Genomic DNA, 111,893 nt, shown 5'->3' on the forward strand with positions numbered 1-111,893 from the left:
AAGGCGGCGAGCCCCTTGAGGTGGTGGCGGAGTGCGCCGCCGCGACCCCGGACTTGGAAGGTGAGGCGCCGGTTGGCCGCCGTGTTGGCGATCGCGCTGGCGAACAGGGCGAGGGCGTTGGCGGCCTGCGCTCCCGCCGCGGGTCTGAGCGCGGTGTACAGCAGCAGGTGGCACAGGGTGCTGGCGGCACCGACGGCGGCGAAACGCACCACCTGCCGGGCCAGGCCCGCGGGCAGTTCCCCGTCGAGGTCGCCGCCGCTGCGGCGCAGCGCGGTCAGCGGCAGCCTGCCACAGGCCAGCGCCCGGCCGAGCCTGGCCATGCCCCGCAGATCCGCGAGCGCCGTGGACAGGAGGTGGACCCGGCTGTCGGGGTCGTCCACCCAGTCCACCGGCACCTCGTGGATCCGCAGCCCCGCGCGCTCGGCGATGACCAGCAGCTCGGTGTCGAAGAACCACTCGCGGTCCTGCACCAGTGGCAGCAGCCGCTCGGCGACGTCCCGCCGTACCGCCTTGAACCCGCACTGCGCGTCGGAGAAGCCCACCGCGAGGGTGCCGCGCAGCAGCCCGTTGTAGCAGCGGGAGATGATCTCCCGCTTCGGTCCGCGCACCACCCGCGCACCACGGGCCAGCCGGGTGCCGATGGCGATGTCCGAGTGGCCGGAGATCAGCGGCGCGACCAGCGGCAGCAGCGCGGCCAGGTCGGTGGACAGGTCCACGTCCAGGTAGGCCAGAACGGGCGCGTCGGAACGCGACCAGGCGGTGTGCAGTGCACGGCCCCGGCCCTTCTCGGCCAGCCGGATCCAGTGCGTGCCGGGCAGTTCGGCGGCCAGCCGTGCGGCGATCAGCGGGGTGCGGTCGGTACTGGCGTTGTCGGCGACGATGATGCGGAAGGCGTAGGGGAAGCTCTCCGCGAGGTGCGCGTGCAGGCGCCGGACGCAGGGCTCCAGGTCGTTCTCCTCGTTGTGCACGGGAACCACCACCTCCAGGACGGGGTCCGGATGGTGTGCGGGCAGAGGGGCCCGGCGCGGCAGCGCGGACGGCTCGGAGATCGGGCGGTCGATCAGGGCCGACCGCCGTAGGGTGCGCATGGCTGTTTCACGATCTCTTTCTGGCGCGGGCAAGCCCGGGTGCCGGTTTCGGGCATGGCGAAGTCGCCCCTGGCGGGTGGTGCGGGAAGTGCGAGTTCGGGGCGAGGAGCCCCTGACGGGAAGGGCCGCTCAGGCGGCTACTCGGTGGACGCCGACGCGGAGGGCTTCTCGGACTCCGGCGCGGACGCAGGGGCCGTCGTCGGTGTCGGGGAGGGCGGAGGCGTGGGCGGTGCCGAAACGGTCCGGCTCTCGGAGGCCCGGGCGGTCGGCGTGGAGTCGGCCGGTGCGCTCGTCGCCCCGGAGGGGGTGACGCCGCCGGTCGTGGTCGCGGGCTGGGTGGTCGCGGGCTGGTCGGTCGGCGTCGAACTCGGTGCGGAGGGCTCGGTCGTCGGCATCCTGTCCGGCGAGGTCGTCGGGTTCGTCGCCGGCTGTGGCCGGTGATCGGCGGGCTGGGCCCGGGTGAGCATGCCGGGCAGCAGGGCCAGCCCGGCACTGAGCCCCACCACCGCCACGGCGGAGCCGCCCGCCCTCCACAGCAGCCGCGACCGGCGGCGGGCCCGGATGCCCGCATGCAGCCGCTGCCGGTGCGCGGGCTCGTAGGGGGCGGGCTGCCGGGTGTCGCGCATCAGCCGCGACAGGTGCCGCTCGAAGTCGTCCATCTGTTCTCCTCTCACCCCACGGGCCTGGCGGCGTCGGACAGGATCTGGCGGAGCCGGGCGACTCCGCGGGAGGCGTGGGACCGGGCGGTGCCCACCGGGCAGCCCAGCGCCTCGGCGACCTGCGCCTCGGGCAGGTCCTCGTAGTAGCGCAGCACCACCGCCGCCCGCTGCTTCGGCGACAGCTGGGCCAGCGCCGCCTCGAGCCGCGACCGCTCCGCGACGGCGGACGACATGTCGCCGGGGTCGGCCCGGTCGGGGAGCCGCTCCACCGGGCGCTCGCCCCACCAGCGCCGCCGCGCCGAGCGGGCCGCCAGCCGTACCAGCACGGTGCGGACGTACGCCTCCGGAGCCTGCTCGGCGACCTTCGGCCAGGCGAACCACAGCTTGACCAAGGCCTCCTGCACCAGATCCTCGGCACGCTGCCGGTCGCCCCCCGTGAGCAGACGTGCGACATGGAGCAGCGCCGACCAACGGGCGGCCGCGAACTCGTCGAAGCCGTCCGCCCCCACCTGCTCCATCCTCACCGTCCCGCGTCTCTGTGGCCCCCTACACCTCTCCAAAGACGCTGGACCCCGCCGCACGCTGCAGTGGAAACCTGTGATCCACCTCACCTCCGTGGACCCGGCCGCGGGCATGCGGAAGGGCCCGTGCACAGGCACGGGCCCTTCCGTTCGGCTGCCGGGCCGGCCGGCGTCCTGGGCTCAGCCGCCCGGGCCGCCGCTGCCGAAGGAACCGCTGCTGCCGTCGTTCCAGCGAGGACGCTCCTGCGACGGGTTCGTCCGGTCGCTCATGTTGCCGTGCCCCTTCAGCTGGTGCGGGGTCAGGCGGTCCTCGCTCCTGGGAAGCTCCTCGGGCTCCCGGCGCTCACTCGTCTCGCGAACCGGCCCCCCGTCGGGCAGTCGCGGCTGCTCGTCCGGACGCGGTGTGGGCAGTTCCCTGCGCTTGACGCGGACGCCGAGGACGAAGGCCCCCAACAGCAGGGCCACGACCACCACACCCGCCACGATCAGCCCGATGCCGACGGCGCCACGGCCCGCGGCCATCTCCATCCATGCGCTATTCATGGCACGCGGGTACCCCTGGTCCCCTCCGTGAACCCGCTGGACGCAGGCGGCCGCCGCGCCGGACGGAACCCTTGGGAACACCGGGTTTGACCGGCATCGACCGGGGCTACCCGCGCGGTGTGACTTCGACGACATCCCAGCAGGAGCTGTTCCGGTTCCTGGAGGACCGTTTCGCCTGTGCGCAGGCGTGCACCGAGTGTGCGCGGGCCTGCGCGCTGCGCGCGAGCCTCGTGGATCCCGACGGCACCGAGAATCAGGAACTCGTACGGCGCAAGGGCATCATGTGCGCGGAGGTCTGCGACGCGACCTGCCGTGTGCTGTCCGAGCAGAACCAGGCGGACGAGAGCAGCATCCGGATCCAGGTGGAGTGGTGCCGGACCGTGTGCCTGGAGGCCGCCCACGTCTTCGACCGACAACCAGGAGCGGAGGACTCGGCGGCGGCATGCCGGGCATGCGCACGCGCGTGCACGGACTTCCTCGCCACCCTGAACTGACAACGCCATTCACAATTTCTGAAACACGTTCTACGGTGTGCGCCGACAGGACCGGCCTTGGGAGCCTGGAGGCGCCGTGCACCTCGAATACACGCCCGAGCAGCAGCGGCTGCGCACCGAACTGCGGTCCTACTTCGCCGAACTGGTCCCGGACCACAGGTACGCCCGGACCGGCGCCCCGGCCGACCAGAAGCGGTTCTACCGCGAGACCATCCGGCGGCTGGGCAGGGACGGCTGGCTCGGTGTGGGCTGGCCGACCGAGTACGGCGGACGCGGCCTGACGGCCATGGAGCAGTTCATCTTCTTCGACGAGGCCGCCCAGGCCGGCGTCCCGCTGCCGCTCATGGCGCTGAACACCGTCGGCCCGACGATCATGCAGTACGGCACCGACGAGCAGAAGGCGTACTTCCTGCCGAGGATCCTCTCCGGCGAGATCGACTTCGCCATCGGCTACAGCGAGCCCGGCGCGGGCACCGACCTGGCGTCCCTGCGCACCAAGGCGGTCCGCCGGGGCGACGAGTACGTCGTCGACGGCCAGAAGATCTGGACCACCAACGGCGACACGGCCGACTGGGTGTGGCTGGCCGTGCGCACCGACCCGGACGCCCCGCCGCACCAGGGCATCACCATGCTCCTGGTGCCGACCTCCGACCCCGGCTACTCCTGCACCCTGATCAACACCCTCGCCTCCCACGACACCACCGCCACCTACTACCAGAACGTTCGCGTCCCCGTCTCCCGCCGGGTCGGCGCCGAGAACCAGGGATGGCGGCTGATCACCAACCAGCTCAACCACGAGCGCGTGACCCTGGCCGCCCACGGCACCATGGCGATCCGCGCCCTGCACGACGTGTGGCGTTGGGCGACGGAGACCAAACTCGCCGACGGCCGCCGCGTGGTCGACCTTTCCTGGGTGCGCCGCCTCCTGGCCCGCACCCACGCCCGGCTGGACGCGCTGAAACTGCTGAACTGGCAGATGGTCGGCGCGGTCCAGGACGGCACCCTCACCCCGCAGGACGCCTCGGCCGTCAAGGTCTACGGCTCCGAGGCCCGCCGCGACGCCTACGCCTGGCTCATGGAGATCGTCGCGGCCCCCGGCGCCCTGAAGGACGGCTCGGCCGGCGCGGTCCTGCACGGCGAACTGGAACGCGGCTACCGCTCGGCCGTGATCTTCACCTTCGGCGGCGGCAACAACGAGATCCAGCGGGAGATCATCTCCTGGATCGGACTGGGGATGCCGAGGGTACGGCGCTGACGGGATGTGTGACGAGGTTTTTTGGTCGGCACAAAAGAGGGGTAGTTGGCACCAAGATCACGAGCCGTTCAGAGGTGTTGGCGCATCACCTCGATGCATGTGGCTCGGGCCGCGTTCGATCGGTCCCGGGGATACGGGATTCCGAGGTTCGTGCCGCTGTCGGTGGTGATCGGTGGTCGCTGCCAGGCGAGGCTCATCTGCGCGCCGGCTTCCGCTCGCGCCGTGGCCACGAGGGTTGCGTACGGGCCCGCGACGGTTGTGGCCTCGATCTGGAGTCATGCCTGGTGGAAGGCCATTCGCGCCAGCAGACTACTGACCTCGTCGGTGAGCTGCTGTCGTATGGCGGACGAGGACTCGGGGCGGCGTCGTATGCGGTACGGCATCTCCAGGTACTCTTCGACCGCCGTCAGGGCCTCGGCGAAGGTTTTGGCCCGGCGTTCCCTTCGTACGGCCCGCTGGTTGAGGGCGTAGGTCAGGAAGGCGCCGAAGAGGGCGATGCACGGGACGATCAGTGCTGCTGTCTCGGCCCAGGTCCATTCGTCGCCCGTCGCCTGTCCCGCCGCGAAGACCTCCACGCACCACTCCCCGGCATGCCGTGAGGCGCAGGCTCCACCAACCACCGGCCGCCGTGCTCACCGCCGGTGAGCCGCCAGTAGTGTTCGAGGAACAAGTGTGTGCGGATTATCTCGATGAGGTCCAGAAGGCCCTTGGCGCTGGTCCAGCGTCGCTCTGGAGGGTCGAGCGGGTGCCAGAGGCAGAGGGCGCCGTCGCGGGAATAGCGGTGCTTCGACGAAGCTCCCGGTTTGGCGTGCACCCGCGGGAAGTCCCGGGGATCTTGGCCGTAGGTCGCATAAGGCGGGTTCTCGTAGAAGCGCACCTTGACGTTGACCGGGGCGGGTTCACCTATGACGTCGAGTCCGGACAGTTCGTACGTCAAGGAGCCGCGGTGGTACGTGTGACGGAGAGCGGAGCCGAATCGTCGGCGAGCGTCTCGTTCGAGCGGCGCCCACCAGGCAGGTTGGACCCCGTACCAGACCGGCATGGCGTCAGATTCCCCAGGCGCGGGTCGGAGTGACGAGTCCGACGGCGAGGCCCAGACCAGTGGCGGCCGTCCCGCCCGCGCCAACGGCCATCGGGAGACGAGCGGCCTCTTCCTCCGTGGAGTCCGCGTCCGGGATGAGGTCCGGGAGGACCTGATGCAGGGCGTGCTGAGCGCTGGGTGGGCGTCCGTCCTTCTCATGCTCGATCGCGAGGTCGATGTAGTCGCGGGCCGTGCACAGCCGCTTGTGTACCTCGCGGCGCGGCATGTTCAGAGGAATGGCGCCGGCCACACCGGCCGGGTCCGGCGTTGGTCCCTGGGGCGCAGCCGTGGTAGTCGCCGATGTCCTCGACGCCGAGGGGGAGAAGCTGGCGGCGGAACTCGGTGGCCCAGCCCGCTACGCGCACCTGGACGTCAGCACCGAGGACGGCTGGCAGACGGTCGTCGCGGAGACGGAGCGGGACCTCGGCCCAGTCTCGGTGCTGGTCAACAACGCCGGGATCCTCGAGTGGGGGACCGTCGAGGAGCAGAGCCTCGAATCCTTCCGGAGGGTCATCGACGTCAACGTCCAGGGCGCCTGGCTGGGCATGCGAACGGCAGCACCATCTCTTCGCCGGGCCGGCGGAGGCGTGATCGTGAACATCTCCTCGATCGCCGGCCTCACCGGCTACGCCGGCATCGGAGCGTATGTGACCTGCAAGTGGGCCCTGCGCGGGCTGACCAAGGCCGCAGCTCTGGAACTGGCCCCGGACGGGATCCGTGTCTGCTCGGTCCATCCCGGTGCGGTGCGCACAGCGATGACGGCCGACTTCGACGACTCGTTCACCGCCGGCCAGCCCCTCCCGCGGTTCGGTGAACCCGAGGAAGTCGCCCGTATGGTCCTCTTCATCGCCACCGAGGCCACCTTCTCGACCGGCGTGGAGTTCGTCCTGGACGGCGGTGTCACCGCCGGCCCGCCCACCGCCCTGACTCCCGCCGAATGAGCCTGAGACGCCGACGACGTGCCGTTCGTGAAGTGACGCCACGCAGATGAGGTCGGGCTTCGGGGTCGGCGGTGCCGAGTTCCTGTGGTGGGACTGACAGGGAGCTGCGAGGCTGAAGACATGAGCGAGCACCGGCCCGGGGCCGGGCGACGCCCACTCGGTGTGGCGGCCGCCATGCTGGCCCTGTACGCCGTCTTCCTGCGGCCACGGGTGCTGACCTGGGGCACGACACACGACGAAGCCGACCGCAGCCTCCCCGGCGATGGCCTCATCCCCGATGCCGACGGCACCTCGACCATGGCCACGACCCTGCCGGCGCCGCCCGAAGAGGTCTGGCCCTGGCTGGCACAGATGGGCTGCAACCGCGGCGGCTGGTACAGCTGGGACCGCCTGGACAACGGCGGACGCCCCAGCGCGGAACGCATCGTCCCGGAGTGGCAGCACCTGGAGCAGGACCAGCACCTGGACGCCCTGCCGAGCGGCGACGCCTGGTTCACCGTCGCGGTCCTGGAACCGGAGCGGACCCTGGTGCTGCGCTCGCAGACGAAACTCCCCTCGGGACGCCCCTTCGACGTGCGGTACGAGCCGCTGCCCAAGGCGTACATCGACTCGATATGGGGCTTCCACCTCCGGCCGGAGCCCGGCGGAAGGACCCGCCTCATCGTCCGCGCGAGCGGTCGCAGCCGCCCGCGGCCCCTCACCCGGACCATGGACATGCTGTTCTGGGAGCCCGCTCACCTGATCATGCAAACCCGCCAGTTCCGCAACCTGCGCACGCGTGTCAGTGCGACGGCCTGAATGCGGGGAGGACGCAGTGGCAGCGCAACCGAGGAACGACCTCGCGCCGGTCCTCGTGGGACAGGCGATACGCGCGCCGTCCTCTGCGCCGGACTTCACACGGCAGGCGGGTCCGGACTGTCGTTTCGTCAGGAGTGCCGGGTTGGTGCGTGCGGGACGGCGATCGCCTGTTTGTACACGTGGTGCGCCCACACCTGCACGCCGAGGCTGGCCTCCACGAATGCGCGGGCGGCAGCCACCCCCTCCGCGGCATGCTTCTTGAGCGCCATGGCCCGGCCGTGACGCTCTTCGACCTGCTCACGGATGATCCCGCAGAGTGCCTCGGTCAATTCGTCCGTGGAGCCGACGTCGAGGGCATGCTCAGCAACCGGGATCACCGGCCCGACATCGAGCCCGGCCGGCTTCAGCCCCGTGAAGGGTGCGCCTTCTCCGGAGCGGTGTACGCGGACGACCGTCTCGAAGAACCAGCGGTCGGCCACTTCCTGCGCCTCCCGGCCGAACGTGCGCGCCTTGGCTGTGAGACTGAACGCCTCACGGACCTCTCGTTCCCCTTCTTCGGGCACGTAGGGCAGGATCTGGTCGACATCCCTGCCCTCCAGGGCTTTACGCGCGGCCGTGACGACGGGACCGTCAAGAGAATCACAGTGCGGTGGCATCGCCGGTCACCTCCTTTGCGGCTCACCTCCATCATCGACCCGCCAGGCGCGAGCGGGAGAGTGACGACCGCCGACCGGTTTGCGGCCCGGACCACGTCGCCGGAGTCTGGAAGTGCCCCGCAGACGAGGCATGGCTTGGCTGATTCCTCATCGATCGAGAGGAGGCAGGCCGCTATGACCAGCATCGCCCACCGCATAGCCGCCCTGTTCCGGATCAAGGCGAACAAGGCCCTGGACAAGGCCGAAGACCCGCGCGAGGTCCTGGACTACTCCTATACCCAGCAGCAGGAGATGCTGCAGAAGGTACGACGCGGTGTGGCGGACGTGGCCACCAGCCGCAAGCGCATCGATCTGCAGATCAACCAGTTGCGCCAGTCCGGCGGCAAGCTGGAGGGCCAGGCCCAGCAGGCGCTCGCCGCCGGGCGCGAGGACCTCGCCCGCGAAGCCCTGAGCCGGCGCACCGCCGTGGCCTCCCAGCTCACGGACCTCCAGACCCAGCAGGCAACGCTGCAGGCCGAGGAGGAGAAACTCACCCTGGCCTCACAGCGCCTCCAGGCGAAGGTGGACACCTTCCGCATCAGCAAGGAGACCATCAAGGCCCGCTACACCGCGGCCGAGGCCCAGACCCGCATCACCGAGGCCGTCACCGGCATCGGCGAGGAGATGGGCGATGTCGGCCTGGCCATGCAGCGCGCCGAGGACAAGACCGAGCAACTACAGGCCCGTGCCGGTGCGTTGGATGAACTGCTCGCTTCCGGCGCCCTGGAGGACGCCACCCTCCCCGCCGGCCGCGACGACATCCAGGCCGAACTCGAACGCGTCACCGCGGGCCAGGACGTGGACAGGGAACTGGCCCGGATGAAAGCCCAGCTCCCCGCGTCCGCCACCCCGCCGGCCGTAGAAGGCAAGAGCGCCGAGCAGGGCCCGCCGGACCAGGAGGGGACATCATGATCATGCGGATTCTCGGCGAGGGCCAGTACGAGATCACGGAAGATCACCTCGACCGGCTCAACGAGCTGGATGCCGCTCTGCAGTCCGCGGCCGACGCCGACGACGACATGCTGTTCGCCACCGCCCTGTCGGCGCTGCTGGACGCGGTACGCAGCTATGGCACGCCCCTGCCGGCCGAGACGATCACGCCGTCCGACCTGGTCTTGCCCGACGAGCACACCAGCCTCACACAGGTGCGGGAGCTGCTCTCCGACGAGGGCCTCATCCCGGGGTGACGGCGATGCGCGGCCGATTGGAGCCCAACCGTCAGCTCACCGCCCGGCCTCTGATGGGCCTGCCCCAAGGCGGCCATCGGCTTCACCCCGACCGGAGCGGGTTCGGTCCGTTCGCCGGCATCGACGGCGGTACCTTCGCTGAAGACCAGCAGGACGTACGGGACCTGCTGGACGCCGACCCCGAACGCAGCGATATATCCGTGGAATTCAGTCGCGACGACTACGGCTGCTCATGTGGCCGGACGGCACGCGAGCGGCGCGCCGTCCGGCCAGTGGGGGTCATGCCTGGTAGGCGACGTTTGTCATCATCCCGGCCTCGCCGTGGTAGGCGTTGTGGCAGTGCAGCATCCACTGGCCGGGGTTGTCGGTGTCGAAGAACACGGACAGCTTTTTCTTGGGCAGCACGATCGCGGTGTCCTTACGGGGGCCGGAGCGGCCGAGCTGGAAGGTGTGGCCGTGCAGGTGCATCGGATGCCACATGGTGGTGGTGTTGACGAAGTCCAGCCGGACTCGCCGACCCTCCTCGACCAGGATGACGTTGGCGTCCGGATCGGCCATGTCGAACGGCTTGCCGTTGATGGCCCAGTTGTAGTGCATCATGCCGCCGGTGAGTTCGATCCGGTGCGTCACGTCGGCCGTGGCGGACTCCAGTCGCACGTCGTCGGCCGCGCGGAGCCTGGACGCGGTCATGACCGTGCCGTTGAGTTCCCTCGGGCGTACGGCGGCAGTGGGCGCGCTGCCGGAGCCCGTGCGCACGAGGGCCAGCCCGCTGGTGTTCTTCCCCTCGGCCAGGGCGACCAGGGGGAAGACGCCGTCAGCAAGGGTGACGAGCACGTCGTAGCGCTCGCCCATGCCGATCAGGAGTGCGTCTGTTTGCCGGTGCTGGACGGGGAAGCCGTCGGTGTGCGTGACGGTCATCTTGTGGCCGCTGAGGGCGACCCGGTAGGCGGTGTCGCTGCCCGCGTTGATGATCCGCAGTCGCACCGTGCGGCCGGGCTTGCCGGTGTAGACCTCCGGGTCGTCCGGCACGCGGCCGTTGACCAGGTGGTAGGGGTACTTCACGTCGCCGGCATCGCCGCCCAGCAGATCGCTCTCCGCGCCCATGAGCATGAATGTCGACGACATCCCGCCCGACGTGGCTGAGACCGACGGGGATGGATCGCCGGCCTTCCCCGTGGAGTGCATGTCGTGGCCCTCCATGCCGGAGCCGGAGCTGCCGCCCATGTCCATGCCGCCCATGCCCTGCCTGAGTTCGGCGAAGACCTCGTCGGGGGTGCCGGTGACACCGTCGACCCAGTCGTCCAGGACGACCACCCATTCGTCGTCGTACGCCAGCGGCTCGCGCGGGTCCTCGACGATCAGCGGGGCGTACAGGCCGCGGTCGAGTTGGACGCCGACGTGCGGGTGGAAGAAGTACGTGCCCGGGGCGTCGGCCACGAACCGGTAGGTGAAGGTGGAGCCGGGGCGGACGGCGGCCTGGGTGGCCGGTGGCATGCCGTCCATGTCGTTGCGCAGGGCGATGCCGTGCCAGTGGATCGAGGTGGTGGTCTTGCCCGGCAGCTGGTTGGCGAGTTCGGCGACCAGGGTGTCCCCGGCGGAGAGCCGGATCTCCTTGCCCGGGGTGCGGCCGTCGAAGGCCCAGGTGTTGGCCTTGACGCCGCCGCCCAGGTCGACCCTGGCGGGCGCGGCGGTCAGTGCGGTCTTGCGCTGCCTGCCGGTGCCGCCCCGCCTCTTCTCCGTGGCGGCGACGGCGGAACCGGATGGGCTGACCAGGGCAGGGGCGCTGCCGGAGTCGGTGCAGGCGGCGAGTGCACCCGCGCCGGCGGCGCCGAGTCCGGCGAGCAGGATGGAGCGGCGGTTGATGCTGTTCACGATGTGAGTCCTCTTCTTCGAACTGGCATGGGATGCGGCGAGGACGGCACACGGGTGCCGTGGTCGCGGCCTAGATGCGCAGTCGGGAGAGGACCGACAGGTCGGGTGGCGCGCGGCCGACCGTGCCGGCGGGCCGAGGGCCGGGCTCGGTCTGGTACGGGTCGGCCGACTGCACCGGAGTGCCCTGCGGCGGCATGGGGAGCTTGAGTACCTCGACGTTTCCGGCGGTGCAGTGCTGCATGCCCGGAACGGCGCAGGTGCTGCCGTCGACGCCGTGCGCGGGGGCGGGTGTACTGAACCGGTCCGCGTGAGTGAGGTCGGAGACCTGCCGTGCCGCGGCAGCGGACGAGGACGCCATGCCGGGCATGGCATGCCCGATGTGCGTGGAGTGCGTGGAGTGCGTGGCGTGTTGCGCCGGGGCGTCCGGGACAGCGGCCGTCTCGTGATGGATCAGTACGGCCAGAGCGGCGAGCAGGGCGATGACGGCGCCGCCTGCGCAGCGAATGGCACTGGCGCGAACTGTCGCCATCGCCATCGCCTCCGCTCGGACTTGTCTCCGCAGCGCCCCGTGGCAGGGGCTCACTGGTTGCGAATATACCCCCATGGGGTTTGACCGGCTCGTCGTCGTGGAGGCGGTCGCAGTCGTAGCGTGCGACGCAGGTCGAGGTGGGGTCGTCGAGTTCGGCTTCGCCCTCTGCCTCGTCGTCGCGGACCGCGTCGCGGACGCCGTGCCGGATGTGGTCGTCGAACCCTGCCCTCGACCCTTGTGCAACCGGGAAAGACGATCGTCCTTGTGGCCGCATGTGTTGCTCGTCGGCGCGAGGCACTTCGTTTCTCGGGGAGGCCGGGTGCCTCATGCCTGCGTCGGTGTCACCCGGTCACCACACAGGGGGGCCTGCGGTTTTGCATTCGCCGAGTGGCCACCGTCGACGGAACCGGGGGAGGCTGGAGGGAAGGCGGCGATCCACGTGCCCCGGCAGCCGTCCCGAGTCGCGACGAGGGCCGCGATCGGACAGGGTGTGCATCGGATGGGAGAAGACCCATGAAGGTCGGAGTACTGACCGGTGGCGGTGATTGTCCCGGCCTCAACGCCGTGATCCGCGCCGTCGTCCGCAAAGGCGTCCAGGAATACTCATTCGATTTCGTCGGTGTGCGGGACGGCTGGCTCGGATTGCTCAAGAATGACGTCGTTCCACTCGACATCTCCAGCGTTCGGGGAATTCTTCCCCGCGGCGGGACCATCCTCGGGTCCTCCCGCACGAACCCGTTCAAGCACGAGGAGGGGCTGCGACGAGTGCGGGACACGCTCGCGGCGCATGATGTGGACGCGCTTGTCGTGATCGGCGGGGAGGACACGCTGGGGGCGGCCACGGAGCTCAGCCGACAGGGGATCAATCTGGTCGGCGTGCCGAAGACCATCGACAATGACGTTTCGGGTACCGACTACACCTTCGGCTTCGACACCGCCGTCGGTATCGCGACGGAGGCCATCGACCGCCTTCACACCACCGCCGAGTCACACATGCGTGCCCTTGTGGTGGAGGTGATGGGACGGCATTCCGGCTGGATCGCCCTGCACGCCGGCATCGCCGGCGGCGCCAACGTGATCCTCATCCCGGAGCGGCCGTTCGACATCGAGCAGGTGTGTGAGCAGGTGAAACGCCGGTTCCAGATCAACTACGCGCCGATCGTCGTCGTGGCCGAAGGGGCGGCCCCCAAAGAGGGGCAAATGATCGTCAAGGACCAGTCTCTGGACGAGTTCGGTCATGTGCGGCTGTCCGGCATCGGTGAATGGCTGGCCCAGGAGATCTCCGCACGCACCGAGAAGGACGCCCGCACCACGGTCCTGGGCCACATCCAGCGCGGCGGCACCCCGAGCCCCTTCGACCGGTGGTTGGCCACCCGCTTCGGGCTGCACGCCATCGACGCGGTCAAGGAGGGGGACTTCGGCTGCATGGTCGCCCTGCGGAGCACGCGAATCGTCCGCGTGCCCCTCACGGAAGCCACAGCGGAGAACAAGGTGGTGGAGCCGTCGCTGTACGACGAGTTCGAGGCGTTCTACGGCTGATCCGTCATCCGGCGTGCGGTACGACCGCGACCGGGCAGCGGGCGTGGTGCAGTACGGCGTGGGCGACCGGGCCCAGTCGGCCTTCGGCCGCCTGCGGCTCGGTACGGCGCCCCACGACGAGCAGGCCCGCACCCCGGGAGGCATTCAGGAGTGCTTCCGCTGGGTGGAGCAGCATGACATCGGAGCCGACCGTCACACCCGGGTACTTTTGCTGCCACGGACGCAGGGCGTCAGAGAGCCGCAGAACCTCCTGATCCTCCCAGGTGGCTCGATCCTCCTCGGTCACCACCAGGATGCGGGGTGAGACGGACTCGACGGGAAGGGCCCAGGCCTGCACCACGCGCAGAGGTGCCGCGCGGGCCTCGGCGGCCGAGAAAGCGAAGTCGGCCGCCTCACCGACCGGCCGCTGCGCGTTGAACCCCAGCACGACCTGGCCAGTGCGGCGTGCCGCGGACGCCCCATCGGCGAAGGTGCCGGAACGGTCAGGGACGAGCACGACGGGGCAAGAGGCCACTGCCGCCGTCCGCAGGGCCACCGAGCCGACCGCCAGCCCCTCGAAACCGCCCGTTCCGCGGGTGCCGACAACGAGGAGTGCGGCATCACGTGCCGCGCTGCGGAGGGCGCCGGCCGGGGAGCCATCGACATGCTCGCCCTCCACTTCCAGGTCCGGGTAACGGTCGGCGAATTCCGTAACCGTCCGCTGGACCAACTGGACGCCCATCTCCCGCAACCGGTCCAGTGCCGGGCCCGGCACGACGCTCCCGGGAAGCTGGGGAGATGCGTGGAGCAGTCGCAGCGGAACGCCGCGCAGCGCGGCCTCCAGGGCCGCCCAGTCGGCCGCCGCCGTGGCGCGCTCGGACCCGTCGATGCCCACCAGCACAGGGGGACGCATCCTGGCCTCCTTCGTCCGGCCCGAACCTTCGCGGGCGCCATGGGCCCATGACTCCTCTCCTCCACTGTTCCACGGCGGGACCGCTCCGGCGCCCGGGCCGGATCCCTGAAGCCACACCCTGCTCCGGCCGCCCGGCACTGCCCCGTCGCGGTGCTCGGCCTGAGGGCGATCCGTGTCACATGAGCCCGGTGGTCCGGGGAACCCGGGTGCCACCTGTCCCACGTCGTATTTCCCGACCGACCGGAGAGGCGAGCCGATGACCGACATCCAAGGCTTGCTGGGTGATGAGGCCGATGACCTGCTGGCCCACACCGCTCACGGGATCCCCAAGGAAGACCTGGTGCTTCCAGGCCCCGACTTTGTGGAGCGGGCCGTGGCCGTGTCCGACCGCTCCCCCCGGGTCCTGCGCAACCTGCAGTCTCTTTTCGACCATGGCCGTCTGGCGGGAACAGGACACCTGTCGATCCTGCCGGTCGACCAGGGCATCGAACACTCGGCGGCGTCCGCCTTTGCCGCGAACCCCCGCTATCTCGACCCCGGGAACATTGTCGAACTTGCCGTCGAGGGCGGCTGCAACGCGGTCGCGAGCACGCTCGGTGTGCTCGGTGCCGTGTCACGGCGCTATGCGCACCGGATCCCGTTCATCGTCAAGCTCAACCACAACGAGCTGCTGACCTACCCGAACCACTACGACCAGGTCATGTTCGGCGATGTCGAGCAGTGTTTCGACCTGGGCGCGGCCGGTGTCGGCGCCACCGTCTACTTCGGCTCCGAGCAGTCGGACCGACAGTTGCAGGAAGCCCGCGAGGCATTCGCGCGCGCCCATCAGCTGGGCATGTTCACCGTGCTGTGGTGCTACCTGCGCAACCCGGCGTTCAAGCAGGACGGCGTGGACTACTCGGTGTCGGCCGACCTCACCGGGCAGGCCAACCACCTCGGTGTGACGATCGAGGCCGACATCGTCAAGCAGAAGCAGCCGGAGAACAACGGCGGCTATCTCGCGCTGGGCTTCGGCAGGACCGACGAGCGTCTGTACGACAAGCTCACCACCGATCATCCGATCGACCTCACGCGCTGGCAGGTGGCCAACTGCTACATGGGACGCGTCGGGCTCATCAACAGCGGCGGTGCGTCGGCCGGCAAAGGAGACCTGGCGCAGGCCGTACGGACCGCCGTGGTCAACAAGCGGGCAGGAGGCACCGGCCTCATCACCGGCAGGAAGGCCTTCCAGCGTCCCACCGCAGAGGGCATCGCGCTGCTCCACGCCGTACAGGACGTCTACCTCGACGACGACGTCACCGTGGCCTGACCAGCAAACGGCGCCCCAGCGCAGTGAGAGTGGAATCGAGGTCCGTCGCCTTGGGCCGGTGGTACGGGAGCTTGGCGAGCAGGCGGGCCATGCCGCAGTGTCGGTGACCGCGGAGAAGACCAAGCCACCGGCGAAACCTGCGGAGATCCACCGCGCCCCGGGCGGAGCCGTCCGGCGAGGAGGGCCGACAGGACGAGGGCCCGGCGGCCAGGCGGACCTGCCGTTCCATCGGCCAGGGTGCGCGGATGCCGGCGGGGCGGTGGAGGTCGTGGTAGGGGCCCATGGCCCTCAAGGCTGCGGCAAGAGTCCCTCCGGGTATGCCACAGGGGTGCCGAAGTGCCGACTGCCCCGCACCAGGGCGTGCCGTCCGCTGTCCTGCGCGACTAGGCCGCCTCGGATCATCGGTCGCCGGGTCAGCAGCACACTGACTTCGGTCAGGACGGGCAAGGATGGGTGAAGATGACGGGCAGGCAGCGGCCTCTTCGTGATCAGCTGGCTTCGACACCGACATGATCACGGGATCCGTGCCTGTTCTGCTGCGGCGTCAAGTCCCGCCGCACAGAGACAATGGACCGGGTGTCCTGGCGTCGGCCGTTCGCCCCCTGTCGGGTCTTGCCCCGCGCCCGTCGGCGCCGGCCTGGCGGCCGTCCGGACCGGCGGACGGGGCGACGTCACGCAGGGCCGCCGAGCGGCGGGTGCTCGAGCACGCGGGGCTTGTACTCGACCAGCTGGATGCGGCCGTCGAAGGTGCGGTGCCCGATCATCTCGAGGGCAACGTCCGGATAGCCGTCGTAGATGCGTTCTTCGCCCGTGGCCCCGGTGATCACCGGGAACATCACGACCCGGAAGCGGTCGACGAGTCCGGCTCGTAGCAGGGACCGGCACAGGCTGAGGCTGCCGATCGTGCTGAGGAGTCCCGAGCCACTCGACTTCATGGCGCGGACCGCCTCGACGGCGTCGTCGCGGACGAGCGTGGAGTTGGCCCACGTCAGTGGCTCCTCGAGTGAGGAGGAGAACACCACCTTGGACGCTTGCGTGAGCTCGTCGACGGACGCCTCTTCCTCGGGCCTGAACTCGTCTTGGCCCTTCGGGACCTCGCCTGCGGCGAAGCCCGACATCAGGCGGTAGGTGTTCGCTCCCATCAGGTAGGTGGCCTCGGGCTGCTCGCCGAGCCATGCGAGATACTCCGGGCCTTCGAGGCCCCAGAAGCCGGGCCATCCCTCTCCCGATGCGTAGCCGTCGAGGGAGGTGATGAAGTCGACGAGAAGCTCCGACATGGCGGTGTCCTTTCCTGGAGTGTCACGAGCTTGGACCGGCCGGGAGCCGCAAACTCATCGGTCGCGCTGTGGGGTAGCGAGAAAACCCATGACGCCGCAGCCGATCAGGTCGGCGGAGCGGCACTGCTTCGGAGGCTCAGCCCCACCCGCGAACGGCCCCGAGGATCTACGCGATCCCGTCTGGTGGGCACTCGCTGTCCACCGTGATCACACGCTCGGGGCGCAGCTGCCCGCTGCGGTCTACGGGCGTTCCCCTGCGCTGCCTCCGGCCGCTGCGGGGTCCTCGCCCCGGTGACGGACCACCGTGACCGGGCATCGCGCGTGGTGCAGGACAGCCTGGCTGACCGAGCCCAGCAGGAGGCCCGTGAAGCCGCCCCGGCCCCGCGCTCCGACGACGAGCAGCTGCGCGTCCGCGCTCGCGTCGATGAGAGTGTGCCGCACCCTGCCGACCACAGGCCTGCGTCGCACCGTGACGTTCGGATGCCCCTCCCGCCGGCCGGCCAGTGCCGCGTCGAGAACGTGTTCGGCCTTCTCCCGCAGGTGCCCCTCGTCGTAGGTGACGAAGGGGGGATCGGCCGGGCCGTCGTAGCCGTCCGAACTCCCGGTCCGGCACACGTGCAGCACCGTGAGGTCCGCGCCGCGCAGGGACGCCTCCGTGAAGGCGAACGAAACGGCTTCTTCGGAGGCGGCCGAGTCGTCGACCCCCAGGAGGACGGGGCCCGTCGGGTTCGGCCGCCCCCGTACCACCAGCACGGGGCAGTGGCCGTGTGCGGCGAGGTGCGCGGACGTCGAGCCCAGCAGCAGGCGGCTGAACGCGCCCAGACCACGGCTGCCGACCACCACGAGCGAGGCCGTGCGCGAGGCGATCTCGAGCACCATCAGCGGTTCTCCCACGGTGACGTCGCGAGTGATGTCCACGTGGGGGGCCAGGTCGCGGGCCCGCCGTTCGGCCGCCGCCAGTGTGCCGTCGAGCAGTTCGCGCACCCCTGCCCCAGCGGGGTTCCACGGCGGCACGCCGACCGGAAGGTGTGCGGACGGCCGTCCGAAGGCGTGCACCAGGCGCAGCTCCGCTCCACGGATATCGGCCTCACGGCTTGCCGCGTCGACCGCGTCCAGACTCGACGGCGAACCGTCGACTCCCACTACCACCACCGGCTTCGTCATGGTGGCGCTCCTTCCTCCTGGAGAGGCCCTGGGACGTCATCGCTCCTCCTTGGATCCGAGAGCCTGTCGGCCGCCCCTGGGCTGTTTCCATCATTCACCTCCGCCGGGGCAGCGGGCTCATCCACCGGTACGCCCCCGAAGGGACCCCAACCTCTGCCAACGGCGTCCCACGCGCGGCGGTCGGCGGATTCAACCGCTCGGACCTGCTTCCGGTGCTCCGTCGACACGGCAGGTCGGGTCCGCGTCCACGGACACCACGCCGTCGACACCGTGGCACAGCCAGCTTCTTGAACGGTGTGTCCGGTCGTACCCGTACGACGCCGAGTCATGAGTTCTCCGATCGTGCGGTGCCGCATGACGCTCCCTCCGGTCCGCGACCGACCGCGGCGAGCTTCGGCCCGTCGGTCCCGGGCATGGCCTCTCACCTTCGGCCTGCTCCCCGGACACGCCTGTGACCTGAGGGCCTTCGGACAGAACACGGGGACCGCACGTCCCCGGTCGGAGGGACCTTCGGTCCCTGGTGCGGGGGCCGGACGCCCGCGTGATGCTGGAGGAAGACAGCAGTCGACGGAGAGGGCACGGCCATGCACGCCCACCTTGGCGACCGTCTGATCGTCGAGAGCCCGACGACCGGCGTCGTCCGGCGCGACGGGGAGATCATCGGCCTTCACCACGAGGACGGGACACCGCCGTACGACGTGCGCTGGTCGGACACCGGCGATGTCACGCTGGTCTTCCCCGGCCCGGACGCTCACATCCAGCAGGGCGGGCGGCAGACTTCCGCGCAGGACACCGACGCCGGGACGAGCGGGCCCGAGCCCGCTCGGCGGCCCGGCGACGTGGGCCGCCGCCTGGCAGCGGAACGGAGACGGCAGGGCCTCGACCTGGAAGAGACCGCCCGCCGAGCCCGTATGTCCCCGCAGTACCTCAACTACCTGGAGACCCACGCCTCCGACCCCAGCCTCGGCACCCTGCTGCGCCTGGCCGACGCCCTCGGGACCACACTCCTCGCACTCCAGGGTGGCGATCAGGAACGGCCTCCCGGGCAGGGACAGGCGCTGCTCCACCCCCGGTTGCGGGAGCTCGGCGAGCAGGAGTGCCGGGCCCTGCTCTCGACACACGGTGTCGGGCGCGTCTCGCTGACCACGGCGCACGGTCCGGTGGTGTTCCCCGTCAACTACGACGTCGTCGACGAGGCCGTCGTCTTCCGCACCGCGCCCGGTTCCGGGCCGGCCGCCGCGGTGGGCAGTGATGTGGCGTTCGAGGTCGACCATGTCGACGACGCCATGAGCCAGGGCTGGAGTGTGCTGGTGACGGGCCGCGCACGGGCGGTCAGCGACCCGGACGCGGTACGCCGACTCGACGATCGGGCGCACACGGTTCCGTGGGCCGGAGGGGGACGCGCGCTGTGGGTGTCGATCGGCATCGACCGATTGACCGGGCGGCGCATCGCTCCCGCCGACGACGCGTGAGCGCACAGCCGACCTGAGGACGTTCGGCACACAAGCTGAGGCCCTTCGGCCCCCGAGCGCTCCGGCGGACGGGCGGTGCACTGGACGTGTCCGGCCGTGGAGGCGGATCAGCCGACAGAGGAGCCGACATGAAGATGAGAACGCGCTGCGGGCGCGACATCAACGTCACCCGCTTCGCCCCGCAGGGTTTGCCCACCTCGATGGGGCGCGTTGTCCTCGACACCGCCTTCACGCCACACGACGAGGGGGAGCTGTGGGCGTCGCTCACGGCGGAGGAGGCCCGGCGACTGGCCGGGCTGCTGCTGTTCCAGGCCGCCGCGGTGGATCCGCAGCCGGCCGCTCGGCCCGGCGTGGTCGACGTGGTGCCGATCGCCGGCGACGCCTTCGACATACGGGTACGCGGACACGTTCTGACCGTGGACCAGCCGCTGCCCGACGGCGGGAAGGACACCGCGCCCACGCCGGTGGAGCTCTTCGTGGCGGCGGTCGCCTCCTGCGCCGCCCATTACGCGGGGCGCTTCCTCGACCGCCACGGCGTCGGCCGGGACGGCCTGTCCGTCCGCGCGGAGTTCCGCATGGCCGAGGAGAGGCCCGCACGTGTGGCGGCCCTCTCGCTGGCCGTACACGTCCCCACTCTGGAGCCGCGGCGCTTGGCGGCGCTGCGCGCGGTGGTCTCGCACTGCACCGTCACCAACACACTGGCCCAGGCTCCGGAGATCGCACTGGACGTCCGGTGCGACACCGAGGACGAGATCGCGGAGCAGCCTGGTGCCGGCATCGAATAGCCAGCGGAGCCGAATCGCCGCGGGGCGTCCCCTCGGTGACATCGCACTCCCCGAGGGCACCGTGGTGGCGACCGTCGTGCCGAAGGGCGAGCCCCACGCGCCGAGCCCCCTGTCATCTCCCGTCGTCGGGCCTACGGGTGGACGAGAGGCAGGGCCGACCGGCCCAAGACGGTACGGGGGCGCATGGGCGAGGCCGGAAGTGTCGCGAAGCCATGCCACAGGTGGGAGGTCGTCCATGCACGACTCTGTGTACACCGTGAGCGACGTGATGACCCGCACGGTCGTCGCGCTGGCCGCCGGAGCCGCCTTCAAGGAGATCGTGCGCACCTTGGAAGGGCGGCGTATCAGCGCCCTGCCCGTCATCGACACCGGTAACCGCGTGGTCGGCGTCGTGTCGGAGGCCGATCTGCTGCGCAAGGAGGAATTCCGGGACAGCGCCCCCGAGCGGGGACCGCGGGCCCGGCCTCCGGCGGGCCTGGACACCCTCCGAGACGGGGATCTCCCCGACCCCGAAGGCGTACACCATGGCGAACCGGCCCGGGGTGAAGGGTTCGAGAGCCTTCTGCCCGGCGGGCGCCGGCGTGAGACTGACCGTGTCGGCCGTCTCGCGCCGCACGCCGGTCACCAGATGGGGGACGGGGATGTCGGTCATGCCGGGCTCCCGCTCCCGTACGGGGCGCACAGGTCGAGCAGACGTATCCGCGAGGCCTGCAGCCGGTGTGCCACGACCCGGCCGACCCAGGTGGCGATCGACCGTCCGAACTCCGGGTCCTGCGCGCACGCGGCCCGTACGGCATCGGCGTCGAACTCCCAGGCCCGCACGGGGCTGAGTGCCTCGGCCCCCAGCTGCCACACATACGGTGCGTAGTGCCAGGACCAGCCGAGCAGCTCGCCATGGCTCAGGGACTCGATGACGGCGGCGCGACGGCCGGGCACATGCAGGTCGAGGAGGACGGTCCCGGTCCGGATGATCCAGAACCGGTCGGCGCGGCGGCCCTCCTCGAAGAGGCGCGTCCCGGCCTCGAAGGAGACCTCACGGGCGAGGCGCATCAGCCGGTCGCGGTGCTCGGCCGGAAGAGCCATGGGGAGAGTGGTGGGGGAGGTCATCGTTCCGTCTCCTTCTGCTTCTCGTGCCGCAGGCGGCCGACGCGTTCGTCGTGCAGCGCCGTGGCTTCCTCGGTGATGTCGATGCCGACCGGGCACCAGGTGACGCAGCGCCCGCAGCCCACGCAGCCGGAGCTGCTCGTACCAGCTGCGTCTTCCAGGACTGTGGGCCCGCCGTATAGGCGAACACGGCACCGTCGGCACGCGGCACGAGGCGGTAACGGTCGGCCTCGACCCGCGTGCCCCAGCCGAAGGGAAGATCGTCGGCGGACCCGATCTCGGCCAGGACGATCGCACCGTCCCGGACCGCCGGACCGATCACCGTGCGTCCCCGCGCGGCCAGGACCTGGACCAGGGCACTCAGTCCGTCCCTGTCCAGGACGCCGGTTGCCGGGTTGTTCGTCATGATCACCCCTCCGAGTCCTTGCTCGGTCCCCTGATGTCAGCCTGCTCCACCAGGGGGTGCGGCACGACGGGCCGCCCGGGCACCCTCGTAGGGCCCTTCGGCCTCATCGGGTGTGCGGGGCCCTGTGGGTGCCCCCGGGCCCCGCGCACGAAGGACGGGAAGGACATCCGCTTCTCGCGGATCCCGATTGCGCGGTGGGCGGTGCGAGGCCGCTTCCCCGCGTCTCATCACGTCCTTCCCGCCACTTCCAGCACACCACCCACTTCCAGCACACCACCCGGAGGGCGTGGCCGGCAGGGGCCGGCCGGTCCCGACCGGCCCGGTCGCCCGACCCGTCGGCCGAGCTCAGTAGGGCATCGGACGCCCGACGGGGTACGCAGGCTGATGACATGCCGGCCGGTCAGGTGGGCCGAACGGCCCCGGCAGGGGCCGAACCGCCCCTGCCGACGAAGGCGCCGGAGTGCGACCGTGACAGTAGTACCCCTGCTGCACGAGTGGCAGCCCGAAGGATTGGCGGTGGAATCATGGAACTGCCCCTGGTCGTTGGTGTCGACGGGTCCGACGGCAGCATCCTGGCCGTCGACTGGGCGGTGGATGAGGCCGCACGCCACGGTCTGCCGTTGCGTCTGGTCTACGGCTCCCTGTGGGAGCGCTACGAGGGTGCGCTGCCGTCCTTGAGTCTGCAGCGACCGTCGGAGCGGGTGATGGCGCGGCACATCGTGGCTTCCGCCGAGGAACGCGTCCGACGGCTCAACCCTGAGGTGAAGGTGTCCGTCGAGGCGGTGGCCGCCGAAGCGGTGTCCGCCCTCCTGAGCGAGGGTGACAACGCCTCCGCCCTGGTGACCGGCTCGCGCGGCCGCGGAGAGCTCAAGGGAGCCCTGCTGGGCTCGGTGGGCCTCGCCGTCGCGGCTCGTGCGTACTGCCCGGTCATCGTGGTCCGGGGTGACAAGGCCGGTCTCGCCGGGACCCATCGCCGGATCCTGCTCGGTGCCGGAGACCCCGACACCAGCCACGAGGCCGTCCGGTTCGCCTTCCGGGAGGCCGAGGCGCGCGCATGCGTGCTCGACGTCGTCCGGGCCTGGCGTCGTCCCGCGCACGAGGACGCCGACCAGTCCGCTCCCGCCGAGGAGACCGCGGAGCACGAGGCGCGGGCCTCCGACCTGGTCGATACGCTGATCGCTGAGGTGGCGGTCGATCATCCGGCCGTGCGGGTGAAGCGGGCGACGATCGAAGGGCCGGCCCGCAAGGTGCTGGTGAACCGCTCGGAGGCTGCCGACCTGGTGGTTGTCGGCGCACGGCGCCGGTCCGGCCACTTCGGCCTCCAGCTCGGCCGGGTGAGCCACACCCTGCTGCACCACGCGGCCTGCCCGGTGGCCGTCGTCCCGCAGCGCGTCTGAGGCGCGGGACGGCCCGAGACGCGCGGATGAGCGCTCCGGCGTCCCGCGACACGAACGACGACGTGTCGCGGGAGGCCGGAGCCGGCCCGCGCAGGGCCACACTGGTCCAGCAGGAGTCTCATCCGGAGCACCCATCTCCCAGCCGCGAAGGGGGCAGCCGCATGACGGCCTGGACCTGGGAGTACGAGGGCTACGACCCCGCGGACGAACGGCTGCGGGAGTCACTGTGCACGCTGGGCAACGGACGCTTCGCCACACGCGGCGCCCTGCCGGAGTGTGCCGCCGACGACGTGCACTATCCCGGCACCTACGCGGCCGGCTGCTACAACCGGCTCACCTCCGTGGTCGCCGGACGCCCGGTCGAGAACGAGGACATCGTCAACCTGCCGAACTGGCTGCCGCTCCGCTTCCGGCGCCCGGGCGGTGAATGGCTCACGCCGGACACCGCGCCCGTACTCGCCCACCGGCAGGCGCTGTACCTGGACACCGGTCTCCTCGAACGCGTGACCCGATACGGACTGGACGACGGACAGGTGCTGTCCGTACGCCAGCAGCGGCTCGTGCACATGGCCGATCCGCATCTGGCGGCCCTGCGCACCGAGTTCACCGTGGAGGGCGACACCATGGAGCTGGAGGTCGAGGCGGCGCTGGACGGTGACGTGACCAACAGCGGTGTGCAGCGCTACCGCGGCCTGGAAGGACGCCATCTGACCCACGTGCACACCGGCACCGCCGCGCCCGGCACGGTATGGCTGCGCTGCCGTACCCGCACGTCGGACATCCGGATCGGCATGGCGGCCCGGCTGACCTGTGGCGCACCGGTCACCGAGACCCACCGGCACTCTCGTGCCGTGCAACGGGTGAGGCTGGTTCTGGAACCGGGCCGCGCCGCCGCCGTCGACAAGACGGTGGCCCTGCACACCTCGCGCGACCCGGCGATCAGCGATCCGCTGCAGGCCGCGGTAAACCGGGTGAGCGCGGCGCCCGGCTTCGAGGCGCTCCTGAAGTCGCACCTGACGGCGTGGGCCCAGCTGTGGCGCCGGGCCGAGATCGACGTCCCCGGGGAAGCCGGGGCCATCCTGCGCCTGCACCTGTTCCATGTGCTGCAGACACTCTCCCCGCACACCGCCGACCTGGACGTGGGCGTGCCGGCCCGCGGGCTGCACGGCGAGGCCTACCGCGGCCATGTCTTCTGGGACGAACTGTTCGTCCTGCCGTACCTGAACCTGCACTTCCCCGAGGTGTCCCGCGCCCTCCTCCACTACCGTCACCGGCGTCTGGACCGGGCCCGCGCCGCGGCCCGGGCCATCGGCCGGCGCGGGGCGCTGTACCCGTGGCAGAGCGGCAGCGACGGACGTGAGGAGACGCAGCGGCTGCACCTCAACCCCCGCTCGGGCCGCTGGCTGCCGGACCACACGCACCTCCAGCACCACGTCGGATCGGCGATCGCGTACAACGTGTGGCAGTACTGCGAGGCCAGTGGCGATGCCGAGTTCCTGCATACCAAGGGCGCCGAGATGCTGGTGCAGATCGCGCGCTTCTGGGCCGACTCGGCCACCTGGGACGAGAGGTCGGGCCGGTGCCGTATCCGGGGCGTGGTCGGCCCCGACGAGTACCACGAGGCGTACCCCGATGCCGAGCGGCCCGGCCTGGACGACAACGCCTACACCAACGTCACGGCCGCCTGGGTGCTCGCCCGGACACTGGAGGTGCTGCGCGATCTGCCGACACCCCGCCGGCGCGAACTCGTGGAACGTGCCGAGCTGGACAGCGGCGAACTGGAGCAGTGGGAGGAGGTCTCCCGCACCCTTCACGTGCCGTTCCACGACAACGTCATCAGCCAGTTCGAGGGGTACGGCGAGCTGGCCGAACTCGACTGGGACGGCTACCGGACGCGCTACGACGACATCCGGCGACTCGACCGGATCCTGGAGGCGGAGGGCGACAGCGTCAACCGCTACAAAGCCTCCAAACAGGCGGACGTGCTCATGCTCGGCTACCTCTTCTCGCCGGACGAACTCCAGGGCCTCTTCCAGCGCCTGGGCTACCGCGTCGGCGAGGAGACCTGGGCGCGGACCGTCGACTACTACCTGGCCCGCACCAGCCACGGTTCCACCCTCAGCGGTCTCGTCCACGGCTGGATCCTCGCGCGCGCCCGGCGCAGCGAGGCCTGGTCGTTCTGCCAGGAGGCCCTCAGGGGCGACGTGGCCGACCTCCAGGGCGGCACCACCGGTGAGGGCATCCACCTCGGTGCGATGGCCGGCACCCTCGACCTGGTCCAACGGGGGCTGACGGGGCTGGAGACGCGGCAAGGGGCGCTCTGGCTGGACCCCGTGCCGCTGCCGGAGCTGTCGTCGTACGGCTTCTCGCTGCAGTACCAGGGGCACTGGGGGGTACGGCTGCGCCTGGAGAGTGGCCGGCTGGAGATCACCGTCCCGCCGTCCGGCGGCCCGCCGATCGATGTACGACTGCCCGACCGGACCGTCTGTGTCGGCCCCGGGGAGACGAGCCGGCTGCTGCTCGCCGACGGGCACGCGTGAGTCCGCGCCGGCGGCGCACCCACGCGGACACCCAGCCCTGCCTCAGGGCCACCCGGCCCAAGCGAGGGCCGCCACTCTGGTCGAAGATGGATCCATGGGGCATCTCCCATGCGCTCCGTGCCCGCCCCAGAGATCCGCCGACGAACAACGAAGGGCCGGAGATCGAGGAGGAACGGCTATGAAGGGCTTCGTTTTCCACGGCCCCGGGCAGTCCGCCTGGGAGGATGTCCCGGATCCGGGACTCAAGGATCCCACCGACGCCATCGTCCGGGTCGACGCCGTCACCATCTGCGGAACGGACCTGCACATCCTCAAGGGGGACGTGCCGGAGGTGCCCCCCGGGACGGTGCTGGGGCACGAAGCGGTCGGCGAGATCGTCGAGACCGGCAGCGACGTGCGCACCGTCCGGCCGGGCGACCGGGTCCTGGTCTCCTGCATCACCGCCTGCGGCCGCTGCCGCTTCTGCAGGGACGGCGCCTACGGCCAGTGCCGGGGCGGCGGGGGCTGGATCCTGGGCCACCTGATCGACGGGACCCAGGCGGAGTACGTCCGCGTGCCGCACGCCGATCTGTCCGTGCATCCGCTGCCGGGCGCACTGGAGAGCAACGACGCCGTGCTGTTCGCGGACATCTTCCCGACCGCCTACGAGGTGGGCGTCATCAACGGAGGTGTGCGGCCCGGCGACACGGTCGTGGTCGTCGGCGCCGGACCGATCGGTCTCGCCGCGATCCTCACCGCGCGGCTGTACTCCCCGGAGCGGATCATCGCCGTGGATCTCGCCGACTCCCGGCTCGAGGCCGCCAGGCGGTTCGGTGCCGACGCCGTCGCTCCTGTGCGCGACCAGCCGGAGCAGCTCGTCGCCGATCTCACCGGCGGGATCGGTGCCGACGCGGCCATCGAGGCGGTCGGAGTGCCGGAGAGCTTCGAGATGTGCACCCGCATGGTGCGGCCGGGCGGCCGGGTGGCCAATGTCGGGGTCCACGGCAAGCCCGCGACCCTGCACCTCGAAGACCTGTGGATCAAGAACGTGACCATCACCACCGGCCTGGTCGACACGTCCTCCACGCCCACACTGCTGAGGATGGCGGCCGCCGGCCGTGTATCGACTTCCGGCTTGGTCACCCACACCTTCGTCCTGGACCAGATGGAGGAGGCCTACGAGGTCTTCGCCCACGCCGCCGACACCGGCGCGCTCAAGGTCGTGCTCGGCGGACAGCGGCACGACGAGCTGGCCGTCCCCGCGGCCTGACCATGCCACCCGCGGGTCGGGTCAGGTGTCCGAGGCCGTGAGCGGCACACCGGTCACCGGGCCCGGCCTGATGCAACCGCGTGCGCCGAGTACGCCGCACCGGGGTGATCACACCGGACGGCCGCGGCTGCCGGGGTTCCTCACCGTGGGGCCGTGCCCCTGACGGGGCGCCCTGCGCGCGGTGCGACCGTGGCTCTTCGACGGACGGGGCCGAACGGTCCCAGGCCGGGACCTGTGACCCCTGCCCCGCGCCGCTCCTCGGCACGAACCTGAAGACGGATACCGATTCAGGAGGTGGACAGCATGGTGCGCTACATCATGGTGGGCCTCGACGGCTCGTCCGAGAGCCGGGCGGCCGCGGAGTGGGCGGCCCGTGAGGCGACATCGCGCGGGCTGTCCCTGCGGCTTGTGCACGTGTGGGAGCCGGTCCCGGAACGGATGGCGCAGGCACCGCTGCTCGGCACGGAGACCCTGCGGCACTGGAGCGAGCGGATCCCGCGCGGGGCCACCGAGGGGCTGCGAGCGCGTCACCCGGGAGTGGACGTGGCCGCGGTCCAGGTGACCGGTGTACCGGCCGATGTCCTGGTGGACGTCGCGAGGGACGCCGAACTGGTGGTCCTGGGCTCCCGCGGGCTGAGCGGGATCGGTGGGTTCCTGGTCGGTTCCGTGGGCCAGGCCGTCATCGCGCGGACCGAGGTACCGGTGGTACTGGTCCGGTCCGGGGAACAGGCGGCGGACGAGCACGCCATGGACCCGGCCGGCATCCCGTCAGCGGCCACACGGTTCCGTCCGGTGCTGCTGGGACTCGACACCCACAGCCCCGACGACACGGTCCTCGCGTTCGCCTTCGAGGAGGCCGCCCGTCGCCGGACGGCCCTGCGCGTCCTGCACGCCTGGAACCCCCCGCCCCACCACGTCTACGGTCTGCCGGCCCATGCGGGTGTGTACGACGCACTCGCGCGTGAGTATGCGGCCGAGCTCACCGAGGCACTGCGCCCCTGGCGGGACAAGTACCCGGCCGTCGAGGTGATCGAGGCCTCCCGCGCCGGCAGTGCGGCGGACCAGATCGTGGCGTCCTCTCGCTATGCCTCGCTGGTCGTCGTGGGCCGGCGGATACGGCGCAGCCGGTTCGGCGTGCACATCGGGCCCGTCGCCCATGCCGTGCTGCACCACGCCGCCGCCCCCGTCGCCGTGGTGGCACACCGCTGACGGCACGGCGCATGGTCCGAAGGCCCACGACAGGGGGCGGCCCGCGAGGCCGCCCCCTCTCACGTGTGCCGCGTGGTCGGGGACGTATGTCCATGCCCTGACGGCCGGCTCCCCACGGCCTGCGCCGCGAGGAGCAGGACCCGCACGTTCAGCGGAGCCGGCGCAGGTAGGGGTCGTGGGCGCGACGTGGCAGCAGCCGGATCCGCGCGTCGAGGGCGGTGACGTGCTCGGGCCGGGCGAGGAGCGGATTGAAGTCCGCTTCCGCGAGCTGGGGCAGGTCGCTCGCCATCCGGGACAGCCGCAGCAGGAACCGCTCCAGCCCCGGGAGATCGACCGGGCCGGTGCCCTCCCGCCCGAAGAGGAGCGGCGCGCAGCGCGGTGCGGTGATCAGGTCGTGCACGTCCTGGTCGGTGAGCGGGGCGAGCCGCGCCGCGTGGTCGACGGGTGTCCCAGGCGCGCGGCGTCGAACTCGATCCGGTGGATCCGGCCCGCGGTCCCCGGGTGCGCGTGCGCCGCGTCCACGACGACGGCCAGCCGGGCGCCCTCCCACAGCCCTATCAGACGGGCCGGGTCACCGTCGCAGGCCTCCACCACGGTGCCCGGCGGAAGGGCCTGGTTCTCGGCCCGTTCCCGCAGGCGCGCGGCGACCACCCGGCCCACGCCGTCGTCCCGCCGGAACTCGTTTCCGACGCCGATGACGGCGATCCGCGCAGGTGACCGCATGACTCCACGGTGGCGCCCGCCCGACCGCCGCTCCAGGACCGAACGGCCCTCATCGGGGGTCCGGACCGCCCGCATGCGGGGCTGTCCGTGCCGACCGAGACCGGGCGTGGGGACCGGTCGGCCCGGCCCTGCACGGTGTCGGCCTCGGTCCGTGACGCCGGTTCGTGAGGAGCACATCGGACTCGGGAGGTGCCCGTCGTCTTTGCGCCTGTCATCGCCGGAGTCGACGGATCCGCGGCGAGCCGGCCGCCGCCGAGTGGCGGCTTGCGGGGCACATGGCCGACCAGGGGCAGCGTGCGTTGCTACGGGCGGCCATCCAGGTTCATCCGGGCGACGGCCCGGGCAGGTGGGCCGCCCGGTGGTCACGGCGACAGGTATGTCAGTCGCTCAGCGCGGCCAGAGTGGCGTCGAGGTCGGTCGCCCTGGGCCGGTTGTGAGGGAGTCTGGCGAGCAGGCGGGCCATGCCGCAGGTGTCGGTGACGGCGGAGAAGACCAGGCCGCCGGCGACGCCCGCGGAGATCCAGCGCGCCCCGGGCCGAAGCCGTCCGGCGAACAGGCCTGCCAGGACGAGGGCCCCGGCGGTCAGGCGCACCTGGCGCTCCATCGGCCAGGGCGCGCGCATACCGACGGGGCGGTGGACGTCGTGGCCGAGCTGCGTCCAGGTGCTGGTGCCTCCGGTGAGGGTGGCAGCCGGGACGCCCGCCTCCGCCAGCCGTCGGCAGGCCTCGGCGGAACGGGCGCCCGAGGCGCACACGACCAGGAGGTCGCCCCGCTCGGCGGCCGTCTTGAGGCTGGTCAGGGCCGCGTCGAGGTGATCGAGGGGGACGTTGTGGGCGCCGGGCAGATGGCCGGTCGCGTATTCGCCGGGGGTGCGTACGTCGATGACGGTCAGCTCGTGAAGGCGGGCGCTGGCCTGGTCGGGGGTGAGGGCGGTGTGTGCCACGGGAATTTCCTCTGCTCTCTGTACGTCACCCCTTCGGTACGATACCCATGGGGGTATCCGAAGGAGTGTGGGTCATGGAACTGGCGATGGCGGCTGAGGAACTGAAGACGGTGGTCAACAGGTTGCGTCGGGCTCAGGGCCAGATCGCCGGTGTGATCAAGATGATCGAGGAGGGACGCGACTGCGAGGACGTGGTCACCCAGCTCGCGGCGGCGTCCCGGGCGCTGGACAAGGCGGGCTTCGCGATCATCGCCACCGGCCTCCAGCAGTGCCTGACCGACGGGGACCTGGCGGCCTCCGAGGATCGCGAGGACATGCGGGCGCGGCTGGAGAAGCTCTTCCTGTCGCTCGCCTGACGCCAGGCGCACCGGTCGGGGCCTGCCACGGTTGCCCGTTCATATCAGGGCGTCGACCAGCATGAAGGCGGCCACGGCCAGCAGCACGACGCCGAACGTGCGTTGCAGCAGGGGGCCGGAGACCTTGGCGGCCAGCCGCTTGCCGTCCCAGGCGCCCAGGATCGCGGCCCCGGTGAACGGCGCGACCAACGTCCAGTCGACTCCCGCCGTGGTGGCGCCCCTGGTGGCCAGGGAGGCGAGTGAGTTCGCCGAGATGACCAGCAGGCTCGTGCCGATCGCGGCCTGCATCTCGAACGCCAGCACCGTGACCAGAGCGGGGACGGCCAGAAAGCCCCCGCCGACGCCGAGCAGTCCGGTCAGCGCCCCCAGCCCCGCGCCGGCTCCGGCGGCCCGCGCCGGCCGCGCGCCCCGGGGCCCTGTGGGACGTTCCCGGGCGGGGCGCAGCATGCGGACGGCCGCGACAGCGGCGACGGCGGCGAACGCGGCGGTCAGCAGCGGCTGCGGCAGCCTCCCCGCCAAGGCCCCGGTCAGGGCGGCGGGCAGCAGCCCCGCCGCCGCGAACAGGGCACCGGTCCGCCACCGCACGTTCCCGGCGCGGGCGTGGCCGTACAGGGCGGTCAGTGCGGTGGCGACGACGATGAGCAGGGCGGTCGTGGTGGCCGCAGCCGGGGTGAAACCGAGCAGATAGATCAGCGCGGGCACCGCCAGGACGCTGCCGCCGCCACCGAGCGCGCCCAGCGCCAGCCCCACCACCCCTCCGGCGATCAGGGCCAGGATCAGCTCGGTCACGCGATGACACCGCCGCTGCCGTTCGCACCGGTGACCGGCAGACCCTGCCGGGCCCAGGCGGCCATGCCCCCGGTGACGTCGGTGGCCTCCAGGCCGGCGGCGGTCAGCAGGTCCGCGGCCGTGCGGGAGCGGTTCCCGGAGCGGCAGACGGCCACCACCCGCTTGCCCTCCGCGGCGGTGGGGAGAGGGGCTCCCGCGATCAGCCGGGTGAGAGGAAGGTGCAGCGCCCCGGGCGCGTGCCCGGCGTTCCACTCCTGCGTCTCGCGGACGTCGAGGAGGACGGCCTGCCCGTCGGCGACCAGCCGGTGGGCCTGTTCCGGGGTGACGCGGCCGGAGCCGCGTCGGAAGAAGGGCGACATGGTGCGTCTCTCCGTACGGAAGTGCGTTGCGGTTCAGTCGGTGGCGACGGGCCCGGTGACGGGCAGCCCGGCTTCGCCGGCGGCGGTGAAGGCGTCGTCGACGGCGACCACCTCGCGGCCGGCGGCGTCCAGCAGGGAGGCGGCGATCGCCGCGCGCATCCCGCCGGCGCAGTGCACCCACACCACACCCGCGGGCACCTCACCGAGTCGGCCGCGCAGCTCGTGGACGGGGATGTGCACCGAACCGCCGACGAACCCGTCGGCCCGCTCGGAAGCCCGGCGCACGTCCAGCACCACCACCTGCTCGTCCCTCTCACGGGCCTCGGCGAGATCGGCGAAGCGGGCGCGACGGAACGAGGCCGGTCGCTCGCCTTCGCGGACCCAGGTGTGCGGCTCTCCGGTGGCGGCGGCCGCCGGACGGTCGATGCCCACGCGGGCCAGTTCCCGCTGCGCCGCGGTGATCTCCTCCCGCGTGGAGGCCAGCAGGGTGACGGGCTTGCCCCAGGGGATCAGCCACGCCAGGTAGGTGGCCAGTTTGCCCTCGCCCTCGAAGTTGAACGAGCCGGCCACATGGCCCTCGGCGAAGGCGACACGGTTGCGCAGATCCACCACCCACTCTCCGGCCGCCAGCCGGGAGGCGATCTCCTCGGCGTCGGCCGACCGGGGCGGGGTGAGGTCGACGGGCGCGGGGCCGGAGGCGTTGGCCGGGCCCATGTGCGCGTAGTACGCGGGCACGTCGTCCAGGCCGGCGAGCATCTCCGTGACGAAGGTGTCGACGTCCATGGTCAGGGCGTCGTTGTTCTTGCGCTCCGCGCCGATCGTCGTCGCGTCCCCCTCGGCCTGTGACGAGGAGCAGAAGCTGCCGAAACCGTGCGTGGGCAGCACCCGCACGTCGTCGTCGAGGGTGTCGGCCAGTCGATGTGCGGAGGTGTGCTGGGCGCGGGCCAGCCGCTCGGTCAGCCGCGGCTCCACGAGGTCCGGCCGTCCGACGCTGCCGATCAGCAGCGATCCACCGGTGAAGGCCGCCACGGGCCTCCCGTCCTCCTCCAGGACATAGGAGGTGTGGTGCGGAGTGTGACCGGGAGTGGCCATGGCGCGCAGGAGCAGACCCCCGTCCACCGCGATCGAGTCGCCGTCGGCGACGGGCGTGCGGTCGAAGGACACCGAGGCCTCGGCCGGCACCAGGTAGCGGGCCCCGGTCGTGCGGGCCAGCTCCAGGCCGCCGGTGACGTAGTCGTTGTGCACATGGGTCTCGGCCACATATGCGATGCGTACCCCGCGGCGGGCGGCTGCCGCGATGACCTGATCGATGTCGCGCGGGGGATCCACCACGACCGCGGCCTCGGGGCCTCCGGCCAGGTAGCTGCGGTTGCCCAGGCCCTCGATCTCCAGGGTGTCGACGAAGAACACGGCTACGACTCCTCTACAGACGGTGTACCCCGGGGGGTATCTGTCCTTCACCGTAACAGAAATACCCCCGGGGGTATTTCCGGCGGGGTGGCGTTCATCGGTGGCCTCGCGATGCCAAGGCGGATAACCCGTAGTGCGGCACCGGTGGGCCGGCGGCGAGTGCTCCGCCGTCCGTCGCGCTCGCGTCAGTGGTCTGCGTCGACATCCGGACGGGGGGTACAACGCGCCGCGCCGACCAGCGTCAGCCAGCGGAGCAGTCCGCCGGGGTCGGCGGCTCCGCACTGGAAGCCGACGTGCCCGTCCGGACGGACCGCCACCAGACCTCGGCCCGGACTGTTCGCCAGTCGCAGGACGGTGACCCGGGCGCCGGTCGCCGCCCGCGGCGGGGGATCGGCGTCGCGCTGCACGAGCAGGTGCACACCCGGGCCGGCCAGTAGCCGGTGCAGCCGCTGCGGGGCCCCTCCGACACCGACGGTCGCGTCCGGCAGGCGGTCGCCCGGGCGGGGGGCGCCCCGCAAGGGGGGTGTGCCCTGCACGGACAGGGGGCTGTGCCGGTAGTTCACCCGCAGCTGGGAGACGACCCGGATGGCCTCGGCGACCAGCCGACGCCGCTCCAGCAGGGCGGGCACGAGCGGGGCCGCGTGCGGGGCGGCCACCCCGCGCAGCCAGGAGGGGATCCGCCCGGTCGACGCCTCCGCCCAGAACGCCGTGTGCGTGAGCAGAAGCCGGCGGTGGGCCGCCGGCCTGCGCTCCTGTTCGTAGGAGTCCAGCAGCACGTCGTCACCGGATCCGGCCGGGAACCCGCCCCTGGCACGCCCTGCCGCGAAGGCGAGTTTCCAGCCGAGGTTCACCGCGTCCTGGATGCCGGCGTTCATGCCCTGGCCGGTGGCGGGTGAGTAGTTGTGCGCCGCGTCCCCGGCGAGGAAGAGCCGTCCCCGGCGGAACCGCCGAGCGAGGCCGCAGCGCAGCGGCACCCGCGCCGACCACGCCAGGTGCTCGATCCGCGCCCGCGTCCCCGCGTCGTTCAGCAGCCGCTGCAGCTCGGCCTGCGGGACGGCGGGGCCGGGCTGGCCGAAGTCCCGCCCGGCCCCGCCACCGGCCGCCCGTGTGGCCAGCAGCCGCCAGAAGGCCTGCTCTCCGAGCGGGAAGAGGAACACCAGTCCGTCGCGCCCGGCGAACACCTGAGCACTCGAAGGTCCGGGAAGACCGGAGGCACTCGCCAGGTCGAGGTCGGCGAGGATCACCTCCACGGCATACGGCCTGCTCTGCCACCCGATACCGGCACAGGCGCGCACGGTGCTGGCCGGGCCGTCGCAGCCCGCGACGAAGAGGCAGTCGATCTCCTCCGTGCCGTCCGGGGAGCGCAGCACGGCCGACGCGTTCCGGCCGCCGTCGCGGGCGGCGATCAGCTCGGTCCCCCGTTCCACGCGCACTCCGCGCTCGGCCAGCGCCCGCGTCAGCACGTCTTCGACGTCCGTCTGCCGCACGAGGGACAGATGCGGGAACGCCGTCTCGGGCAGTGCGAAGCCGGCCAGCCTGGTCTCGACTGCGTGGGAGCCGAGCCGGAGGACCGCCGCCGGGGCGGTGTCCGACCGTTCCAGCACGGCGTGGGTGACTCCGAGGGGGCGCAGCGCCTCCAGGGTGCGTGGATGCAGGATGAGGGCGCGGGAGGGCCGGAAGGGATCGGGCCGCCGCTCCACGATCCGGACCCGTGCCCCGTGGTCGTGCGCCTCCAGCGCCAGAGCGAGGCCGGTCGGACCGGCCCCGACGACCAGGACGTCCGCCGTCATGGCCGCGTCCCGGCCGTCACGCGCCACCAGTCCGGCGTGTCGCCCCTGGCCGCGCCCTCGACCAGTCCGGGGTCCGCGAGGACATCGTCGCGGCGCAGCCCGGGCAGCACGGTGTAGCCGATGGAGCCGGGCGCACTGACCAGGGCCAGGACCCGCCACAGAGAACGGGCGTAGTGCTCGGCGCGTTGCGGGTCGTCCCACTCGTACAGGCCGCGGTACCGGCCGTCCTCGTCGTGGGCCAGCCACAACTTCGAGGTGAAGCCGGGGAAACCGACGAACAGCGGAGTGTTCAGCAGGCTCTCCGCCCGGAACAGCGCGTGCCCGGGACCGCGGACCAGGCGCAGCCGGAAGACGACCACCAGCGTGCACGGGTGCCGCGCCAGTCCGCTGCCGAGGCGGGTCTCCCGGTACACCCGGGCGCAGGTGCCGTCGGCGAAGCGGATGCGCGTTCCCACCCGTTGCCTCGGCAGGTGGACCCGGCGCCGGGCGAGCAGCGCCCAGGAGGAGAGGAAGCATCGCGCCACGGCCCGCCAGGCCTCACCGGGGGCGAGTGGCTTCTGTTCGCTCATGACGGTCTCCTTGCCAGGCAGGCGCTCGCGACCACCGGTGACACCGAGATGCCGGGCCGTGGCCGCGATCAGTGGGGAGGGACGGCGGCGATCGGGCGACGTCCGTGAGGGGCGGCCGTCCGCACGGGGGGGGAAGTGGCTCTCGGCAGGGTCCGGTCCCTTTCGGACTCCCATGCCGCTCGGAGCCGGGCGTTCTCGGCGTCGTCGGCGGCCCGGCGGGCCGCGGCGAGACGTTCCGGTGAGCCGTCGGGGCCCACGGTGACCACGTGTCGCATGGCGGCGGCCTCCCTCCCGGAAGAAGCTGGAGATGCGGCGGGCGGTCGACGAGCTGGAGGCGAAAGATCAGAACCTCACGGCACGCGACCGTGGTGTGCTCTCTCCTTCGAGGATCGCCCCGACGGCCGCCACCGCGCATGGGCCGAGCGGCGCGTTCCGGGGCCTGTCGGCGGGGCCCGTCGGCGGGGACGGAAGTCCGGTCGCGCCGGGACCTTCGGCCCTGTGACCGAGACCGTCGCCGTTCGGGGGTGGGACCACGTGGTGGAGAACGGATCAGCGATCTGCCGGAGGTCGGCTCATGAGCGCGCGAGGTTCGCCGTACACATCGGGTCCGCCGCCGCCCCGCAAGCACCATGGGGCGGCGGGGGCGAACCCGCTGAGGCGTCGGTCCGACTGGTTCGAATCCTGGTTCCGGCGCTTCCTGATGCTCATCCTCGTCGCCGGTGTGCCACTGGCCGCGGCCGGCGCGGGGCTGGCGGCCTACGAGTCCACGATGCGTACCGTGCACGCCCAGACGGCGCAGCGACACGAGGTCACCGCCCGGCTGACCTCGGGCGTCGCGGACGACAGCGGAGCGGCCAGCCAGCCGGCGCAGGTCCGCTGGACGGAGCGGAACGGCACCGTCATGACGGGAACCACCCTGGTGAGGCCAGGAACGCCTGAGGGCGCCGCCGTGCGGATCTGGGTGGACCGGGACGGAACCATCACCGGTCCGCCGGCGACCGCGACCACCGCGTGGAGCAACGGCTGCTTCGTGGGCGGCATGGCGGCCGTCGGCATGGTCGTCGGCGTCTACGCGGTGCGCGCGGGCGTCGACCTGGTCCTCGACCGGAGGAGGTTCGCGCAGTGGGACGCCGAATGGGACCTGGTGGAACCGCGGTGGTCCGCGCGTTTCCGCCGGTGACGGCAGGGCGGCCCGGGCGCCCGGGCAGGAGGCGCTCAAGCCCGCAGCCGTCCCTCACCGCGGAACAGGTGTGCGTGCCGCCTGTCTCCACTCCGCTCGGCGAGTCCGCGAGTGCCGGCCTTCTCGTCATCAACAGCCGAGGTGCCGCCATGTGGCGGTGGCCGTCGACGTCAGATGCCGGGCGAGGTCGCTCCTCGTGCGTCCAGGACCAGCACCGCCACGTGCAGGGACGTGCGCTGCAGGCCTGATTCCAGGTCGCAGCCGAGGAGCCGTTCGATGGTGTGGAGGCGCTGGTAGTAGGCCTGCCGGGACATGCCGGCCCGCTTCGCCGCGTCCGACTTGTTGCCGGCGGCCGCCAGATAGGCGCGCAGCGCGGGCAGCAGGTCGCCGCTGTTGCGGTCGTCGTGCTCGATGAGGCGGGTCAGCTGCCGTTCCGCGTAGCGCTGGAGGCGGGTGTCCGCGCACAGGACTCCCAGGAGTTCCGGCAGCCGGACATCGGCGGGGACGTAGAACCACCGCTCCGGGGACGCCGGTGTGATGGCCTCGGCCGTCTGCTCGGCCTCCTGCCACGACCGGGCGATCCCGGAGAGGTCGGTGACACCCGGGCCGACGGCGACGACGGCCTCCGGGCCGAGTTCCTCACGGGCGAGACGGCCGATCCGCTCGGCGACCGGCTGCCAGGCACTGGCCTGCGCCAGGGCGAGGAGGACACCGATCCGGCCCGGAGCCGTCTCACCGACCAGGGCGCGGATGCCGGTCTGCGTCAGAGCCTTCGCGATCCGCTCGTCGAGCTGCTCGCCCTCACCGCCGCGCTGGGCGTGGCGGATGACGACGGTGAAGAGGCGGTGCCCGAAAGCCGGCAACCCCAGCGCCTCGGCGCGGGCCCGGGCGTCGGCGGGGGAGCGGAAACGCCGTTCGCACAGGTCCCGCAGCACGGAGCGGTGGGCCCGGCGCTCCCACCACGCCGGTCCGGCCAGGCGTGCCATGGTCAGCGCGACCGCCGCATGCTCCAGGACCAGGACGTGCTCCGGGTCGGGCTCCGTGTTCAGCCGGCTGTCCAGCAGGATCAGCCGCCCCCACGGTCCGTGATGGTCCTGCACCGGGGCGATCAGCCACCCCTCCGGGCCGCTCGGCGCGACCTTCTCCAGGGTCGGCGCGGCCCGGGAGCGCCGCGACCAGGCCGACACGACCGGCTCGTACGGCCGGCCGAGCAGCTCGCACATCAGGACCCGGTGGGTGAGATCCTCCAGCACCACGGGCGCTCCGGTGAGCTCCGCGGTCGTGTGCACCAGTTCCTCGGGATCCGCGCCCCGCAGCGTCAGACCGGTGTAGATGTCCTGGATGTCCCTGCCGCGGCGCAGCAGCGCCCCCTGCGCGTCGAGGATGAGCGCGTGCACCGTCTGCGTGACGTCGATGAAGCGGACACCGCGGGCCAGCTCGATCAGCGGCACCTCACGCGCACGACAGGCCGCCATCAGTTCCTCGGGCACCTTCCGATACCGGTGACCGAGCTCCACGATCAGGCCGGCCGCGCCGACATCGGCGAGCTGGTCGACGTAACCCCGCAGCTCGGAGGCATCCTCCGGATACGGCATGCCGGTCGTCAGTACCAGCTCACCGCCCTCCAGGAAGTCGGCCGGATTGAGCAGTTCGGTGACATGCACCCAGCGCACCGCACGGTCGATCTGCGACGAACCGGCCAGCACGCGCGGCATCCCTTCGGCCAGCACGGGCAGGCGAAGAACCTCCCTGATGGTCGGGAAGTGCCCGGTTGCGGGACGGCTGGGCGGCATAGGGGGTGCTTTCTTCCGAAGGATTCGGGGGTCACCTTCGCACCGGCCACCCACCGTGGCAAGGGGGCGAAGAACACTTTCCGAAGCCTGGTCCGCTGCCTGACAAACCGTCTCGAGAAGCCTGCGAGGTGGAACACAGTGTGGGTTGACCTGCGGGTTCCGGCGGGTCGAAAGTGAACGCCATCCCCGGTCGGGCCGAACCGCAAGGGTCGGCACGGTGTCCGCACCGGACCGGGGGATCACTGCCACCCAGCCCTCCGGCGAAAGGAGCGACCCATGCGCCACCAGAAGCGCGTCGCCGTGATCGGTGCCGGCAGCATGGGCAGCCAGGTCATGTGGCGACTGGCCGCCCGCGGGGCCGGGGTCATCGGCTACGACCGGTACGCGCCGGGTCACGACCGCGGCGCGGCCGGGGGCGAGACCCGCATCTTCCGCGCCGTGCACCTCGGTGAGCCCGGGTATGTTCCGCTGCTGCGACTCGCGGACGGGATGTGGGACCGGCTCCAGCGCGAAACCGGCTTCTCGCTGCGCCGCCGCAGCGGATGCCTGGTGATGGGCGAGACGGCGTCACCGTCGATGCGCCTCCTCCTCTCCGAAAGCACCACCCACCGGCTGGACCACGAGGTACTGGACCGCGAGGAACTCGCCCGCCGGTACCCACAGCACCGCCTCCCGGACGGGCACACCGCCGTCCTCGACCGGAGGGGCGGCATCATCCGGCCCGAGGCGTCGATCCAGGCCGCCGCCACCCGCGCCGAGCAACTGGGCGCCCGGCTGCACCGGTACACCACGGTGCGTGAGATCGCCCCCGCGGCGGGCGGCGGGGTGCACATCGTCACCGACCAGGGCACGGACCATGTCGACACCGCGGTGGTGACCGCGGGCCCCTGGATCAACACGCTGCTCCCGGACCTCCCCCGGAGCGTCGACATCCGCCGGCTGATCAGCTCGTGGCACATCCCCACCCGCCACGACTGGTTCGCGGGCGGCGCACCCGCCTTCGTCCGCAGCACACCCCACGACTGCTACGGCCTCCCCTCGCCCGACGGCATCTCCGTCAAGCTGGGCCTGTCCCTGGCCCGATACCTGCCGGTGCCCGACCCCGAGCGGCTCGACCGGACGGTCCGCCCGGAGGAACTCGCCACCTTCCGCGAGCTCATCGCCGAGCTGATGCCCGATCTGAACCCCGACCCCATCAGGCTGTCGGTCTACATGGAGGGCTACACCGCGTCCGGAAACCCGCTCGTCGGTCATCTCCCCGGCGAGGACGACATCATCGTCATGGCCGGCTTCTCCGGCAGCGGCTTCAAACTCTCGCCCGCCATGGGAGAGATCGCCGCCGACCTGGCCCTCGAGGGCTCCACCGACCACCCCATCGGCTTCCTCGCGCCGGCCGGAACCCAGACCGCCTGAGTCTTCCTCACTTCGCCCTGCCCCGGGAGAAGTGCGTCTCGCACCTGCCGGACAGGTACCGAAAAAACATGATCCTTTCGCTTCTCGCGGCCCACATCATTGGAGCTCCTGCATGAGCAACAAAATCCCCTCCCTGCAGTTCCGTCCGAAGTACGTCTCGTTCGACTGCTACGGCACGCTGATCGAGTGGCCGATGACCCCCATCACGCGTGAACTCGTCGGCGACCAGATCCCCGCCGAGCACTGGGACCAGTTCGTCCGGGAGTTCCGCGGCTACCGCTACGACCAGGTGCGCGGCGCGTACTACCCCTACGAGCAGGTGCTGCAGGACTCCTTCGAGCGGGTCTGCCGCAAGTGGGGTGTGACGGCGGCGCCGGACGCCGGCAAGCGGCTCGCCGACGGCGTGCGCAGCTGGGGCCCGCACGCCGACGTGCCGGAACCGCTGAAGAAGATGGGCGAGCACTACAAGCTCGTCATCCTCTCCAACGCCGGCGACGCCTTCCTGGAGGAGAGCGTGCCCCGGCTCGGGGCGGACTTCCACGCGGTCTTCACCGCCGAACAGGCCGGCTTCTACAAGCCCCGCTACGCCGCGTTCGAGTACATGCTCGACCAGCTCGACGCGTCGCCCGAGGACTTCGTGCACGTCGCCTCGCACACCCGCTACGACCTGATGCCGATGCACGACATGGGCTTCCGCAACCTGGTGCTCCTCGACCGCGGCTACGACCCGGTCACCCACGGCTACGACTACGTGACGGTCAAGTCCCTGGACGAGCTCAACCAGATGCTCGGCCTCTGACTCGCGACGCACACCGTCCCGCACGGACAGCCCCGAAGGACCCTCGCCGAGCGTGTCGGCGACGCCCGCGGAGAACTCGAAGTGCCGCGCCGAGAGCGACGCTCTCGGCCCGGTCCACCGACCCCGGCCGACGGCGGGGAGCACACGCACGGTCCAACGCCCTGTCCGGCGGGCGCATCTTCTCCGGCATGCACGGCCCCACCACCCTCCCCGGGAGCCGAGTTGGACCCCACCCCCAGCCATCCCCCCTTCCCCAGCAGCACCCCCAGGAGGCACACGATGAGAGACGCCCGTATAGACCGCAGACTCTTCCTGCGCGGCGTCGGCGGAGCCACGGCGGGTCTCGCCGCCGCGACCGCGCTAAGCGCCTGCGGTACCGGCACCAGCCGCAGCGCTTCCACCGGCACCGGTGGGAAGGCAGGCAAGACGGTGGTCGTCCGCGACAGCGGCGGTTCCTACGGTGCTGCGCTGCAGAAGGCGATCTACACGCCGTTCACGCAGGAGACCGGCATCCAGGTCAAGGTGCTCAACCTGGACGACGCTCCGCTGCTGGCGCAGATCAAGCAGGGCCGCCCGCAGTGCGACCTCATCAACAACTCGATGATGTCCCACCTCAAGTACGTCAAGCAGGACGCGCTGGAGACGCTGGACCGTGACCGGCTCAAGAGCCTGAAGAGCGCGAAGATCCCCACGGCTCAGATCACCGACCATGCCGTCGGCCACAGCTTCTACGGCCAGTGCATCGCCTACCGCACGGATGCCTTCGGTGGTAAGAAGCCCGAGTCGTGGGCGGACTTCTTCGACACCAAGGCGTTCCAGGGCGGCCGCGCGATGTGCAGCCCCGACGGTGACCTGCCGGAGCTCGAGTTCGCGCTGCTGGCCGACGGCGTCCCGATGGACAAGCTGTACCCGCTGGACGTGGACCGCGCGTTCAAGGTGCTGACCCGGCTGCGCTCGGGCATCAAGAAGTTCTGGGACAGCGGCCCGCTCCCCGGTGTGCTGCTGAGCCGCCAGGAGGTGACGATGTCCACCGTCTGGGACGGCCGGATCGCCGATCTGCAGAAGCAGGGCGTACCCGTCGAGCGGCAGCTCAACGGCATACGCCGCCAGTTCTCGGGCTACGCCATCGCCAAGGACGCGGCCAACGTGGACAACGCCTACAAGCTGATGGACTTCGCGCTGCGTGCGGAGAGCCAGGCCGCGTTGGCGCAGGCCTTCCCCTCCAACCCGTCGTCCCCGCTGGCCTACGCCAAGCTCACCGAGGACGAGCGCAACGCGCTCGCCGGTGCGCCGAAGTACTACGACAAGGGCTTCGACGCGGAGATCGACTGGTGGCTGAAGAACGAATCCGCCGTCACCAAGCGCTGGCTGGAGTGGGCTCGTGGCTGAATTCGGTGTGGTCACGCCGTCCGTCGCGGTGGTCGGCGGCAAGCAGGCCGCCGCGACCGGCAAAGCGCTGTCGGTAGTGGCCCTGCGCAAGACGTACGGTGACGTCGTCGCCGTCGACGAGGCGTCCATGGAGATCGCGGCCGGGGAGTTCGTCACCTTCCTCGGCTCCTCCGGGTCGGGCAAGACCACGACCCTGATGATGATCGCCGGGTTCTGCGAACCCGACTCCGGCACCATCACCGTCGGGGACCGAGACGTGACACGCCTTGCGCCGCAGAAGCGGGGGCTTGGTTTCGTCTTCCAGCAGTACCTGCTCTTCCCGCACATGACGGTCCACGAGAACGTCGCGTTCCCGCTCACCCTGCGCGGCGTGAGCAAGGACGAGATCCGCCGCCGCGTCGGGGAGACGCTGGAGATCGCCGGCCTGTCCGGGTTCGGCGGACGCAAGCCGCGTGAGCTGTCCGGCGGTCAGCAGCAGCGTGTCGCCCTGTGCCGGGCGCTGGTCTACCGCCCGCCGGTCATCCTCATGGACGAGCCGCTGGGCGCCCTGGACAAGAAGCTGCGCGACCAGCTCCAGATCGAGATCAAGACCATCCAGCAGGAACTCGGCCTGACCGTCATCTATGTGACGCACGATCAGGAAGAGGCGCTGGTCATGTCCGACCGCATCGCGGTCATGCGCAACGGCCTGATCGAGCAGTTCGACACCCCCCGCGAACTGTTCGAGCGGCCGAAGACCCCCTTCGTGGCGGACTTCCTCGGCGCGGCCAACTTCCTGCCCGGCCGCATCGACAAGCACACCGACGAGCACACCCTGGTCCGCCTGGACAACAGTGGCGGCCTGATCAAGGCGCGCCGCCACCAGCCGGCCCCCGGCACCTCTGTGAAGGTCGCCGTGCAGCCGGGCCGGCTGCGGGCCTGCGCCGCCGACGACGGCTTCTGTACCGGCACGGTCGAGACGGCCACCTACGTGGGCACCCTGGTCCGCGCCGGCGTACGCATCGACGGCACCGACGCGCCGCTGCTGCGTCTGGAAGTCCCGGCCGGGCGGGGCCCCGTCGCCGGCGAGCGGGTCGGGATCACCGCCGACCCCGAGGACGTCAACCTCTTCGCCGACGAACAGGCAGGGTGAGCCATGGCCGCCCTCACCGCCACCACGCCCGCCCCTCCGCGCAAGCTCCTCGCCTCGCGCAAGACCCGGGTCGGGATCCTCTACGCCCTGCCGGTCGTCGTCTACCTGCTGGTGCTGTTCGTCTACCCGATCTTCAGCACCCTGCTCCTGAGCCTGAAGGACGCCGACGGCTCGTTCACGCTGCACTGGTACGCCGACGCCCTCACCGGCGTCAACCTCTCCGTCCTCATCACCACGCTGCGGATCTCCGCCGAAACGGCGGTGCTCAGCCTCGTCTTCGGGTTCGTCCTGGCCCAGGCGATCACCCGGCTCAAGCCCATCCTGGCGGGCCTTGCGATGCTGGTCGTGGTCGTCCCGCACTTCGTCAGCGCCCTGGTGCGCACCTACGGCTGGATCATCATGCTCGGCGACAAGGGCCTGGTGAACGAGACCCTCACCGCCATGTCGGTACCGGGGACGCCGTTCCAGCTGCTCTACAACGAACTCGGCGTGGTCATCGGCACCACCTCCATGATGCTCCCGTACACGGTGCTGCTGCTGTACGGGGTGATGCGCGGTGTGGACCGCAGGCTGCTGGCCGCCGCGTCCAGCATGGGCGCGGGACGCCCGACCATCTTCCGCCGCGTCTACCTGCCGCTGGTCGCCCCCGGCCTGGCCAGCGCCGGACTGCTCAGCTTCATCCTCTCGCTGGGTTACTACATCACCCCCGCCCTGATGGGCGGACCCAACCAGACGATGATCGCCACACTCATCAACCAGCAGGTCACCAAGGAGAACCAGTGGAACGGGGCCGCCGCCCAGGGCGTCATCCTGCTGCTGCTCACCTTCGCCGGACTGCTGCTCGTCAAGCTCGTGACCTCCCTGGGCGCCAGCCGTAAGAAGAGGAGCGCGTCATGATGGAGCTGCGCACATCCCTCACCGGGCGCATCGCCCTGACCGCCGTCGCCACCCTCATCCTGCTGTTCCTCGCGCTGCCGATCGTCGTCATCCTCGTCACCTCCTTCAGCGACAACGCCTTCGCCTCCTTCCCGCCCGAGACGTGGACGCTGAACTGGTACAAGGCCCTGTTCGCCGACGGCAGCAAATGGCCGGCCGCGCTCTCCCTGAGCGCCCTGATCGCCGCCCTGAGCACCGTGTTCTCCCTCATCATCGCGGTGACCGCGGCGACCGCCCTGGTCCGCAGCGAACTCCCGCTGCGTTCGGCGGTCTTCGCCCTCGTCCTCGGACCGCTGGTCATCCCGCAGATCGTCACCGCACTCGGGCTGTTCCTGCTCTTCGAGCCCGCCGCGATGCTGGGCAGCCCCATCGCCATCGCCCTGGGCCACACCGTGCTGGCCTCACCGATCGCGGTACTGATCCTGATCGCGACCCTGCGCGGCATCGACGAACGCCTCGAGGACGCCGCCGCCAGCATGGGCGCCGGTCGCCTGACCATCGCCCGACGGATCACCTTCCCCCTCGCCGCCCCCGGCATGATCGCGGCGGCGATCTTCTCCTTCATCACCAGCTTCGACGAGTTCTACATCTCCCAGTTCCTCTCCTCCGTCGACACCGTCACCCTGCCCGTGCAGGTCTACAACTCCCTCACCTTCGAGATCGACCCCAGCGTGACCGCCGTCAGCGCGCTCCTCACCGCCTTCGCCATCCTCGCCCTCGGCATCGTCGCCCTGGTCCGCTGGATCGGCTCCGGACGGCAGGACTCCCTGCTCTCGGTCGAGAACACGGCAGGCATCGCGAACCCGGGAGGCGAGGCCGTATGACGACCGCCACCGCTCAGCTGACCGCCCACACCGCCCGGCGGCACCCGCTGCCGAACAGGGCCGCCGACGGCTCGCTCGGTCCCGAGGGCGAAAACCTCCTCGTCCAACCCCTCACCTGAGCCCTGCGCAGGCACGGCCGCGCCCCACCTTCGAAACTCCCCGCAGAGGACCCGAAATGAAGACGATTCCCTACTGGATAGAAACCGCCGGGGCGTTTCCCGACCGCTCCGGCAAGCCGCTGACCGAGGACACCGACCTGGTGGTCGTCGGCGCCGGCCTGACGGGTCTGTCCACCGCCCTCCACGCCGCGCGCAAGGGCGCCCGCGTCACCCTCGTCGAGAAGGGCCAGATCGGCTCCGGTGCCTCCGCGCGCAACGGCGGCATGGCCAACCTGGGCTTCACCATCGGCGTACGCCAGGCCATCCGCCGGTACGGCCTCGAACGGGCCCGCGAGATCTACAACTCCTACGGCGAGGCCGTGGACACCGTCGAGCGGCTCGTCAACGAGGAGTCCATCGACTGCCAGTTCCGTCGCGTCGGACGCCTGGGCGTCGCGTCCCGCCCCGCCCACTTCGAGAGCAAGAAGGCCCAACAGCGCGATCTGGCCCAGTACTTCGGACACGAGACCACTCTGATCAGCAAGGCCGAGCTGCGCTCCGAAATCGGCTCCGACGCCTACCACGGCGGCCTGCTCGACCCGTTCAGCGCCGCACTGCACGTCGGCCGCTTCGTGCGCGGCATGGCCGAGGCGTGCGAGCGCACCGGTGTCGAGATCCACGAACGCAACGCGGCCATCGGCGTGCGGCGTACCGCCGCCGGCCGGTTCGAGGTCAGCACCGAGCGCGGTGTCGTCCGTGCCGGGCAGGTCATGATGGCCACCGACGCCTACACCGACAAGAACTTCCCGTGGCTGCGCCGCCAGCAGGTATGCCTGGGCAGCTTCATCATCGTGACCGAGCCGCTCGGCGACGACCTCGCCCGGGACATCATCCCCAAGGCCCGCCTCATCGTCGACTCCAACCAGGTCTGCCACTACTTCCGGCTCACCCCGGACAACCGGCTGCTGTTCGGCGGCCGCGCCCGCTTCGCACCGTCCGACCCCACCTCGGACAAGAAGAGCGGAGCCGTCCTGTTCCGTGAGATGTGCGAGATCTTCCCCCAGCTCTCCCGGACGAAGATCGAGTACGTGTGGGGCGGCTCCGTCGGCTTCGCCATGGACCGCATCGTGCACGCCGGGCAGACCGACGACGGCGTCTACTACTCCATGGGATACGCGGGCCACGGCGTGCAGATGGCCACGCACATGGGGCAGGTCATGGCCGAGGTGATGGACGGCCACCCCGAGGTCAGCCCCGTCCGCGACCTGGCCCCGCCCCGCATCCCCCTCTACAACGGCACGGCCTGGTTCCTGCCCTTCGCGGGCGCCTACTACAAGACGCTGGACCGCATCCGCTGACCGGTCGGCAGCCCCTTCCACGCATACGAGGAGACACCCATGACTGTCGTCCGTGATGTTCCCAAGCAGCTCTTCATCGGCGGCACCTGGCAGGACGCGGAGTCCGCCCGGACCCTGTCCGTCGACAACCCGGCCACCGGCGAGGAACTGTGCCAGGTCGCCGACGCCTCACCCGCCGACGGACAGCGCGCCGTCGACGCCGCCGTCGCCGCCCAGGCGGCCTGGGCCGCCACCGCGCCCCGGGTGCGCAGCGAGATCCTGCGCCGCGCCTACGACCTGATCATCGAGCGCACCGAGGTCCTCGCGCTGCTGATGACGCTGGAGATGGGCAAGCCGTTGGCCGAGGCGCGCGCCGAGGTCGCCTATGGCGCCGAGTTCTTCCGCTGGTTCTCCGAGGAGGCCGTGCGGATCGACGGCGGGCTGACGACCGCCCCCGACGGCCGCAACCGCCTGCTGGTCACCCGTCAGCCGGTCGGGCCCTGCCTGCTCATCACGCCGTGGAACTTCCCCCTGGCCATGGGCACCCGCAAGATCGGCCCGGCCCTCGCCGCCGGCTGCACCGTCGTCCTCAAACCCGCCCCCCAGACCCCCCTGACCAGCCTCGCCCTGGCCGCGATCCTCACCGAAGCCGGTCTGCCCGCCGGTGTGCTCAACATCGTCACCACCACCGACGCCGCCGGCGTCGTCGAACCCCTCCTGCGCGGCGGGCAGATCCGCAAACTCTCCTTCACCGGCTCCACCGCCGTCGGCCGCATCCTGCTCGCCCAGTGCGCCGACACCGTCATCCGCACGTCCATGGAACTGGGCGGCAACGCCCCCCTGATCGTCTTCGAGGACGCCGACCTCGACACCGCGGTCGAAGGCACCATGGTCGCCAAGATGCGCAACATGGGCGAGTCCTGCTGCGCCGCCAACCGCATCTACGTCCACACCTCCGTCGCCCGCGAGTTCGCCGCCCGCCTGACCACCCGCATGGCCGCCCTGAGGGTCGGCCCCGGCACCGAACCCGGCACCGACGTCGGCCCCCTCATCGACGCCACCGCCCGCAGCAAAGCCCACGACCTCGTCCAGGACGCCGTCAAGCACGGCGCGACCGTCCTGACCGGCGGTGAACTGCCCACGGGACCGGGCTGCTTCTACCCGCCCACCGTCCTGGCCGGCCTCACCCCCGAGGCCGCCATCAACGACACCGAGATCTTCGGACCCGTCGCCGCACTGGTCACCTTCGACACCGAGGACCAGGCCGTCACCGCCGCCAACGACACCGAATTCGGCCTGGCCTCCTACCTGTTCACCCAGAACCTCGACCGTGCCCTGCGCGTCGCCGATCGCCTCGAAAGCGGCATGATCGGTCTCAACACCGGCCTGGTTTCCAACCCGGCCGCGCCCTTCGGCGGCATCAAGCAGTCCGGCCTGGGACGCGAAGGCGGCCGTGTCGGCATCGACGAGTTCCTCGAATACAAGTACATCGCCGTCCCTGTCGGAGCCTGACATGCCCGACCGACTCGTCGTCCTCCACCGCGGCAACCGCCCACCGGCCACCGCGCTCATCGAACGCCTCGCCGACACCGTCTACGCCACCGAGGAGGAACTGCCCTACCTCCTCCCCGGCGCCGACGCCCTCCTGGCCTGGGTCACCATCACTCCCGCCATCCGCGAGGCGTGGCCCGACAACCCCGAGAAGGCGCCCCGCTGGGTCCACGCGGCCTCCGCGGGCGTCGACTCCTTCCTCTTCCCGGCCCTGGTGGACGATCCGGGCGTCGTCCTGACCAACGCCCGCGGCGTCTACGACCAGCCGACCGCCGAGTACGTCCTCGGTCTGATCCTCTCCCTCGCCAAGGACTTCCCGGGCACCTGGGAGCACCAGCGGCGCCGCGAGTGGCGTCCGCGTCCCAGCGACGGCATCACCGGCCGCACTGTGCTGGTGTGGGGCACGGGACCCATCGGCCGGGCCACCGCCCGGCTGCTGACCGCCGTCGGCATGCGGGTCTGCGGCGCCGGCCGCACGGCCCGCCCGAACGACCCCGACTTCGGCACGGTCCATGGCCCGGCCGGCCTGCACACGGCACTCGCCGAGGCCGACTACGTCGTCCTGGCCGCACCCCTCACCCAGGACACCCGGGGCATGGTCGACGCCCCCGTGCTGGCCGCGATGAAGCCGGGGGCGCGACTGATCAACGTGGGCCGGGGCGGACTCGTCGACGAGGAGGCGCTCGTCGACCACCTCGCCGCCGGACGGCTCGCCGGAGCCGCCCTCGACGTCTTCGCCCAGGAACCGCTGCCCGCCGGGTCACCCTTGTGGGACATGCCCGGCGTGGTGATCTCCCCGCACGCGGCGGGCGAGACGACCGGTGAGCGGGAGGCGCTCGTCGAGGTGTTCCTCGACAACCTCACCCGGCACATCGAGGGCCGCCCCCTGCGCAACGTGGTGGACAAGCGGCGCGGATACGTGACCGACGAGGCGCAACGCGTCTGACGACGTGCCGCACCCGCCCGACGGGCGGAGAGCAAGCGCCCCGCCTGACGGCCGACGAGCGGCACCCCGCCCGAAGACAGAGGAGACGCACCTCGCCTGAACATCTACGAAACTCGCCCCGTCCGAAACCCGACGAGACGCACCCCGCCCGACGGGCGGAGAGCAGGTGCCCCGGCCGGTGACCTCCACCGGCCGGGGCACCTGCTATTCGCCCTTCCCGCGTCCCAGCACGCTGCCGGTCACCGCCAGCACGGACAGCAGCACCAGCGCGGCGGCCGGTCCCAGGACGGTCCAGGGGGCCAGTTCGGCGTACGGCTGGTTCTCCGAGAGGAGGCGGCCCCATTCGGGGGTGGGCGGCTGTTCGCCCAGGCCCAGGAAGCCGAGGGAGGCGAGGACCAGGACGGTCGTGGGCAGCCGGAGCAGCGCGTTGCGGAGGAGGGCCGGGACCACCGCGGGAAGCAGGTGGCGGCGCAGCAGATGCAGCCGTCCCGCGCCGAGTGCGACGGACGCGGCGATGTGCCCGCTCGCGCGTTCCTGCTCCAGCAGCGCGGAGGTCTGGGCGGCGTAGGGGCTCCAGGCGACCGCGCACACCGCGCCGGCCGCGCCCCACACCGACGGCCCGGTCACGCTCACGATCAGCAGGCCCGCCAGGACGGCGGGCAGGGTCGACACGACCTCGGTCGGGCCCGCGCTCGCCCGCGGTGCCATGCCCAGCAGCAGTCCGGTGACCGCGCTGACCACCGTCACGACCAGGGCGACCTCCGCGGTGCGCAGCGCCCCGTGGCCCAGCCGGGCCAGCAGGTCACGGCCCAGGGCGTCGGTCCCCAGGGGGTGTTCGGGGGAGGGGGACAGCAGCCGGGCCGCCGTGTCGACCTGGAGGGGGTCGCGCAGGAGGCCCGCCGTGACCAGGGCGAGCAGGGTCAGGGCGCAGGCGGTGGTGATCCAGCGCACGGATCGCGGCACCGTGATCGGGGGGTGGTGCAGGGCCGGCAGGGCGCCGTCGCGCAGCGGCCGGCCGAGGAGGGCGTGACGCAGGGCCCGGATGATGATGCCCGCGGCCACGCCGAGCAGGACCAGCGTCAGAGTCGCCGTCTGCAGCACGGGGAGGTCCTGCGCGACGGCCGAGTCCAGGGCGAGCCGGCCGAGGCCGGGGATGTTGAAGATCTTCTCCACGGCGACCGCGCCGCCGACCAGAGCCACCACGGTGGGCAGCAGTTGCGGCAGTATGCCGGGCAGGCTGCGGCGCAGCGCGTCGCGGCCGATGTGCCGGGGCGGGAGCCCGACGGCGTAGGCCGTGCGCGCCCAGGGTTCGTGGAAGGCGGCGGGCAGTGCCTGGTCGAGCATCCCGCCGAGCATCGCACCCGAGGGGATGCCGAGTGCGAGCGAGGGCAGCACCATCGACTGCGGTCCGTCCCACCCGCTGGACGGGAACCAGCCCCACCACACCCCGCACACGGTGGCCAGCACCGAGGCGAGCAGGAACTTCGGCAGCGACGCCAGGACGGCGGCCGTGGTGCCGGCCCGGTCCCGCCGCAGCCGGCGCCGGGAACCGAGGAGGACCGTACGGGCGCACACCAGCGCGGCGACCAGCACCGTGACGGCGAACGCGCCCAGCATCAGCGTCAGGGAGACCGACAGAGCCGTCCCCACCTGCGGCATGACCGGTGCGCCGGAGACCCACGAGACGCCCGCGTCCCCGTGGGGCAGGCCGCCCAGCCAGTGCGCGAGATGGACCCAGGGGCCCTCGTCCAGGCCCAGCTGATCGCGCACCGCGGCCAGTTCCGCCGGTGTGGGGTTCTGGTCGGCGGAGCGCGCACGCAGCACCGTACGGGCCGGGTCGGCGCCGGACAGCCAGGGGAGCAGGGCCACGGCGCCGAGCAGGGCGGTACCGGCGAGCACACGGCCGGCCGCCGCCGGCCAGAGGGACGGGCGGGCGGCGGCGGAGCTGGGCGCGAGGCTCATGCGGGCTACTTCAGGCGCGTGTCGACATCGATCAAGGACCGCTCGCGCGGGTCGAGGACCACGCCCTCGACGTCGTCCGCGATGCCCTGCACGGCCTGCTCGTGGACCAGCGGCACCACCGCGTCGGTGCGCAGGATCTCCGCCTCCGCCCGCATCGTCTTCTCCTGGCGGCTCTCGGTGTCCCGCTCCGCGGCGGCGGCCCGGATGGCCTTGTCCACCGCGGCGTTCTTCAGGCCGGCGATGTTGTAGACGCCCTCGCTGGTGAAGTCGCTGGCGAGGTAGTCGACCGCGTCGCCGGTGTCGAGGAGCGTCACCCGCGAGAAGACGAGGGCATCGTACTTCCCGGCGAGCAGGTCGGCCTCCATCTGGGTGTACTCGCGCACGTCCTGCTTCACGGTGAACCCGGCCTTCTCCAGCTGCTGCTGGAGCACGGACGCCGCCTCGGGAAACTCGGCCCGGTTGGTGTAGGTGGCCAGCCGAAGTGTCTTGCCCTTGGTGCCGGCCTTCACCTCGGCGGCGGTCGTGGCCTTGGTACGGCCCGTCACCTCGACGCGCTTGTCGGCCGCCCACGGGACGGCGGGCCCGAACAGGCCCTGCGCGGGGTCGGCGTATCCGCCGAAGACGGAGTCGACCAGGGCGGAGCCGTCGACGGCCTCGCGGGCGGCGGCGCGCAGCCCGGCGTCGGTGAACAGACCGCTGCCGGTGTTGAGGATCAGGCTGTCGGTACGCACCGAGGGGACCTCGTGCCGGGTCGCCTTGTCGAGCAGTTTCGCCTGGGCGGTCGGGATCCACTCGGCGATGTCGGTCTCGCCGCCGCGCAGCGCGTTGGCACGGGCCGTCCCGTCCGCGATCCAGCTGACGTCGATGCCGGGCGCCTTCGCCTGGCCACCCCAGTAGCCGTCGAAGCGGTCGAGCGTCGCCTTGGCCTTGCCGTTCAGCCGGGTGATCTCGAACGGACCCGTGCCGGTGCCGACGGGGCTGACGGCGCCGTCCTTCGCGTACGCCTTCGCCGACAGGATCGCCAGCGCGGGGCTGGCCAGCCTCAGCGGCAGCACCGGGTCGGGCGACTTGGTGGTGAGCGTGACGGTGTCGGCGTCCTCGGCCTTGGCGGTCAGTGACACGTCGCTCAGGACGCGCGGCTTGGGCTTGGCCGCCCCGGCGTGCTCGAGCGCTGTGACGACGGCCTGGGCGGTGAGCTCGGTGCCGTCCTGGAACTCGGCCTTGCGCAGCTCGAAGGTCCAGGTGGTGTCGCCGTCCTGCTTCCAGGACTTCGCCAGGGCGGGCTTGGCCGTGCCGTTCTTGTCGAGGGCGGTGAGGCCCTCGGCGACGGACAGCTTGCTCAGCACGGTGGCGTCGTTGCTGTACGGGGACAGCGCCTGCACCGGCGGCACGGCCAGCGCGACCCGCAGCCGCCCGCCCGATCCCGCGCCGGTGTCGCTGTCGCCGGATGCGAAGCAGCCGGCCAGCAGAGGGGTGAGAGCGAGCGCCGCTATGAGGCCGCGGGAGGTGGTGCGCATGTCGGATCCTGTCGTGCGAGAGGTCGGGCAGGCCGCTGCGGCCCAGGCCGGGCTTGATCGGCGACCTCAGCATATAAGGGGAGCCTTACCAAACCGTCAGTCGGGTAGGTGAAATTGCAACGAATGGACGGCCGTGAGTCGAACCGGGGCCTCTCGACCTGCTGTTCGAGCTGTGCCATCGTGGGCGCCGGGCGGAGGTGAGGCGATGAGCGGCGCGGACCCGGGGCTCTTCGGTCCCGAATCGGTGACCTGGCAGCTTCACAGCGACCCCATGATGTGGATCGCGGGTGTCCGGGCGCTCTACTTCCAGGCCCTGCATCCCCGCGCGGTACGCGGAGTCACGCAGAATTCCGACTTCCGGCGGGACGCCTGGGGCCGGCTGTTGCGCACCGCCGGCTTCGTCGGAACGACGACCTACGGCACCACCGAGGCCGCCGAGCGTGCCGGTGCCAGGGTCCGCAAGATCCACCGCATGCTGAGCGCGACCGACCCGGACACCGGCGAGCGCTACGGTGTCGACGAACCCGCGTTGCTGATGTGGGTGCACTGCGCCGAGATCGACTCCCATCTGCACGTCGCCCGCAGGTCCGGATTCCGGCTCACCGACGCCGAGGCCGACCGCTACATCGCCGAACACCGCCGCAGCGCACGCCTGGTGGGCCTGAATCCCGACGCCGCACCGGCGAACCGGGCCGAGATGGCCGAGTACTTCGAGAAGACGCTCCCGGATCTGGCCGCCGGACCCGAGGCACGCGAGGTGGACGACTTCCTGCTCCGCCCGCCGACGCACCCGCTCCTCATACCGGCGCGCGAGGCGCTGTGGCGGCGCGTGGCGCACCTGGCGTACGCCTCCTTGCCGCCGTACGCCCACGAGTTGTACGGCAGACCGGCCCCCGCACCCGCCACCGTCACCCGGCAACTGCGCCTCACGGGCCTCCTGCTGCGCCGCGTTCCCGCACGTCTGCGGTGGCAACTCCCGCCCAAACACATCCTGCGGGCCGTGGCGAGGCTCGGCCCGGACGCGCGTCCGGCACCGTACAAACTCGGACGATAGGCCGCCATACTGGGTGGATCAGGGACGGGCGGGCGAACGGCTACCGGGGGGAGCGTCGCGCGACATGGGGGACAGCAGGCTCATCCACGGCCGGTACCGGCTGCTCGATCTGATCGGGCGCGGTGGCATGGGCGAGGTGTGGCGGGCGCGGGACGAGTCCCTGGGCCGGCACGTCGCCGTCAAGTGCCTCAAACCGCTGGGCCCGAACCACGACCACGCCTTCACCCGCGTGCTGCGGGAGCGGTTCCGCCGCGAGGCCCGGGTCGCCGCCGCGCTCCAGCACCGGGGCATCACCGTCGTGCACGACTTCGGCGAGTCCGACGGCGTCCTCTACCTCGTCATGGAGCTGCTGAACGGCCGCAATCTCAGCCAGCTTCTGGAGGACAACGAACAGCACCCGCTGCCGGTGGCGGATGTCGTGGAGATCGCCGAGCAGGTCGCCGCCGCCCTCGCTTACTGCCACGAACAGGGCATCGTCCACCGGGACCTGAAGCCCGCCAACATCGTCCGGCTCGGCGACGGCACCGTGAAGATCTGCGACTTCGGCATCGCCCGCCTCGGCCACGACATCGGCTTCACCTCCCGGCTGACCGGCACCGGCATCGCCATGGGCACCCCGCACTACATGTCCCCGGAGCAGATCAGCGGCACCGAGGTCGACCAGCGCAGCGACCTCTACTCGTTCGGCTGTGTGCTGTACGAGATCGCCACCGGCGTACCACCCTTCGACCTCGACGACGCGTGGGCGATCCTCGTCGGCCACCGCGACACCCCGCCCCGCCCGCCGCGCGAGCACCGCGCGGAGCTGCCCGCATACCTGGAGCAGGTCGTCCTCGACCTGCTCGCCAAGGAACCCGCGCAACGACCCGGCGACGCCCGCGAGCTGGCCCGCCGGATCAGCGCCCACCGGGCCGCGCCGGACTGTGTGTCGGCCGTCGCGGCGGGTCGCCCGGCCTCCCACGTGCCGGTGGGCGCGGGCCGCCTGCCGTCCTGGACCCGCGGCATGACCACCGGCCACAAGGCCACCGGCACGGGGCTGCGCACCGCACCGCCCGACCCGGCCTCCGGGCTGTCCGGTGAGTGGATCGCACGACCCGCCACCGGCCCCGTCGTCGACGAACCCGTCCCCGCGCGGCGGCCCGCCCCACCCACGGACGTCCTGACCGCCCTGGCCGGCCGGCACAACGCGGGCCTGAGCCTCGGCCGCCTGGGCCGCTGGGCGGAGGCGGGCGAGGTGCACCGGGCCGTCGCCGCCGAACGCGAACACCTCCTCGGCCCCGACCACCCCGACACCCTCGCCAGCCGCTACGAGGTCGCCTTCACGCTCAGCCGCACCGGCCGCGCCGCGGACGCCCTGCGCGCGTACAAGCACGTCACCGAGGCCAGGATCCGCACCCTCGGCGCCGACCACGCCGACACCCTGGCCGCCCGCCAGGAGATGGCCTACGTCCTCGGCCAGCTGGGCCGCCCCTTCGACGCCCACCGCGTCTACACGTCGGTGCTCACCGCCCGGGAGCGCATCACGGGCCCCGACCACCCCGACACCCTGCGCTGCCGCCACAACCTGGCCTTCAACCTCAGCCGTCTCGGCCGCCTGGAGGACTCGTACCGCATGGCCCGCGAGGTGGCGGCGGCCCGCGCCCGCGTGCTCGGCCCGGACCACCCCGACACGCTCGTCACCCGCTACGAGGTCGCCTACGCGCTCGGCCAGCTGGGCCGCTGGCCGGAGGCGCTGGAGACCTACCGCGAGGTCGTCGCCGCCCGCCGCCGCGCCCTCGGCGCCGACCACCCCGACACCCTCGCCGCCCGGCACGAGATCGGCATCAGCCTCGGCCGCCTGGGCCGCAGCGCCGAGGCCCTCGACCTCTACGACGCCCTCGCCGAGGACCGCGCCCGCGTCCAGGGCCCCACCCACCCCGAGACCCTGCGCGCGCGCCACGGCCGCTGCGTCAACCTCGGCCGGCTGGGCCGCTGGGAGGAGGCCCTCGCCGAATCCCGCGAGGTGGCCGCCCTCCGCGAACAGGTCCTCGGCCCCGACCACCCGGACACCCTGGTCAGCCGTCGCGAGGTCGCCGTCGGCCTCGGCTGGCTGGGCCGCTGGGCCGACGCGCTCACCGAGTACCGCAGGGTGGCCACCGCCCGCGCGCACGTCCTCGGCGCCGACCACCCCGGCACCCTCGCCAGCCGCAACGACGAGGCCCACTGCCTGGAACAGCTCGGCCGCGGCGCCGAGGCGATGGCCCTGTACCGAAGAGTGGCGGCCCTGCGGGAGCAGCGGGCCGCTGTCGGGCGCTGACCCCCGCCGAGCAGGCAGGCGCCGTCTGGCCGACCTCGATCACCCCGTGTTACCAAGAATCATGACCGCACCCGAGGGACCCCGCGCACACCGCACGTACGACGCCGTCATCGTCGGCGGCGGCCACAACGGCCTGGTCGCCGCCGCCTACCTGGCCCGGGCGGGCCGCTCCGTGCTGGTCCTGGAGCGGCTGGACCACACCGGCGGCGCGGCGGTGTCCACCCGGCCCTTCGCCGGAGTCGACGCCCGACTGTCCCGCTACTCGTACCTGGTCAGCCTGCTGCCCAAGAAGATCGTCCGGGACCTCGGCCTGGACTTCCGCGTCCGCACCCGGACCGTCTCCTCCTACACACCCGCCGAGCGCGACGGCAGGCCCACCGGCCTCCTCGTCGGCGGCGGGGAACGCCGTACCAGAGAGGCCTTCGCCCGCCTCACCGGCTCCGACCGCGAGTACCGGGCCTGGCAGGAGTTCTACGGCATGACCGGCCGCGTCGCCCGGCGCGTCTTCCCGACGCTCACGGAGCCGCTGCCCACCCGTGCGGAACTGCGCCGCCGCCTCGACGACGAGGAGGCCTGGCGGGTGCTGTTCGAGGAACCGATCGGCAGCGCCGTCGAGGAGCGCTTCGAGGACGACCTGGTGCGCGGCGTCGTCCTCACCGACGCCCTCATCGGCACCTTCGCCGACGCCCACGACCCCTCCCTGAAGCAGAACCGCTGCTTCCTCTACCACGTCATCGGCGGCGGCACCGGCGACTGGGACGTGCCGGTCGGCGGCATGGGGGCCCTCACCGACGCACTCGCCGACACGGCACGCGCGGCGGGCGCGGTCCTCGCCACCGGCCACGAGGCGCTGCGCGTCACCACGGACGGCCGAACCGCCGAGGTCACGTATCGCACGGCCGACGGCGAAGGCACCGCCGCCGCCCGGCACGTCCTGGTGAACGCCTCACCGCAGGCCCTGGCGGAACTGACCGGCGACCCGTCCCCGGCCCCCGCCGAAGGCGCCCAACTGAAGGTCAACATGCTGCTGAAGCGGCTGCCGCGGCTGCGCGACACCTCCGTCGACCCGCGCGAGGCCTTCGCCGGCACCTTCCACATCGCCGAGGGCTACGAGCAACTCGCCACCGCCCACGCCCAGGCCGCCGCCGGCGACCTGCCGGCCGTACCGCCCTCGGAGATCTACTGCCACTCGCTCACCGACCCGACCATCCTCGGGCCCGGCCTGGCCGAGCAGGGCTACCAGACGCTCACTCTCTTCGGCCTGCACACCCCGGCCCGCCTGTTCGCGCGCGACAACGACGCCGTACGGGAGGACCTGCTGAAGTCCACCCTCGCTCAGCTCGACGCCCACCTGGCCGAACCCCTCGCCGGCTGCCTGGCCACCGACGCGGACGGCCGCCCCTGCATCGAGGCCAGGACCCCGCTCGACCTGGAGCGGGACCTCCGCCTGCCCGGCGGCAACATCTTCCACCGCGAGCTGAGCTGGCCCCACGCCCAGGACGGCACCGGACGCTGGGGCGTGGAGACCGGGCACGCCAACGTCCTGCTGTGCGGGGCGGGCGCGGTGCGCGGGGGCGGGGTCAGCGGGGTGCCCGGGCACAACGCGGCGATGGCGGTGCTGGAGAACACCCCCGAGTGAGCCCTCAGTCGGCCGACGGCGCCCACCCCACCGCTTCGACGCGGGACGCGTCCACCGGGCGTGCCTCGTCGAAGAGGACGCCGTCGGCCGCCTCCACGCGCAGCCCGTCCACGTAGGCCCCGCGGCCGACGTACAGCCGGTCCGTCGCGTACCGCCAGCGCAGGGTGAGCTCCCGCGCGGCGGGGACGTCCGCGGTGAGCCGGTGCCGGACACGGCCGGACCAGCCGGTCACCGAGCCCGTCGGGTGCCACTCGGGATCCTGACCGCGGCGGGACGTCGTGAAGGGCACCGGCTGCCAGCTCGTGCCGCCGTCGGCCGTGGCCTCCAGGACCAGGACGTCGGCCGTGGGTTCGGTGTCCCACCACAGCCCGCAGCGCAGCCGGGCCCGGCCGGACGAGGTGTCGAGCGCGGGGAGGGTGAGCGTCGCCGCGGCGGAGACCGCCATGCCGGAGAACCAGGCCCTGCGACCCCGCACCGGCCGGACCGGGACGGCCCGCGCCAGCTGGTTCGCGGCGGCCACCCGGGGAGCCGACCCGGATCGCCACCCGCGCACCGGGTGCACCGAGTTGCCCAGGACGACGAGGAACGAGTCGGTGGTCGGGTCGAGCACCAGCGAGGTGCCCGTGAAACCGGTGTGCCCGGCGGTGCGCGGCGTGGCCATCGCGCCCATGTACCAGTGCTGGTAGAGCTCGAAGCCGAGGCCGTGCTCGTCCCCCGGGAAGGCGGTGTTGAAGTCGGTGAACATCAGCTCCACCGACTCGGGCGTCAGGATCCGGGCCCTGCCGTAGACACCGCCGTTGAGCAGCGTGCGGCCGAGGACCGCCAGGTCCCAGGCGTCGGAGAACACGCCCGCGTGTCCCGCGACACCGCCGAGGGCGAAGGCGTTCTCGTCGTGCACCTCGCCCCAGACCAGACCCCGGTCCAGGCCGGACCAGGGTGCGCGCGCGTCCTCCGTGGCCGCGATCCTCGGCCGCCACGAGGCGGGCGGGTTGTACCGGGTGCGGCGCAGACCGAGCGGTGCGGAGATCTCCTCACGGAGCAGGACGTCCAGGGTGCGACCCGTGATCCGTTCCAGCACGAGCTGGAGCGAGATGAGGTTCAGGTCCGAGTACAGGTACGCCGTGCCGGGCGCGCTGACCGGCGCCTCGTTCCAGATGAGCCGGAGTTTCTCCTCGTGGGTCGGCGCGCTGTACAGCGGGATCCAGGCGCGGAACCCCGAGGTGTGCGTGAGGAGCTGGCGGATCGTGATGTCCTGCTTGCCCGCGCGTGCGAAGTCCGGCAGATAGGAGGCGACTTTCGCCTCCAGCTCCAGCGCGCCCCGCTCCGTCTGCTGCACGGCGAGGATCGAGGTGAACAGTTTCGACACCGACGCCAGGTCGAAGACGGTGTCCTCGGCCATGGGGATCTGCTCGCCGGGCGGGAACTCGATGCCGGTGTCGGTCTTCTCGTCGTAGGCCCGGTAGCGCACCGCCATGCCGATGGGCCGGTGCAGCGCGACCGTGCCGCCGCGTCCGGCGAGCAGGACGGCCCCCGCGTACCAGGGATGCTTGGGGGAGGGGCCGAGGAACGCCTCGGCGTCGGTCACGAGTTGACGCAGGTGGGAGGGGAGCAGCCCGGCTCGTGCGGCGGAGCCGTGCCGCAGGGTGGGGCGGTGGCCGGTCGCCGGCGGGGCGGCCTCGGCGGGCCCGGCGGGCCACGCGGCGAGGGCGAGCGCACCGCCCAGGGCCAGTCCCGCTCTGCCCACGTGACGCCGGGTCGGTTCGCCTCTCGCCGGTTCGTCGGCCACCGCGTACCCCTTCGCCTCAACCGCCTCCGATGTCCCGGGAAGTATGTCCCCCGCGCGCCGCCGTGAATCCGGCGGAGCACCCTCACCGGCATCCCGCACGGGAACACCCGCACGGGACGCGCATGGGACCCGCATGGGCCACCCAAAGAATCTGACGGAGCATCAGAAAGGCCCTTCCGTCCTTCGGAGGACTCCGGCATCCTGCGCCCATGCAGACGGAGCTGAGCCAGACCCTGGGAATCGAGCACGCCGTCTTCGGCTTCACGCCGTTCCCCGCCGTCGCCGCGGCCATCAGCCGGGCCGGTGGCTTCGGCGTGCTCGGCGCGGTCCGCTACACCGCCCCCGACGAGCTCAAGCGCGACCTGGACTGGATCGAGGCACACGTCGACGGGCGGCCGTACGGCCTGGACGTCGTCATGCCGGCGAAGAAGGTCGAGGGCGTCACCGAGGCCGAGGTCGAGGCGATGATCCCCGAGGGGCACCGGCAGTTCGTCCGGGACACCCTCGCCCGACACGCCGTGCCGGAGCTCGCGGAGGGCGAGGCGGCCGGCTGGCGCATCACCGGCTGGATGGAGCAGGTCGCCCGCAGCCAGCTCGACGTGGCCTTCGACTACCCGATCCGGCTCCTCGCCAACGCCCTCGGCTCCCCGCCCGCCGACGTCATCGCCCGCGCCCACGACCGGGACGTCCTCGTCGCCGCACTCGCGGGCAGCGCCCGGCACGCCCGCAAGCACCGGGACGCCGGGATCGACATCGTCGTGGCACAGGGCTACGAGGCGGGCGGCCACACGGGCGAGATCGCCTCGATGGTGCTCACCCCCGAAGTCGTCGACGCCGTCGCCCCGCTGCCCGTGCTGTCCGCGGGAGGCATCGGCAGCGGACAGCAGGTGGCCGCCGCGCTCACCCTCGGCGCTCAAGGCGTGTGGCTGGGCTCCGTGTGGCTGACCACCACAGAGGCGGACCTGCACTCACCCGCCCTGACGCGCAAACTCCTCGCGGCCGGCTCCGGCGACACCGTCCGCTCCCGGGCGCTGACCGGCAAGCCCGCACGCCAGTTGCGCACGGAGTGGACCGACGCCTGGGACGACCCGGCCGGGCCCGGCACCCTGCCCATGCCGTTGCAAGGACTTCTGGTCGCCGAGGCCGTCTCACGCATCCAGAAGTACGAGGTCGACCCACTGCTGGGCACACCGGTCGGCCAGATCGTCGGGCGGATGAACAGCGAACGCAGTGTCCAGGCCGTCTTCGACGACCTCACCCGCGGCTTCGAGCAGGCCGTGGACCGTGTCAACCGCATCGCCGGAAGGAGCGGCCAGTCGTGAGCGCACCCCCCGCGGGCTTCTGGGCCCAGGCCACCGAGAACCCCGGCCGCCCGGTGCTCGTCGCACCCGACGGCGAGGAGTGGACCGCCGGACGCCTGCACGCCGCCGCCAACCGGCTCGTGCACGGCCTGCGCGCGGCCGGTCTCGAACGCGGCGACACCTTCGCGGTGGTCCTGCCCAACGGCGTCGAGTTCCTCACCGCGTACCTCGCGGCCAGCCAGGCCGGGCTCTACCTCGTCCCCGTCAACCACCACCTGGTCGGTCCGGAGATCGCCTGGATCGTCTCCGACTCGGGCGCCAAGGTGCTCCTCGCCCACGAACGCTTCGCCGAGGCGGCCCGCCACGCCGCCGACGAGGCCGGCCTGCCGGGCACCCACCGCTACGCGGCGGGCCGGGTCGAGGGCTTCCGCCCCTACGCCGAACTCCTCGACGGGCAGCCCGAGTCGGCGCCCGCGGACCGCACCCTCGGCTGGGTCATGAACTACACCTCGGGCACCACCGGCCGTCCCCGCGGCATCCGCCGCCCGCTGCCCGGCAAACCCCCGGAGGAGGCGTACCTCGGCGGCTTCCTGGGCATCTTCGGCATCCGCCCGTTCGACGACAACGTGCACCTGGTGTGCTCACCGCTTTACCACACGGCCGTCCTTCAGTTCGCCGGCGCGTCCCTGCACATCGGCCACCGGCTGGTCCTCATGGACAAGTGGACACCTGAGGAGATGCTCCGCCTCATCGACGTCCACCGCTGCACCCACACCCACATGGTCCCCACTCAGTTCCACCGCCTGCTGGCCCTGCCCGACTCGGTCAAGGAGCGCTACGACGTCTCCTCCCTGCGGCACGCCATCCACGGTGCCGCGCCCTGCCCCGACCATGTGAAACGGGCCATGCTCGACTGGTGGGGACCTTGTGTGGAGGAGTACTACGCCGCCAGCGAGGGCGGCGGCGCCTTCGCCACGGCCGAGGACTGGCTGAAGAAGCCCGGCACCGTCGGCAAGGCCTGGCCCATCAGCGAACTCGCGATCTTCGACGACGACGGCAACCGGCTCCCGCCCGGCGAACTCGGCACGGTGTACATGAAGATGAACACCGGCGGCTTCTCGTACCACAAGGACGAGGCCAAGACCCGCAAGAACCGCATCGGGGACTTCTTCACCGTCGGCGACCTCGGCCACCTCGACGAGGACGGCTACCTCTTCCTGCGCGACCGCAAGATCGACCTGATCATCTCCGGCGGGGTCAACATCTACCCCGCCGAGATCGAGTCGGCCCTGCTCGCCCACCCCGCCGTCGCGGACGCCGCCGTCTTCGGCATCCCGCACGACGACTGGGGCGAGGAGGTGAAGGCGGTCGTGGAACCGGCCCTCGGACACCGGCCCGGACCGGCCCTCGCCGCCGACCTCCTCGACCACTGCGCCCACCGGCTCGCCGGGTACAAGCGGCCCAGGAGCGTCGACTTCATCACCGAGATGCCCCGCGACCCCAACGGCAAGCTGTACAAGCGGCGGTTGCGGGAGCCGTACTGGCAGGGCCGGACGCGTCCGGTGTGAGACTCCTGAACGGGACGTCTCGGACGGCTGCGCATCGTTTCCTCCCACGTCGTCGAGGAAAAGGGGTGTCGCAGGTGAAAACCTGGTTCGAACGTCCGTTGGCTTCATGACTGCGGACGCCGCCCAGGAGCGGCAGGGTTGCTCACCGGCCGGCCGGCCCGCCCGCCGCGGTCCGTGCGATCCGGGGTCCTTGACCTCCCCGGGCGGTGAACCGAGGATCATGTGTCATGACGACGCCCGGACACGGCAGCACGGTCGACCAAGTCCTGCGGCGCAGCGCCCGGCGCACACCGGCGCGCGTCGCGGTGGAGTACGCCGATCGCACTTGGACGTACGAGGAACTCGACACCGCCGTCTCCCGCGCGGCGAGCGTCCTCCTCGGCCAGGGACTCTCCCCGGGCGACCGGGTGGGCGCCTACGGCCACAACTCCGACGCCTACCTGATCGCCTTCCTGGCCTGCGCCCGCGCGGGCCTGGTGCACGTACCCGTCAACCAGAACCTGACCGGCGACGACCTCGTCTACCTCATCGCCCAGTCCGGCAGCTCCCTGGTCCTCACGGACCCGGACCTGGCAGCACGACTGCCGCCCGGCGTACGGACGTTGCCGCTGCGCGACGCGGACGACTCGCTGCTCGCGCGGCTGCCCGGAGCACCCTCCCACGACGGCCCCGAGCCGCACACCGAGGACCTCGTCCAGCTGCTGTACACCTCCGGGACGACGGCTCAGCCCAAGGGCGCGATGATGACGCACCGCGCCCTGGTGCACGAGTACCTGAGCGCGATCACCGCACTCGACCTCAGTGCGGGCGACCGTCCCGTCCACTCCCTGCCGCTCTACCACTCGGCGCAGCTGCATGTCTTCCTGCTGCCCTACCTCGCCGTGGGCGCGACGAACATCATCCTCGACGCACCCGACGGCGACCGGCTCTTCGACCTGATCGAAGCGGGCCGCGCGGACAGCCTGTTCGCACCCCCCACCGTCTGGATCGCCCTGTCCAACCGTCCCGACTTCGCCACCCGCGATCTGAGCGGTCTGCGCAAGGCCTACTACGGTGCGTCGATCATGCCGGTCCCGGTACTGGAACGGCTGCGGGAACGTCTGCCGGGCCTTGCCTTCTACAACTGCTTCGGACAGAGCGAGATCGGGCCCCTGGCCATGGTCCTCGCGCCCGACGAACACAAGGGCCGTATGGACTCCTGCGGCCGGACGGTCCTGTTCGTCGACGCACGTGTGGTCGACGAGAACGGCGAGGACGTACCCGACGGCGCCCCCGGCGAGATCGTCTACCGCTCCCCGCAACTGTGCGAGGGCTACTGGGACAAGCCCGAGGAGACCGCCGAGGCCTTCCGCGACGGCTGGTTCCGCTCCGGCGACCTCGCGGTACGCGACGCGCACGGCTACCACACGATCGTCGACCGGGTGAAGGACGTCATCAACTCCGGTGGCGTCGTCATCGCCTCACGCCAGGTCGAGGACGCGCTGTACACCCACCCCGGCGTCGCCGAGGCCGCGGTCGTGGGCCTGCCGGACGAGCGCTGGATCGAAGCGGTGACAGCCGTCGTCGTCCCGCGCGGCGAGGTCTCGGAGACGGAACTGATCCACCACGTCCGCGACAGACTCGCCCCCTTCAAAGCGCCGAAGCGGGTGGTGTTCGTGGACGAGCTCCCGCGCAACGCCAGCGGGAAGATCCTCAAACGGGAGCTGAGGAACGACCTCGGGAACGAGTGACGCGCCCGGCCGGGCAACCCGGTTGTGCCGGACCGGCAGCGGGCTCCAGGATCGACGCCATGCCGACCTTCAGTGCCCCGGACGGAACCCGGCTCACCTTCCATCCGCGTGGTCGCGGTGAACCGCTGATCGTGCTGCCCGGCGGCCCCATGCGGGCCTCGGCCTACCTCGGAGACCTGGGCGGACTCGACGCCCACCGGCGGTTGGTGCTGCTCGACCTGCGCGGCACGGGGGAGTCCGAGGCGCCCGCGGATCCGGCGACATACCGCTGCGACCGGCTCGTCGAGGACGTCGAGGCGTTGCGGCTCCATCTGGACCTGGAGCGGATGGATCTGCTCGCCCACTCGGCGGGCGGGAGCCTCGCCATGCTCTATGCGGCCCGGTACCCGCAGCGGGTGGGACGGCTGGCGCTGGTCACCGCCATTCCGCGGGCCCTGGGGTGGCCGGCGACGGCCGGGGACCGGCTGGCCGCAGCCCGGCAGCGGGCGTCGGAACCCTGGTTCGCGGACGCGTTCCCCGCGTTCGAGGCCTGGCTGGACGGCACGGGTGACTTCGACCCGGTGTTCCTCCCGTTCTTCTACGGGCGCTGGGACGACATCGCGCGCGGCCACGCCGACCGCGAAGAGGCCGAGACCAACGATGCCGCGGCGGATGCCTACGGTGCCGACGGCGCCTACGATCCGGAGGCGACGCGCGGTGCCCTCGCGCGGCTGACAGCGCCCGTCCTGATCCTGGCCGGGCAAGTCGACGGAGGCCCGAACCCGTCCCTGGCCCGGCGGAGCGCCGACGTCTTCCCGGCAGCCGAGTTCGCGGTGCAGCCGGGTGCGGGACACTATCCCTGGCTCGACGACCCGGAGTGGTTCGCGCGGCGCGTGGCCGCCTTCTTCTCCTGACCGGTGCGTCACGCGCTTGTGCCGTCGGCGGGATGGCCCTGACCGTGGCGCGCCCCTCGCCTACCGGTCTCCTGACGGTGCGGCACGCGCCTGTGCCGTCGGCAGGAGGGCTCCGGCCGTGGCGCCCCGGGCCCTACCGGTCTCCTGACCGGTGCGGGACGCCCTTGTGCCGTCGGCAGCACGGCCCCGGCCGTGGCGGCGCTCCTCGCCTACCGGGCCGACGTGGTGGGCCACTCGCCCGGCGGCGCCTTCGCCTACCTGCTCGTTCCCGGCCGAGGGAGTTCCCCGCGGTCGTGGAGGAGTTCCTCAGCCCTGCGGACCGTACGCCGTCATGAAACGGTCGCGGAACAGGTCCATGCCCCACCGGGGCGCGTCCCCGGCCGGCTTGAGGCCGTCCGTCCAGCCCCAGTCGGCGACCCGGTCCAGAACCTTCTTGTCGTGGGCGACGATCGTCACCGGCACGTCCTTGCCGGTGTCGCCGGCGGTGACGGTCGGCACCGGCTGGTGGTCACCGAGGAAGACCAGCACCGTGTCCTCGTCGCCGTAGCGCTCGACCCACTCGGTCAGACTGCGGATCGAGTAATCGATCGCGCGCCGGTACTCGGTGCGGACCTTCTCCGGGTCCTTCCAGACCTCCGCGGGGTCGGTGCCCTCCTTCTTGATCCGGTGGAACACCGAGCCGTCGCCGAGGTCGTTCCAGTCGATCATCCGGGCGATGGGGGACCAGGGGTTGTGGCTGGAGGCCAGGATGATCTCCGCCATGATCGGCTCACGGTCCTTCTTGCCGTGCTCCAGGCGCTCGAAGGCCTCCATCGTGAACTGGTCGGGGACGGGCGTCCAGCTGAAGTAGGGGCCGTGGTAGCCGAGGTGCTCGGAGTCGTAGATGTGGTCCAGGCCGAAGAACTTCCCCTCCGGCCAGGCGCGCCGCACACCGGGCACGATGCCGACGGTCCGCCAGGCACCCGTCTTCCCGAAGTACTTCGTCAGCGTCATGCGATCGCTGGTGGTCAGACTGCGGTACCGCTGCTGGTTCTTGATCCACAGCCCGGACAGGAAGGTCGAGTGGGCCAGCCAGCTGCCCGCGCCCGTCACCGGCGACCGCAGCCAGCCGCTGCGCGACTCGAACCCGGCCGCCTTCAGCCTGCCGGTGCCCTCCTTGAGTACGGCGTCGGTCTGCCGTGCCATCGCCGGGTCGTCGATCGCGACCCGGCCGTAACTCTCGACGAAGGTGAACAGGACGTCCTTGCCGCGCAGTCCCGTGAGCAACTGGTCGGGCGGGGTGTTCGCGAACGCGTCCACCGAGGCCTGCTTGTCGAAGATCCGGGCGTCCTGAAGTCCCGTCCGCACCGCGTCCACACGGTTGCCGATGAACTCGGCGTTGCCCTTGGTGGCGATCGGCACGGTGCCGATCTGCACGCCCAGGGTCATGCACGTGATCCACGCCGTGCCGAGGATCAGCACCGTGCGGCCGGCGGCCGGCCGGTGCCGGGCCATCAGGTTCGTCAGCCGCACCACCGCGAGCGTGGTGAGGAGGAGCAGCGCCACGAACAGGACGATCACCCCGGCCACGGCCAGTACCTGTCCGGTCCGGCCGAACGTCTCCCGGAGGAAGTCCGTCGCGTGCTCGATCAGGATCCAGTCCAGGACCAGGTCGAACGGCCGGGCCAGAATCTGGTAGAAGCCCATGTCGACGAACTTCAGGACCGTGACGAGCCCCAGGAACACGCCCGTGAGGACCGCCGTGATCCGCCGGGGCTTCGGCGGCAGCGCGAGCAGCAGCCCGGCGAGCAGCACCCCCTCGGCGGGGATGCGGACGAACGAGGCGAACTCGACGCGCTCGATCCGGTTCGGCATGAGCAGCGCGAACAGCACCAGCGCACCGGCCAGAACGGTCGTCCCGATGGAGACGCCGCGTGCCGTACGCGGGTGGCGACGCCGCCAGCCGAACCAGCCGGGCTTCACCGCGCCGGACGGCGTCGCCTCCGGCGTCCGCTCGGAGGAGGACTCCTGTGCCGGGGGAGCGATCTCCGGGCCGTCCGTGGGGGCGTTGTCCTTCGAAACCTCCGTCGAGGTGCCGTCCTCCGCAGTCGCCGTCCCGGTGCCGTCCTCCGGTTCCGCCCTGCCCCCGGTCGTGTCCGAAAGCTGACGGGAGCGAGTGAAGAGCGACACCCGGTGGTCCTTCCGTGCGGTCTTGCCGGCATGCGAACAGGACTCGGGTGAGCGAGCCTGCCATCACCAGTACGTCCGCACGTCACCTTAGGTTCAATAGGCCGGGCGGAGAATCACCGGTCAGCCGTCACCGCGACCTCGCGCGCCCATCGGTAGTCCGCCTTGCCGCTCGGCGACCTCCGGATCGAGTCGGTGATCACCAGCCGGCGCGGGATCTTGTATCCGGCGAGCCGGTCACGGCAATGGGCCTGTATGTCCTGCAGCGAGGGCCGCGGTGCGCCCGTGCGCAACTGCACCACCGCCGCCACACGGTGGCCCCACCGGGGATCCGGCACCCCCGCCACCAGCGCGTCGTAGATGTCCGGGTGGGACTTGAGGGCCTGCTCGACCTCCTCCGGGTACACCTTCTCGCCGCCGGTGTTGATGCACTGCGAGCCCCGGCCCAGGACGGTGACCACCCCCTCCTCGTCGACGGTGGCCATGTCGCCGAGCAGCACCCACCGCTCGCCGTCCCTCTCGAAGAAGGCCCCGGCGGTCTTGGCCGGGTCGTTGTAATAGCCGAGCGGCACGTGTCCGCACTGGGCGATCCGGCCCACCTCACCGGCTGCCACCGGTTCGTACGTCGCCGGGTCCACCACCTGCGTGCGGGCGTTGACCCGCACCCGGAAGCCCCGCTCCGGCCCCGAGTCCTCGGTCGCCGTCCCGTTGAAGCCCGACTCCGACGAGCCGAAGTTGTTGAGCAGCATGGCGTTCGGCACCAGCTCCTGGAACTGCCGGCGCACCGTGTCCGACATGATCGCGCCGGACGACGAGACACTGAACAGCGACGAGCGGTCGATGTGCCGCAGCGGGCCGCTCAGCGCGTCGATCAGCGGTCGCAGCATCGCGTCGCCCACCAGCGAGATGCTGCTGACCTTCTCCTTCTCCACGGTCCGCAGCACCTCCTCGGGCACGAACTTGCGGTGGATCACGACCCGTTGCCCGAAGTGGAAGGCGATGAAGGCCGTGAGGGTGGAGGTGCCGTGCATCAGCGGGGCCGTCGGGAAGAAGGTGATCCCCGCACCGCCGGCCGCGACCCGCTCGGCGAGCTCCTCCGGTTTCTTCACCGGCTCCCCGGTCGGCGCGCCTCCGCCGAGGCCCGCGAAGAACAGATCCTCCTGCCGCCACATCACCCCCTTGGGCATCCCGGTCGTGCCGCCGGTGTAGATGATGAACTGGTCGTCGGCCGAGCGGGCGGGGAAACCGCGCTCGGCCGACCCCGCTGCCTCCACCTGTGCGAACTCCACACAGGGCACCGCGGCGGCGCCCGGCGCCGGAGTGCCCACCCGGATCAGATGCCGCAGCTTCTCCACCCGGGGGCGCGCCGCCGCCACCCGGTTGGTGAACTCCGCGTCGAAGACCAGCGCGACCAGGTCGGCGTCCCGGTAGAGGTACACCAACTCCTCTTCCACATAGCGGTAGTTGACGTTGACCGGGACGATCCGCGCCTTCAGGCAGCCCAGGACCGTCTGCAGGTACTCCACGCCGTTGTAGAGGTGGAGCCCGAGGTGCTCACCGGGGCGTATCCCGCTGTCGAGCAGGTGGTGGCCGACGCGGTTGGCCGCCGCGTCCAGCTCCGCGTAGGTGAGGCGGCGCTCCGCGCCCGTGCCGGGATGGTCGGCGTACACCAGCGCCTCACGGGCGGGGACGACGTCGACGACCGACTCGAACAGGTCGGCAAGGTTGTACTCCACCGCTCCTCCTGACCCCGGGCGTGCCTGGCATCGGACGGTTCGCCGGTCATCAGAGCAAAGGGCGGTCCAACTGTGAAGGGTCCGCGCGAAAGAATCTGACTGTCTGTCAGAAAACCCTTGAAGTGCTTCCCGCCCTACTGCAACCTGTTCTCGTTCCATGAGAGGGGAGTTCGCCATGGGCGGGACGGAACACCTCACCGTGCAGCGCGAAGGCGCCACACTGGTGCTCACGCTCAACAGGCCGGAAGCCAAGAACGCGCTCTCACTGCCGATGCTCGTCGGCCTGCACGACGGGTGGCTGGAGGCCGACGCGGACGACTCGGTCCGCTCGATCGTCCTCACCGGCGCGGGCGGCTCGTTCTGCTCCGGCATGGACCTCAAGGCCCTCGCCGGCGACGGCATGGCCGGAGAGGAGTACCGGGACCGGCTCAAGGCCGACCCCGACCTGCACTGGAAGGCGATGCTGCGCCATCACCGCCCGCGCAAGCCGGTGATCGCCGCCGTCGAGGGGTACTGCGTCGCGGGCGGCACCGAGATGCTCCAGGGTACCGACATCCGCGTCTCCGGCGAGTCCGCCACCTTCGGCCTGTTCGAGGTCAGGCGCGGCCTGTTCCCCATCGGCGGCTCCACGGTCCGGCTGCAACGGCAGATCCCGCGCACCCACGCCCTGGAGATGCTCCTGACCGGCCGCTCCTACAACGCCCCCGAAGCCGCCGCCATCGGCCTGATCGGCCACGTCGTCCCCGACGGCACGGCGCTCACGAAGGCGCTGGAGATCGCCGAACAGGTCAACTCCTGCGGTCCGCTGGCCGTGGAGGCCGTCAAGGACTCGGTCTACGAGACCGCCGAGATGACCGAGGCCGACGGCCTCGCGGCCGAACTCACCCGTGGCTGGCCGGTCTTCGGCACCGCCGACGCCAAGGAGGGCGCCCGCGCCTTCGCGGAGAAGCGACCACCCGTCTACAAGCGCGCCTGACCGTGCGCGCCCGACCGAAGGAGCCCTCCGGCATGCCCGAAGTCCTCAAAGCCCCTCTCGTCGTCGAGTTCCCCTTCACCCGCTCCCTCGGCCCCGTCCAGAGCGCCTTCCTGACCGGCCTGCGCGAACGCGTCGTCCTCGGCGTCCGCACCGGCGACGGCCGCACCCTCGTCCCGCCCGTCGAGTACGACCCCGTCACCGCCGAGGAGATCCGCGACCTCGTCGAGGTCGCCCCCACCGGCACGGTCACCACCTGGGCCTGGAACCACGCCCCCCGCCGCGGCCAGCCCCTCACCACCCCCTTCGCCTGGGCCCTGGTCCGTCTCGACGGCGCCGACACCGCCCTCCTGCACGCCCTCGACGCCCCGGGGCCCGGCGCCGTGCACACCGGCATGCGCGTCCGCATCCGCTGGGCGGCGGAACGCACCGGCGCCATCACGGACATCGCCTGCTTCGAGCCGTACGACGGCGACCGGGCCGAACCGGCAGGCCACGCGGGCGAGTTCGAGGACCCGGTCACCGGCATCGTCGCCGCCGCACGCCTCGACTACACCTACTCGCCCGGCCGCGCCCAGACCGCCTACATCAACGCCCTGTCCGGCCACAGGACCGTGGGCGAACGCTGCCCCGCCTGCCGCAAGGTCTACGTCCCCCCGAGGGGTGCGTGCCCCACATGTGGGGTGGCCACAGCGGAACAGGTCGAGGTGGGACCGCGCGGCACAGTGACCACCTTCTGCATCGTCAACATCAAGGCGAAGAACCTCGACATCGAAGTGCCCTACGTCTACGCCCACATCGCCCTCGACGGCGCCGACCTCGCGCTGCACGGCCGGATCGGCGGCATCCCGTACGACGAGGTCCGCATGGGACTGCGCGTCGAACCCGTGTGGACTCAGGGCGCCCGCCACCCCGACCACTACCGGCCCACGGGCGAACCTGACGCGGACTACGACACCTACAAGGAGCTGCTGTGACGAGCGCGCCGCGGGACCGCGAGATCGCCGTCGTCGCCTTCGCCCAGACCGGCCACCGGCGCACCAGCGACGAGCTCTCCGAGGTGGAGATGCTGATGCCGGTGCTGCACGAGGTCCTCGACCGGACCGGACTGAAGACCGCCGACATCGACTTCACCTGCTCCGGCTCCAGCGACTACCTCGCCGGCCGCGCCTTCTCCTTCACCCTCGCCCTTGACGGCGTCGGCGCCTGGCCCCCGATCTCCGAGTCGCACGTCGAGATGGACGGCGCCTGGGCCCTGTACGAGGCCTGGACCAAACTCCTCACCGGTGAGGCCGACACCGCCCTGGTCTACGCGTACGGCAAATCCTCGCCCGGCTCGGTCCGCGACGTCCTGACCCGCCAGCTCGACCCCTACTACATGGCGCCCCTGTGGCCCGACTCCGTGGCGCTCGCCGCCCTCCAGGCGCAGGCCCTCATCGACGCCGGCGACACCGACGAGCCCGCCCTCGCCGCCGTGGCCGCACGCAACCGTGAAGCGGCCACCGCCAACCCCCACGCACAACTGCGCGGCCCCGTGCCACAGGGCGACCACCTCGTACAGCCCCTGCGCACCGGTGACTGCCCGCCCGTGGGAGACGGGGCCGCCGCCGTGATCCTCGCCGCGGGCGACCGGGCCCGTGCACGGTGCGCTCGCCCCGCCTGGATCCGCGGCATCGACCACCGCATCGAGGCCCACGCCCTCGGAGTGCGCGACCTGACCGACTCGCCGTCCACCCGGCTGGCCGCCGAGCGGGCCGGAGCCTTCGAGCGACCCGTCGACACCGCCGAACTGCACGCGCCCTTCACCGCGCAGGAGATCGTCCTGCGCAAGGCCCTCCGGCTCGGCGACGAGGTGGAGGTGAACCCCTCCGGCGGGGCCCTCGCCGCCAACCCGATCATGGCCGCCGGCCTCATCCGCATCGGTGAGGCCGCCGCCCGCATCCACCGCGGCGCGTCCGACCGCGCCCTCGCCCACGCCACGTCCGGCCCCTGCCTCCAGCAGAACCTGGTCGCCGTCCTCGAAGGGGAACCCCGATGAGCAAGGAGCCCGTGGCCGTCGTCGGCATCGGCCAGACCAGGCACGTCGCGGCCCGCCGGGACGTCTCGATCGCCGGACTGGTCCGCGAAGCCGCCTCCCGCGCCTTGGCGGACGCCGCGTTGACGTGGGCCGACATCGACGCCGTCGTGATCGGCAAGGCGCCCGACTTCTTCGAGGGCGTCATGATGCCGGAGCTCTACCTCGCCGACGCCCTCGGCGCCGTCGGCAAACCCATGCTCCGCGTGCACACCGCCGGCTCCGTCGGCGGATCCACCGCACTGGTCGCCGCCAACCTCGTCGCGGCCCGCGTCCACGGCACGGTCCTCACCCTCGCCTTCGAAAAGCAGTCCGAGTCGAACGCCATGTGGGGCCTGTCCCTGCCGATCCCCTTCCAGCAGCCCCTGCTGGCCGGGGCGGGCGGGTTCTTCGCCCCGCACATCCGCGCCTACATGCGCCGCAGCGGAGCTCCCGAGACGATCGGCGCCCTCGTCGCCTACAAGGACCGCCGCAACGCGCTGAAGAACCCCTACGCCCACCTGCACGAGCACGACATCACCCTCGACAAGGTCATGGCATCGCCCATGCTGTGGGACCCGGTCCGCTACTCGGAGACCTGCCCCTCCTCCGACGGTGCCTGCGCCATGATCCTCACCGACCGCGCCGGAGCCGCCCGGGCACCGCGACCGCCCGCCTGGATCCTCGGCGGCGCGATGCGCAGCGAACCGACCCTCTTCGCCGGCAAGGACTTCGTCTCCCCGCAGGCCGGGCAGGACTGCGCGGCCGACGTCTACCGGCAGGCCGGGATCACCGACCCACGCCGCGAGATCGACGGCGCCGAGATCTACGTGCCCTTCTCCTGGTACGAGCCCATGTGGCTGGAGAACCTCGGCTTCGCCGGCGAGGGCGAGGGCTGGAAACTCACCGAGGCGGGTGTGACGGAACTCGACGGGGACCTGCCCGTCAACATGTCGGGCGGCGTCCTGTCCGCCAATCCCATCGGCGCCTCCGGCATGATCCGCTTCGCGGAAGCGGCGCTCCAGGTGCGCGGACAGGCCGGAGAACACCAGGTCGACGGGGCCCGCAGGGTCCTCGGGCACGCCTACGGCGGCGGATCGCAGTTCTTCGCCATGTGGCTCGTGGGCGACCGTCCCCCGGACTCCTGAAAGGTCCCCCTCACGTGCCCTGTTGGCCGTGGGACGCGATCGCTAGGCTGGCCGCGGACGACGAACCGGGAGGAGCACGGACGTGGCCGAGACCACCACCCAGCAGCGCCCGCTCACAGGCTGGGACAAGCCGGAGCTGGACCTCACCAACGCACAGTGGCAGTCCAGCAGCCGAGGGCGGGGGGATGTCCAGATCGCCTTCGTGGAGGGCTTCATCGCCATGCGGAACAGCGCGCGCCCGGAGAGCCCTTCGTTGATCTTCACGCCCGCCGAGTGGGGCGCGTTCGTGTCGGGAGCGCGGGAGGGAGAGTTCGACCTCACCTGACGACGGGGCGAACCGTTCCGGACGACCGGGATCCGACGGCCGATCCGGGGGTGTTCCGCCCGCGATTCCGGACACGCGACCGGAGGCATCTTCCCGGAGCCGCCGCCTGAGTCAGGCTGGCCCCGGGAGGGAACGGTCGAATCCCGGAGGTGAGGACCCCATGAGCACCCTGCCTGTCGTCGCGGCGGTCGACGGTTCGGACGACAGCCTGCGCGCCCTGGAGTGGGCGGTCGACGCCGCGCGCGGACGCGGGGCGCCCCTGCGTGTGGCGCATGTGCGCCAGTACGCCCACTGGACCCAGCCCGACGTCCTGACGGCCGGACCGCCGGACGCGCAGGACGATTCCGTCCTGGACCAGGTCCGCACCCGTCTGGGCGGCCGCGCCGACCTGCCGGAAACCGAGTACGTCGGCCTGGAGGGCGCGGCCGACGCGGTCCTGCCCGAACTGGGTGCCACCGCCCAATTGCTGGTGCTCGGCTCCCGGGGCCGCGGCGGGTTCGCCAGTCTGGTGCTCGGCTCCAACAGCATGGCCGCCGCCCGCGACGCCGAGTGCCCCGTCGTCGTGGTGCCCCGGCCCGGACGGGAGGTCCACGGCGAGGCGCCGGGCGGTCCCGGCCGGCGGGTGGTCGTCGGCCTGAAGGTGGACGGCCCCGACGGTGCCACACTCGAGTTCGCCTTCGCCGAGGCCGCCCGGCGCGGCGCCCGGCTCCAGGCGGTCGCCGCCTACCCGTGGCCCGCCCAGCCCTGGATGATGCCCGGGGAGATGCCCCCGCCGATCGTCGACCAGCACGTCATCGAGGACGAGACCCGGGTCCTCGCCGACGGCTTCCTCGCCCCCCACCGCGAGCGGCACCCGGACGTCCTGGTCGAACTGATCCCGGCGGCGGGCGGCGCGGCCGGCCATCTCGTCGCGGCCTCCCGGGACGCCGACCTCGCCGTCGTGGGCCGTCACCGGAGGCGGCTGCTCTCACCCGTCCGCATGATGGGCTCGGTCACCCATGCCGTCCTGCTGCACGCCGCGAGCCCCGTCGCCGTGGTGCCGCCGTCGCCCCCGGAGGAGTGACCCGCCGTAATGGATACGGCCGGACCTATCATTAGCCGCATGCGGGAACCGATCAGCAGGGACGCCCGGCTCGCCCTCGACCTGGCCCTCACCATCCGCCACGACGGCACCGGCGGCGTCGCCGACGACCTCACCGACCCGGCAGGCCTGACCGCGTGGGTCCGGGCCCACCCCGACGTCCTGCCGGACGCCGCTTTCGGCCGGACCGGCGATCACCGCGAGGGCCCCGCCGCCGGCACGGCACCGCAGCCCGCCGACGGTGACGGCGAGGACGCAGGATTCACCGCCGACGCCGCGCAGCTCGCCGCCGTGCGCGAGCTACGGGCCGCCGTCCGCGCGCTCTTCGCCCGGGCCGTGCTTCCCGACGAACCGAGCCCCGCTGACGCGGCCCGACTGATGTCCCCGCGAGAAGCGGTGCGGCAGCTGAACGCGGCGGCCGCCCGCACGCCCTCGGTGCCGGTCCTGCACTGGCCGGAGGACGCGGGCCCGGCCGTCCGATGGCGGCCCGCGCGCGCCACCGGCGATCTGACAGCGGCACTCGCCCGGGCCGTGATCGCATTCCTCACCGGCCCGGACCGCGACCGGCTGCGCGCCTGCCACGCCCCGCGCTGCGTGCGGTACTTCCTCAAGGAGCACCCTCGCCAGGAGTGGTGCAAGCCCTCCTGCGGCAATCGCGCCCGAGTCGCCCGCCACCACCAGCGCCACAAGACGACGACCCAGCCCCACGAGGACCGCCCGAGTGGCCTGCCGTCATCGACGCCGCAAGGCCGACCGCGGTACCCGACCGGCCTGTGACCGGCTCGGCTCGAGGCGTTCGGCCGAGCCGGCCGATCCGCCGCCACCTTCCCCCCTGGCACAGGGTGACAACCGGCCGCCCCTGTCCGCCGCCCGGCCCGCACTTCGCAGGCCGGGGCACGTACCATGGGCGACATGTCGTTCCTCCGCCGCCGCAGCGCCACTCCCGCCGGGCCCGACTTCGACGTACTGGCCATGGACCCGGGCGACTGGCCCGGCAACCTCGGAGCGGGCCTCCTGCCCGCGCCCGACGGCACCTGCCAGGGCGTCTTTCTGCGCTACGACCTGTTCGGCGGGCGCGGCCCCGCGATGGTCATCGGCAATCTGCCGGAGGGCTCCCCGGCCCGCGAGGTCCCCGACGGGCAGGTCCCCTTCGAGGTCGCGCAACTGCTGCTGGCGCTGGAGAACGACGAGGAGGTCACCGTCGTCAGCACCGAGGACGTGCCGGTGATGCAGGGCGACAACCTCCTGATCGTGCGCCGCGTCAAACTCTCCGAGAGCCGCATCTCCTGCGTGCAGTTCGACCGCAGCGACAACGTCCTGGTGACCATCGCCGCCTGGGACCGCCCCATCACGGACGACCTCTACGCCCTCCTCAAGCCGCTGCCCGCGGAACTCTTCCAGCAGGGCTGAGCCGCACCCACGCACGGGAAGGGGCCGCTGTACACCCGGGCGGGTGTACAGCGGCCCTTTCGTCCCCGTCAGCGAGTGCCGACCGCCGCGCGCACGGCGCGCCGGGCCAACTGGCAGTCGTCGTGCAGTCGCCGCAGCAGCAGCCTCTGCTCCTCGCCGGACGGCGCAGCACCCGGGTGGGCCGTGCCCGGTGCCGCCGGGGTCGGGTCGTGCATCGAACGCTGTACGGCCATCTCGTAGGTACGGATCTCACGGGTCAGCACCAGCATCAGGTTCACCAGGAAGGCGTCCCTGGACGCCGGCCCCGCCGACTGGGCCATCTGGCTGATCTGCCGACGAGCGACCGGTGCGTCCCCGAGCACCGACCACAGCGTCGCCAGGTCGTAGCCCGGCAGGTACCAGCCCGCGTGCTCCCAGTCCACCAGCACTGGACCGGCCGGTGACAGGAGGATGTTCGACAGCAGTGCGTCGCCGTGGCAGAACTGGCCCATGCCCTGGCGCCCGGCCGCCTGCGCGATGCCGTGCAGCAGCTTCTGCAGGTCACCCAGGTCCCGGTCGGTGAGCAGGCCCAGCTCGTGGTACCGCGAGATACGGGCCGCGTAGTCGAGCGGCGTGTCGAAGGTGCCCGCCGGGGGCCGCCAGGCGTTGAGCCGGCAGATCGCGCCGAGGGCCGCTCTGATGTCCGCCCGGGGCGGCGCCTCCGCCGGGTGCCGCTGGAGCGCGGCCACCCGGCCCGGCATGCGTTCGATCACCAGGGTGCAGTTGTCCGGGTCCGCCGCGATCAGTCTCGGCGCCCGCACAGGCGGGCGGTGCCGGACGAACGAGCGGTACGCCGCTATCTCGTGGCGGATCCGCTCGGACCAGGCGGGGGAGTGGTCCAGTAAACACTTGGCGACAGCCGTGCTGCGGCCGGTCGTGCCGACCAGGAGCACGGACCGTCCGTTGCGGCGCAGCACCTGCACCGGGGCGAACTCCGGGCAGATGCGGTGCACGGACGCGATCGCCGTGCGTAGCTGCGCGCCCTGGGGGCCGGACAAGTCGAGTCTCCCGCTGAGCGGTTGGGTGCCGGTGACCGCGCCGCGCCGAGCCCTGCCCGCACCGAGCACGGGGGCCGCCGGCCGCGCGGGGGCGAGGTAGGGGCCGCTGTCCGTGGGACGGGGGTGCAGCGGCCGGGGCGGTGCGGACACGGAGGACGATGCTGCGTACATGGGCGAAACAGATCCCTTCGTGTGCCTGCGACGACAGCGCACCACCCGGCCCGGAAGCCCGGGAGGACCCTGGGGAGTGCCCCTGCGGCGACCGGGTCGGGGTGGCGCGTTCCTACCTGACACCGGATGGCCGGTGGCACACCATCTGGCGCACCCTGGCGAACCCTGGCGAATAGTCGCCCGGCAAGTCTCCCCGGGCTACTGTCAACTCAGCCGAGAACCTGGGGGCTTGACGTGAGCGGACAACCCAACACCCGGCTCGCGGACCTGTTCGGCCTGGCCGGCTGGTCCAAGGGCGAACTCGCGAGGCTGGTCAACCGGCAGGCGGCGGCCATGGGCCATCCCCAGCTGTCGACCGACACCTCCCGGGTGCGGCGTTGGATCGACACGGGAGAGATCCCGCGCGATCCGGTTCCGCGGGTGCTGGCGGTTCTGTTCACCGAGCGTCTCGGCCGTGTCGTGACCATCGAGGACCTCGGTCTGGTCCGGCACGGGCGTGCGGGGAATCGGCAGGGCGGCGGGAGCGCGGACGCTCCCGACGGTGTGCCGTGGGCGCCCGAGCGGACCGCCGCGGTCCTCACCGAATTCACGGGAATGGACCTCATGCTCAACCGACGCGGCTTGGTGGGCGCGGGCGCCGCGCTCGCCGCGGGATCCGTACTCAGCAGCGCCATGTACGACTGGCTGCACACCGACCCTTCCCTGGCGGTCGGCGCCCCCGACCTCGACCATCCCCGGTACGCCGACCCCGCCGGGTTCGACCGTTACGAGGCCGCCCCCATCGGGGCGCAGGAGATCGAGGAACTGGAGCGCTCCGTCGGGGTGTTCCGCGCCTGGGACGCGGCCCGCGGCGGCGGGCTGCAGCGCAAGGCCGTGGTGGGCCAGCTCAACGAGGTGGGCGGCATGCTCGCCTACCGTCACCCACCCCACCTCCAGCGGCGTCTGTGGGGCGTCGCCGCCAACCTCGCCGTCCTCGCGGGCTGGATGTCGCACGACGTCGGCCTGGAGCCCACGGCCCAGAAGTACTTCGTCATCGCCGCGCACGCGGCCCGAGAGGGCGGGGACCGGCCCCGTGCGGGTGAGGCCCTGTCCCGCGCGGCCCGCCAGATGGTGCACCTGGGCCGGCCCGACGACGCCCTGGAGCTGATGAAGCTCGCCACGTCCGGTTCCGGTGACGAGGTGCTGCCCCGCACCCGGGCGATGCTCTACACCATCGAGGCCTGGGCACAGGCCTCCATGGGCAAGGGCCAGGCCATGCGCCGTACGCTCGGGCGGGCGGAGGACCTGTTCGTCTCCGACAAGGCCGACGTGCCGCCGCCGGACTGGATGCAGACCTTCAAGGAGGAGGATCTGTACGGCATGCAGGCCCTGGCCTATCGCACGCTCGCCGAGTTCGAGCCGGGTGCTGCCGCGCATGCCCAGCACTACGCGCAGAAGGCCCTCGCCCTGCGGGTCGACGGGCGGCAGCGGTCGAAGATCTTCGACTATCTGTCGATGGCGTCGGCCTGCTTCATCGCCGACGACCCCGAACAGGCGGACCGGTACGCGCGGCTGGCCCTGGTATCGATGGGGTCCAACTCCTCCCACCGCACATGGGACCGGCTGCGCCAGATGTACCGGCTCACCGCCGAGTACTCCGGCTCCCCGAAGATCCAGGAGCTCAGGGAGGAGATCAAGCTCGCCCTGCCCAAGACGAAGGCCAGGGGCGGCAACCGCGCCCAGGCCTGAGGGTCCTAGGATGTGACCTTGGCGACGAGCACACAGGCGTTGTCGTCGCGCTCGCTCTCGCCGAACCCCTGGACCACGGTCTGTACGCAGTCCTCCGCCGTGGAGTTTTCGGCCAGGCGCGGTGCCAGACCCAGGAGGAGGTTCGCGGCCGCCGATCCCGTGTGCCCGGGCACGAGCCCGTCCGTGTGCAGGAGCAGCAGGTCGCCCTTTTCGAGGGTCTCTTCGGCCTGCCCGTAGACGGCGCCCGAGGTGGCGCCGAGCAGGACGCCGTCCGGTGCGCCCAGCACGCGCCCCGTCCCGTCGCGGAACAGCAGCGGGGCGGGGTGCCCGGCCTGCGCCCACACCAGGGTGCGGGTGGCGGGCCGGTAGCGGCAGCAGACGGCGCTGCCCAGCGCGGGTTGCACGGTGGCGTCGAGTAACTGGTTCAGCCAGGCCATCAACTGCCCCGGCCGGGCACCGGCCATCGCCATACCGCGTACGGCACCGAGCAGCATGGTCGTGTTCGACGTGACACCGGCCCCCTGGCCGGTGAGGTCGCCGACGCTGAGAAGCGTTTCACCGTCGGTCAGTTCGAGTGCGTCGTACCAGTCGCCGCCGATGAGCGTGTTCGTGGACGCCGGCAGGTGACGGGCCGCCAGGCCCAGGCTCCGCGGTCCCCGGTGCGGGAGCCGCGGGGAAGCGCCCCACGGTGGCAGCACGGCCTCCTGCAACTCGAGGGCGAGCCGGTGTTCACGGTGCGCCGCCTCCTGCCGTTGGTGCAGCGAGTCGCCGGTCTCCCTCACCGCCCGCTGGCTGCGGCGCAGTTCGCTGACGTCGCGCAGCACGGCCCACATCGAGGCGGTGCTGCCGTCGGCGTCGAGCACCGGTTCGCCCATCATGTGCACCGTCCGTACGTCGCCGTCCCGGCGGGCGACGCGGAACTCGCCGTCGATGGGCCGGGCGTCGATGAGGCAGTCGGTGACCATCGCCGTCAGCTTCGGCCGGTCCTCGTCGAGCACCAGGGACGGCAGCTCGTCGAGGGTGAGCGGGGGAGCGGCCGGGTCGCGGCCCAGGATCTCGTAGAGCTCACCGGACCAACTGGCCTCGTCCGTCAGCAGGTTCCACTCGGCGCTGCCGACGCGGCTGAGTAATGAACCCTGCGCGGGGACGCGGGGTGCGGAGACGGCCGCCGTGAGCCGGGGGCCGTCGCGCAGCTGCGCCAAGTGCTCGTCGAGGTCGTTGAGCTGGTGCAGGGCCAGGTCGTACAGGGCGCGCTGCCAGCGTTCGCGAGGGTGGTCCGTTCCTGCCCCCTCGGAGTCGCGGCGCACCGCGTCCACGTCGCCCTTGAGTCGCCGCGTCTGCGATATGAGTGCGTCGACCGAGCCGCGTCCGGGCGGCTGGGCGGCTGGGCGGTCCGCGGAGAGGTGGGACGGCATGACGCACTCCGATGCGGGGACGGTACGACCAAGGCGGACGGAGGGACCGTTACGACTGTCGCACAGCCCGCGACGCCCTGTAAGGGATTCGGCGACACCCGATACGGTGGTGCTTCTGGCATATGCCACAGTCTCACGGAGTTACTCCGAGGTAGGTCCGGAGGGCGCCACCCGGAGACTCAAGTCGTAGAGTACACAGGGCATTTGACGGTCCATCGGGCAATGGTGCGAGGTCGCTTCGGGTGTTCGACGGGCTTGTGTTCGAACCTCGTCGAGCGGTGGCCCCAGGACCCGTCGGACGCCTCACGGGGAGTCCGGCCCGTGCCGCGGTCAGTACCGCAGCACCCCGGCCATGCCCTCCGCCTTGCTCAGCGTGCCGTCCGGTACGAAGCGGACCTCGGCGCCGGTCTCCAGGCACTGCTCGACGATCTCGTCCACGATGTCCTCCCGTGCGTTGAGATCGCCGCTCTCGGCGAGGACCAGATGGTCGCCGGCGTCGCGCACCGTCACGCGGTAGTTCTCCTCCACGGCCAGCAGCCGGATGCGGCCGTCCCGGGCGCTCTGCCACAGCTCGTCGACGCCGGCGGCGAACTCCCGCCGCCCGCGCGCCGTATCGAGGGCACGGGTCACGGCGTCCGTGCTCCTGCGGACCTCCGTCTCGACCACCGGGCGCAGGGCCCGCCACACGGCCTCGGGGGTGCCGTGCGCGAGTCCGCCGTGCGGGACGTGCACCGCGCCGCGGGCGGTGGTGCCGAGCTCGTCCAGCAGGGACAGGGCGGCCGGTTCGCCGGTGACGTACAGCTGCCTGGGATGCGCGCGCAGCACGGCGTTCATGGCGGTGTCGGCCTCGCGCAGGAACTGGCGGGTGCGCTCCTCGCGGAACGCGCTCGGCATGTCGCCGATGCGCTGCTGCCGCTCCGGGTCGAAGTTCTCCACGCGCCGGGTCAGCGGGAAGCCGCCGACGCGGGCCTCGGCGACCCGGTCGACGCCGCCGTTCCACAGGGTGGCGCGGTCCGCCGCCAGGGACAGGACCCAGAACGGCCGCCCGGCCGTCTGGGCGGAGACGAGATTGCGGGTGAGGAAGGTGTCCGAGAGCAGCACGCGCTCGGGCACGGACCTGGCCAGTGACCACACCTGGTGCTCGCCCGGAGCGGCGAAGATCGCCAGGCCGTCCTCGGCGTGCGTGAGGTCGACCTCGGACAGGGCCCGGTCCAGGTGCCCGGCGACCTCGGCGCGTCGCTCCCGGGTGACCGCCGGGTCGGCCTCCAGTCGCCTCTTGGCCTCGGCCACCACGTTGCGCAGCCTGACCTGGTCCTGGGCGTTGTAGGGATCGCGCCGATGTGTCGGCGTCAGCACGGAGACCGCGGGGTAGGGGCGCGGGCGCCGCAGCTCGGCAAGGGTCGCGGGACTCAGAACGCTCTCCATGACAGAACGATAGAGCGAATTCGGCGTGGGGGCATTTGGGGTGATTCGATCTCATTCGTCATCGCGGTCGGAGCCGCAGGAGCTGCCGTCCGGCGGCAGCGTCCCGTACAGCAGGAACGCGTCCACCTTGCCGTGCACGCACTTGGAGGACCCGTAGCCGGTGTGGCCCTCGCCCCGGTTGTCGAGCACCACGGCCGACGATCCGAGCCGCTCGGCCGTCTCCACCGTCCAGCGGTACGGCGTGGCCGGGTCGCCGCGGGTGCCCACGAGCAGCATCCTCGGCGTGTCGACGTCCTTGACGTCGTCGCGGATGTAGTCGGTGCCCTTGGGGCGGCCGTAGCACATCAGCACCTGGGTCAGGCGGTACCGGCCGAAGACCGGTGATGCCTGCTCGTAGCGGGCGCGCAGCCGGCCCAGGTCCTTCGTGACCTGCGCGGCGGCGGGGCGGTCGGGATCGTCCGCGCAGTTGACCGCCATCAGCGCCGCCGGCAGGTTGTCGAGGGGCACGTCCGCCGGGTCGGTGAGTCCGGCGTGCGGGCCGCGCCGCAGCGGGAGGGTGAAACCCCCGGACAGGAACGTCTCCAGACCGCGCGTGTCACCGTCCTCCAGCAGCTCGCCGATGGCCCGCTGCAGTGAGGGCCACAGCTCCCTGCTGTAGAGGCCCTGCCCCAGGGCGCCGGCGAAGTCCTGGCCGGAGAAGGCCTCGCCGAAGTCGGTCGGCACCGGGTCCTTGTCGAGCGACTCGACCACCTGGACGACGTGTTCCCGGGCCGCGCGCGGATCGCGTCCGAACGGGCAGGCGATGTCCTCGGTGCACCAGGTGAGGAAGTTCTCCAGTGCGGTCTGCTGTCCCTGTGCGCTCACCACGCCCTGGTCGGCGAGCGACTCGGTCAGTGTGTCGACGCCGTCCAGCACCATCCTGCCGACCTTCTCGGGGTGCTGGGCCGCGTACACCGCGCCGAGCCGGCTGCCGTAGGAGAAGCCCAGATAGTTGAGCCGGTCGTCGCCGAGCGCGTCGCGCATGACGTCCAGGTCGCGGGCGGCGTTGACCGTGCCGATGTGGGGCAGGACCGGGCCCGAGTGCTCGGTGCACTCGGCCGCCGCGGCGCGCAGCTCTTCGAGCACGGCGTGGGCGTCGGTCGCGTCGGCGTTGCCGTCCGTCGCGTCCAGGGCGTTGTCCGAGGCGTTCCCGCAGCTGACCGGCGAGGAGCGGCCGACGCCGCGCGGGTCGAAGGAGACGACGTCGTAGCCGTTCGTCAGGCCCATGAAGTCCTTGCCGCCCATGGCGAGTTGCGCCACGCCCTGGGCACCCGGGCCGCCGAAGTTCAGCAGGACCGAGCCCCGGGACGTACCGGTGGCGCGGTAGCGCGCGACGGCGAGATCGAGGGTGCCCTTGCCGGGTTCGGCGTAGTCGAGCGGGACGGTGACCTTCCCGCACTGGAGGTCCTTCGGCATGTCCATGCCCTCACATGCCGACCAGGTGACCTTCTGGTCGTAGAAGCGCGTCAGGGCGGGCGGGGGGCCGTCGGCGGCCGGGAGTGCCGTGCCCAGCAGGGCGAGCCCTGCCGTGCCGGTGACCGCGCAGCGCCGTATCGAGGGGCGCGTGGACAGCTTGGCCAGCATCGATGCCTCCTGGGGCGCGGGACGCTCCGCAGCGGACCGGGAAACGGCGCTCCCGCTCACCATATGCGGGCCCCGGAAGCCACGCCTCCGGGCGGGCGGAACGGTGCGCCGCGCCCGCGCGGCTCGGCGCCCGCATACGAAGGGCTTTACCGCTAGTTCGACAACCGGGCCGCTCGATGGAGTGAAAGGCCGATAAGCCATAACTCGGACCGGCCGCCCGGCGTTCTGCCTTGTGCGGGTGAGTGCCCGCGACGATGTCTGGAAGGCAGGGGTCCCATGAGACGGGTTACCCGAAACGGAGTGATCGCCGTCGCCGCCGCCTCGGGCGCGATGGCCATGACCGTCCCGGCGTACGCCGGCGCCGGCGCGGACGGCACGACGGCCGGTTCGCCCGGGGTGGTCTCCGGCAACACCATCCAGCTGCCGGTGCACGTCCCGGTGAACGTGTGCGGCAACACCGTGAACGTGGTGGGGCTCCTGAACCCCGCCGCGGGCAACAGCTGCGCCAACGAGGACGACGGACGCGGCGGCGGACCCGGCCGTACCGGCGGCGCGGCCGCCCAGGGCAGCGGGAAGGATTCACCCGGAGTGATCTCCGGCAACGGTGTACAGCTTCCGGTCGACCTCCCGGTCAATGTCACGGGCAGCTCGGTGAACGTGGTCGGCATCGGCAACCCGTCGACCGGCAACGCGTCCTCGAACACCCCCGACGCGGAGCGCCCCGACCGCCCCCGGCACCCGTCGAAGCCGGTCCCGAGGCCGACCGCTCCACCCCGGCCGGACCCGGCTCCGGAATCCGCTCCGGAACCGGCCCCGCGCACCGTCCAGCACGCCAGGGGCGCATTGGCCCACACGGGTACGCACGACGCCCTTCAGGCCGTCGCGGCGAGCGCGGCGCTGGTCGCCGGGGGAGTGGTGCTGCGCCGCAGGTTCCGCCCGGGGCCGGATGACTGAGCGGCCGGCCGCGACCGGGTTCCGAAGGCCCCGTCGCCCGGCGGCGGGACCTGCCGAAGCCGGTCTGCATCGCCTCCGCCACGCCCGTGAGCAGCACCATCCCCGAGTCCCGTGGTCGGCGAGGTCGGGTCCACGTCGATGCTCGCCCGAGCCGGCTGCGTCCCGGGCCGATACCGCCGACCCGGATCCGCCGCTCCATGCCGGGGCGGCCCGCGCCTCAGTCGCGTCCTCGGTGAAACCTGACGTGCAACTCCCGTACCTGTTCGATCAGTTCGGGGACCGGCCCGTCCGCGACTACACCGGGTGCGACCTCGTGTACGGGCAGTGCGCGGACCGGCGGCGCGGGTACTCCCAACTCCACCAGCCATGCGCTCAGTTGCTCGGACGAAGCGACATAGACGATGCGCCCGAGGCCGACCCAGGCGTGCGCGGCCGCGCACATCGGGCAGTGCTCGCCGGAGGTGTAGACCGTGGCCGCGGCCCGCTCCCGCGGGGTGAGATGCGCAGCCGACCAGCGCGCCAGCTCGAACTCGGGGTGCCGGGTGCGGTCACCCGAGGCGACCCGGTTGTGGTCCTCCCCGAGGACGGTGCCGTCCCCGCCCACCAGGATCGAGCCGAACGGCTCGTCCCCGGCCTCCAGCGCCTCGGCCGCGAGCTCCACGCAGCGGCGCAGATGCGGCAGTTCCGTGTCCTTCACGACCATGGGACCGGCCTTTCCCGTGACTGGGTGATCATCAGGACCTTATGGCGCCGATGCGCAAGCGGAAAGGTACAGGGCCGGGGGAAGGAACGGGGACGGGACCGAAAGCAACGAGGCCGTCCGGCGGAAAGCAACGGGGCCACTGGACGAAAACACGTTGCCCTCCGGTCCGGCGGCTGCTGGGGTCTACCCATGGATCATGCTGAGCTGCTCACCCTGTTCGACCGTGACCTGCGTGAGGGAGCGCGGCCGGACGGTCCGGACGCCCGTGTCGAGCGGACCGCCGGCGTCGTCCGCCAGGTCGCCTCGGCCCGGGACTGGAACGGTGTCGTGTGGTCCGGCCTCGACGAGGCCGGAGCGGACGCGGCGATCGCCGGGCAGGTCGGCCACTACAGGGAGCTCGGCCTGGACTTCGAGTGGAAGCTGTACGGGCACGACCGGCCGGCGGACCTCGGGCGACGGCTGCTGGCGGCCGGATTCACACCCGGATCCGAGGAGACGCTGATGATCGGCGAGGTCGGTGACCTGACCCTCGGCACCGAACCACCCGAGGGGGTGCGCGTCGAGCCGGTCACCGACCCGGCGGGCGTCGCTCTCGTGGCCGACGTCCACGAGAAGGCGTTCGGCACGGACAGTTCCTGGCTGCGCCACCAGCTCCTCGCCCGCCTCTCGACCGACCCGGACACCGTCGTCGCCGTCGTGGCGATGGCCGGGGACGAGCCGGTCAGCGCGGCCCGGATGGAACTCGTGCCCGGCACGCCCTTCGCCGGGCTGTGGGGCGGCGGCACCGTGAAGGGCTGGCGCGGCCGCGGCATCTACCGCACCCTGGTGGCCCACCGTGCGCACGCCGCCGCGAGCCGCGGCTACCGCTACCTCCAGGTCGACGCCTCCGACCAGAGCCGGCCGATCCTGGAACGGCTCGGCTTCGTGCCGCTGACGACCACCACGCCGTACATGTACACGCCCCGGCCGAGCCCGGGCACGGATGGCACATCCGCGTCCAGCCGGTCCGCCGCAGGGGCATGACGACGAACGGTACGAGCCAGAGCATCCTCCTCGCCGGGGTGAGCGGTGTCCTCGGCGGTCACATCGCCCGGGCCCCGACCGAGGCGGGCCACCAGGTCACCGGCCTCCGCTGGAGGCGACGGCCACGGCATCGGGGCCGACCTCACGGACCGTGACGCACTGTCGCGAGTCGTCGACGGGCACCACTTCGACACCGTGATCCACGCCCCGACCGCCCTGCGCGAGCCCCTGGCGCGGCGGACCGATACCGATGATCACTCGCCCACGTGAACGGGCCGGTCCGGAACGCGGACCGGCCCTCGATTCCCGTGCGGCGGGCGCTATGGCTTGCTGGAGGCCTTCGCCGCCGTTCCGGCGCACACCAGCCCCAGGATCACGGCCAGCGCACCGATGATGATGTTGTTCCACACGACACCGGCGTCCGGGTTCTCGCCGACGACCCACGGCGAGATGATCATCCACACCCCGATGGCGCACATGGCCCAGCTCAGGCCGTACATGCGCTCCGGGGCGCGAGTGAACCCGAGCGCCAGCAGGCCGATCGCGATGCCCATGATCAGGTTGTGGGTCACGAGCGACGGCTGGCTGGCCGTGTAGTGGACTATCCACGGTGAGGCGGCGCAGTACAGACCGAGCAGGAACACCGGTCCGTCCACGAGCGCCACATCGCGGCCACCGAGCACGCGGGCGTACCGATCCCGCATCTCGGAGGCATCGGGGTGGCCGGTCATGTCACCTCTGGTGGGCGAGACGTTGGCCATGACTCGTCTCCTTCTTGGTGCAGGGCGACCGCGTCGGGTGAGAAGTGCGGTAAACGCCGCGTAAGCATTATTCTGCTCTTATTTTTCCCTTATGTGTAGAGGTCGTACCGTGCGGAGGCCGGACCGGAGCGCGGTGTGCCCGGCCGTACATGTCCGTGCGGATCGGGGGCAACCGGATGTGTACGACAGCGACCGATCGGACGTCGCCCGATGGGCGGCGCGGGACAGGGGAGGGCAGCGGACGTGACTGCGGCCATCAGCGCGAAGGTGTTGGAACGGTTCCCGGCGGGATCCCCGCGAGGATCCTGGCCCGCGGAGGAGTACGCGGCGCGCTGCCGCGCCGAGGGCGAGCCCGCCACTGTCGTGATGGACCTGGAGTCGGACGCCTTCCTCGTCGTCGTTCCGTCGGGCGACTGAGTTCCGGTCCCTTGCCCCCAGGGCGCTCCCGCGGTCGTTCCGAACTGCGGGGGCGCGCAGGCCTTTCCGGGGTGGGCAGGGTGAAGGAGCGGGTCCGGAGTGCGAGTTGAGCCGGATTCTCTGACGGTCGTCGGCGCGGACCGGCCCGGCGGATGCCGGCTGCCGCGATCCGTGGCATGACCATACGACCGGACCTCACGCGTCGACGCCGCGTAGACGCCGCGTCGACCTCGCACGCGCCTCCAGCGTCTCCTGTCGCGCCGCAGCCTGACTTTCCCGGCTCGCCGCGTCTTCTCCCCGCCGGATCCGCGACCTGACACCTCGTCAGTATCAACGGCGATCGGCTCCCGGACTCCTCCTCGGACAGAACAGCTAGCCGGACGCCAGCACACTGAGGTGCGTCCGGCGGGCCTCGGCCGTCTGGCCCTGCACCAGCAGGAACATCCCCTCGCGCGCCAGCCGCTGGGCCCTGCTGCCCCGATCCATGGAGCGGCCGCCCCCGGCCACGATCGCCGCGGTCGTGGCCGCGCGCAGGAGGTCGAACGCCCGGGTCTTCACGGCCAGCCGCTCCGGGACGCAGTCGTGCCCGGCGGGCCGGTCGGCGAGGGCGTAGGCCTCCCGGCGGACCTGAGCGAGCCGGGCTCGCAGTGTCTCGGCCGTCTCCTCGCCCTCCGGGCTTCGCGCCACCAGCTCCAGGGCCGCGCGGGCCACCCCGAAGACCGCCGGACTGGCGTTCGCGGCCCGGGGCAGGTCGACCGCCGCGAACTCCTCCTGCGACGTGCGCAGCACGACGGCCTCCGCCGGCACCCACAGGCCGTCCAGCTCCAGGGACACCGTGCGGGCGGCGGTCAGGGCCGCGAGCCGCATCGGCGCCGAGGGGGTCAGCCCCGGCTGCTCACGGGCCTCGGCGAACACGAACACCACCTCGGCCGTGTCGGTCACCCCGGCCAGCAGCATCACGTCGTTCAGGCCCCAGCCCGTGTACCAGGGCACCCTGCCCTCGAACCGCCAGCCACCCTCCTCGGGAACGGCCCGCACGGGCACCCGGGGGAAGGCCCGGACATGGGCGAAGGCGATGCCCGCCATCAGCTCGCCGGTCGCCAGCGGGCGCAGCAGCCTCTCCCGGACGGGCGAGTCGTAGGTGGCGAGCAGTTTCACCGGCGTGTGGTGCTGTGTCTGCACGAACCATGTGGAGCAGCACGCCCCGGCCAGGATCTCCGCGGTCTCCCGTGCCACGGCGGCGGGTGCGTCCGCCCCGCCGTACTCCCAGGGTGCGACCACCCCGAGCAGTCCGGCCCGCTTCACCGCCTCGACATGGCTCGCGGGCACCTCCTCCTGGTCGACCCGCTCGGCCTGCGGGACGAGGAGATCGTGTGCCAGGCGGTGTGCGCCGGTGACGAGGGGATGGGGTGTGGTGGTCATGGGAGGGATTCTCGCCCTCGGGCGGTGTGGGACGCCTTTCCGGGACCCGTGTCGGCGGGCCTGCGGTCCCTGCTGGACCGGCTGGCGGCGACGCTGGCGGACCCCGCCCGCGTGTGATGCCCCGGGCCCCGGCCCCGCGGCGCGCTGACCGGACGTCACCCGGCCCGGGGGCAGCGGGTCTGCACCTGACTGGTCTACACCCTTGACTGGTACAGACCAACGCGGTTGAGTATGGCTCCACAGCCCCCCACCACGGTCGCCCCCACGCCGTGACCGGACCACCGGTGCGTGCGGTCAAGGGTCTGCTTCGCCCTGCCCTCGTCGGGGCGCGGCCGTGCTCCGCGAAGGAGTTGAACCCGTGTCGAGACGCCGCATCTCCGCAGTCCTGGCCACCCTCGCCCTCGCCGGCACCGCGCCGGTGCTCCTGCCCGCCACGAACGCCTCGGCGGCGGCGTGCTCCAGCTACCCGAACTGGACGGCCGGGAAGGCGTATGCCGCGGGCGACATCGTCCGCTACACCGATGGCAAGGCGTACATCGCCGAGCACGCCAACCCGGGCTACGACCCGATCATCAGCACCTGGTACTGGGAGCCCTACGCCTGTGACAACGGTCCCGGCACGCCCGACGCGCGCTTCGTGGTGACCGAGGCCCAGTTCAACCAGATGTTCCCGAACCGGAACCCGTTCTACAGCTACAGCGGCCTCACCGCGGCCCTGGGCGCCTACCCCGGCTTCGCCAACACCGGCAGCGACACGGTGAAGAAGCAGGAGGCCGCCGCCTTCCTGGCCAACGTCGGCCACGAGACCGGCGGTCTGGTGCACGTGGTGGAGCAGAACACCGCCAACTACCCGCACTACTGCGACTGGAACCGGCCCTACGGCTGTCCGGCCGGGCAGGCCGCCTACTACGGGCGCGGCCCGATCCAGCTGAGCTGGAACTTCAACTACAAGGCGGCGGGCGACGCGCTCGGCATCGACCTGCTGGGCAACCCCTGGCTGGTGCAGAACGATTCGGCCGTCGCCTGGAAGACGGCCCTGTGGTACTGGAACACCCAGACCGGTCCCGGCAGCATGACCCCGCACAACGCCATGGTGAACGGCGCCGGGTTCGGCCAGACGATCCGCAGCATCAACGGCTTCATGGAGTGCGACGGCAAGAACCCGGCGCAGGTGCAGAGCCGGGTGAACAACTACCAGCGATTCACGCAGATCCTCGGAACGTCACCCGGCGGCAACCTGTACTGCTGACGCCGGGCCCCACGGCGTGGTGTCATGCGGGATGTCATGAACCTGACTGACCGAAGGGCATCCCTCATGCGCCTGCGCACCCCCCACGCCCTGCTCGCCACGGCCGCGGCACTGGCCGCCGCGGTCGTGGCCCCCCAGCCCGCTGCCGCCGCCGTCCCGGCTCCGGGCGTGTACTACGTCCAGAGCGTCATGACCGGGCTCAACGCGGCCGACACCGGCGGAGCGGTCGAGCAGCACAGACCCCGGGGCAACGAGGACCGCCAGCAGTGGCAGCTGAAGCCGAACGGCTCCACCTACCTGCTGGAGAGCACCGACACGCCCGGCACCTGCCTCGGCCGCGACGGCGACCAGGCCGCGACCGTCGCCTGCGCCGGCACCGACGCCGGGTGGGAGATCAGCCCTCTCGGCGCCGACCGCTACACGCTCAAGGCCCCGGGAACCTCGCGTCACCTCACCGTGGCGCCCAAGCCGTCCGGCGCCACCTACCCCGCCCGGCTCACCCTCGGCGGATCCGGCGACCTCGCCGCCTGGTACCTCACCCCGGTCACACCGGCCACCGGCCCGATGCCGCCGCAGGACCGGCGCACCCTGGACCAGGTCACCTTCCTCACCACGCACAACGCGTACGCCAACGGCGTCGACGGCGGCTTCGCCCCGCCCTTCGTCAACCTCGTGCCCAACCAGACCCGTGGCATCGAACGCCAACTCGCCGACGGGGTGCGCGGGTTCATGCTGGACATCCACCAGACACCCGACGGCGCGATCCTCTGCCACAACAGCTGCACCCTGGTCAGCAGGCCCGTCGCCCTGTGGGTCGACCTCCAGCGCATGGTCGACTTCCTGAAGGCCCACCCCGACCAGTTCGTCACCGTCTTCCTGGAGGACTACGTCGACCCGGCCGTCCTGCGCGCCGAACTCGCCCGCGTCAAGGGCCTGGCGGACGTGCTCTACCGGCCCGACCTCACCGGCGTACGGCACAGCGGCTGGCCGACGATGGCGGACCTGACCGCCGCGGGCGACCGGCTGCTGATCTTCACCGACCACAGCCGCTCCGCCGACCAGGCCGCGGGTCTGACCCGGGACAGCTTCGGCGTCATGTACCAGCGCGAGTGGACCGTCGAGAATCACTGGTCGATGGGCTCGGGCGTCGGCACCTCCGACTGGTCCTGCTACAGCCGCTGGTACGGCGCCGACACCAACATCCCGCTGACCCGGACCGAACCCGGCTTCCGCCCGCTGTTCGTCATGAACCACTTCCGTGACGTCCCGCTCACCGGCACGGCCGGCACGGACAACACCAAACTCGCCGACCGCGCCCAGAGGTTCTGCCAGCCGGCCGCCCGCAAGAAGCCCAACTTCCTCGCCGTGGACCACTACGACCGCGGCAACCCGGCCTCCGCCGTCACCACCCTCAACACGTACACGTACCCGTGAACCGGCTTCGCCCGCCCGCGCGTCGTGTGTGAGACTCCGCCGATGAGCTCACCAACGATCAACGCGGCCGCCGCGGGCACCTGGGAACTCGGCGGCATGCCCGTCCATCGCCTCGGCTTCGGCGCGATGCGGCTGACGGGCAGCGCCGCCTTCCACCACGGCACACCGAGCGATCGCGACCGGTCGATCGCCATCCTGCGCAAGGCGATCGACCTCGGCGTGAACCACATCGACACGGCGGCCTTCTACTTCTCGTCGCTGCGCTCCGCCAACGAACTCATCAACAGCGCGCTCGCGCCCTACCCCGACGACCTGGTCATCGTCACCAAGGTGGGCCCGTACCGGGCCTACGACGGGGAGTGGGGCGCCTCGGCCCGCCCCGAGGACCTGCGCGGCCACGTGGAGGAGAACCTGCGCCAGCTCGGCCGCGACCACCTGGACGTGGTCAACCTGCGCCGGATGCCCGCGTACGACTCCATCGCCGAGCACTTCGGCGCCCTCGCCGAGCTGCGCCGGGCGGGCCTGATCCGCCACCTCGGCATCTCCAACGTCACCCCGCGGCATCTCGCCGAGGCACAGGCCATCGCCCCCGTGGTCTGCGTCCAGAACCGGTACGCCCTCGACCGCCCCGACCCCGACAGCGACGAACTCCTCCGCGGTTGCGGCGAACAGGGCATCGCCTTCGTGCCGTTCTACGCCGTCGCCGGCGAAGCCGCCGAGCACGGCGCCACCACCGCCCACGACGAGGACGTCCGCGCCGTGGCCCGGGCCCATGGCGCGAGCCCCGCCCAGATCCGCCTCGCCTGGACCCTGCACCAGGGCCCCCACGTCCTCGCCATACCCGGTACCGGCAACCCCGAACACCTCGTGGAGAACGTGGCCGCGGGCGCGATCCGTCTCACCGACGAGGAACTGGGTCGGCTCGGCGGACAGCACCGCAAGGACGCTGGAACGACCTCTACACGGCCCACACACCGTCCCGCATGAGATGCCTGCGCGGCAGCTCGTGCTGCTCGCACCACGCCTGCACCGCGCGCGGCCGCACCCGGAAGAACGCGTACGACGCGTGGTCCTCGCGCGGATCCCAGCCGGTCTTCCCACGGAACGCCTCGGCCGCCGCCGACGGCACCTCCCGCATCGGGTAGGTCCGCACCTCACCGTCGACGAGCGCGACGTCCCGGGTGTCCCCGAAGGCCAGCCGGGCCCGCCCGCCCTCCCGTAGATTGCGGCCGGTGGGGTTGGTCAGCCGGGTGCACAGCCACACCGCCTCGTCGTGCCAGACGAACCACAGCGGCACCAGACACGGCATCCCTTCGGCGTCCGCCGTCGCGACCCAGATGTCGATCTCCCGCTCCAGGCGGCCCAGCAGGTCGGCCTTGCGCTGCTCCGGGGTGCGGGGTGGCTCAGTGATCTTCATGGAGGTGACGCTAGCGGCGAGGAGGGGCGTGGCGCCTCCGGCTCCGGTCCTAGGACCTGCGGTGCAGTAGCAGTAGCAGACGCTGTTCGCAGGACTCGCGACCACGCTCAGGCCCTCATGCCCACCGTCCGCATCCCACGCTCGGGCCGGTCCGAGCGCCTCGCAGGGTGAACGCGATGGAGGCGATGCCGCCGTCGCGGCGCACGCCGAGGCAGTCACCGTGAGGGTGAACATCCTGCGATGTACAGACCTCGGGCCGACTGCCGGCAGGCGGTTGGCATCGGTGGGGTTTTACGTATAACCTCTCCGGTCAACCCCACCCGCTCCGAGAGGCCCCGATGAGACGTATCGCCCTGGTCACCCTCGTCGTCGACGACTACGACGAGGCGATCCGCTTCTACACCGGCGCCCTTGGATTCCGGCTCGCCGAGGACGCGCCCCGGCCCGACGGATCCCGCTGGGTCGTCGTCGAACCCGGTACGCCGGGAGCCGGCACCGGACTGCTGCTGGCCCGTGCCAAGGGGGACGGCCAGGCCGCCCGGGTCGGCGACCAGACCGGCGGGCGGGTCGGGTTCTTCCTGTACACCGACGACTTCGCCCGCGACCACGCCCGGATGACCGCCGCCGGCGTGACCTTCCTGGAGGAGCCGCGGCACGAGCCGTACGGCAGCGTCGCCGTCTTCCAGGACCTGTACGGCAACCGCTGGGACCTGCTCCAGCCCGCCGGCTGACCTTCCGCCGCACCCGCCGGCCGACCTTCCGCCGGTTCGAACCACCCGCCCGAGGAAAGACCCCGCCATGACTGCTACGCGCGTAGACGCCGACCTGATCCGCCGCCTGCCCAAGGCCGTGCTGCACGACCACCTCGACGGCGGCCTGCGCCCCGCCACCGTGGTGGAGCTGGCGGAAGCGGTCGGCCACACCCTGCCCACCACCGACCCGGACGAGCTCGCCGCCTGGTACTACGAGGCCGCCAACTCCGGTGACCTGGTGCGCTACATAGCCACCTTCGAGCACACCCTCGCCGTGATGCAGACCCGCGAGGGCCTGCTGCGCACCGCCGAGGAGTACGTGCTCGACCTGGCCGCCGACGGCGTGGTGTACGGCGAGGTGCGCTACGCCCCCGAGCTGAACACCAACGGCGAGCTGACCATGGCCGAGGTCGTGGAGACCGTCCAGGAGGGCCTCGCGGCGGGCATGGTCAAGGCGGCTTCCGCCGGCACTCCGGTGCGGGTCGGCACCCTGCTGTGCGGGATGCGGATGTTCGACCGGGTGCGAGAGGCCGCCGACCTGGCCGTGGCGTTCCGGGACGCCGGTGTCGTCGGCTTCGACATCGCCGGCGCCGAGGACGGCTTCCCGCCCGCCGACCACCTCGCCGCCTTCGAGCACCTGCGCCGCGAGAACGTGCCGTTCACCATCCACGCCGGGGAGGCGCACGGCCTGCCCAGCATCCACCAGGCCCTCCAGGTGTGCGGCGCCCAGCGCATCGGACACGGAGTGCGGATCACCGACGACATCCCCGACCTCGCGGCGGGCAAGCTCGGCCGGCTCGCGAGCTGGGTGCGCGACCGGCGCATCGCACTGGAGATGTGCCCGACGTCCAACCTCCAGACGGGTGCCGCCACGTCGATCGCCGAACACCCGATCACCGCGCTGAAGGACCTCGGCTTCCGCGTCACCCTCAACACCGACAACCGGCTGGTCTCGGGCACCACGATGACCCGCGAGATGACGCTGCTGGTCGAGGAGGCGGGCTGGAGCGTCGCGGATCTGCGCACGGTCACCGTCAACGCGCTGAAGAGCGCGTTCCTCCCGTTCGACGAGCGGAACGCACTCATCCGGGACGTGGTCCTGCCCGGCTACGCCGCCGCGCTCTGAAGCAGCCCGCGGAGGTAGGCGGCCTGTCCGACGTGCTGGAGGTCGTCGGACAGGACGCTGACCAGCCGGACGCCCAGGGTGACCGGCGGGTCCCAGCGCTCGTCGACCACACGCTCCAGGTCCTTGGCGGCCAGGCCCCGCAGGGCGTCCATGCTCTGCTCGTGCACGGCGTCGTAGTAGCCGGTCAGCAGCTCGCCCGAGTCGACCCGGACCCTGGCGACCTTGGCGGGGCTGTGGCCGTAGCCCGTGTCACGCCGGGGCAGGTCGAGGCCGAAGCGCTTCTCCCAGTCCTGGGACAGCCACACCTGGTCGTGGCCGAAGGCGTCGGACAGGTGGTCGTCCTGGACGCGGGTGAGGTGCCAGACCAGCCAGGCGATGGAGTTGGCGTCGGGGGCGGGCCGGGCGCTCAGCTCCTCGGGCCCGAGCCCCTCGACGGTGGCGTGGACTTCTTCGCGGATGCGGTTGTAGCCGTCGATGAGGATGTCCTTCGCATGCATAGCTCCACCATCGCGCATCACCGAGGATCACGCGTCGGGATGCCCGGCTTCCGTGGTCAGGAGGGGTGGACACCCTCCTGGGGTGGTGCCAGGCCCTCCGTCTCCAGCAGGGCCATCAGCGCCCGGGCCGCCGGACTGGTCGCCTGCTCGGGCGGCAGCAGGGCGACCGTCTCGTAGACGGCGTCCCCGGTGCCCTTGACGGGCAGGGCGGTCAGCGAGGCGCGCTTGTGCCGGAAGTGGCGTGGCACCACGGCGATGCCCAGGTCCTCGTCCACGAGGTCGAGGAGGCTGTGCACGTCGTTGACCTCCAGGGCGACGCTGCGGCGGACGCCCGCCGCGGCGAAGGCCGCGTCGGTGGTGCGCCGGGGCCCCCAGTCGGGGTGGAAGTCGACGAAGACCTCACCGCCGAGATCCTCCGGTGTCACCGCCACCCCGGCCGCGGCGAGCCGGTGGCTGGGATGGCACAGCACGGTCATCGGCTCGCTCGTGAGCGGTACGGCCCGTAGCTGGTCGGTGTCCTCCCGGGCGGTGCGCACGGCGAACGCCATGTCCAGACGTCCGGCCGCGACCTCCTCCGCGAGAGCCCACGAGCCCGCCTGCCGCAGACAGATCTCCACGTCCGGGTGGCGCCGCCGGAACGCCGCCAGCAGCCCCGCCACGTGCACCCCGGCGATGCACTGCTCGGACCCGAGCGCGAGCATCCCGCGCAGCACGCCCTGCACCGCCGCCACCGCCTCGTGGGCCGAGCGGACCTGCGCGAGGATCCGCTCCGCCTCGCCGAGCAGCGCCCGCCCGGCGGGGGTCAGCGTCACCCTGCGGGTCGTCCGCACGAACAGCGGTGTCTGCAGTTCCCGCTCCAGCGCCCGGATGGAGGCCGAAAGGCCCGACTGGGACACCAGGAGACGTTCCGCCGCCCGGGTGAAGTGCTGGTCCTCGGCGACCGCGACGAAGTGCTGCAGGTGGCGCAGTTCCATGACTGAGAAGCGTAGCCGCTGAATTCCATCGGATTCTTCTGTTGGACGCATGGGCGCAGGTCACGCCAGAGTGGACACCGGTTTTCTTCCGACCGCGCCAACCCCTCTGGAGTCGCGTTGTACACCGCACACCCCGACCGCTACGCGGACATGCCCTACCGGCGCACCGGACGCAGCGGTCTGAAGCTCCCGGCGCTCTCGCTCGGCCTGTGGCACAACTTCGGCCCGGACCGGCCCGTCGAGACGCAGCGCGCCATCCTGCGCCGCGCCTTCGACCTCGGCGTCACCCACTTCGACCTCGCCAACAACTACGGCCCGCCGCCCGGCGCCGCCGAGTCCGCGCTGGGCGAGTTCCTGCGGACGGACTTCGCGCCGTACCGCGACGAGCTGGTGATCTCCACCAAGGCCGGCTACCTGATGTGGCCCGGCCCGTACGGCGAGTGGGGCTCGCGCAAGTACGTGCTGTCCTCGCTGGACCAGAGCCTGAAGCGGATGGGACTGGACTACGTCGACATCTTCTACTCGCACCGCCCCGACCCGGACACCCCGCTCGAGGAGACGATGGGGGCCCTGCACTCCGCGGTGCAGCAGGGCAAGGCGCTGTACGTCGGCGTCTCCAACTACTCCGCGGAGCAGACCCGTGAGGCCGCCCGCATCCTGGGCGAGCTGGGCACCCCGCTGCTCATCCACCAGCCGCGTTACTCGATGCTGGACCGCCGCCCCGAGGACGAGGGGCTGCTCGACGCCCTCGACGAGCTCCAGGTCGGCTCCATCGTGTTCTCCCCGCTGGAGCAGGGCATGCTCTCCGCCCGCTACCTCGACGGCATCCCCGAGGACTCCCGGGCGGCGAGCGACAGCCCCTTCCTGAACTCCGACGCGCTCACCGAGGACCTGGTGGGCCGGTTGCGCGATCTGAACGACATCGCGAAGTCCCGCGGCCAGACCCTGGCCCAGATGGCCCTGGCCTGGGTGCTGCGCGGCGGCCGGGTCACCTCCGCGCTGGTCGGCGCGAGCAGCGCGCGGCAGATCGAAGACAGCGTCGGGGCCATCCGCAACCTGGACTTCGACGGGGACGAGCTGGCCCGGATCGACGCCATCGTCAAGCAGTAGCGGGTCCGCCGGCCCCGGGGACGGACGCCTCCCGGGGCGCGCGGCTCGCGGCTGGGAGCCGATCCGCTCCCGGAGGCGCACGGTCACCGTGTCGCCCTCCCCCTTGCCGATGGCCTTGCGCACCTCCGCCTTCACGGGCAGCTTGTGCGTGCCGTCCCCCAGCGCCATGAAGGAGCTGCGGGACGGGTGACCGTCGATCGTCCCGCGCACCTTGACCAGACCGCGGGTGCCGAAGAACGCGACGGACCGGGGCCGGACCAGACAGGTCCAGCCCCCCACGGCAGGGCTTTCGCGCAGAACGGCGGTGAAGTCCGCGTCCGGTTCTCCCGTGGTGGCCATGACGTCCTCCGGTGCTCGGCGGTCTCTTTCCCCTGCAGACCGCCGGACACCGGGGAACTCCTCGCGGACGCCGGCCTCACGCCCCGGCGGGGACCCGGTCCAGGAAGCCGAGCACGGCCCGGATCCGGCCCTGCCCGTCCAGGGTGATCACATCCGACCCGGCGACCGGCGCCGAGCCGTGGGCCACGCTCACCAGCTCCCAGAAGAAGCGGGCGGTGTCGTGATGCCCGTCGACATCCCCGGTGAGCGGGAACTCGAACCCCGGGAACCGCTCCTGGACCGCCGCGATCACCGCGGCGATGCCGTCATGACCGCTGACGTCGGCCGCAGGGTCGGTGTAGGTGCCGTCCCCGGCCCAGGCGGCGGCGACGTGGCGCGCGTCACCGGGTCCTCGGCGTTCCATGCCTCGAAACAGCGGGCCACGGCGTCCTCGTGGCGGTGGGCGGTCGCGGGCATGGCGATCAGCCTCCAGGAGGTCGCAGCTGCTGGTCAGGACCCGGATTTCCGTTCTCGGCGACCCGGTGCGACCACCTTGCCCGCACGTGCCGGGAGCGTCGATTACCTGCGGAGTCATGGGCCCTGGCGACCGCTCGCCGGATTTCGGCCAACTCGGGGGGTGAATATGCCAGGAGAGTGGCCGGAAAGTCATGGTGACAGTGATTCAGTAGTGAACATACTGACCAGCGAGAGCGTTTTCACTTCGCGCGACGGCGCCCTCACGCACAGCACGCGAGCCGCAGAAGAAGCGAGGCCGGACCGGCGGACGGGCAGGGCAACGGGGGAGGGTCACGTGCACGACGAGTTTCTGTGCCACGTCACGGCGTACGGAGTCTGCGACGGCCGCCGTATCGGAGTGCCCCTCGGTACCTACCGGGCGCCCACCCTCGCCCTCGCCCTGTGGTGGCTGCGCGACCGCGCCTCCTGGATCGCCCAGCGCCTCGACCCCCGGCCCGACGCCGAGCACTTACCGCCGGGCGCGCTCGTGCCGGTCGCCCCCACTGTGCCCGACGTGCCCATGCTGCTGCGCGCCTGGTGTGCCGATCCCGCCCAGCAGGAGCGGATCGCCGAGGAGTTGGCGGCCGGACGGCTGGTGCGGATCGCCACCAGCGACGACACCACGGAGTACGAACTGCTCGCCGAGTCCGTGGACGCCCTGCGGATGCAGCGCACCGCCGCCTTCGTCGGCACCTCCGTCGGCTGACCCACCGCAGGCCCCGCTCGCCCAGGCGCACAGCAGGGCACATCGGTAGAATCTTGGCCATGGCGCAACCCTCGGTAGCACCAGAGCTCGTCCTGGAGACGGAGACGGGCACCACCGTGATGATCCCGGGCCACGACTACCACGTGGGGCGCGATCCGCTGAGCGACATCGTCATCGACGACGACCGGGTCTCCTGGCATCACGCGGTGCTGCGGCCCGAGGACGGTCACTGGACCATCGAGGACGAGAACAGCACCAACGGCACCTACGCGGACGGCCGGCGCATCCACGAGCGGCACGTCGGACCCGGCAGTGTCATCCGCTTCGGCAATCCGGCCGACGGGCCGCGCGTGACCCTCATGGGCCGCCCCGCACCCGCTCCGGAACGCCCCTCCGCCGTCTCCCTGCCGGCCCACACCGGCACCTACCGGCAGCCCACGACCGTACGGCCGCTGCCCTCCCGCACCGTCCGCATCGGCCGCGCCACCGACAACGACCTGGTCATCGACGACCTCGTGGTCTCGCGCCGGCACGCCGAACTGCGCGCCCTGGCCGACGGAACCTACGAGATCACCGACCTGGGCAGCCACAACGGCACGTACCTCAACGGCAGCCCCGTCACCACGGCGCCGGTCGGCCCGGGCGACATCGTCGGCATCGGCCACTCGGCGTTCTGCCTCGTCGGCGACCAACTCCAGGAGTACGTCGACACCGGCGAGGTCTCCCTCGACGTGCAGGACCTCACCGTCACCGTCGACCGCGGCCGCAAGACGCTCCTCGACCACGTGTCGTTCCCGGTGGGGGAGAAGTGCCTGCTCGCCGTCGTCGGCCCGAGCGGCGCCGGCAAGTCCACCCTCCTCAACGCCCTCACCGGTCAGCGCCCCGCCGGTCACGGCACCGTCCTCTACGACGGCCGCGACCTCTACCGCGACTACGCCGAGCTGCGCCAGCGCATCGGCCTGGTGCCGCAGGACGACATCCTGCACGCGCAGCTGACCGTCCGCAAAGCCCTCTCCTACGCCGCCGAACTGCGCTTCCCACAGGACACCGCCAAGGCCGAGCGGCGCGCCCGGGTCGACGAGGTCATCCGCGAACTGGGCCTGGAACAGCGCGCCGACCAGCACGTGCACAGCCTCTCCGGGGGCCAGCGCAAGCGGGTCAGTGTGGCCCTGGAACTGCTGACGAAGCCGTCGCTGCTGTTCCTCGACGAGCCGACCTCCGGCCTCGACCCCGGCATGGACCGCTCCGTGATGCATATGCTGCGCGGCCTCGCCGACGACGGCCGGACCGTCATCGTCGTCACCCACAGCGTGCTCAGCCTGGACGTGTGCGACCGGCTCCTCGTACTGGCGCCCGGTGGAAAGACCGCCTACTACGGGCCGCCCGGGGACGCCCTGTCGTTCTTCGGCTTCGAGGAGTGGCCGGAGGCCTTCGAGGCCTTCGAACGCGACACGGACCGGGACTGGGTGGGGGACTACCTCGCCTCGCCCTTCCACGGCCGGTACGTCGCAGACGCCTCCGCGCAGCCTCGGCAGCCCCGCTCCGGGCCCGTCGTCATCACCGCCCCGCCCCGGCCGCGCAGCCGCGGTGCCCAACTCGGCACACTGGTGCGCCGGTACGCGGCCGCGCTGAGCGCCGACCGCACCTTCCTGATCATCATGATCGCCCTGCCGTTCGTGATGGGCGCGATGGCCCGGGCCCTGGCGGGCGGCAAGCTGACGCTGGACACGGCGATGAACGCGCTGCTCATCCTGTGCGTCGGCGCGGTGCTCACCGGGGCGGCCAACGCCGTGCGCGAACTCGTCAAGGAACGCGTGATCTACCAGCGGGAACGGGCGGTGGGCCTGTCCAGATCGGCGTACCTGATGTCCAAGGTCATCGTCCTGGGTGTCATCACCGTGCTCCAGGCGGTGGTGCTGACCCTGGTCGCCCTGCTCGGTGTGGACCTCAACGCGCCGGGCGGCGAAGGCGTACTGATGCCGCCCCTGGCGGAGATCACGGTCGCCGTCGCCCTGCTGGCGTTCACGGCGATGATGCTCGGCCTGCTCATCTCCTCCCTGGTGCGCAAGGAAGAGGTGACGATGCCGCTGCTGGTGCTCGTCGCCATCGTCCAGGTCGTCTTCTGCGGAGCCCTGCTGAAGCTGGCCGACACCCCCGGACTGGAGCAGCTGAGCTGGCTGGTTCCGGCGCGCTGGGCGCTGGCGGCGATGGCCGGGACCGTGGGGCTGGCCCGGATCGTGCCCGACGACCTGACCAAGGACCCGCTCTTCGAGCACTCGGCGGGCACCTGGCTGCTGGACGTGGGGATGCTGGTCGTGCTGTCGGTGCTCTTCGGGTTCCTCGTGTCCCGCATGCTGCGCCGGCACGAACCGGCCGTCATGCGGAAGTAGGGAGCGCCGATGACGACCCCCGGCTTTCGGCCCACGCACGTCGTCCCGCAGCACGGGATGCCCGCCTGGGAGGCCCCCGACCCGTCCCGGCCCACCGTCGACCTCGACCCCCTGCTGCCGGTGCAGCTCCTGGAGCGGCGGGGCGACTGGGGGCACGTCCTGTGCTTCAACGGCTGGTCGGCCTGGGTGGACGGCCGCCGCCTGGTCGCCGTACCGCAGGACCCCCCGGCGGCCGACGGGCCGCTCACCCACGCCGCCGATCCGCGGCCGCTGCTGGGCCGGGCACAGGAAGCCCTGGCGCGCTACCGCTCCGCGGTCGAGGACCTCGCGGGCGGTCTCGACCGGGAGTCCTTCCGCGCCCGCACCCGGGGCACGCGGATCGGCGTCGTCGTCGACGGCGAGTCCGTGTGGCTCTACGACTCCGCCCACGGGCACTGGGTGTACGCCGACGGCACCCGGATGACCACGTACGCCACGGACCGGACACCCGGAGACGCACCGGAGCCCCGCCCCGCCGTGGCGCCCGTGCATCCCCCCACGCGGGTGGTGCCGTCCGAGGGCCCCGGGCAGACGCCCCGCGCCGCGACGTCCCCTCCGGCCGACGTACCGGCACCCGACCGCAGCGCCCCCACCGGCCCGACGCGGGTGGTGCCGCCCGAGGCGCCCGAGCCGACCGGGATCGCGCCCCCCGAGGCTTCGCCGCCGACCCGGGTGGTGGCTCCGGAGACACCCGAACCCAGGGGTGCTCCCGAGCCGACGCGGGTCGTGGCCCCTGAGGGCGCCGAGCCGACGCGCCTTGTGTCACCGCAGGGCGACGAGGGCGACGAGGAGACGGGGCGGACGGCTGAGGCACCGCCCACGCGGGTGGTGGGGCGTGCGCCCACCCGGGTCGTGTCGCCCGAGGGGGAGGACCGTTGAACCGCGAGACGAGCCTGTTCTCGGGGCGGCCCTCCGAGCTGATCGGGCAGCAGATCGCCGGGTACCGGATCGAGGAGGAGATCGGGCGCGGCGGCATGGCCGTCGTCTACCGCGCCCGCGACCTGCGCCTGGAACGCACCGTCGCCCTGAAACTGCTCGCCCCGGAACTCGCCCGCAACGACACCTTCCGCCGCCGCTTCACCCATGAGTCCCGGGCCGCCGCGGCGATCGACCACCCGCACATCGTGCCGGTGTTCGAGGCCGGAGAGACCGACGGAGTGCTGTACATCGCCATGCGCTACGTCGCCGGCAGCGACCTGCGGCATGTCCTCGACCGAGAGGGCCCGATGCCGCCCGCCACCGCCGTGCGGGTCGCCGCCCAGCTCGCCTCCGCGCTCGACGCGGCCCACGACCACGGGCTGGTCCACCGGGACGTCAAGCCCGGCAACATCCTGGTGTCCCGCGGCACCGACAGCGACCACCCCGAGCACGTCTACCTCACCGACTTCGGCCTGACGAAGAAGTCGCTGTCGCTGACCGGCTTCACCACGGTCGGCCAGTTCGTCGGCACGCTCGACTACGTGGCCCCCGAGCAGATCTCCGGCAAGCCGGTCGACGCCCGCTGCGACGTGTACGGGTTCGCCTGCGTCGTCTTCGAGACCCTGGCCGGCCATCCGCCCTTCCTCCGCGACGACGACATGGCCCTGCTCTGGGCCCACCAGTACGACCAGCCTCCGCCGCTGACCGAGGACCGGCCCGATCTCGACCCGGGGGTCGACCGGGTCCTCGCCCAGGCCCTCGCCAAGAGCCCCGACGACCGGTACCCGTCCTGTCTCGCCTTCGTCGCCGCCCTGCGCGCCGCGACGGTCGGCGGTGGGACCGGGGCCACCCGCGCGCCCACGCGCGTGGACCGGCAGATGCCGGGCGCGGGGGAGGAGCCGCCCAAGCCGCCGCCGCGCTGGGCCGAGCCGGTGTTCGTGCGGCGGACGTAGCGCGCGGCGTCAGCCCTCGCTGTCGGAACGCACTTCACCGCGGCGCCGTACGTGGCGCGCCAGCAGCGCCCCGGCGTATCCGGTCACCAGCCCCCACGGGACGGCCAGGCCCACCGCGCCCCACAGTTTGGGGCGCAGGAACAGCTCACCTCCGAGGCCGCCGCCCAGGTCGCCGATGCCGAGCACGGACAGGCCGTAGTGCGCGGAGATGCGTCCGACGAGGCAGATCATGAAGACCGTGAGCACGAGGGCGGCCGCCATGTGCACGGCGTGCTGCCAGGCCCGCACCCGGGCAGGCGACCGCGCCGCCATCACGAACGCGGCGGCCAGCAGCAGCACGACGTCGACGACCAGCAGCCACCACACCCGGCCGTCGTGCTCGGAAAGGGTGCGCAGATTCAGTTCGGAGACGTCCGGGGTGCGCAGCACCTCGTCGAGCACATGCGGCATGGGCAGTCCGAACGGCCCCTCCACCCTGCCGTTCCAGGTGGCGCCCAGTCCGATCGTCAGCGCCAGCCACACCAGGTTGGGCAGGCCGAGCAGCATCACCGCGAACGTCTCCCGCACGTGCCCCTTGGTCGCGGCGACGACCAGGGCGACGACCACACCGATGACGACGCAGGCCAGCAGCAGCGCCATCATCGCGTACGCGGCCGGCCGCACCGACGTCTGGAAGCGCAGCAGCCCGGCGGGCAGCGGGGCCCCGCGTGACACCAGCAGGGCCAGGATCAGCACACCGGCCAGCCACACCACCGCGACGAACACGGACAGCGGAACGTCGGTGGTGAAGCCGATCTTCGGTGAGATGCCGAACAGGTCGCCGAGTTCTCCGAGCGTGTCGTCCCCCAGGGAGATGTCGAAGGTGTGGCGGGCGGAGAGCGTCAGGCCGATCATCGCGAGCAGCCACAGGACCGCCACCCGGCCGGCCCACCCCGCCAGCTCCGCCGCACCGGCGACCGCGCGATGCCGCAGCGGCCGCAGGAAGCCCCAGGCGATCACCAGCGCACCGGTGAGCGTGACGGACAACGGAATGACCGTCAGACCGGCCTGCGTGTCGGCGAGGTCGCCGGCGCTTCCGGTGACCTTCACCGTGCCGCCGACGGCGGTGACCATGGTGGCTGCGACGACGGGGGCGAAGGCACCGTCCGGAAGGTCGGCGGCTCCGGCCGCCCACAGGCCCAGGGCGGCCACCACCGCCATGGCGAGAAGTCCGGCGAGCACCGTGACGAGGGCATGCGCCCAGCCGTGGCGGGCGACGGCCCGCTCGCCGGAGGTGCGTGCCTGGCCGGAGGGGGTGCGCGAAGTCACGCTGCCACGCTAGGCAGGCCCTGTGCCGGGCGCCCGCCGGAGAGGTCCGTCCGCGTCGGCTTGCGGGGCGTACAGAGCTGGAGCACACAATGAACTCGTAAGGGAAAAAGCGTCATACACTCGGATGAACCGTCTCGGGTGTGTGAAGGCCGCAGAGAACCCACGAGGGAAGAAGAGCTCGTGAGCGTCGATCCGCCGTCGTCCGGCCGCCCCACAGGACCTCCCTCGGGCCCGCTGTCCGGTCCCTCCCAGCCGCCCCCGGGCGGCGGCCCGCCCTCGGAGCCGCCCGGCGGGGGCGGCGAGGAGCCGGAGCGCCGCCGACCGTGGTGGAGGTCCGTACCCCGTGTCGCGATCATCGCCACCGCCGTGGTGGCCGCGGTGATCCTCGCCGTGGTGCTGTCCCGCCCCGACAACGGCGGCACCGGTGTGTCCGACGGTGGAACCAGCACGTCCAGCGGCGAGGTCTTCCTCCTGCCGGCGGGCGACACCGGCCCGGACGCGTTCACCGAGTCGACGACGGAGGAGAAGAGCTCCGCCTCGCCCGTCTCGCCCTCGGGAGCCACCGAGTCGGCGCCGCAGAACGCCGTCCAGGGCGTGAAGGGCGACGCGCCGGGCCTGTACGGCGGCACCCGCAACGTCGCCAGCTGCGACGTGGAGAAGCAGATCACCTACTTCGAGGACGCCCCGGACAAGCAGCGCGCCTTCGCCTCGGTCGCCCGGATCGAGTCCTCCGAGGTCCCCGCCTACCTGCGCTCGCTCACCCCCGTGCACCTGCGCATGGACACCCGCGTCACCAACCACGGTTACAAGAACGGCGCCGCCACCAGCTACCAGGCCGTCCTCCAGGCGGGTACGGCCGTCCTCGTCGACGAGCGCGGCGTGCCCCGGGTGCGCTGCGCCTGCGGCAACCCGCTGTCCCTGCCGGTCGCCCAGCAGAGCACGCCCAAGACCACCGGCGACGCGTGGCCGGGCTACAACCCGTCGAACGTCGTCATGGTGACGCCCGCACCGGAGCCGGTCGACGTCTTCGTGATGGCCGAGCCGGACGGCGAGTGGTTCGAGCGCCACGAGGGCGACACGGGCAAGAAGGACGAGAAGACCAAGAAGCCGGAGAAGCCGTCCCCGTCGGCGAGCGTCACCACCCCGACGGCGCCCTCCGACTCGACGTCGTCTCGACCGCCCACGAGCGAGCCGCCGACCTCGGACACCGACACCTCGGGGCCGACGACGGACGAGCCGCCGCCGTCCGACACCCAGCAGCCCCCGCCCGACACCGACACGGAAAGCGACACCGGGACTGAGACCGGCGGCGGAACCGGTGGCGGCACGACGGAACAGCCCCCGGCCTCCTGACCCGGCGCGCGGCGCGCCCAAGCGGCGCGGACCACCAGGGCGTACTCGCCGAGCCCGAGCAGCCGATCGGCCGGCAGGTCGCCGTGGGTGGTGACGACCGCCTCGATCCGGCCCGTCTCGGGTTCGAACGCGACGTCCTGGACCGTGCCGAGCGCGTCACCCGCCTCGGTGAGGACCCGCAGACCCGGCAGCTCATGGTGCGCGGGTACCTCGGCCGGTGCGGCGATCGTGCGGACCAGGACCGCGTCCGGGCCGATGGCGTGCAGCGCGCCCCAGGCCAGCACCGTGTCCTTGCGGGAATGCCGACCCCGCACCCGGACATGGGTGACCACACCGGACACGGCGTCGACCGTCAGCGACCTGAGGACACCGACCTCGTCCGCCTCGGCCAGCGTCAGCACCGGCAGCCCCCGAGCCCGGGAGAACAGCATCACGGGGTCGTCCCCTCCCGCCCGTCCCGGAAGGCGCCGACCCGGGCGACGAAGGCCGGCAGGTCGTCGGCGACGTAGCGGGTGGCGTCCGCCGGAATGACCAGGGCACGACCGGAGACGGCGAGCGTCTCACCGCGCGGTACGTACACCCGGTGCCTGCGGCGCCGCGAGCCCTGCACCAGCGCCTTGCCGGCGGCGATGCGGAACCCCACGACCCGGCCGCTGGTCCCGCCCTCGATGATCACGTCGAGCACCGTGCCGACCTCGGCGCCCTCGTCGGTCAGCACCTTCGCGTGCAGCACCCGGCCCTGATGGGCCTCGCGCCGGGCCACCACGACGGACGTGTCCTGCAGGGCGAGGGTGTCGCGGATCATGACCGCGTAGGGACCCAGCGCGTGCACCGCCGACCAGGGCAGGCTCTGCTTCAGCGGGCCCGACAGCAGACCCCGGCCGCTGAGGGTGAAGCCGGTGACACGGCCGGCGGCGGCGTCGAAAACGGTGTCCTTGACCTGCGCGACGGCGTCACCGCCCAGGGTGACCACCGGCAGGGTCGTCAGGCTCCGCGCGGCCAGCAGCTCGTTCATCGCAGGCCCTTCCGGCCGGGCCGACGCCGGACCGCGATGACGGTCCCCGAGCGCCGGCCGCTTTGCACGGCGAGTGTCACCACCGCCAGGGCGACGAGCGCCACGATCACCACGACCAGCCATGTCCACCAGGCCACCGCACACCTCCGGTGATCCGGCCCGGCCGCCCTCGGCCGGACCTGATTCCTTTCGGGTGCCCCGCACAGGAGGGACAATGCCCGGGGCACCGAACGGGCTGAGAAGTGTCAGGAGTGTGAAGCCCGACTCGGGGTACGAGCACAGATGCAGAGCGTCCGGCCAGTCCGGCTTCCCAGAGAGAAACGAATGATCGACCACCTGGACGGGGCAGTGATACCGACTGGTTTCGACGTGCCCGTTGAACCGCTGTGGCGAGCGGCGCACTACACCGGCGAGCAGGGCTGTATCGCCGAGGCGCGGTCCTTCGCGGCGCTCTTCCTCGAACAGCTCAGGACCGAGTGGTGCGCGCACATCGACGAGCGTGTCGACGGCGCCGTACTGCTGGTGGTGAGCGAGCTGGTCACCAACGCCGACCGGCACAGCAACGGGCCCTACATCCTGGAGCTCGTCGGCACCGACACCACGGTGACGGTGTCGGTCTACGACAGCAGCTCCGCACTGCCCCGCGTCTTCCCCCGCGACCCGAAGCGCATCGGCCGGCACGGCCTGGAGATCGTCCACGCGCTCGCGGAGCAGGTCAGCGTGGAACGGGTGCCGGTGGGCAAGCGTGTGCGTGCTGTGCTGCCCCTCGCCGAGGAAACCAACGCCTGACCGCCCGGGTGAACACCTCACCCGGGCGGCTCATGTCGTCGCGGTCTCTTCTGGTCTGGTGGCCCATGTGCGGGTGCCGTCCCCCACTCCCGTGTGGGGGACGGCACCCGTTGGTGCGCCGTTCCGGCTCAGGCGCAGCCCAGCTCGCCCAGCATGCCCTCGCGCAGCCGCGTGATGATCCGCTTGATCAGCCGGGAGACGTGCATCTGCGAGCAGCCGAGCCGCTCACCGATCTCCGCCTGGGTGGCCTCCTCCACGAACCGCATGTGGATGATCTGCCGGTCGCGCTCGCTGAGCTCGGCCATGAGCGGGGCGAGCGAGTGGAAGTCCTCGACGAGCCGCAGCCCGTCCTCCTCCACTCCGATGAAGTCGGCCAGGACCGCCTCGCCACCCTCCGGGCCGTCGCCGGTGAGCGCGGCGTCCAGCGACGACGAGTTGTACCCGTTCGCCGCGATCTGCCCCTCCACCACCTGGCGCTCGGAGATGTTCATCAGTGTCGCCAGCTCGGCGACCGTCGGCTCGCGGTCCAGCCGACTGGCCAGCTCCTCGCGGGCCTTGGCCAGCTCCACGCGCAGCTCCTGCAGCCGCCGGGGCACGTGCACCGCCCACGTCGTGTCCCGGAAGAAGCGCTTGATCTCCCCGACGATGTACGGCAGCGCGAAGGACGTGAACTCCACCTCACGCGAGAGCTCGAACCGGTCGATGGCCTTGATCAGGCCGATCATGCCGGTCTGGACGATGTCCTCCATGTCGTCGCCGCGGCCGCGGAACCGTCCGGCCGCGAAACGCACGAGCGACATGTTCATCTCGATCAGGGTGTTGCGCGCGTACTGGTATTCGTGCGTGCCCTCTTCGAGTTCCGTCAGGCGCTGGAAGAACTGGCGGGACAATTCCCTCGCGTCCCGCGGTGCCACGGACCGCGGGTCCACGACGCCCGGCAGTGCTCCGTCACCCGCGCCGGCTTCGGTGTTCTCTTCGACGACCTGCGCCTTCGACCGGATCACGGCGGTCTCCATTACCTCTCCCACGAGTCACGGCGGACATCTGCATAGGTACTCCCGAGTTGCGGGTACCCGGGTCGACCCGCACCATGCCCTCCGATTTTCTCACGGGGCGAAATCAGAGGGAATCAACCCCTACGTCCTGTCCGTGGTGCGGTGATTCCACCCAGGGCGGAACGCCGGGCCCTTCCGCCGACGGCCGGGATTCCTAGGCTGGAGCAGTGAGTAACCACCGGCCGAACGAAGCCCGAGTCATCCCGCTGCGCCCACCCGGTGCGCGCCCCGCCGGCGCGGTGCCGCGCCAGGCACCGTCGGCCCTCGCCGCCAAGGAGCCGCTGTGGCGGGACCTGGTGGGTGACGTCCTGCGCCGTGAGCGCCTCGCGCAGGAGCGCACCCTGAAGGACGTCGCCGACCAGGCACGGATCTCCATGCCCTACCTCTCCGAGGTGGAGCGCGGCCGCAAGGAGGCCTCCTCGGAGGTCCTCGCGGCCGCCGCCCACGCCCTCGGACTGAACCTCGGCGACCTGCTGACGAGGGCGCAGGGCGAGCTGACCCGCGTCACGTCACGCCACGCCGGCGGCAGCCGCCGCGGGGTGTCCACCTCGTCGCACGACGGGATGTGCCTCGCCGCCTGAGGCGCACCCGCCCGGCCGGTGCCTCAGACCCTCACGAGGCGCCGGCTGAGCACCTCGTCGGCCAGCCCGTAGCCCACCGCCTCCTGCGCGGTGAACACCTTGTCGCGGTCCATGTCGGCCCGCAGGGCCGTCACGTCGTGGTGGGTGTGCCGCGCCAGCACCTCCTCCACCTGGGAGCGGATCCGCACCATCTCCTTGGCGTGGAGCGCCAGGTCGGACACCATGCCGCGCTGCCCTCCGGCGGCCGGCTGGCCGAGCAGGACCCGTGAGTGCTCCAGTACGAACCGCCGCCCCGGGTCCCCGCCGGCCAGCAGCACGGCCGCCGTGGAGGCCGCCTGCCCGACGCAGAACGTGGAGATCGGCGCCTGCACGAACGTCATGGTGTCGTAGATGGCCATGAGCGAGGTGAACGAGCCACCCGGTGAGTTGATGTAGATCGCGATCTCGCTCTCCGGGGAGGACGACTCCAGGTGGAGGAGCTGGGCGATGACCACGTTGGCGACGCCGTCGTCGATCTCGGTGCCGAGGAAGATGATCCGCTCGGACAGCAGCCGGCTGAAGACGTCGTAGGACCGCTCGCCCTGCGGGGTGCGCTCGACGACGTTCGGAATCGTGTACGAACCCATCACTGGAGCCCCATCCTGCGCCGGGTGGCCGCCGGGCGGACGTCCGCGAGGGACTCCACGACCCGGTCCACCATGCCGTACTCCCTGGCCTCCTCGGCCGTGAACCAGCGGTCCCGGTCACCGTCGAGGGAGATGGTCTCCGGGCTCTGGCCGGTGTGCTCCGCCGTGATCCGCTCGATGGTCCGCTTGGTGAACTCCAGGTTCTCCGCCTGGATCTCGATGTCCGCTGTCGTGCCGCCGATGCCCGCCGAGGGCTGGTGCATCATGATCCGCGCGTTCGGCAGGGCGTAGCGCTTGCCCGGCGCGCCGACACTCAGCAGGAACTGCCCCATGCTGGCCGCGAAACCCATGGCCAGAGTGGAGACGTCGTTCGGGATGAGCCGCATCGTGTCGTAGATGGCGAGGCCGGCGTGCACCGCCCCGCCCGGGCTGTTGATGTACAGGCTGATGTCGGTGTGCGCGTCCTCCGCGGACAGGATGAGCAACTGGGAGCAGACCCGGTTCGCGGAGACCTCGTCGACCTGGGTGCCCAGCAGCACAATGCGCTGCGCGAGCAGTTGGGCGGCCAGATGGTCGTCGAAGCGGGTCGGAGGGGTGTCGCCCTCCTCCGCCCTGGGAGCGAGCGTCGTGAGTGGAGTCATCGGTTCTCCTCGTCGTGGCGACAAGCGCCGTGGACGTGTCGGGGATGTGCCGTCGACTCCACTCTTGACCTCGGGCGATGCCCGCGAACGGTTTCTCTGCCCTCGGCAGATCCGCTACCGGCGGAGCCCGAGGCTCAGCCCTTCTCGCGCAACCGGCGGAAGAACGCCCGCACATCACCGACCAGCAGGTCCGGCTCCTCCCTCGCCGCGACGTGCGCGCCGCGGTCGACCATGCCAGTTCTGAACGGTGTAACGGCCATCTGGATTTTTCCGCCCCCGAGCGATGAGTTCCGGGGCGGGGCCCGGTCGACCGTGGTGACAGCGTTCCGGCGTGCGGGAGGACTCATGACCACCGACGGTTTCACCACGTGTCTCTGGTTCGACGGCCAGGCCGAGGAGGCCGCCCATCACTACGTCTCGATCTTCGACAACTCCGGCATCGGCAAGATCGCGCGCTACCCCGAGGGAGCGCCCCAGGCCGCAGGCAGCGTGATGACCGTGGAGTTCACGGCCAACGGGCACACGTTCCTCGCGCTCAACGGCGGCCCCCGGTTCAGATTCACCGAGGCCACCTCCTTCATGATCCACTGCGCCGACCAGGAGGAGATCGACCACTACTGGACCAGGCTCACCGAGAACGGTGGCGAGCCCGGCCCCTGCGGCTGGCTCAAGGACAGGTTCGGCCTGTCCTGGCAGGTCGTCCCGGACCGGCTCGACGAGATGATCACCGACCCGGATCCGGCGAGAGCTGCCCGGGTGACCCGGGCGTTCATGGCGATGGGCAAGTTCGACATCGCCGCCCTGGAGAAGGCGTACGCGGGCGAGTGAGGTGCCGAAGCCAGGGGCGGGGCCGGGCCCTGCGGGTATGCCGCCCCGCCCTCACCGCGTCTCGGCCAGGATCTCCCGGATGACGTACCGGGAGTTCTCCGCGACCGGCGGGTTCGTCTCCCAGTAGTACGGCAGCGCGATGACGGCGATCGACAGGGCCCAGCCCCGGGCCCGTGCCCATTCGGCCTCACCGGCGCCCACGGCCGCGCGGAACGCACCGCGGGCCGCGCCGGGCAGCAGGCACCAGGCGCCGATGAGGTCGACGGCGGGATCACCGACCCCCACCGTGCCGAAGTCGATCACCGCGCTCAGCCGTCCGCCCCTGACCAGGAGGTTCCCGGCCATCAGGTCGCCGTGCGCCCAGACGGGCGGCCCGGTGTGCTCCGGAGCCCGCAGGGCGTCCTCCCACACGTCGGTCACCGCGGCCGTGTCGACCCGTCCCGTGAGCCGGGCGAGCGCGTCACGCAGGAAGGGGTCCCGGGTCGCCAACGGCACTCCCCGGTAGCCCACGGGGCCCTCGGACGCGTCGATACGGCGCAGGGCCGTGACGTACGCCGCCAGGTCCTCGGCGAGCAGTTCGGGCTCCTCGAGCCGGCCGGGCACCGGGTTGCGGCCCTCCAGCCAGGCGTAGACCGACCAGGGCCAGGGGAAGCCGTCGCCGGGTTCGCCCCGGCCGAGGGGCTCGGGCGAGGCGGCGGGCAGTCCCGGGCCGAGCCGGGGCAGCCAGCGCAGTTCGTGGGTGATCGCCTCCACGGCGCGCGGGTGCCGGGGGAGACGGACGACCTTGTCCGCGCCGAGGCGGAACATGGCGTTCTCCGTCCCGGACGACTCCAGCCGCCGCAGCGGCAGCCCGGCCCACGGCGGGAACTGTCCGGCGATCAGCCGGCCGACGAGCGTCACGTCGATGTCCAACTCGTCCTCATGCATGCGCCCCGTGCTCATGACGCCCATTCGAGCCGTCAACCCGCCACCTGTCGAACGGTTTTGGTGACCTCCCGGGCGATGCGCAGGATGCCGGGGGAACGGACCGGACAGGGCTTCGGCGTGGACGTGGTGGGGGCCAGGCAGAAGTGCAGGTAGTCGTCGTCGCGGTGCAGTGCCGTGCGGTCGCGGCCGGGCTGGGTGCACAAGCCGGGGTGATCACGCTCGTAGGGCGTGCACGGCAGGTACCGCATCCAGGTGTAGCGGTCCGTGGCCGGGCTCACCGCCTTCCCGGCGTCCGCCACGAGGTCGCCGGAGGCGGCGGCCCGCTTCTCGTAGAGCGCGTTGACGCGCCGGACCCGCTCGGGCGTGATCGGGTCCGGCCCCTGGGACACCCAGACGATCCGCGGGCGCTTGCCACCCCCGGCCGCGGCGATCTGTTCGGTGAGCCTGCGCGCGTCGGCGTCGTAGCGGCTGAAGTAGCGGGCCGGGGTCTTGTCGTAGGTGATGCCGTCCATGCACGGCGTGTAGCCCCAGGAGTTCCCCCAGAACTGCAGGACCACGACGTCGGGCCGCAGCCCGCGCACCAGCGCGGCGGCCTTGTCGGCGGCCGGTACCAGGGACCGCTCGGCCGTGCCCTCCAGGTAGTCGCACAGGGTCGTCCCGGAGTACGGGGCGGCCGTGTACCGCGCCTTCAGGTCCCGGCGTAACTCCTGC

Annotated in this window: 104 protein-coding genes and 6 pseudogenes (2 of these 110 cut by a window edge); 61 read left to right on the forward strand and 49 right to left on the reverse strand. The window is 71.8% G+C overall.

The genetic code is table 11. From position 1 onward, the window contains the following. The 4 genes from QNO09_RS06200 to QNO09_RS06215 form a co-directional block, all read right to left on the reverse strand. A protein-coding gene (locus QNO09_RS06200) for a bifunctional glycosyltransferase family 2/GtrA family protein (RefSeq protein ID WP_283969027.1) crosses the window boundary here: on the reverse strand, nt 1–1,088 show its 5' portion. 187 nt of this gene lie to the left of the window's left edge; the window shows 1,088 of its 1,275 coding nt (coding positions 1–1,088); its start codon is at nt 1,086–1,088; its stop codon lies off the left edge, out of view. A gap of 137 nt (nt 1,089–1,225) precedes the next feature. Beyond that, nucleotides 1,226–1,747 carry a cellulase gene (locus QNO09_RS06205; RefSeq protein WP_283969028.1) on the reverse strand — a complete coding sequence of 174 codons (522 nt, stop codon included), beginning with the start codon at nt 1,745–1,747 and terminating at the stop codon, nt 1,226–1,228. Nucleotides 1,748–1,758: 11 nt separating this feature from the next. Further along, a complete protein-coding gene (locus QNO09_RS06210; RefSeq protein WP_283969029.1) occupies nt 1,759–2,265 on the reverse strand; it encodes a SigE family RNA polymerase sigma factor in 507 nt (168 codons plus the stop codon). Nucleotides 2,266–2,448: 183 nt separating this feature from the next. Next, nucleotides 2,449–2,811, reverse strand: coding sequence for a DUF6479 family protein (locus QNO09_RS06215; protein WP_283969030.1), 363 nt, complete (start codon nt 2,809–2,811; stop codon nt 2,449–2,451). 119 nt (nt 2,812–2,930) lie between these two features. Here QNO09_RS06215 and QNO09_RS06220 point away from each other — a divergent pair, with 119 nt between their 5' ends. After that, nucleotides 2,931–3,305, forward strand: a complete 375-nt coding sequence (locus QNO09_RS06220) for a four-helix bundle copper-binding protein (protein ID WP_283969031.1) — start codon at nt 2,931–2,933, stop codon at nt 3,303–3,305. A gap of 76 nt (nt 3,306–3,381) precedes the next feature. Continuing rightward, nucleotides 3,382–4,560, forward strand: coding sequence for an acyl-CoA dehydrogenase family protein (locus tag QNO09_RS06225; protein WP_283969032.1), 1,179 nt, complete (start codon nt 3,382–3,384; stop codon nt 4,558–4,560). A gap of 275 nt (nt 4,561–4,835) precedes the next feature. On the opposite strand, the gene QNO09_RS06230 is transcribed toward QNO09_RS06225, so the two are convergent. Together QNO09_RS06230 and QNO09_RS06235 are read right to left on the reverse strand one after the other, a co-directional pair. After that, nucleotides 4,836–5,135 carry a hypothetical protein gene (locus QNO09_RS06230; protein ID WP_283969033.1) on the reverse strand — a complete coding sequence of 100 codons (300 nt, stop codon included), beginning with the start codon at nt 5,133–5,135 and terminating at the stop codon, nt 4,836–4,838. 471 nt (nt 5,136–5,606) lie between these two features. After that, a complete protein-coding gene (locus QNO09_RS06235; protein WP_283969034.1) occupies nt 5,607–5,867 on the reverse strand; it encodes a hypothetical protein in 261 nt (86 codons plus the stop codon). A 61-nt stretch (nt 5,868–5,928) separates the two neighbouring features. On the opposite strand from QNO09_RS06235, the gene QNO09_RS06240 reads away from it, so the two are divergent. Together QNO09_RS06240 and QNO09_RS06245 are read left to right on the forward strand one after the other, a co-directional pair. Then, complete coding sequence (locus QNO09_RS06240) at nt 5,929–6,582, forward strand: SDR family oxidoreductase (protein WP_283969035.1); 654 nt, start codon at nt 5,929–5,931, stop codon at nt 6,580–6,582. A 120-nt stretch (nt 6,583–6,702) separates the two neighbouring features. After that, complete coding sequence (locus QNO09_RS06245) at nt 6,703–7,380, forward strand: hypothetical protein (protein WP_283969036.1); 678 nt, start codon at nt 6,703–6,705, stop codon at nt 7,378–7,380. Nucleotides 7,381–7,508: 128 nt separating this feature from the next. On the opposite strand, the gene QNO09_RS06250 is transcribed toward QNO09_RS06245, so the two are convergent. Then, complete coding sequence (locus QNO09_RS06250) at nt 7,509–8,036, reverse strand: DUF6448 family protein (protein ID WP_283969037.1); 528 nt, start codon at nt 8,034–8,036, stop codon at nt 7,509–7,511. Between the two features lie 174 nt (nt 8,037–8,210). Here QNO09_RS06250 and QNO09_RS06255 point away from each other — a divergent pair, with 174 nt between their 5' ends. The 3 genes and pseudogenes from QNO09_RS06255 to pspAB form a co-directional block, all read left to right on the forward strand. Continuing rightward, nucleotides 8,211–8,987 (forward strand): PspA/IM30 family protein, encoded by a 777-nt coding sequence (locus QNO09_RS06255; protein WP_283969038.1) that lies wholly within the window; start codon nt 8,211–8,213, stop codon nt 8,985–8,987. Further along, the gene (gene pspAA, locus QNO09_RS06260) at nt 8,984–9,262 is read left to right on the forward strand and encodes a PspA-associated protein PspAA (protein ID WP_283969039.1); all 279 of its coding nucleotides are present in this window, start codon (nt 8,984–8,986) and stop codon (nt 9,260–9,262) included. Before QNO09_RS06255 ends, pspAA begins: the two co-directional genes overlap by 4 nt. Before the next feature lie 66 nt (nt 9,263–9,328). Then, nucleotides 9,329–9,489, forward strand: a pseudogene (gene pspAB / locus QNO09_RS39670) (PspA-associated protein PspAB); the annotation flags it as partial. Nucleotides 9,490–9,541: 52 nt separating this feature from the next. Here the strand turns inward: pspAB and QNO09_RS06265 are convergent. Further along, nucleotides 9,542–11,134, reverse strand: coding sequence for a multicopper oxidase family protein (locus tag QNO09_RS06265; protein WP_283969040.1), 1,593 nt, complete (start codon nt 11,132–11,134; stop codon nt 9,542–9,544). A gap of 70 nt (nt 11,135–11,204) precedes the next feature. Then, nucleotides 11,205–11,663: a hypothetical protein gene (locus QNO09_RS06270; protein ID WP_283969041.1), complete on the reverse strand. Its 459-nt coding sequence runs from the start codon at nt 11,661–11,663 to the stop codon at nt 11,205–11,207. Nucleotides 11,664–12,176: 513 nt separating this feature from the next. Between QNO09_RS06270 and QNO09_RS06275 the strand changes: the two genes are divergently transcribed. Beyond that, complete coding sequence (locus QNO09_RS06275) at nt 12,177–13,202, forward strand: 6-phosphofructokinase (protein ID WP_283969191.1); 1,026 nt, start codon at nt 12,177–12,179, stop codon at nt 13,200–13,202. 4 nt (nt 13,203–13,206) lie between these two features. On the opposite strand, the gene QNO09_RS06280 is transcribed toward QNO09_RS06275, so the two are convergent. Further along, a complete protein-coding gene (locus QNO09_RS06280; RefSeq protein ID WP_283969042.1) occupies nt 13,207–14,094 on the reverse strand; it encodes a universal stress protein in 888 nt (295 codons plus the stop codon). Between the two features lie 256 nt (nt 14,095–14,350). Here QNO09_RS06280 and QNO09_RS06285 point away from each other — a divergent pair, with 256 nt between their 5' ends. Further along, the gene (locus QNO09_RS06285) at nt 14,351–15,403 is read left to right on the forward strand and encodes a class I fructose-bisphosphate aldolase (RefSeq protein WP_283969043.1); all 1,053 of its coding nucleotides are present in this window, start codon (nt 14,351–14,353) and stop codon (nt 15,401–15,403) included. Nucleotides 15,404–16,074: 671 nt separating this feature from the next. On the opposite strand, the gene QNO09_RS06295 is transcribed toward QNO09_RS06285, so the two are convergent. Continuing rightward, entirely contained in the window at nt 16,075–16,680 is a 606-nt protein-coding gene (locus tag QNO09_RS06295; protein ID WP_283969044.1) for a dihydrofolate reductase family protein, read from the reverse strand. A gap of 240 nt (nt 16,681–16,920) precedes the next feature. Beyond that, nucleotides 16,921–17,844: a universal stress protein gene (locus QNO09_RS06300; protein WP_283969045.1), complete on the reverse strand. Its 924-nt coding sequence runs from the start codon at nt 17,842–17,844 to the stop codon at nt 16,921–16,923. 584 nt (nt 17,845–18,428) lie between these two features. Here QNO09_RS06300 and QNO09_RS06305 point away from each other — a divergent pair. From QNO09_RS06305 to QNO09_RS06315, 3 genes and pseudogenes are all read left to right on the forward strand, one after another. Further along, nucleotides 18,429–19,316, forward strand: coding sequence for a pyridoxamine 5'-phosphate oxidase family protein (locus QNO09_RS06305; RefSeq protein WP_283969046.1), 888 nt, complete (start codon nt 18,429–18,431; stop codon nt 19,314–19,316). Nucleotides 19,317–19,444: 128 nt separating this feature from the next. Continuing rightward, nucleotides 19,445–20,101 carry an OsmC family protein gene (locus QNO09_RS06310; protein ID WP_283969047.1) on the forward strand — a complete coding sequence of 219 codons (657 nt, stop codon included), beginning with the start codon at nt 19,445–19,447 and terminating at the stop codon, nt 20,099–20,101. A 235-nt stretch (nt 20,102–20,336) separates the two neighbouring features. Continuing rightward, nucleotides 20,337–20,579 (forward strand): annotated as a pseudogene (locus QNO09_RS06315) (CBS domain-containing protein); the annotation flags it as partial. Between the two features lie 170 nt (nt 20,580–20,749). On the opposite strand, the gene QNO09_RS06325 reads toward QNO09_RS06315, so the two are convergent. Together QNO09_RS06325 and QNO09_RS06330 are read right to left on the reverse strand one after the other, a co-directional pair. Further along, nucleotides 20,750–21,208 (reverse strand): Crp/Fnr family transcriptional regulator, encoded by a 459-nt coding sequence (locus QNO09_RS06325; protein ID WP_283969048.1) that lies wholly within the window; start codon nt 21,206–21,208, stop codon nt 20,750–20,752. Further along, nucleotides 21,205–21,330: a hypothetical protein gene (locus tag QNO09_RS06330; RefSeq protein WP_283969198.1), complete on the reverse strand. Its 126-nt coding sequence runs from the start codon at nt 21,328–21,330 to the stop codon at nt 21,205–21,207. The genes QNO09_RS06325 and QNO09_RS06330 overlap by 4 nt, the downstream gene beginning before the upstream one ends. Nucleotides 21,331–22,135: 805 nt before the next feature. On the opposite strand from QNO09_RS06330, the gene QNO09_RS06340 reads away from it, so the two are divergent. From QNO09_RS06340 to QNO09_RS06355, 4 genes are all read left to right on the forward strand, one after another. Then, the gene (locus QNO09_RS06340) at nt 22,136–23,008 is read left to right on the forward strand and encodes a universal stress protein (RefSeq protein ID WP_283969049.1); all 873 of its coding nucleotides are present in this window, start codon (nt 22,136–22,138) and stop codon (nt 23,006–23,008) included. Nucleotides 23,009–23,169: 161 nt separating this feature from the next. Beyond that, a complete protein-coding gene (locus QNO09_RS06345; RefSeq protein WP_283969050.1) occupies nt 23,170–25,548 on the forward strand; it encodes a glycoside hydrolase family 65 protein in 2,379 nt (792 codons plus the stop codon). A gap of 178 nt (nt 25,549–25,726) precedes the next feature. After that, on the forward strand, nt 25,727–26,797 hold the full coding sequence (locus tag QNO09_RS06350) for a zinc-dependent alcohol dehydrogenase family protein (RefSeq protein WP_283969051.1): 1,071 nt from the start codon (nt 25,727–25,729) through the stop codon (nt 26,795–26,797). A 303-nt stretch (nt 26,798–27,100) separates the two neighbouring features. Next, complete coding sequence (locus QNO09_RS06355; protein ID WP_283969052.1) at nt 27,101–28,006, forward strand: universal stress protein; 906 nt, start codon at nt 27,101–27,103, stop codon at nt 28,004–28,006. Nucleotides 28,007–28,154: 148 nt separating this feature from the next. Here the strand turns inward: QNO09_RS06355 and QNO09_RS06360 are convergent. The 3 genes and pseudogenes from QNO09_RS06360 to QNO09_RS06370 all read right to left on the reverse strand — a co-directional run. Further along, nucleotides 28,155–28,445, reverse strand: a pseudogene (locus tag QNO09_RS06360) (acetate--CoA ligase family protein); the annotation flags it as partial. Next, nucleotides 28,394–28,906, reverse strand: coding sequence for a hydrogenase maturation protease (locus QNO09_RS39860; RefSeq protein WP_502962251.1), 513 nt, complete (start codon nt 28,904–28,906; stop codon nt 28,394–28,396). The gene QNO09_RS39860 and the pseudogene QNO09_RS06360, both read right to left, overlap by 52 nt. A 202-nt stretch (nt 28,907–29,108) precedes the next feature. Continuing rightward, nucleotides 29,109–29,672, reverse strand: coding sequence for a rhodanese-like domain-containing protein (locus QNO09_RS06370; protein ID WP_283969053.1), 564 nt, complete (start codon nt 29,670–29,672; stop codon nt 29,109–29,111). Nucleotides 29,673–29,746: 74 nt separating this feature from the next. On the opposite strand from QNO09_RS06370, the gene QNO09_RS06375 reads away from it, so the two are divergent. After that, nucleotides 29,747–30,028, forward strand: coding sequence for a metal-sensitive transcriptional regulator (locus QNO09_RS06375; RefSeq protein ID WP_283969054.1), 282 nt, complete (start codon nt 29,747–29,749; stop codon nt 30,026–30,028). A 39-nt stretch (nt 30,029–30,067) separates the two neighbouring features. On the opposite strand, the gene QNO09_RS06380 is transcribed toward QNO09_RS06375, so the two are convergent. The 5 genes from QNO09_RS06380 to QNO09_RS06400 all read right to left on the reverse strand — a co-directional run bounded on the left by QNO09_RS06380 (nt 30,068) and on the right by QNO09_RS06400 (nt 34,945). Then, nucleotides 30,068–30,817, reverse strand: a complete 750-nt coding sequence (locus QNO09_RS06380) for a sulfite exporter TauE/SafE family protein (protein ID WP_283969055.1) — start codon at nt 30,815–30,817, stop codon at nt 30,068–30,070. Beyond that, nucleotides 30,814–31,176 carry a rhodanese-like domain-containing protein gene (locus QNO09_RS06385; RefSeq protein ID WP_283969056.1) on the reverse strand — a complete coding sequence of 121 codons (363 nt, stop codon included), beginning with the start codon at nt 31,174–31,176 and terminating at the stop codon, nt 30,814–30,816. The genes QNO09_RS06380 and QNO09_RS06385 overlap by 4 nt, the downstream gene beginning before the upstream one ends. A gap of 33 nt (nt 31,177–31,209) precedes the next feature. After that, nucleotides 31,210–32,586 carry an MBL fold metallo-hydrolase gene (locus QNO09_RS06390; RefSeq protein WP_283969057.1) on the reverse strand — a complete coding sequence of 459 codons (1,377 nt, stop codon included), beginning with the start codon at nt 32,584–32,586 and terminating at the stop codon, nt 31,210–31,212. A 185-nt stretch (nt 32,587–32,771) separates the two neighbouring features. Further along, the gene (locus QNO09_RS06395) at nt 32,772–34,403 is read right to left on the reverse strand and encodes an FAD-dependent monooxygenase (RefSeq protein WP_283969058.1); all 1,632 of its coding nucleotides are present in this window, start codon (nt 34,401–34,403) and stop codon (nt 32,772–32,774) included. Beyond that, nucleotides 34,373–34,945: a hypothetical protein gene (locus QNO09_RS06400; protein ID WP_283969059.1), complete on the reverse strand. Its 573-nt coding sequence runs from the start codon at nt 34,943–34,945 to the stop codon at nt 34,373–34,375. The genes QNO09_RS06395 and QNO09_RS06400 overlap by 31 nt, the downstream gene beginning before the upstream one ends. Nucleotides 34,946–35,519: 574 nt before the next feature. On the opposite strand from QNO09_RS06400, the gene QNO09_RS06405 reads away from it, so the two are divergent. Next, entirely contained in the window at nt 35,520–36,125 is a 606-nt protein-coding gene (locus QNO09_RS06405) for an Rv1733c family protein (RefSeq protein WP_283969060.1), read from the forward strand. 170 nt (nt 36,126–36,295) lie between these two features. Here QNO09_RS06405 and QNO09_RS06410 read toward each other — a convergent pair whose 3' ends face one another. Next, complete coding sequence (locus QNO09_RS06410) at nt 36,296–37,918, reverse strand: PucR family transcriptional regulator (RefSeq protein WP_283969061.1); 1,623 nt, start codon at nt 37,916–37,918, stop codon at nt 36,296–36,298. Nucleotides 37,919–38,194: 276 nt separating this feature from the next. Between QNO09_RS06410 and solA the strand changes: the two genes are divergently transcribed. From solA to QNO09_RS06460, 10 genes are all read left to right on the forward strand, one after another. After that, nucleotides 38,195–39,331 carry an N-methyl-L-tryptophan oxidase gene (solA, locus tag QNO09_RS06415; RefSeq protein ID WP_283969062.1) on the forward strand — a complete coding sequence of 379 codons (1,137 nt, stop codon included), beginning with the start codon at nt 38,195–38,197 and terminating at the stop codon, nt 39,329–39,331. Nucleotides 39,332–39,443: 112 nt separating this feature from the next. Continuing rightward, a complete protein-coding gene (locus QNO09_RS06420; RefSeq protein WP_283969063.1) occupies nt 39,444–40,130 on the forward strand; it encodes a haloacid dehalogenase type II in 687 nt (228 codons plus the stop codon). Between the two features lie 279 nt (nt 40,131–40,409). Beyond that, the gene (locus QNO09_RS06425) at nt 40,410–41,519 is read left to right on the forward strand and encodes an ABC transporter substrate-binding protein (RefSeq protein WP_283969064.1); all 1,110 of its coding nucleotides are present in this window, start codon (nt 40,410–40,412) and stop codon (nt 41,517–41,519) included. Further along, a complete protein-coding gene (locus tag QNO09_RS06430) occupies nt 41,512–42,651 on the forward strand; it encodes an ABC transporter ATP-binding protein (protein WP_283969065.1) in 1,140 nt (379 codons plus the stop codon). Before QNO09_RS06425 ends, QNO09_RS06430 begins: the two co-directional genes overlap by 8 nt. A gap of 3 nt (nt 42,652–42,654) precedes the next feature. Then, nucleotides 42,655–43,548, forward strand: coding sequence for an ABC transporter permease (locus QNO09_RS06435; protein WP_283969066.1), 894 nt, complete (start codon nt 42,655–42,657; stop codon nt 43,546–43,548). Beyond that, complete coding sequence (locus QNO09_RS06440) at nt 43,545–44,411, forward strand: ABC transporter permease (RefSeq protein ID WP_283969067.1); 867 nt, start codon at nt 43,545–43,547, stop codon at nt 44,409–44,411. Before QNO09_RS06435 ends, QNO09_RS06440 begins: the two co-directional genes overlap by 4 nt. Continuing rightward, nucleotides 44,408–44,530: a hypothetical protein gene (locus QNO09_RS06445; RefSeq protein ID WP_283969068.1), complete on the forward strand. Its 123-nt coding sequence runs from the start codon at nt 44,408–44,410 to the stop codon at nt 44,528–44,530. The genes QNO09_RS06440 and QNO09_RS06445 overlap by 4 nt, the downstream gene beginning before the upstream one ends. A 56-nt stretch (nt 44,531–44,586) precedes the next feature. Then, nucleotides 44,587–45,867 (forward strand): NAD(P)/FAD-dependent oxidoreductase, encoded by a 1,281-nt coding sequence (locus QNO09_RS06450; protein ID WP_283969069.1) that lies wholly within the window; start codon nt 44,587–44,589, stop codon nt 45,865–45,867. A gap of 39 nt (nt 45,868–45,906) precedes the next feature. After that, a complete protein-coding gene (locus tag QNO09_RS06455; protein ID WP_283969070.1) occupies nt 45,907–47,358 on the forward strand; it encodes an NAD-dependent succinate-semialdehyde dehydrogenase in 1,452 nt (483 codons plus the stop codon). A gap of 1 nt (nt 47,359) precedes the next feature. Next, nucleotides 47,360–48,343 (forward strand): D-2-hydroxyacid dehydrogenase, encoded by a 984-nt coding sequence (locus QNO09_RS06460; RefSeq protein ID WP_283969071.1) that lies wholly within the window; start codon nt 47,360–47,362, stop codon nt 48,341–48,343. A 204-nt stretch (nt 48,344–48,547) separates the two neighbouring features. Here the strand turns inward: QNO09_RS06460 and QNO09_RS06465 are convergent, their stop codons facing one another. Together QNO09_RS06465 and QNO09_RS06470 are read right to left on the reverse strand one after the other, a co-directional pair. Next, the gene (locus QNO09_RS06465; protein WP_283969072.1) at nt 48,548–50,305 is read right to left on the reverse strand and encodes an ABC transporter permease subunit; all 1,758 of its coding nucleotides are present in this window, start codon (nt 50,303–50,305) and stop codon (nt 48,548–48,550) included. A gap of 5 nt (nt 50,306–50,310) precedes the next feature. Continuing rightward, complete coding sequence (locus tag QNO09_RS06470) at nt 50,311–51,822, reverse strand: ABC transporter substrate-binding protein (protein ID WP_283969073.1); 1,512 nt, start codon at nt 51,820–51,822, stop codon at nt 50,311–50,313. A gap of 205 nt (nt 51,823–52,027) precedes the next feature. On the opposite strand from QNO09_RS06470, the gene QNO09_RS06475 reads away from it, so the two are divergent. The 3 genes from QNO09_RS06475 (at nt 52,028) to QNO09_RS06485 (ending at nt 56,811) form a co-directional block, all read left to right on the forward strand. After that, a complete protein-coding gene (locus QNO09_RS06475) occupies nt 52,028–52,876 on the forward strand; it encodes an oxygenase MpaB family protein (RefSeq protein WP_283969074.1) in 849 nt (282 codons plus the stop codon). 64 nt (nt 52,877–52,940) lie between these two features. Further along, nucleotides 52,941–55,172 carry a serine/threonine-protein kinase gene (locus QNO09_RS06480; protein ID WP_283969075.1) on the forward strand — a complete coding sequence of 744 codons (2,232 nt, stop codon included), beginning with the start codon at nt 52,941–52,943 and terminating at the stop codon, nt 55,170–55,172. A 61-nt stretch (nt 55,173–55,233) separates the two neighbouring features. Next, nucleotides 55,234–56,811, forward strand: coding sequence for a phytoene desaturase family protein (locus tag QNO09_RS06485; RefSeq protein ID WP_283969076.1), 1,578 nt, complete (start codon nt 55,234–55,236; stop codon nt 56,809–56,811). A gap of 4 nt (nt 56,812–56,815) precedes the next feature. Here QNO09_RS06485 and QNO09_RS06490 read toward each other — a convergent pair whose 3' ends face one another. Then, nucleotides 56,816–58,597, reverse strand: coding sequence for a serine hydrolase domain-containing protein (locus QNO09_RS06490; RefSeq protein WP_283969077.1), 1,782 nt, complete (start codon nt 58,595–58,597; stop codon nt 56,816–56,818). Between the two features lie 209 nt (nt 58,598–58,806). Between QNO09_RS06490 and QNO09_RS06495 the strand changes: the two genes are divergently transcribed. The 4 genes from QNO09_RS06495 (at nt 58,807) to QNO09_RS06510 (ending at nt 64,089) form a co-directional block, all read left to right on the forward strand. Beyond that, the gene (locus QNO09_RS06495) at nt 58,807–59,919 is read left to right on the forward strand and encodes an NAD(P)H-dependent flavin oxidoreductase (protein WP_283969078.1); all 1,113 of its coding nucleotides are present in this window, start codon (nt 58,807–58,809) and stop codon (nt 59,917–59,919) included. Beyond that, nucleotides 59,916–61,466 (forward strand): acyl-CoA synthetase, encoded by a 1,551-nt coding sequence (locus QNO09_RS06500; protein ID WP_283969079.1) that lies wholly within the window; start codon nt 59,916–59,918, stop codon nt 61,464–61,466. The genes QNO09_RS06495 and QNO09_RS06500 overlap by 4 nt, the downstream gene beginning before the upstream one ends. A 227-nt stretch (nt 61,467–61,693) precedes the next feature. Beyond that, the gene (locus QNO09_RS06505; RefSeq protein WP_283969080.1) at nt 61,694–63,196 is read left to right on the forward strand and encodes an acyl-CoA synthetase; all 1,503 of its coding nucleotides are present in this window, start codon (nt 61,694–61,696) and stop codon (nt 63,194–63,196) included. A 59-nt stretch (nt 63,197–63,255) separates the two neighbouring features. After that, nucleotides 63,256–64,089: an alpha/beta fold hydrolase gene (locus QNO09_RS06510; RefSeq protein WP_283969081.1), complete on the forward strand. Its 834-nt coding sequence runs from the start codon at nt 63,256–63,258 to the stop codon at nt 64,087–64,089. Nucleotides 64,090–64,395: 306 nt separating this feature from the next. Here QNO09_RS06510 and QNO09_RS06515 read toward each other — a convergent pair whose 3' ends face one another. Beyond that, a complete protein-coding gene (locus tag QNO09_RS06515; RefSeq protein ID WP_283969082.1) occupies nt 64,396–66,258 on the reverse strand; it encodes an alkaline phosphatase family protein in 1,863 nt (620 codons plus the stop codon). A 113-nt stretch (nt 66,259–66,371) separates the two neighbouring features. Further along, nucleotides 66,372–67,991: an acyl-CoA synthetase gene (locus QNO09_RS06520; RefSeq protein WP_283969083.1), complete on the reverse strand. Its 1,620-nt coding sequence runs from the start codon at nt 67,989–67,991 to the stop codon at nt 66,372–66,374. 175 nt (nt 67,992–68,166) lie between these two features. Here QNO09_RS06520 and QNO09_RS06525 point away from each other — a divergent pair, with 175 nt between their 5' ends. From QNO09_RS06525 to QNO09_RS06560, 8 genes are all read left to right on the forward strand, one after another. After that, nucleotides 68,167–68,967, forward strand: coding sequence for a crotonase/enoyl-CoA hydratase family protein (locus QNO09_RS06525; RefSeq protein WP_283969084.1), 801 nt, complete (start codon nt 68,167–68,169; stop codon nt 68,965–68,967). Nucleotides 68,968–68,999: 32 nt separating this feature from the next. Further along, nucleotides 69,000–69,941 carry a Zn-ribbon domain-containing OB-fold protein gene (locus QNO09_RS06530; RefSeq protein WP_283969085.1) on the forward strand — a complete coding sequence of 314 codons (942 nt, stop codon included), beginning with the start codon at nt 69,000–69,002 and terminating at the stop codon, nt 69,939–69,941. Further along, nucleotides 69,938–71,002, forward strand: a complete 1,065-nt coding sequence (locus tag QNO09_RS06535; protein ID WP_283969086.1) for a thiolase family protein — start codon at nt 69,938–69,940, stop codon at nt 71,000–71,002. The genes QNO09_RS06530 and QNO09_RS06535 overlap by 4 nt, the downstream gene beginning before the upstream one ends. Further along, nucleotides 70,999–72,165: a thiolase family protein gene (locus QNO09_RS06540; protein ID WP_283969087.1), complete on the forward strand. Its 1,167-nt coding sequence runs from the start codon at nt 70,999–71,001 to the stop codon at nt 72,163–72,165. The genes QNO09_RS06535 and QNO09_RS06540 overlap by 4 nt, the downstream gene beginning before the upstream one ends. 82 nt (nt 72,166–72,247) lie before the next feature. Further along, entirely contained in the window at nt 72,248–72,490 is a 243-nt protein-coding gene (locus QNO09_RS06545) for a DUF397 domain-containing protein (RefSeq protein ID WP_010033039.1), read from the forward strand. 160 nt (nt 72,491–72,650) lie between these two features. Further along, nucleotides 72,651–73,553, forward strand: coding sequence for a universal stress protein (locus tag QNO09_RS06550; RefSeq protein ID WP_283969088.1), 903 nt, complete (start codon nt 72,651–72,653; stop codon nt 73,551–73,553). Between the two features lie 39 nt (nt 73,554–73,592). Beyond that, nucleotides 73,593–74,348: a CGNR zinc finger domain-containing protein gene (locus QNO09_RS06555; RefSeq protein WP_283969089.1), complete on the forward strand. Its 756-nt coding sequence runs from the start codon at nt 73,593–73,595 to the stop codon at nt 74,346–74,348. Nucleotides 74,349–74,483: 135 nt separating this feature from the next. Beyond that, nucleotides 74,484–74,981 (forward strand): hypothetical protein, encoded by a 498-nt coding sequence (locus QNO09_RS06560; protein WP_283969090.1) that lies wholly within the window; start codon nt 74,484–74,486, stop codon nt 74,979–74,981. 68 nt (nt 74,982–75,049) lie between these two features. On the opposite strand, the gene QNO09_RS06565 is transcribed toward QNO09_RS06560, so the two are convergent. Further along, nucleotides 75,050–76,189 (reverse strand): aminoglycoside phosphotransferase family protein, encoded by a 1,140-nt coding sequence (locus QNO09_RS06565; protein WP_283969091.1) that lies wholly within the window; start codon nt 76,187–76,189, stop codon nt 75,050–75,052. Between the two features lie 234 nt (nt 76,190–76,423). Here QNO09_RS06565 and QNO09_RS06570 point away from each other — a divergent pair, with 234 nt between their 5' ends. Further along, the gene (locus QNO09_RS06570; protein ID WP_283969092.1) at nt 76,424–77,917 is read left to right on the forward strand and encodes a DNA-binding protein NsdB; all 1,494 of its coding nucleotides are present in this window, start codon (nt 76,424–76,426) and stop codon (nt 77,915–77,917) included. Nucleotides 77,918–77,922: 5 nt separating this feature from the next. On the opposite strand, the gene QNO09_RS06575 is transcribed toward QNO09_RS06570, so the two are convergent. From QNO09_RS06575 to QNO09_RS06585, 3 genes are all read right to left on the reverse strand, one after another. Further along, complete coding sequence (locus tag QNO09_RS06575) at nt 77,923–79,332, reverse strand: PP2C family protein-serine/threonine phosphatase (RefSeq protein ID WP_283969093.1); 1,410 nt, start codon at nt 79,330–79,332, stop codon at nt 77,923–77,925. A 330-nt stretch (nt 79,333–79,662) separates the two neighbouring features. Then, complete coding sequence (locus QNO09_RS06580; RefSeq protein WP_283969094.1) at nt 79,663–80,757, reverse strand: baeRF3 domain-containing protein; 1,095 nt, start codon at nt 80,755–80,757, stop codon at nt 79,663–79,665. A 51-nt stretch (nt 80,758–80,808) separates the two neighbouring features. Then, nucleotides 80,809–82,380, reverse strand: coding sequence for an alpha/beta fold hydrolase (locus QNO09_RS06585; RefSeq protein ID WP_283969095.1), 1,572 nt, complete (start codon nt 82,378–82,380; stop codon nt 80,809–80,811). A gap of 276 nt (nt 82,381–82,656) precedes the next feature. Here QNO09_RS06585 and QNO09_RS06590 point away from each other — a divergent pair, with 276 nt between their 5' ends. Next, nucleotides 82,657–83,334 (forward strand): chaplin, encoded by a 678-nt coding sequence (locus QNO09_RS06590; protein WP_283969096.1) that lies wholly within the window; start codon nt 82,657–82,659, stop codon nt 83,332–83,334. 217 nt (nt 83,335–83,551) lie between these two features. Here QNO09_RS06590 and QNO09_RS06595 read toward each other — a convergent pair whose 3' ends face one another. Next, nucleotides 83,552–84,037, reverse strand: a complete 486-nt coding sequence (locus tag QNO09_RS06595; RefSeq protein ID WP_283969097.1) for a nucleoside deaminase — start codon at nt 84,035–84,037, stop codon at nt 83,552–83,554. Nucleotides 84,038–84,226: 189 nt separating this feature from the next. On the opposite strand from QNO09_RS06595, the gene QNO09_RS06600 reads away from it, so the two are divergent. Continuing rightward, complete coding sequence (locus QNO09_RS06600; RefSeq protein ID WP_283969098.1) at nt 84,227–85,060, forward strand: GNAT family N-acetyltransferase; 834 nt, start codon at nt 84,227–84,229, stop codon at nt 85,058–85,060. Between the two features lie 320 nt (nt 85,061–85,380). On the opposite strand, the gene QNO09_RS06605 is transcribed toward QNO09_RS06600, so the two are convergent. After that, nucleotides 85,381–85,821: an SPW repeat protein gene (locus QNO09_RS06605; protein WP_283969099.1), complete on the reverse strand. Its 441-nt coding sequence runs from the start codon at nt 85,819–85,821 to the stop codon at nt 85,381–85,383. Between the two features lie 210 nt (nt 85,822–86,031). Between QNO09_RS06605 and QNO09_RS06610 the strand changes: the two genes are divergently transcribed. After that, entirely contained in the window at nt 86,032–86,238 is a 207-nt protein-coding gene (locus QNO09_RS06610; RefSeq protein ID WP_283969100.1) for a DUF8839 family protein, read from the forward strand. Nucleotides 86,239–86,610: 372 nt separating this feature from the next. Here QNO09_RS06610 and QNO09_RS06615 read toward each other — a convergent pair whose 3' ends face one another. Continuing rightward, the gene (locus tag QNO09_RS06615) at nt 86,611–87,660 is read right to left on the reverse strand and encodes an acyl-CoA dehydrogenase family protein (protein WP_283969101.1); all 1,050 of its coding nucleotides are present in this window, start codon (nt 87,658–87,660) and stop codon (nt 86,611–86,613) included. Nucleotides 87,661–88,018: 358 nt separating this feature from the next. On the opposite strand from QNO09_RS06615, the gene QNO09_RS06620 reads away from it, so the two are divergent. From QNO09_RS06620 to QNO09_RS06630, 3 genes are all read left to right on the forward strand, one after another. After that, nucleotides 88,019–88,909, forward strand: coding sequence for a glycoside hydrolase family 19 protein (locus tag QNO09_RS06620; protein WP_283969102.1), 891 nt, complete (start codon nt 88,019–88,021; stop codon nt 88,907–88,909). Between the two features lie 72 nt (nt 88,910–88,981). Continuing rightward, complete coding sequence (locus tag QNO09_RS06625) at nt 88,982–90,343, forward strand: phosphoinositide-specific phospholipase C-related protein (protein WP_283969192.1); 1,362 nt, start codon at nt 88,982–88,984, stop codon at nt 90,341–90,343. A 42-nt stretch (nt 90,344–90,385) separates the two neighbouring features. Further along, nucleotides 90,386–91,330, forward strand: a complete 945-nt coding sequence (locus tag QNO09_RS06630) for an oxidoreductase (RefSeq protein ID WP_283969103.1) — start codon at nt 90,386–90,388, stop codon at nt 91,328–91,330. Here QNO09_RS06630 and QNO09_RS06635 read toward each other — a convergent pair. After that, on the reverse strand, nt 91,302–91,760 hold the full coding sequence (locus QNO09_RS06635) for a pyridoxamine 5'-phosphate oxidase family protein (protein WP_283969104.1): 459 nt from the start codon (nt 91,758–91,760) through the stop codon (nt 91,302–91,304). The genes QNO09_RS06630 and QNO09_RS06635 overlap by 29 nt on opposite strands. A gap of 338 nt (nt 91,761–92,098) precedes the next feature. On the opposite strand from QNO09_RS06635, the gene QNO09_RS06640 reads away from it, so the two are divergent. Together QNO09_RS06640 and QNO09_RS06645 are read left to right on the forward strand one after the other, a co-directional pair. After that, entirely contained in the window at nt 92,099–92,491 is a 393-nt protein-coding gene (locus QNO09_RS06640; protein ID WP_283969105.1) for a VOC family protein, read from the forward strand. A gap of 67 nt (nt 92,492–92,558) precedes the next feature. Next, nucleotides 92,559–93,638 (forward strand): adenosine deaminase, encoded by a 1,080-nt coding sequence (locus QNO09_RS06645; RefSeq protein ID WP_283969106.1) that lies wholly within the window; start codon nt 92,559–92,561, stop codon nt 93,636–93,638. On the opposite strand, the gene QNO09_RS06650 is transcribed toward QNO09_RS06645, so the two are convergent. Both QNO09_RS06650 and QNO09_RS06655 read right to left on the reverse strand, forming a co-directional pair. Further along, the gene (locus QNO09_RS06650) at nt 93,620–94,135 is read right to left on the reverse strand and encodes a mycothiol transferase (RefSeq protein WP_283969107.1); all 516 of its coding nucleotides are present in this window, start codon (nt 94,133–94,135) and stop codon (nt 93,620–93,622) included. The two genes, QNO09_RS06645 and QNO09_RS06650, sit on opposite strands and share 19 nt — an antisense overlap. Nucleotides 94,136–94,191: 56 nt before the next feature. Further along, nucleotides 94,192–95,109 (reverse strand): LysR family transcriptional regulator, encoded by a 918-nt coding sequence (locus QNO09_RS06655; RefSeq protein ID WP_283969108.1) that lies wholly within the window; start codon nt 95,107–95,109, stop codon nt 94,192–94,194. 117 nt (nt 95,110–95,226) lie between these two features. On the opposite strand from QNO09_RS06655, the gene mgrA reads away from it, so the two are divergent. Beyond that, nucleotides 95,227–96,219: an L-glyceraldehyde 3-phosphate reductase gene (gene mgrA, locus QNO09_RS06660; protein WP_283969109.1), complete on the forward strand. Its 993-nt coding sequence runs from the start codon at nt 95,227–95,229 to the stop codon at nt 96,217–96,219. 57 nt (nt 96,220–96,276) lie between these two features. Here the strand turns inward: mgrA and QNO09_RS06665 are convergent. Together QNO09_RS06665 and QNO09_RS06670 are read right to left on the reverse strand one after the other, a co-directional pair. Next, a pseudogene (locus QNO09_RS06665) lies at nt 96,277–96,558 on the reverse strand (DUF1905 domain-containing protein); the annotation flags it as partial. Between the two features lie 76 nt (nt 96,559–96,634). Continuing rightward, nucleotides 96,635–97,014 (reverse strand): annotated as a pseudogene (locus QNO09_RS06670) (nuclear transport factor 2 family protein). 334 nt (nt 97,015–97,348) lie between these two features. Between QNO09_RS06670 and QNO09_RS06675 the strand changes: the two are divergent. Genes QNO09_RS06675 through QNO09_RS06690 form a run of 4 tightly spaced genes read left to right on the forward strand, consistent with a single transcriptional unit; the run spans nt 97,349 to nt 102,059 of the window. Beyond that, nucleotides 97,349–97,759: a hypothetical protein gene (locus QNO09_RS06675; RefSeq protein ID WP_283969110.1), complete on the forward strand. Its 411-nt coding sequence runs from the start codon at nt 97,349–97,351 to the stop codon at nt 97,757–97,759. A gap of 59 nt (nt 97,760–97,818) precedes the next feature. Beyond that, nucleotides 97,819–100,149, forward strand: coding sequence for an ABC transporter ATP-binding protein/permease (locus tag QNO09_RS06680; RefSeq protein ID WP_283969111.1), 2,331 nt, complete (start codon nt 97,819–97,821; stop codon nt 100,147–100,149). A 9-nt stretch (nt 100,150–100,158) separates the two neighbouring features. After that, nucleotides 100,159–101,067 carry a hypothetical protein gene (locus QNO09_RS39865; protein ID WP_502962252.1) on the forward strand — a complete coding sequence of 303 codons (909 nt, stop codon included), beginning with the start codon at nt 100,159–100,161 and terminating at the stop codon, nt 101,065–101,067. Next, complete coding sequence (locus tag QNO09_RS06690) at nt 101,064–102,059, forward strand: serine/threonine-protein kinase (protein WP_283969112.1); 996 nt, start codon at nt 101,064–101,066, stop codon at nt 102,057–102,059. The genes QNO09_RS39865 and QNO09_RS06690 overlap by 4 nt, the downstream gene beginning before the upstream one ends. Nucleotides 102,060–102,068: 9 nt before the next feature. On the opposite strand, the gene QNO09_RS06695 is transcribed toward QNO09_RS06690, so the two are convergent. Next, a complete protein-coding gene (locus QNO09_RS06695) occupies nt 102,069–103,367 on the reverse strand; it encodes a streptophobe family protein (RefSeq protein ID WP_283969113.1) in 1,299 nt (432 codons plus the stop codon). Nucleotides 103,368–103,547: 180 nt separating this feature from the next. Here QNO09_RS06695 and QNO09_RS06700 point away from each other — a divergent pair, with 180 nt between their 5' ends. Further along, nucleotides 103,548–104,720: a DUF6777 domain-containing protein gene (locus QNO09_RS06700; RefSeq protein WP_283969114.1), complete on the forward strand. Its 1,173-nt coding sequence runs from the start codon at nt 103,548–103,550 to the stop codon at nt 104,718–104,720. A gap of 131 nt (nt 104,721–104,851) precedes the next feature. Here the strand turns inward: QNO09_RS06700 and QNO09_RS06705 are convergent. The 3 genes and pseudogenes from QNO09_RS06705 to QNO09_RS06715 form a co-directional block, all read right to left on the reverse strand. Further along, a pseudogene (locus QNO09_RS06705) lies at nt 104,852–105,151 on the reverse strand (hypothetical protein); the annotation flags it as partial. Next, nucleotides 105,151–105,735: a PRC-barrel domain-containing protein gene (locus tag QNO09_RS06710; RefSeq protein ID WP_283969115.1), complete on the reverse strand. Its 585-nt coding sequence runs from the start codon at nt 105,733–105,735 to the stop codon at nt 105,151–105,153. The pseudogene QNO09_RS06705 and the gene QNO09_RS06710, both read right to left, overlap by 1 nt. Next, entirely contained in the window at nt 105,732–105,872 is a 141-nt protein-coding gene (locus tag QNO09_RS06715; protein WP_283969116.1) for a hypothetical protein, read from the reverse strand. Before QNO09_RS06715 ends, QNO09_RS06710 begins: the two co-directional genes overlap by 4 nt. 187 nt (nt 105,873–106,059) lie before the next feature. Between QNO09_RS06715 and QNO09_RS06720 the strand changes: the two genes are divergently transcribed. Then, complete coding sequence (locus tag QNO09_RS06720; protein WP_283969117.1) at nt 106,060–106,524, forward strand: ATP-binding protein; 465 nt, start codon at nt 106,060–106,062, stop codon at nt 106,522–106,524. Between the two features lie 128 nt (nt 106,525–106,652). On the opposite strand, the gene QNO09_RS06725 is transcribed toward QNO09_RS06720, so the two are convergent. Beyond that, nucleotides 106,653–107,540 carry an RNA polymerase sigma factor SigF gene (locus tag QNO09_RS06725; protein ID WP_283969118.1) on the reverse strand — a complete coding sequence of 296 codons (888 nt, stop codon included), beginning with the start codon at nt 107,538–107,540 and terminating at the stop codon, nt 106,653–106,655. A gap of 206 nt (nt 107,541–107,746) precedes the next feature. Between QNO09_RS06725 and QNO09_RS06730 the strand changes: the two genes are divergently transcribed. Beyond that, nucleotides 107,747–108,160, forward strand: coding sequence for a helix-turn-helix domain-containing protein (locus tag QNO09_RS06730; protein ID WP_283969119.1), 414 nt, complete (start codon nt 107,747–107,749; stop codon nt 108,158–108,160). A gap of 23 nt (nt 108,161–108,183) precedes the next feature. On the opposite strand, the gene QNO09_RS06735 is transcribed toward QNO09_RS06730, so the two are convergent. Both QNO09_RS06735 and QNO09_RS06740 read right to left on the reverse strand, forming a co-directional pair. Beyond that, on the reverse strand, nt 108,184–108,786 hold the full coding sequence (locus QNO09_RS06735) for a ClpP family protease (RefSeq protein ID WP_283969120.1): 603 nt from the start codon (nt 108,784–108,786) through the stop codon (nt 108,184–108,186). After that, nucleotides 108,786–109,427, reverse strand: a complete 642-nt coding sequence (locus QNO09_RS06740) for an ATP-dependent Clp protease proteolytic subunit (protein ID WP_283969121.1) — start codon at nt 109,425–109,427, stop codon at nt 108,786–108,788. The genes QNO09_RS06735 and QNO09_RS06740 overlap by 1 nt, the downstream gene beginning before the upstream one ends. A 345-nt stretch (nt 109,428–109,772) precedes the next feature. On the opposite strand from QNO09_RS06740, the gene QNO09_RS06745 reads away from it, so the two are divergent. After that, nucleotides 109,773–110,255: a VOC family protein gene (locus QNO09_RS06745; RefSeq protein WP_283969122.1), complete on the forward strand. Its 483-nt coding sequence runs from the start codon at nt 109,773–109,775 to the stop codon at nt 110,253–110,255. Nucleotides 110,256–110,306: 51 nt separating this feature from the next. On the opposite strand, the gene QNO09_RS06750 is transcribed toward QNO09_RS06745, so the two are convergent. Together QNO09_RS06750 and QNO09_RS06755 are read right to left on the reverse strand one after the other, a co-directional pair. Next, nucleotides 110,307–111,206 (reverse strand): aminoglycoside phosphotransferase family protein, encoded by a 900-nt coding sequence (locus QNO09_RS06750; RefSeq protein ID WP_502962254.1) that lies wholly within the window; start codon nt 111,204–111,206, stop codon nt 110,307–110,309. An 8-nt stretch (nt 111,207–111,214) separates the two neighbouring features. Then, a protein-coding gene (locus QNO09_RS06755) for an SGNH/GDSL hydrolase family protein (protein ID WP_283969124.1) crosses the window boundary here: on the reverse strand, nt 111,215–111,893 show its 3' portion. It continues 230 nt past the right edge of the window; the window shows 679 of its 909 coding nt (coding positions 231–909); its start codon lies beyond the right edge, outside the window; its stop codon occupies nt 111,215–111,217.

This window comes from Streptomyces sp. 378, assembly GCF_030124145.1.
In the GTDB taxonomy this organism is placed as follows: Bacteria; Actinomycetota; Actinomycetes; order Streptomycetales; family Streptomycetaceae; genus Streptomyces.

What these genes read in the sequence shown, in the direction of transcription:
- QNO09_RS06205 (WP_283969028.1), bottom strand. Translation starts at nt 1,747, where the DNA reads ATGGACGACTTCGAGCGGCACCTGTCGCGGCTGATGCGCGACACCCGG.
- QNO09_RS06210 (WP_283969029.1), bottom strand. Translation starts at nt 2,265, where the DNA reads ATGGAGCAGGTGGGGGCGGACGGCTTCGACGAGTTCGCGGCCGCCCGT.
- QNO09_RS06215 (WP_283969030.1), bottom strand. Translation starts at nt 2,811, where the DNA reads ATGAATAGCGCATGGATGGAGATGGCCGCGGGCCGTGGCGCCGTCGGC.
- QNO09_RS06235 (WP_283969034.1), bottom strand. Translation starts at nt 5,867, where the DNA reads ATGCCGCGCCGCGAGGTACACAAGCGGCTGTGCACGGCCCGCGACTAC.
- QNO09_RS06245 (WP_283969036.1), top strand. Translation starts at nt 6,703, where the DNA reads ATGAGCGAGCACCGGCCCGGGGCCGGGCGACGCCCACTCGGTGTGGCG.
- QNO09_RS06250 (WP_283969037.1), bottom strand. Translation starts at nt 8,036, where the DNA reads ATGCCACCGCACTGTGATTCTCTTGACGGTCCCGTCGTCACGGCCGCG.
- QNO09_RS06255 (WP_283969038.1), top strand. Translation starts at nt 8,211, where the DNA reads ATGACCAGCATCGCCCACCGCATAGCCGCCCTGTTCCGGATCAAGGCG.
- pspAA (WP_283969039.1), top strand. Translation starts at nt 8,984, where the DNA reads ATGATCATGCGGATTCTCGGCGAGGGCCAGTACGAGATCACGGAAGAT.
- QNO09_RS06270 (WP_283969041.1), bottom strand. Translation starts at nt 11,663, where the DNA reads ATGGCGACAGTTCGCGCCAGTGCCATTCGCTGCGCAGGCGGCGCCGTC.
- QNO09_RS06275 (WP_283969191.1), top strand. Translation starts at nt 12,177, where the DNA reads ATGAAGGTCGGAGTACTGACCGGTGGCGGTGATTGTCCCGGCCTCAAC.
- QNO09_RS06280 (WP_283969042.1), bottom strand. Translation starts at nt 14,094, where the DNA reads ATGCGTCCCCCTGTGCTGGTGGGCATCGACGGGTCCGAGCGCGCCACG.
- QNO09_RS06285 (WP_283969043.1), top strand. Translation starts at nt 14,351, where the DNA reads ATGACCGACATCCAAGGCTTGCTGGGTGATGAGGCCGATGACCTGCTG.
- QNO09_RS06295 (WP_283969044.1), bottom strand. Translation starts at nt 16,680, where the DNA reads ATGTCGGAGCTTCTCGTCGACTTCATCACCTCCCTCGACGGCTACGCA.
- QNO09_RS06300 (WP_283969045.1), bottom strand. Translation starts at nt 17,844, where the DNA reads ATGACGAAGCCGGTGGTGGTAGTGGGAGTCGACGGTTCGCCGTCGAGT.
- QNO09_RS06305 (WP_283969046.1), top strand. Translation starts at nt 18,429, where the DNA reads ATGCACGCCCACCTTGGCGACCGTCTGATCGTCGAGAGCCCGACGACC.
- QNO09_RS06310 (WP_283969047.1), top strand. Translation starts at nt 19,445, where the DNA reads ATGAAGATGAGAACGCGCTGCGGGCGCGACATCAACGTCACCCGCTTC.
- QNO09_RS06325 (WP_283969048.1), bottom strand. Translation starts at nt 21,208, where the DNA reads ATGACCTCCCCCACCACTCTCCCCATGGCTCTTCCGGCCGAGCACCGC.
- QNO09_RS06340 (WP_283969049.1), top strand. Translation starts at nt 22,136, where the DNA reads ATGGAACTGCCCCTGGTCGTTGGTGTCGACGGGTCCGACGGCAGCATC.
- QNO09_RS06345 (WP_283969050.1), top strand. Translation starts at nt 23,170, where the DNA reads ATGACGGCCTGGACCTGGGAGTACGAGGGCTACGACCCCGCGGACGAA.
- QNO09_RS06350 (WP_283969051.1), top strand. Translation starts at nt 25,727, where the DNA reads ATGAAGGGCTTCGTTTTCCACGGCCCCGGGCAGTCCGCCTGGGAGGAT.
- QNO09_RS06355 (WP_283969052.1), top strand. Translation starts at nt 27,101, where the DNA reads ATGGTGCGCTACATCATGGTGGGCCTCGACGGCTCGTCCGAGAGCCGG.
- QNO09_RS39860 (WP_502962251.1), bottom strand. Translation starts at nt 28,906, where the DNA reads ATGTGCTCCTCACGAACCGGCGTCACGGACCGAGGCCGACACCGTGCA.
- QNO09_RS06375 (WP_283969054.1), top strand. Translation starts at nt 29,747, where the DNA reads ATGGAACTGGCGATGGCGGCTGAGGAACTGAAGACGGTGGTCAACAGG.
- QNO09_RS06385 (WP_283969056.1), bottom strand. Translation starts at nt 31,176, where the DNA reads ATGTCGCCCTTCTTCCGACGCGGCTCCGGCCGCGTCACCCCGGAACAG.
- QNO09_RS06400 (WP_283969059.1), bottom strand. Translation starts at nt 34,945, where the DNA reads ATGAGCGAACAGAAGCCACTCGCCCCCGGTGAGGCCTGGCGGGCCGTG.
- QNO09_RS06405 (WP_283969060.1), top strand. Translation starts at nt 35,520, where the DNA reads ATGAGCGCGCGAGGTTCGCCGTACACATCGGGTCCGCCGCCGCCCCGC.
- QNO09_RS06410 (WP_283969061.1), bottom strand. Translation starts at nt 37,918, where the DNA reads ATGCCGCCCAGCCGTCCCGCAACCGGGCACTTCCCGACCATCAGGGAG.
- solA (WP_283969062.1), top strand. Translation starts at nt 38,195, where the DNA reads ATGCGCCACCAGAAGCGCGTCGCCGTGATCGGTGCCGGCAGCATGGGC.
- QNO09_RS06420 (WP_283969063.1), top strand. Translation starts at nt 39,444, where the DNA reads ATGAGCAACAAAATCCCCTCCCTGCAGTTCCGTCCGAAGTACGTCTCG.
- QNO09_RS06425 (WP_283969064.1), top strand. Translation starts at nt 40,410, where the DNA reads ATGAGAGACGCCCGTATAGACCGCAGACTCTTCCTGCGCGGCGTCGGC.
- QNO09_RS06435 (WP_283969066.1), top strand. Translation starts at nt 42,655, where the DNA reads ATGGCCGCCCTCACCGCCACCACGCCCGCCCCTCCGCGCAAGCTCCTC.
- QNO09_RS06440 (WP_283969067.1), top strand. Translation starts at nt 43,545, where the DNA reads ATGATGGAGCTGCGCACATCCCTCACCGGGCGCATCGCCCTGACCGCC.
- QNO09_RS06445 (WP_283969068.1), top strand. Translation starts at nt 44,408, where the DNA reads ATGACGACCGCCACCGCTCAGCTGACCGCCCACACCGCCCGGCGGCAC.
- QNO09_RS06450 (WP_283969069.1), top strand. Translation starts at nt 44,587, where the DNA reads ATGAAGACGATTCCCTACTGGATAGAAACCGCCGGGGCGTTTCCCGAC.
- QNO09_RS06455 (WP_283969070.1), top strand. Translation starts at nt 45,907, where the DNA reads ATGACTGTCGTCCGTGATGTTCCCAAGCAGCTCTTCATCGGCGGCACC.
- QNO09_RS06460 (WP_283969071.1), top strand. Translation starts at nt 47,360, where the DNA reads ATGCCCGACCGACTCGTCGTCCTCCACCGCGGCAACCGCCCACCGGCC.
- QNO09_RS06465 (WP_283969072.1), bottom strand. Translation starts at nt 50,305, where the DNA reads ATGAGCCTCGCGCCCAGCTCCGCCGCCGCCCGCCCGTCCCTCTGGCCG.
- QNO09_RS06470 (WP_283969073.1), bottom strand. Translation starts at nt 51,822, where the DNA reads ATGCGCACCACCTCCCGCGGCCTCATAGCGGCGCTCGCTCTCACCCCT.
- QNO09_RS06475 (WP_283969074.1), top strand. Translation starts at nt 52,028, where the DNA reads ATGAGCGGCGCGGACCCGGGGCTCTTCGGTCCCGAATCGGTGACCTGG.
- QNO09_RS06480 (WP_283969075.1), top strand. Translation starts at nt 52,941, where the DNA reads ATGGGGGACAGCAGGCTCATCCACGGCCGGTACCGGCTGCTCGATCTG.
- QNO09_RS06485 (WP_283969076.1), top strand. Translation starts at nt 55,234, where the DNA reads ATGACCGCACCCGAGGGACCCCGCGCACACCGCACGTACGACGCCGTC.
- QNO09_RS06495 (WP_283969078.1), top strand. Translation starts at nt 58,807, where the DNA reads ATGCAGACGGAGCTGAGCCAGACCCTGGGAATCGAGCACGCCGTCTTC.
- QNO09_RS06505 (WP_283969080.1), top strand. Translation starts at nt 61,694, where the DNA reads ATGACGACGCCCGGACACGGCAGCACGGTCGACCAAGTCCTGCGGCGC.
- QNO09_RS06510 (WP_283969081.1), top strand. Translation starts at nt 63,256, where the DNA reads ATGCCGACCTTCAGTGCCCCGGACGGAACCCGGCTCACCTTCCATCCG.
- QNO09_RS06525 (WP_283969084.1), top strand. Translation starts at nt 68,167, where the DNA reads ATGGGCGGGACGGAACACCTCACCGTGCAGCGCGAAGGCGCCACACTG.
- QNO09_RS06530 (WP_283969085.1), top strand. Translation starts at nt 69,000, where the DNA reads ATGCCCGAAGTCCTCAAAGCCCCTCTCGTCGTCGAGTTCCCCTTCACC.
- QNO09_RS06540 (WP_283969087.1), top strand. Translation starts at nt 70,999, where the DNA reads ATGAGCAAGGAGCCCGTGGCCGTCGTCGGCATCGGCCAGACCAGGCAC.
- QNO09_RS06550 (WP_283969088.1), top strand. Translation starts at nt 72,651, where the DNA reads ATGAGCACCCTGCCTGTCGTCGCGGCGGTCGACGGTTCGGACGACAGC.
- QNO09_RS06555 (WP_283969089.1), top strand. Translation starts at nt 73,593, where the DNA reads ATGCGGGAACCGATCAGCAGGGACGCCCGGCTCGCCCTCGACCTGGCC.
- QNO09_RS06560 (WP_283969090.1), top strand. Translation starts at nt 74,484, where the DNA reads ATGTCGTTCCTCCGCCGCCGCAGCGCCACTCCCGCCGGGCCCGACTTC.
- QNO09_RS06565 (WP_283969091.1), bottom strand. Translation starts at nt 76,189, where the DNA reads ATGTACGCAGCATCGTCCTCCGTGTCCGCACCGCCCCGGCCGCTGCAC.
- QNO09_RS06575 (WP_283969093.1), bottom strand. Translation starts at nt 79,332, where the DNA reads ATGCCGTCCCACCTCTCCGCGGACCGCCCAGCCGCCCAGCCGCCCGGA.
- QNO09_RS06580 (WP_283969094.1), bottom strand. Translation starts at nt 80,757, where the DNA reads ATGGAGAGCGTTCTGAGTCCCGCGACCCTTGCCGAGCTGCGGCGCCCG.
- QNO09_RS06585 (WP_283969095.1), bottom strand. Translation starts at nt 82,380, where the DNA reads ATGCTGGCCAAGCTGTCCACGCGCCCCTCGATACGGCGCTGCGCGGTC.
- QNO09_RS06590 (WP_283969096.1), top strand. Translation starts at nt 82,657, where the DNA reads ATGAGACGGGTTACCCGAAACGGAGTGATCGCCGTCGCCGCCGCCTCG.
- QNO09_RS06595 (WP_283969097.1), bottom strand. Translation starts at nt 84,037, where the DNA reads ATGGTCGTGAAGGACACGGAACTGCCGCATCTGCGCCGCTGCGTGGAG.
- QNO09_RS06600 (WP_283969098.1), top strand. Translation starts at nt 84,227, where the DNA reads ATGGATCATGCTGAGCTGCTCACCCTGTTCGACCGTGACCTGCGTGAG.
- QNO09_RS06605 (WP_283969099.1), bottom strand. Translation starts at nt 85,821, where the DNA reads ATGGCCAACGTCTCGCCCACCAGAGGTGACATGACCGGCCACCCCGAT.
- QNO09_RS06610 (WP_283969100.1), top strand. Translation starts at nt 86,032, where the DNA reads ATGGGCGGCGCGGGACAGGGGAGGGCAGCGGACGTGACTGCGGCCATC.
- QNO09_RS06615 (WP_283969101.1), bottom strand. Translation starts at nt 87,660, where the DNA reads ATGACCACCACACCCCATCCCCTCGTCACCGGCGCACACCGCCTGGCA.
- QNO09_RS06630 (WP_283969103.1), top strand. Translation starts at nt 90,386, where the DNA reads ATGAGCTCACCAACGATCAACGCGGCCGCCGCGGGCACCTGGGAACTC.
- QNO09_RS06635 (WP_283969104.1), bottom strand. Translation starts at nt 91,760, where the DNA reads ATGAAGATCACTGAGCCACCCCGCACCCCGGAGCAGCGCAAGGCCGAC.
- QNO09_RS06640 (WP_283969105.1), top strand. Translation starts at nt 92,099, where the DNA reads ATGAGACGTATCGCCCTGGTCACCCTCGTCGTCGACGACTACGACGAG.
- QNO09_RS06645 (WP_283969106.1), top strand. Translation starts at nt 92,559, where the DNA reads ATGACTGCTACGCGCGTAGACGCCGACCTGATCCGCCGCCTGCCCAAG.
- QNO09_RS06650 (WP_283969107.1), bottom strand. Translation starts at nt 94,135, where the DNA reads ATGCATGCGAAGGACATCCTCATCGACGGCTACAACCGCATCCGCGAA.
- QNO09_RS06655 (WP_283969108.1), bottom strand. Translation starts at nt 95,109, where the DNA reads ATGGAACTGCGCCACCTGCAGCACTTCGTCGCGGTCGCCGAGGACCAG.
- QNO09_RS06680 (WP_283969111.1), top strand. Translation starts at nt 97,819, where the DNA reads ATGGCGCAACCCTCGGTAGCACCAGAGCTCGTCCTGGAGACGGAGACG.
- QNO09_RS39865 (WP_502962252.1), top strand. Translation starts at nt 100,159, where the DNA reads ATGACGACCCCCGGCTTTCGGCCCACGCACGTCGTCCCGCAGCACGGG.
- QNO09_RS06710 (WP_283969115.1), bottom strand. Translation starts at nt 105,735, where the DNA reads ATGAACGAGCTGCTGGCCGCGCGGAGCCTGACGACCCTGCCGGTGGTC.
- QNO09_RS06720 (WP_283969117.1), top strand. Translation starts at nt 106,060, where the DNA reads ATGATCGACCACCTGGACGGGGCAGTGATACCGACTGGTTTCGACGTG.
- QNO09_RS06725 (WP_283969118.1), bottom strand. Translation starts at nt 107,540, where the DNA reads ATGGAGACCGCCGTGATCCGGTCGAAGGCGCAGGTCGTCGAAGAGAAC.
- QNO09_RS06735 (WP_283969120.1), bottom strand. Translation starts at nt 108,786, where the DNA reads ATGGGTTCGTACACGATTCCGAACGTCGTCGAGCGCACCCCGCAGGGC.
- QNO09_RS06740 (WP_283969121.1), bottom strand. Translation starts at nt 109,427, where the DNA reads ATGACTCCACTCACGACGCTCGCTCCCAGGGCGGAGGAGGGCGACACC.
- QNO09_RS06745 (WP_283969122.1), top strand. Translation starts at nt 109,773, where the DNA reads ATGACCACCGACGGTTTCACCACGTGTCTCTGGTTCGACGGCCAGGCC.
- QNO09_RS06750 (WP_502962254.1), bottom strand. Translation starts at nt 111,206, where the DNA reads ATGGGCGTCATGAGCACGGGGCGCATGCATGAGGACGAGTTGGACATC.